This is a genomic window from Parviterribacter multiflagellatus, from assembly GCF_056863265.1.
On sequence record NZ_JBXPIZ010000005.1, the window covers coordinates 333,832 to 422,074 of the forward strand.

Consider the following 88,243-nt stretch of genomic DNA (forward strand, 5'->3'; position numbering starts at 1 on the left):
CGCAGGCGGACGGTTTCGGTCCGCAATGACGCGCGGCCCGTGGGTTCGCGTCACACTGCTCCCGCGCGACGTTGTGCAGCCACCACAGGCAGTGGGACGTAGCGCGTCCTACTTTAGAACCCTGCCGCGGCATCCGGCGTGTCGACGTGTGCCGCGAGCCTTCGTCCCGAGTTCAGGAGTCAGCAATGAGCAGCACCGAAGCGCTCGTCTTCGATGCGATCCGCACGCCCCGTGGCAAGGGCAAGAGCAACGGGTCGCTCCACTCCACCAAGCCGGTGGACCTGGTCGTCGGGCTGATGCACGAGATGCTCAGCCGCAACGACCAGCTCGATCCTTCGCGGGTCGACGACGTCGTCCTGGGCTGCGTGTCGCCGGTCGGCGACCAGGGCGCGGACATCGCCAAGACCGCGGCCATCAAGGCCGGCCTGCCGAACACGGTCGCGGGCGTGCAGCTCAACCGCTTCTGCGCGTCGGGCCTCGAGGCGGTCAACATCGCCGCGCAGAAGGTCGCGTCCGGCTGGGAGGACCTCGTCTTCGCCGGCGGCGTCGAGTCGATGTCGCGCGTACCGATGGGCTCCGACGGCGGCGCCTGGGCGATGGACCCGGAGACGAACTACGACACGTCCTTCATCCCGCAGGGCGTGGGCGCGGACCTGATCGCGACCGTCGAGGAGTTCGACCGCGAGACCGTCGACGCGTACGCCGTCCGCTCGCAGGAGCGCGCCGCCGCCGCGCAGGCCGAGGGCCGCTTCGCGGGCTCGGTCATCCCGGTCAAGGACATCAACGACCACGTCGTCCTCGACCACGACGAGTTCATCCGCCCCGGCACGACCGTCGAGACGCTCGGCAAGCTCAAGCCGTCGTTCGCCATGATGGGCGAGATGGGCGGCTTCGACGCCGTGGCGCTGCAGAAGTACCACTGGGTCGAGCGCATCGACCACGTCCACACCCCGGGCAACTCCTCGGGCATCGTCGACGGCGCCTCGCTGCTCGCCATCGGCAACGCGCAGACGGGTGAGGAGCTGGGCCTCAAGCCGAAGGCGCGCATCCTCGCGACCGCGGTCTCCGGCGCGGACCCGACGATCATGCTCACGGGCCCCGCGCCCGCGTCCAAGAAGGCGCTCGCCAAGGCCGGCCTGACCAAGGACGACCTCGATCTCGTCGAGATCAACGAGGCGTTCGCCGCGGTCGTCCTGCGCTTCGTCAAGGACATGGACCTCGACATGGAGAAGGTCAACGTCAACGGCGGCGCCATCGCCATGGGCCACCCGCTCGGCGCGACCGGCGGCATGATCCTCGGCACGCTCATCGACGAGCTGCACCGCCAGGGCAAGCGCTACGGCCTCGCGACGCTCTGCGTCGGCGGCGGCATGGGCATCGCGACCGTCGTGGAGGCGCTCTAGTCATGGCCGAGTCCACCACCATCAAGTGGGAGCAGGGCGAGGACGGGATCGTCGTCCTCACCCTCGACGACCCGAACCAGTCGGCGAACACGATGAACTCGGCCTACGCCGAGTCCATCCTCGCGACGGTCGAGCGCCTCGAGGCCGAGAAGGACTCGATCAAGGGCGTCGTCCTGACGTCCGCGAAGAAGACGTTCTTCGCCGGCGGTGACCTCAACGACCTGAAGAAGGCCGACAAGGAGCACGCCGACGAGGTCGCGACGTTCGTCCGCGAGGGCAAGGCCGTGCTGCGCCGCCTGGAGACGCTCGGCGTCCCGGTCGTCGCCGCGATCAACGGCGCCGCGCTGGGCGGCGGCCTGGAGATCTGCCTCGCCACGCACCACCGCGTGATCGTCGACGACCCGAAGGCCGTCGTCGGGTTCCCGGAGGTCCAGCTCGGCCTGCTCCCGGGCGCCGGCGGCGTCGTGCGCTCGGTGCGCATGCTCGGCATCGTCGACGCGCTCATGCAGCTGCTGCTGCAGGGCAAGCGGCTCAAGCCGGCCAAGGCCAAGGAGCTCGGCGTCGTCGACGAGGTCGTCGCCACGCGTGACGAGCTCGTCCCGGCCGCCAAGAAGTGGATCCTCGCCCAGGGCGAGGACTTCGCCGGCCAGCCGTGGGATCAGAAGGGCTACAAGATCCCGGGCGGCACGCCGTCGAACCCGAAGCTGGCGATGAACCTGCCCGCGTTCCCGGCGAACCTGCGCAAGCAGCTCAAGGGCGCGAACTACCCGGCGCCGCACCACATCATGGCCGCGGCGGTCGAGGGCGCGCAGGTCGACGTCGACACCGCGTTCGAGATCGAGGGGCGCTACTTCGTGGACCTCGTCACCGGCCAGGTGGCGAAGAACATGATCCAGGCGTTCTTCTTCGACCTCCAGCAGGTCAACGGCGACCGTGGCCGCCCGGCGGACATCGAGCCGTGGCAGTCCAAGAAGGTCGTCGTGCTCGGCGCCGGCATGATGGGCGCCGCGATCGCGTACGTCTGCGCGAAGAGCGGCATCGAGGTCGTCCTCAAGGACGTCGACCAGGCCGCTGCCGAGCGGGGCAAGGGCTACTCCGAGAAGCTCGTGGAGAAGGCCGTCTCGCGCGGGCGCCAGTCGCAGGAGGACGGCGACGCGCTGCTCGCCCGCATCCTCCCGACGACCAAGCCGGAGGACGCCAAGGACGCCGACCTCGTCATCGAGGCCGTGTTCGAGGACCCGAAGGTGAAGGCGCAGGTCTTCGCGGAGATCGAGCCGTTCCTCGCCGAGGGCGCGCTCCTGGGCTCCAACACCTCGACGCTGCCGATCACGGAGCTGGCCGAGGGCGTGTCGCGCCCGGCCGACTTCATCGGGCTGCACTTCTTCTCCCCCGTGGACAAGATGCCGCTGCTCGAGATCATCAAGGGCGAGAAGACCAACGACGAGACGCTGTACCGCTCGCTCGATCTCGCGAAGCAGATCAAGAAGACGCCGATCGTCGTCAACGACTCGCGCGGCTTCTTCACCTCGCGCGTCATCGGCACCTTCATCAACGAGGGCATCGCGATGCTCGGCGAGGGCATCCCCGCGCCGACGATCGAGCAGGCGTCGTCGCAGGCGGGCTACCCGGCCCCGGTCCTGCAGCTCTCCGACGAGCTGAACATGAAGCTCATGCAGAAGATCCGCAAGGCCTCGATCGACGCGGTCGAGGCGGCGGGCGGCACCTGGCCGACGCACCCCTCGGAGGCGATCATCGACAAGATGGTCGGCGAGGGGCGGCCGGGCCGCCTCGAGGGCGCGGGGTTCTACGAGTACGCCGAGGGCAAGCGCATCGGGCTGTGGAAGGGCCTGCGTGACGCGTTCCCGCCGGTCTCCGACCCGTCGACGATCGACCTGAAGGACCTCGAGGAGCGGATGCTCTTCATCGAGGCCATCGAGACGGTCAAGTGCGTCGACGAGGGCGTGATCGAGTCGGTCGCCGACGCGAACATCGGCTCGATCATGGGCATCGGCTTCCCCGGCTGGACCGGCGGCGTCCTGCAGTACATCAACGGCTACGAGGGCGGCCTTGCCGGCTTCGTCGCCCGCGCGCGCGAGCTCGCCGCCACCTACGGCGAGCGCTTCACCCCGCCGGCGTCGCTGGTCGAGAAGGCCGAGCGCGGTGAGATCTACTCCGACGAGGAGACCCTCGTCGCGGCGTAGCGCCCCGCGCTCACATCGCAGTTGTCGTCCGAGGGGCGCGGCGCTTGCCGCGCCCCTCGCGCGTTCCGCCGCAGATCCGCGACGCGCCGCCGGAGATGCCACGCACCTCCCCAGCCATCGTGCGCGCATGCCGACCCTGCCACCACGACGCGAACGTGACACCCTCGCCCGCGACCGCGGGACGAGTCACATCGAGCCCGCTATCGGGGCTGAACGTGACTCGGCCGCGCTGGCGCGCGGTGCGAGTGACGTCGACGTCGCCGGCCTGGCCGCGCGGCAGAACGGGATCGTGACGCGCGCGCAGCTGCTGGCGCGGGGGCTTTCACCCAGCGGCATCGACCGGCGCGTGCGCAACGCGCGGCTGCACCTGCTCCACCGGAGCGTGTACGCGGTGGGGCACACGGCGCTGCCGCCGCTGGGGCGGGAGACGGCGGCCGTGCTCGCCGTCGGTGATGACGCGGTCGCGAGCTGGTGGAGCGGGCTCGGGCTGTGGAGCCTCCCGGGAGCGCAGCGGGGCGACGCGACGGTCCACGTGACGGTGGCGGGTGGGACGCACCGGCGCTCGCGCCCTGGGATCACCGTGCACCGGACACGGGAGCTGCCGCCGGGCGACGTCCGCCGCATCCGGGGCCTCGCGGTCACTTCGCCGGAGCGCACGATCCTCGACGTCGCGCCGTTCCTGGCGCCCGAGGCGCTGGAGGAGCTCGTCGCGGCGGCGGAGCGGCGGGGACTCGTCCGTCGGTCGTCGCTGCGGCGGCGAGCGCGCGGCCGGCTGGCGGAGGTGCTGGCCGAGGGGCCGCGGTTCACGCGGTCGGAGGCGGAGCGGCGGCTGCTCGCGCTCCTCCGCGAGGCCGAGCTGCCGCGGCCCGACACGAACGTCGTCGTCGCGGGCTTCGAGGCTGACGCGGTGTGGCGGGAGGAGCGGGTGATCGTGGAGGTCGACGGGTTCGCGTTCCACGGCGACCGTCGCCAGTTCGAGCTCGACCGGGTGCGCGGGGTCGCGTTTGCACAGGCCGGCTACGCGGTGATCCGCATCACCTGGCGGCAGCTCGTCGACCGTCCCCACACGGTCGTCGCGGCGCTCGCCGTCGCGCTCAGCGCCCGCGCCGCCGCCTAGCCGTCCCCGTGGTCGACGACCTCGACGTTGTGGCCGTCGGGGTCGAGCGCGAAGGCCGCGTGGTAGCCGGGGTGGTACTGCGGGCGCTCGCCGGGGCCGCCGTTGTCGCGCCAGCCCACGCCGAGCGCGGCGGCGTGGAACGCCTCGACCGCGCCCGGGCGCGGGGAGGTGAACGCGAGATGGACGTGCTCGGTCGCCGGCCGCTCGTCCTCGAGGAAGGTGAACGTGAAGCCGTTCGGCGCGCGGTAGCGGACCGAGGTCGCGTCGGCGTGGGCGACGCTGAGGTTCGCGTGGGGCGCGATCGCGTCGTAGCCCGGGCGGAGCGCCGCGACCGACGGCGTGCGGAGCCAGATGTGGTCGATGACCCCGCTCGTCGCCATCTGCTCCATGTGGCAGGGCTCCATCGAGTTGCCGTCGGGGTCGAGCAGGAAGCCGCCGTAGTACTCGGGCGTGTACTCGCGCGGGCCCGGCTCCCCGTCGGACCGGAAGCCCGCGTCGACGCACGCCTGCCAGGTCGCGTCGACCGCCGCCCGTGAGGACGCGACGAACCCGACGTGCAGCCCCCGCGTGGCCGGACGGTCCGGAGAGTGGCCGATCGCGAAGTTCTGCCACTCCACGTACGTGCCGTCGGCGTCCGGCTCGCCGAGCAGCGTGGTGTAGAAGCGGCGGGACGCGTCGAGGTCCGAGACCCAGATGCCGAGGTGGTCGAGCATCCGCCGAACGATGCCACGACGCAAAGTAGTTGTGCGCGCAACTACCTGCTACGATCGTTTGCACCATGAAGCTCGAAGGCCTGCACCACATCACGATGATCACCGGCGACGCCCAGGCGAACGTCGACTTCTACGCGGACGTCCTGGGCCTGCGTCTGGTGAAGAAGACGGTCAACTTCGACGACCCGACCGCCTACCACCTCTACTTCGGCGACGAGCAGGGCGCGCCGGGCTCGATCCTCACCTGGTTCGAGTACCAGGGCGCCCGCCAGGGCGAGCCGGGGCTCGGCATGATCCACACGCTCCAGCTCGGCGTCGCGGACGACGACGCCCTCGGGTTCTGGGAGCAGCGCCTGAACGCGCGCGGCGTCGCGACCGAGCGTGCGGCCGATCGCCTGAGCTTCCAGGACCCCGACGGCCTCAGCCTCCAGCTCGTCGTCGCGGACGACGGCAACCCGCCGCTCCGCGCGGTCCACCCCGACGTCCCCGCCGAGCACGCCATCCTCGGCCTCGAGGGCGCCCGCGCCTACAGCGCCTACGCGAACGTCGAGGAGAAGCTCCTCACCGACGTCCTCGGCTTCACCTACGAGGGCGACGGCGAGTACCGCCTGCAGGGCGAGCGGCGCCACTTCCACTGGGCCTACGACCAGGCGACCGGCTACGGCGAGTCCGGCGCCGGCACCGTCCACCACATCGCGTGGGCGTCGCGGGACGAGGACCACCTTCGGTGGCAGGCGCTGATCCGTGACCGCGGCGGGTTCGTCTCGGACGTCCGCGACCGCGACTACTTCGACGCGATCTACTTCCGCGAGCCGCGCGGGGTGCTGTTCGAGATCGCGACGCTGAGCCCGGGCTTCGCCACGGACGAGGACCCCGACCGCCTCGGCGAGGCGCTCCGTGTCCCGAAGATGCACGCGCACGTCCAGGAGCAGCTCGAGCGCACGCTCACCCCGGTCGTCAACCCGCGCACGACCCAGCGTGAGAGGGTGGAGGCGTGAGCCTGGTCTTCAACGAGCGGCCGGCGGCGGGCGACCCCGCCGGTCTGCTGGTCCTCCACCACGGCCGCGGCGCCGACGAGCACGACCTGCTCGGGCTCGCGGACGTCCTCGACCCGGAGCGCCGGCTGCACGTCGTCACCCCCGGCGGCCCGCTGACCGTGCCCGGCTGGCCGGGCAAGCACTGGTACGTCGTGCCGCGCGTCGGCTACCCCGACCACGACACGTTCCACGCCGCGTACGGCAAGCTCGCGCAGTTCCACGACGAGCTGTGGGAGCGCACCGGCCTGACGCCCGCGCAGACCGTCTTGGGCGGGTTCAGCATGGGCTCGGTGATGAGCTACTCGCTGGGGCTGCCGAGCGACCGTCCCGCGCCCGCGGGCATCCTCGCGTTCAGCGGCTTCATCCCGACCGTCGACGGCTGGCAGCCGGACCTCGCGAGCCGCCCCGGCCTGCGCGTGTTCGTCGCGCACGGCCGGTACGACCAGGTGATGGACGTCGAGTTCGCCCGCCAGGCGCGCGACCTCCTCACGGCCGGTGGCCTCGACGTCGAATACCACGAGTCCGACGCCGCGCACCACATCGACCCCGCGCACGTCCCCGCGGCGGTCGAGTGGCTGCGCACGACGCTGAAGCTGTAGGCCTACACGGCCGCGGCGGCCCGCTCGGTGGCCGCGGCCTCGCGCTCCAGCTCGCGAGCGCGCCGGTAGCCCTCGCGGGCGCGCGGCGCGTACCTGAGCTGCGGGGGAACGACCGGCCACACGGTCCGCACCGCGAAGCGCAGCGCGCCGAACGCCGCCGCGTCGACCTTGCCCCAGTCCAGGCCGAGGATCTCCCGGGCGCGCGGCGGCAGGAGGGCGTTGGAGATCCAGCGCGAGTACGCGTCGAGCGGCCCGCGCACGACCTTCCACAGCGGCCCGGGGACGCCGGGAGGCGCCGGGAAGCGCCCCGGGGAGAACGCGAAGTCGGTCACCGCGTTGGACTCGAGCTCCTCCTCGAGCATCCGGTGCCAGTACGCGTCGAACGTCGCCCAGTCGTGCGCCTCGACCGGCCGCTCGGTCATGCCGTAGAGCGACCACCACTCGACGGACTCGGCGATCAGCTGGTCCTTCTCCGCGAGCGTGAGCGGGCGCCCGAACGCGTCCGTCATCGCGACGAGCATCTCCACGAACGTCGCGTGCGTCCAGTAGTAGACCTTCGGGTCGAGCGCGTGCCAGCGGCGTCCGCTGTGGTCGGTCGCCTTCAGTCCGCGGTGGAAGTCGCGCACGAGGTGGCCGGTCTGCCGCGCGGGCGCGTCGTAGACGACGCCGAGGATGTTGGGGATCGAGCGCGCGAACCGGTCGTACGGGTCCTCGAAGAAGTCCGAGTGCTCAAGCAGCACGGCCGCGACCGCGGGGTGCATGTTCTGCAGTGTCCCGGTCCGGTGCAGGAAGAAGAGCAGCCGGCGGTCGCCGAGGTACTTCCACGTGAGCGAGTCGGGTCCGAGCATCGAGTCAACCTCCGGGCGCTGCAACAGAGCAACAGATTCGTTGCATTGTTGCACGGACTAGGCTTCGGCGCCGGATGGACGCGGTGGCGGAGCGGATCCTCGATGCGGCGCTCGGCCGCTTCAGCACGCAGGGCGTCCGGCGCGCGAGCGTGGAGGACATCGCGCGCGACTGCGGCATCAACCGCGTCACCGTCTACCGCCGGTTCGCGTCCAAGCAGGCGCTGCTGGGCGCGGTCGTCGCGCGCGAGTCGCAGCGCTTCTTCGCCGCGATCGACGGCGCGACGCGGGGCCTCGCGACCCCTGCGGACCGCTTCGTCGAGGGCGTCGCGATCGGGTTCGGCCTCGCCCGCGAGCACCCACTCGTCCACCGCCTCCTCACCGACGAGCCCGAGACGCTCCTGCCCGTCCTCACCCACGACGCCGAGCCCGTCCTCGCGGCCGGCCGCGCGCTCCTCGCCACCCTCCTGCGCGACGCGGACACCCGCGCGCCCGACCCCGACGTGGCGGCCGAGATGCTCGTCCGCCTCGCGATCTCCCTCCTCCTGACGCCGAACGGCGCCATCCCGACCGCCTCCGCGGACGACCTGCGCGCGTTCGCCCGCACGCACCTGCTCCCGATCGCCGGCCTGTGAGCACGGCGAAGGGCGCGGCCGGGGCCGCGCCCTTCAGATCAGGTGGAGTTCGCGTCAGTCGCGCAACAGGTCGGAGAAGAACCTCACGATCTCCGGAGCCTTCACCGCGATGTAGACGACGTCGATCCACGAACGCAGCTTGTCGCGGACGCGGCCAGGGTCTCCCGTTCGTGCCGGCGCGTCCGGTTCGGCTCGAGGGGCTAGTGATCTGGGCTTCGGCTTCTCGCGTTCACGCGTTGAAGCGGAGCGGGGGCCGGCGGGTTCGCCGGACGGAACGCGATGCAATGGCATCTCGTCTCCTTTGTGTGGGTTACAAGCCTCATTCGTCGGTACCTCCAGGTGGTCTCGTTCTCGCTTGACCGTCGTCGAAGCGGTCAGGGGACTTGTACCCGTCGAGCGTCGGCATCAAGCTGCCGGCGTTGGGCAACGCGGGCGAGCCACTCGCTTCGTGGGGCGCGGACCCACCCCACAAGTCCGTCGCGGCGTCGGCATCTCACTGCTTCCGAACAAGTCCTCGCGCAGTGGCGCAGGCGAGCGCTCGGCTTCGCCCCACGTCAACGTACCCGCGCGAGACCGCACCGCCTCTCGAAGTGACGTTGGTCCCGCATGGGGGGCACAACGTCACCCGCGCGGTCGGGGCGCGCGCATGCGACGTTGACGTCGCCGCGTAGGGCAGCCGCCGACAGGGCCACACCGGGCGGCGGGTGGTGCGGTGGGTGGAGGGGGGCGAGGTATCGCAGTGCGGCGGACGTGGCGGGGGTCAGCGAACCCACCCCGCGTCCGCGCGACGACCAAGCCCCACCGCGTCACAGCATGATCGGTCTGGCGCGCGAGTACCGGGCGACCGCAAGTCCGCGGCGCCGGGCGCGTTGTGGAACACGTGTCCCGTTCTCTCCTCGCCGCCGGCGCGCTGGTCACCGCGCTCGCGGTCCTCAGCCCCGCCACCGCCGCGAGCGCCGCCGGGCGGTGCGGCGACCCCACGACGCGCCCGTGGTGCGACACCACGAAGTCGGCGGACGAGCGGGCGCAGCTCCTGCTCGACCAGCTCACGCGCGCGGAGCGCATCTCGCTCCTGGCCGGCGACGAGCTGCTGGGGGCGGCCGGGCAGCCGGGGACGCACACCGGGACGAGCAACGGGGTCGAACGGGTCGGGCTGCCGCCCGTGTACTTCTCGGACGGGCCGGTCGGCACGCGGCAGGGCAACGCGACCGCGATGCCGTCCCCGATGGCGCTCGCGTCGACGTTCAGCCAGGACCTCGCCGCGAAGCACGCCGCGGTGATCGGCGACGAGGCGAAGAAGAAGGGCAACGACGTCGTCTTCGCGCCCGCGGTGAACATGCTGCGGACCGCACGCAACGGGCGCACGTTCGAGTACTTCGGCGAGGACCCGTACCTCGCGGCCCGGCTCGCCGTCGGCTGGACGAAGGGCCTCCAGGCCCAGGGCGTCATCGGCAACGTCAAGCACTACGCGGTCAACAACCAGGAGGGGATCGGCGTCCAGATCCCGGGCGCCCCGATCGGCGGCGCGCTGATCGGCTCGCGCATGACCGTCGACGCGCGCGTGGACGAGCGGACGCTGCGCGAGATCTACCTGCCGCAGTTCGAGGCCGCCGTGAAGGAGGGCGGCGTCGGCAGCGTGATGTGCTCGTACAACCGCATCAACGGCCAGTACGGCTGCGAGAACGAGCACCTGCTCAACGGCATCCTCAAGGGCGACTGGGGCTTCCAGGGCTTCGTCCTCACCGACTACGGCGCCGGCAAGACCACCGTCGGCGGCCTGCGGAACGGGCTCGACCTCGACATCTGGCCCGGCATCACCTACGCCCCGCTGCGCGTCAACGCCGCGCTCGCCACCGGGCAGGCGACCACCGCCCACGTCGACGGCGCCGTCCGGCGCATCCTCCGCACGCTCTTCGCCCACGGCTTCTTCGACCGCGCCGCGTACGTGGACGACGAGGCGCAGATCGACCAGGCCGCGCACGACGCGACCGCCGCCGAGATCGAGGCCGCGGGCACGGTGCTGCTGAAGAACGAGGGCGCGACGCTCCCGCTCGACCCGCGCACCCTGGAGAAGGTCGCCGTGATCGGCCCGGAGGCGGACACGATCAAGAACGGCGGCGGCTCGTCGGCGATCAAGGCGTACAAGACCACGACGCCGCTCCAGGCGCTGCGCGACCGGCTCGGCGAGGAGCACGTCTGGGAGGACGACGGCACCGACGCGGCCCGCGCCGCCAACCTGGCCCGGCACGCCGACGCGGCCATCGTGGTCGTCGGCGACAACATGACCGAGGGCGTCGACAAGCCGTGCCTCGGCCTCAACTGCGGCGCCACCGACGGCGTCGACCGCGACGCGCTCATCGAGGCGGTCGCCGCCGCGCAGCCGCGCACGGTCGTCGTCCTCCAGAGCGGCGGGCCGGTCCTGACGCCGTGGCGGGGCGACGTGCCGGCGATTCTCGAGGCCTGGTACCCGGGCCAGAACGGCGGCACGGCGATCGCGCGGGTCCTGCTCGGCGAGGCGGAGCCGGGCGGCCGGCTCCCCGCGACGTTCCCCATCAGCGAGGCGGACGGGCCGGTGAACGGCACGGCCGACCCTGAGGCGTACCCGGGCGTGGGCGAACGCGTGACCTACAAGGAGGGCGTGCTGATCGGCTACCGCTGGTTCGACCAGCACGGGCGCGGCGTCGCGTTCCCGTTCGGGCACGGGCTCACCTACACCCGCTTCGCCTACCGCGGCCTGCGCATCGACGGCCGCCAGGTCAGCTTCACCGTCACCAACACCGGCCGCCGCACGGGCACCGCCGTGCCGCAGCTCTACCTCGGGCTCCCGCAGCCGAGCGCGGAGATCGTCCAGCCGCCGTCGCAGCTCAAGGGCTTCGAGCGCGTCACGCTCGCGCCGGGCCGGTCCAAGCGGGTGACGTTCACGCTCGACGAGCGCGCGTTCTCCTACTGGGACGAGGCGGCCGGCGGCTGGCGGGTCGCGCCCGGGCGCTACCAGGTGAAGGTGGGAGCGTCCTCGCGCGACCTGCCGCTGACCGGGTCGATCGTGCGCTAGCGCGCCCGCCGCTCGGCGAGCTGCTCCTCCGGGACGCGGACGACGTCCCAGATGATGCCGAGCCGCTCGAGCAGGTTGATGATCGAGCCGGAGACGTCGATCTGGCGCTTGTCGACGCCGTGGACGGCGGACGTGGGGAAGGCGTGGTGCGTGTTGTGCCACGCCTCGCCCAGCGTCGGCAGCGCCAGCCACCACACGTTGCGCGACTCGTCCTCGGTCTCGTAGTGCTTGCGGCCGAAGACGTGGCAGATCGAGTTGACGCTGTACGTCACGTGGTGGACGACGAGCATCCGGATCGCGCCGCCCCACAGCAGGCCGGTCAGCGCGCCCTCCAACGACCAGCTCAGCAGGCCGCCGAGCGCGAACGGCAGCGCGAAGCCCGCGAGCACCCAGAACAGGAACTGGCGGTCGATGCGGCTGATGACCGGGTCGTTGAGCAGATCCCGCGCGTAGCGCGTCTTCAGGCCGCGCTGGGTGTGGATGAAGAGCCAGCCGACGTGTGCGTGGAACAGGCCCTTCAGCGTGCCCTTGAGCCCGCCGCCGTGGTCGACGTGGGGCGAGTGCGGATCGCCCTCCTCGTCCGCGAACGTGTGGTGCTTGCGGTGGTCGGCGACCCACGAGGTGACCGGGCCCTCGATCGCCATCGACCCCATCGCCGCGAGCGTGCCGCGGAAGAACGGCGACGTCTTGAACGCGCGATGCGTCAGATGGCGGTGGAACCCGATCGTCACGCCGAGGGCGCAGATCAGGTACATGACGACGAACACGACGATGTCGTGCCAGTGCAGGAGGGAGTTCCACGTCTGCCAGGCGGCGATCCCGAGCCCGATGAACGGGACCACGGTCACGGTGCCGGTCAGGAAGCGGTCGAGCTTCTCGTTCTCGACGGGCTGGACGTCGTCGCGCAGCGGCGCCGACGCGGGGGTCTGCGAAGTCGTGACGGCCATGGGTTAGGCGCACCTTAGACCGGAAATCCGGCACGTTGATGCGATTCGGGGGTTAACCCCCCGATGCCTGCGAACTACCCTCAACGCGTGCTGCTGGGACGCGAGACGGAGCTCGCTCGGCTGCGCGGGTTGCTTGCCGACGCGCGCGACGGGAAGAGCTTCGCGCTGGTCGTGCACGGCGACGCCGGGATCGGCAAGACGGCCCTCCTCCTCACGCTGGCGGAGGAGGCCGCGCGCGACGGCTTCCGGCTCCTGCCGGTGCGCACCTACGAGGGCGCGGGCGAGATCCCGTGGGCGGGCCTGCACGCGCTCGCGATGCCGTTCCTCGACCTGTTCGAGCAGCTGCCGGACGTGCAGGCGCGCGCGCTGCGGTCGGCGCTGTCGCTGGAGCCGTCGGTCGCGTCCGACCGCTTCACCGTGCCGGTCGCGCTGCTCGGCCTGCTCGCCGCGGCGGCCGAGCGCCAGCCGCTGCTGGTGATCGCCGACGACGTCCAGTGGCTCGACCGCGCGACGCGTGACGCGCTCCTCTTCGCCGCCCGCCGGCTCGGCGCCGAGGGCGTCGGGCTGCTGCTCGCCGCGCGCGACGGCGAGGGGTGGGAGCCGGCCGACGCCCGCCTGGACACGCTGCACCTCGGCGGGCTCGCCGCGGCCGACGCGCGCCGGCTGGTCGAGGCGCACGGCGTCGTGCCCACGGTCGCCGACGCGCTCCACGCCGCGACCGGCGGCAACCCGCTCGCGCTCACCGAGCTGCCCGCCGCGCTGAGCGAGCGCGAGCGCACCGGCCGCGACCCGCTCCGCACGCCGCTGCCGACCGGCACGCGGGTGGAGGAGCTGTTCGCCCGCCGCATCGCGAACCTGCCCGAGGACGCGCGCAACGCGCTCGGGCTCGCCGCCGCCATGAACCCCCCGCGCGCCGACATGCTCGCGCGCGCGATGGCCGACCTGCGCCTGCCGCCGTCGGCGCTGACCGCCGCCGAGCAGGCCGGCGTCCTGCGGCTGGGCGACGGCACGCTCGCGTTCCGCCACCCGCTCGTCCGCGCTGCCGCGTACCACGCGCTGTCGGAGAGCGACCGCGCGGTCGTCCACGAGGCGCTCGCCGCCGTCGCGCCCGACGACCGCGTCCGCGCCTGGCACCTCGCCGCCGCCGCGCCGGGCCCCGACGAGGAGGTCGCGCTCGCGCTCGAGTCGGCGGCGCTCGACGCCCGCGGCCGCGGCGCACCGGTCGAGGCCGCGCATGCGTTCCGCCGCGCCGCCGCGCTCTCGCCCGACCCGGCCGACGCGCGGCGCCGGATGCTCGACGCGTCCAGCGACGCGCTGGTCGGCGGCGACAGCGAGCGCGCGCTGCACGACCTGGGGGAGCTGGACCGCGACGCGGCGCTCGAGCCCGTGCTGCGCTCGGAGGTCCGCCGCCTGCTCGGCCTGGCGGCGATGCGGCTCGGCACCCCGCGCGAGGGCATCGAGCTGGTCGAGCGCGAGGCCGCGGAGCTGGAGGCGGCCGGCAACCGCGTCGAGGCCGCGCAGACGCTCCTGCTCGCCGCCGCCGGCTACCTCGGCGAGGGCGACATGCTCCCGCTCGCCGCGACCGCGCGGAAGGCGCGCGAGCTGGCCGGCGACGTGCCCGGCATCCGCGCCGCGTGCGACGTCGTGGAGGGCGAGGCGCTCGTCCCGCTCGGCCGCCCGCTGGAGGGCTTCGCGCTGATCGACGCGGGCCTGCCGCTGCTCGACCCGGCGGGCGAGGACGCGGCGGAGATCGTCCAGATGGTCGCCCACGCGCAGATCTGGACCGAGCGCTACGACCAGGCGTTCGACCTCATCGACGACCTCATCCGCGAGGCGCGCGAGGCGGGCGCCGTGACGCGGCTCGTCTACCCGCTCACGGTCCGCAGCGACCTCGAGCAGCGGCGCGGCCACTGGCAGAGCGCGCTGGCCGACGCCGAGGAGGCGCTGCGGCTCGGGCGCGAGGTCGGCTTCGGGGGGATCCTCGGGCTGGCGCTGGCGAAGATGGCCCGCATCGACGCGCTCACGGGGCGGATCGAGCAGGCGCGCGAGCGCGGCCGCGAGGCGCTCCGGATGGTGCTCACCGTCAGCTACGGGGCGCTGGAGATCCACGCGCGCAGCGCGCTCGGCCTCGTCGAGCTCGTCGCCGGCGACGCGGCGGCCGCCGCCGAGGTCCTGCGCGGCGCGCGCCGGCGCTACGTCGAGCTCCACTGGGGCGAGCCGTCGCTGGCCCAGTTCCACGCCGACCTCGTGGAGGCGCTGCTGCTGATCGGCGCGCGCGACGAGGCGGAGGAGGTGCTGGCCGAGTTCGCGCGCGACGCAGAGCGCACGCAGCTGTTCTGGTCGCGCGCGTGCGTGGAGCGGTGCCGCGGCCTGCTCGCGCCCGACGATGCGTTCGAGGAGCACTTCCTGCTGGCGCTCGAGCTCCATGCCGGGACCGCGCAGCCGTTCGAGCAGGCGCGGACCGACCTCCTCCTCGGCGAGCGCCTGCGCCGCGCCGGCCGCCGCCCCGAGAGCCGCGAGCCGCTGCGCCGGGCGCTGGAGCAGTTCGAGCGTGTCGGCGCGAAGCCCTGGGTCGAGCGGGCACGCCGCGCGGCCGCCGCGTCGGGCAGCGGCACGCCCAAGGAGGACGCCGCCGCGGCGGCCGCGAGCGAGCGCCGGGCGGCGATGGCGCAGCTCTCCGGCCAGGAGTGGCGCATCGCGCTGCTCGTGGCCCAGGGCATGACCAACCGCGAGGCGGGCGCGGCGCTGTTCCTCTCCCCGAAGACGATCGAGCACCACCTGTCGGGCATCTACAAGAAGCTCGGCGTCCGGTCCCGCACGCAGCTCGCGCGCGTGGTCGCGGACGAGGCGGACCGCCCGCCCGCGCCGGTCGGCTAGCGCGCCGGGGCGGGCTCGGGCTCGACCACGCCCGCGCCCGGCGGCGGCGTCAGCGCCGCCGCGGTGATCACCAGCGCGAACGCCCCGACGCGCAGCGCGAGGCCGAGCGGGTCCTCAGGCAGCGGCTCGCCGAAGACGATCGGACCGGACGCGATCGTGATCACGTTCGCGGTCGCGCTCGTCACCGCGATCACCGCGACGGGGCGGCCGATCTGGAGCGAGCGGGCCGAGACGAGCAGGCCCAGCAGCGACAGCACGAGGATCACCAGCGCGAGCGGGTGGATCAGGACGCCGAGCACGCCCTCGTCCTCGAGCCTGCCGGTGAGCGCCTTGATCGACACGTCCGAGCCGCCCCACAGCAGGCCCGCCGACATCGCCATGATCGCGCCGGCGCGGGCGCCCTCCAACGCGAAGGGCACGACGAGCAGCCCGATCACGGTCGCCAGCCCGACGTAGCCGGCGAGCGTCCCGGCCGCGAAGTCGCTGTGCGCCTCGTCGCCGGTCCCCGACAGCGTCGCGGCGAGGATGCACAGGCCCGCCGCGGTCAGCGCGACGCCGACCCACTCGCGCCGCGTCACCGGGTGGCGGAAGAGCTTCTGCGCGATCGGCGTGAGCAGCACGAGGCAGCCCGCGATCGTCGCCTGCACGAGCGAGATCGGCGCGAGCGCGAGCGCGGCGACGTGCAGGCCCCACGAGCCGAGCGCCACGACGATGCCCAGCACGTACCACGGCGAGCTGAACAGCGCGATCGAGCTGGAGATGGGGCGGGTGAACTCGATCGGCGGGGCCTCGACCGACCCGCGGTGCTTGTAGAGGAAGCCGACGATCGACGTGAGCGCGGTGGCGACGGCGATCAGCAGCCCCAGCTCAACCGTGGCGCTCATGCGGAGAACCAAAGTAGTGCCATGAACATCGGCGCTTGACACGCTCGCGTCAGCTGCTACAAACGACGTACAGGACAGAGGTCATCCGCAGAGCGGACGGACGTTGTTCCCGTCGATACCTCCCTTGCCAGGGAGGCAGGACTACCCAAAGCGCCCTCTCGAGAGGGCGCTTCCTTTTGGCAGGCTGTGCGGCGTGACCGAGCTCCGCAACGTCTGCCTCTACGCCGGCTCCCTCGATGGGGCGAAGCCCGCCTACCGCGCCGGCGCCGAAGCGCTCGCCCGCCACCTCGCCGAGTCGGGCATCGGTGTCGTCTACGGCGGCGGCCGCGCCGGCCTGATGGGCGCGCTGGCCGACGCCGCGCTGGCCGCCGGCGGCCACGTCACGGGCGTCATCCCCGAGCAGCTGCGCGACCGCGAGCGCGCGCACACCGGGCTGCCTGACCTGCGCGTCGTCGGCTCGATGCACGAGCGCAAGGCGCTGATGGCGGAGCTGTCGGACGCGTTCGTCGCGCTGCCGGGCGGCATCGGCACGCTGGAGGAGCTGATCGAGGTCTACACCTGGGCGCAGCTCGGCGTGCACCGCTGCCCGCTCGGCGTGCTCAACGTCGAGGGCTACTACGACGGGCTGCTCGCGTTCCTCGACGAGGCGATGGCCGAGGGCTTCCTGCGCGAGGGCACGCGCGCGCGCCTGCTCGTCGACGACGACCCGGAGCGGCTCGTCGCGCGGCTGCGGGCGTGGGAGGCGCCGGACACGCCGCAGTGGCTCGGGCGGGCGGAGAGCTGATGCCGGGCCTGACGCTCCGCCTGCTCCCCGGCCGCTACGCCGTGGTGCAGGTCGACGCGCTGCCCGCGTGGTTCTCGTTCGACGCGCCGCTGGCCGCCGCGGTCCGGCGCGGGGAGGAGCTGTCGCTCGTCGCGCCGGAGGAGGTCGTGCCGGAGGACGCCGTCGCCGAGCGGGGGTTCCGCGCGCTGGAGGTCACCGGCCCGCTCGCGTTCGAGCTGACCGGCGTCATGGCCTCGATCGCCGCGCCGCTGGCCGAGGCCGGCGTGTGGATCTTCACGCTCGCCACCTACGACACCGACGTTGTGCTCGTGCCACAGGTGAAGGTGCAGGAGGCGGTGGCCGCGCTCCACGCGGCCGGGCACACCGTCGAGTAGCGTGCCGCGGCCATGAGCCTGTCCCACCATCGCGGAGGCGCCGGCGAGCCGCTGGTGCTCCTCCACGGCATCGGCTCCCAGTGGCAGATGTGGGAGCCCGTCCTGCCGGCGCTCGAGGCCGAGCACGACGTGCTGGCGCTCGACATGCCGGGCTTCGGCGGCTCGCCGCTGCTGCCGCCCGGCAAGACGCCCGATCCCGAAGGGCTGGCCGACGGCATCGAGGCGTTCCTCGACGCGGAGGGCGTCGGGCAGGTCCACGTCGCGGGCAACTCGCTCGGCGGGTGGGTCGCGCTGGAGCTGGCCAAGCGCGGCCGCACCCTGTCGGCGTGCGCGCTGTCGCCCGCCGGGTTCTGGACGCGCGGGGAGCAGCGCTACGCGACGATCTCGCTCCGCATCGCGCACGCGGCCGCGACGCTGGTCGGCCCGCGCGCGGAGACGGTGCTCGCCAACCCGCGCGTGCGCAAGGCGGCCAACGCGCAGCTCGTCGCGCACGCCGACCGGATGCCGGTCGAGGCGGCCGCGGGCGCGCTGCGCAACCTGGCGGCGTCGCCGGGCTGGAAGCTCACGCTCGACGCGATGGGGCAGCGGACGTTCACGGGTGGCAAGGACGTGCGCGGGCCGGTGACGGTCGCGTGGGGCGAGAAGGACCGGCTGCTCATCCCCCGGCAGGCCGGCCGGGCGCGCACGGAGATCCCGCAGGCGCGGCACATCTGGCTGACCGACTGCGGTCACGTGCCGACGTGGGACGGCCCCGAGCTCGTGGCGCGGGCGATCCTCTCGTCGCGCTGAAGCAGGGCCTCGAGCACGTCGCCCATCCGGCGGCGGAAGAAGAAGTGGCCCTCGCCCGGCGCGAGCGCGGGCGTGCAGCGGGGGAGCGTGATCGCCAGCGCGAGCGCGTGGTCGAGCGGCACGAGCGGGTCGGCGGTGCCGTGCCACAGCGTCACCTGCGCGCGCACGCCGGCCGGGTCGAAGCCCCAGTCGCCGAACACGAGCCGCAGGTCCTCCAGCAGCGCCGTCGCGTCGCCGCCGCAGCGCTGGACCGGCGCGGCCCGCAGCAGCGCGTCGATCGCGCGGCGCGCGGTGGCGGGCTTCGCGGCGAGCACCGCGCGGGCGAGCCCGGCGGCGGGGAGCTGGCCGACGCCGCTGACGATCGCCGCGGCGGGTGCGCGGTCGGGGCCGAGCGCGTGGGCCACCGCCGCCGCGTACGGGCCGCCCGCGGACACGCCGAGCGGCAGGAGCTCGTCGAGGCCGAGCGCGTCCGCCAGCGCCTCGACGTCGCGGGCGAAGCCGTGCAGCGTGCGGCCGGGCTGCGGGGTCGACGCGCCGAAGCCGGGCCGCTGGACGAGCAGGTAGCGGACGCCGAGCTCGTCCAGGAGCGCCTCGGTGCGCGGGCAGCGGCGCAGGGGCGAGCCGAGCGCGCCGTGGAGGTAGACGACCGCGCGCCCGTCGGGCGGTCCCCAATCGGCGTAGCCGAGCGTGCGCCCGTCCGGCAGCGCGACGACGCGGGAGCTCACGAGGCGGGACGCTACGCGCGTGCGCGCCTACTACGGTGAACGTCCAGTGTTCGTGGCGTCGATCGGATCGTCCTTGGAGTCGTTCTTCGACGCGGTCGGGTCGTTCTTCGACTCGCTGGCGAGCATCAGCTTCATCCCGCTCCTGCTCGGGCTCCTGTCGTTCACCGTCTACCTGACGCTGCGCGCGCGGGCCTCGTTCCACATCCTGCGCGCGGCGTACCCGGACGAGCGGTTCGAGTTCCGCCGCATCTGGGGCGCGTACGTGGCGGCGTACGGCTTCAACGGCATCGTCCCGGCGCGCGGCGGCGACGTCATCCGGCTCTTCCTGACCAAGTCGTCGGTGCCGCGGTCGTCGTACCCGGCGGTGGCGTCGGCGATGGTCGTGGAGAACGTGTTCGACGCGACGATGGCGGTGTTCATCCTCACGTTCGCGTTCTCGCAGGGCGTGTTCCCCAAGCCGCCGGACTTCTCGAAGATCCCGGCGTTCGACCTGCAGTTCTTCGCCGGCCACCCGCGCTTCACGCTCTTCCTCCTGACGGCGCTGATGATCGCCGGGCTCGTGGCGTTCGCGCTGCTGTCGGCGCGCGTCGTCGCGTTCTGGGAGCGCGTGCGGCAGGGCCTGACGATCCTCCGCGACCGGCGGCGCTACTTCCGCGAGGTGTGGCTCGTGCAGTTCGCGGGCTGGGGCTTCCGCTTCTTCGCGTTCTGGATGCTGCTCGAGGCCTTCCAGGTCGGCGGCTCGGTGCGCAACGTGCTGCTGGTGCTGGGAGTGAACGCGGTGGCCGCGGTCGTCCCGTTCACGCCTGGCGGCGCGGGGGTGCAGCAGGCGCTGCTCGTGAAGGTCTTCGCGGGGACGGCGACCGGTGCGACGGTCGCCGCCTACAGCGTCGGCCAGCAGATCGCGATCGCGGTGTGGATGCTCGGCGTCGGCTTCCTGGCGCTCTTCTTCATCTTCCGCTTCCGCTCGTTCAAGGAGGTCATCGCGGCGGGCCGCGAGTCGCGGGCGCGCGAGCGGGAAGACGCCAACGATCCGGCCGAAGGCGTCCGGGCGGGCGTGTAGAACCACTTTCCAGCATGAAGAGCGCTGCCTGCCTCGCAGCGGCGGCCGCCGCGCTCCTCGCCCTCGCCGGCGCCGCCCTCGGGCCCGGCGCGATCCTCCTCGCCGTCCCCGCCGCGGTCGGCGGCGCGCTCCTCCAGCGCCGGGTCGCCGTGCGGGAGGCCGCGCTGCGCCGCCTCTCTCTCCGCGACGCGCTCACGGGGCTGGCGAACCGGCGTGCGCTGGAGGAGCGGATGGACTACGAGGTCGCGCGCCACGCCCGCCACCAGCGGCGCTTCGCGGTGATCGCGCTCGACCTCGACGGGTTCAAGCTCGTCAACGACCGCTACGGCCACGCGGCGGGCGACGAGGTGCTGCGGGAGATCGCGGGCGCGCTGGACGGCGCGGTGCGGTCGCAGGACACGGTCGTGCGGCTCGGCGGCGACGAGTTCTGCGTGCTCGCGCCCGAGTCGGGCGAGGAGGTCGCCGAGCGGCTGACCGGGCGGCTGCAGCGCGCGGTCGCGGAGGCCGTCGAGGGCCTCGAAGGGATGAGCGTGAGCGCGGGCTGGGCGATCTTCCCCGAGGACGGGGAGACGCCGGAGGACCTGCTGGCCGTCGCCGACCAGGCCGCGATCGAGGCCAAGCGGCGCAGGCACGGCGGGCGCTCGTCCCGCCGCGCGGCCTGACGGCGTTCGCCGCTAGCGCAGCCCTTCGCGCGCTTCGCGCACGAGCGTGACCGCCTCCGGGAAGACCGTCGCCATGACGGACCGGAGCTGCTGCGCCTGCTGCTCGGGCGTGCCCTGGACGTTCACGCGGTTGATCGAGGCCACGGTCATGTCGACCGCCAGCTTGATGGCGTTGTCGGCCCAGGCGACGCGCTGGCTGCCCTGCAGCTGCTCAGCGAACTCCTGGAACTGGCGCCGAAGCTCGTCGGGGTCGCCCCCGCCGAAGCCGAATGGGAAGCCGCCTTCCATGGTTCGCAGGGTACTCCCCGCGCCATGGTCTCCTCACGGGTCCTGATCACCGGCGCGTCGAGCGGCGTCGGCGCGGCCGCCGCCGTCGCGTTCTCCGCCGCGGGCGCGGACGTCGCGCTGCTCGCCCGCAGCGGGGACGGCCTGCGCGCCGTCGCCGCGCGCTGCCGCGGCCGCACGCTCGTCGTGCCGGCGGACGTCGCCGACCGCGCGGCCGTGGATGCGGCGGTGGCGCGCGTGGTCGAGGAGTGGGGCGGGCTCGACGTCGTCGTGGTGAACGCGGCGGCGATGGTCTACGGGCCGTTCGCGGAGGTGGCGGCCGAGGACTTCGACCGGACGGTGGCGGTGACGTTCCTCGGCGCGGTGAACGTCGTGCGCGCCGCGCTCCCGCACGTCCGGACGGTGGTCGTGACCGGCTCCATCAACGCCCGCACGCCGCTGCCCTCGTTCAGCGCCTACGCGGCGTCGAAGGCCGCGCTGCGCTCGTTCGTGCGGTCGCTGCGCATCGAGCTGCGCGCGGCGCGCTCGCCGGTCCGGATCGTGATGGTCGACCCCGGCGCGATCGCCACGCCGGTGTGGGGGAGCGTCACGAGCGCCACCGGACGCCTCCCGCGCACGCCGCCGTGGGGTTACGCGCCGGAGGTCGTCGCGGAGGCGATCGTCGAGGCCGCGCGCCCGCGCCGTCGCCCCGGCCGCCCCCGCACCTCCCGCGACGTGGTCGCCGGCGGCGAGGCGCGGTTCTGGCTGACGCTGTGGCGGCTGCCGTGGGTCGGGGAGCGGGTGCTCGGCCTCGTCCACCGCTACTACGCGACGGGCCGCCGCCCCGCGCGCTCCGACCCGCTCCACCATCCCGCGGGCACCGGCGCCGCGCGAGGGCCGCTGCGCGCGCGCCGCTCGCTCCTCGCCCGCCTGCTGAGATAGACGGCATGCTCGTCGAGGCCGCGGGGGTCGCCCTGTCCGTTCACGAGTTCGCGCCCGGCGCGGACGGTCCGCCGATCGTGCTCGTGCACGGGATGGGTGGGACCGCCTGGCCGTACGACGAGCTCCCCGGGCGGGTGATCGCGTACGACCGGCGCGGGTACGGCGCGTCGGGCGCGCCCGAGCCGTACGAGCGGACGACGGTCAACGAGCAGGCCGAGGACCTCGCCGCCATCGTGCGGACGGTCGCCGGCGACCCCGCGATCCTCGTCGGGGACGGGCTCGGCGCGCTGATCGTGCTCGACGTCGTGCTCCGCCACCCCGAGCTCGCGCGCGGCGCGGTGCTCGTCGACCCGCCCGCGTACATGTTCGTGCCGGAGGCCACCGAGGCGCTGTCGGAGGAGCGCGCGGCGTTGGAGACCGAGCTGCGCGCCGGCGGCCCGGCCGCGATCGCGGAGGCCCGCCCGCGCATCGTGGACTTCGGCGCGCTCGCGACGCTCCCGCTCGGCCACGCGATCCTCGAGCCCGTCGCCACGCCGGTCGCGATCGTCTCCTCCGACGCCGCCAAGCCCCACGACCTCGCCGCGGCGGAAGCGCTCCTGGACGCCATCCCCACCGCGGTCGGCGCGTCCAGCCTGCTCGACGGGGTAGCCCGGGTCCGGTAGTGGACCTGGGCGGCAGCACGATCCTCCTCACCGGCGCGAGCGGCGGCATCGGCCGCCACGTCGCCGCGACCCTCACGGCGCGCGGCGCGCGGGTCGTCGCGACCGGCCGCGACGAGGAGCGCCTGCACGCCGCGCCCGCCGCCGCGCACCTCACGTGCGACCTCCTCGACCGCGTCGCCACGGCGCAGCTCGTCGACCGCGCCGAGGCGCTGGCCGGCCCGCTCGACGGGCTCGTCCACTGCGCGGGCGTCGAGCACACCGGCGCGTACACGGCCGAGTCGCCGGAGGAGCTGGAGGAGATCGTCCGCGTCAACGTCACCGCGCCGATGCTGCTGACACGCGCCGCGCTCCCCGGGATGCTCGCGCGCCGGCGCGGCCACGTCGTGGGCGTCGCGTCGATCTCCGGCCGCGGCCCGTCGCCGTACCTGGCCAGCTACGCGACGACGAAGGCGGCGCTGATTGAGCTGATGGCGTCGCTGCGGCTCGAGCACCGCGGCACGGGCGTCTCGTTCTCCTCCGTCAGCCCCGGCTTCGTCGCCCGCGAGGGCATGTACGCGCGGATGGCGCAGACCGGCCACCGCGCGCCTGTCACGCTCGGCACCTCCAAGCCCGAGCAGGTCGCCGCCGCCGTCGCCGACGCGATCGCGCGCGACCGCCCCGACGTCCTCGTCACCGCCCGCCCGATGCGCCCCTTCTTCGCCCTCAACCAGCTCGCGCCGCGCGCGGCGGCCGCGGGTCTCGTCGCCTCAGGCGCCCGCCGCTTCCTCCGCAACGTGGCCGCCGCCCGCGGCCGCGCCCGGTGACGCCAGCTCGGCCTCCAGCCGCGCGGCCTCCGCGCGGAAGCGCTCGACCGACGCGAGCTTGATGTCCTCGTAGCCGCGGACGAGGTCGGGGAGCGCCGCGATCTTCGCGACCGTGGCGTGGTTCGACGGCGTCAGCTGGTCGAGGGCGCGGGAGACGAGCGCGCGGTACTCGTCGGGGAGCGCGCGCTCGACGCGGCGGACCTGCGGGAGGCCGAAGAGGTCGAGCGGGGTGCCGCGGAGGCGGCGCATCGCGCGCAGGACGTGGAAGGCCGGCGTGAACCACGGGCCGAGCTTCAGCTTCCGCTTCAGGCCGATCGCCCGCAGGAGCGGCGGGTGGAGCAGGACCGAGACCTTCGCGTCCGGCCCGAACTCGGCGGCCACCTTCGCGCGCTCGACCGGGTCGAGGTGCAGGCGCGCGACCTCGTACTCGTCCTTGTAGGCCAGGAGCTTGAACAGCCCCTGCGCGTACGCCTCGGCCACCGCCGTCTCGCCGGGGGCGCCGCGGTCTCCCTCGACCCGCGCGACCTCCATCACGTCGTCGGCGTACCGCCGCGCGAGCTTCGGCGACCCGGCGTACGCGAGCAACTCGGGCACGCGGACCTCGAGCAGGCGCCGCAGCTCCCCGCGCGCACCGGTGGCCTCGACGATCCCGGCGGCCCGCGGGGAGGGTGCGGACGCCGGGATCGGAGGCTGGGTCGCGGCCGTCACCGCGTCCGGCATGGCCACGGTCGCGCGCCCCCACGCGAACGCGGCGAGCGACGTCTCGACGGCCGCGCCGTTCAGGCGGATCGCCTGCTCGATCGCCTCCGCCGACACCGGCAGGCAGCCGTGCTGGTGGGCGGCGCCGAGGAGTAGGAGGTTCGTCGGCATGTGGTCGCCGAACAGCGCCTCGCTCACGGCGCCGGCGTCGACCAGGAAGTTCTCGTCCGCCCGCGTCGACCGCCCGATGGCCGCGAGGTTGCGCCGCTCGCTCGGGAAGCCGGCCGACACGTCGCGCACCATCGTCGCCGTGGGCACGAGCGCGGTCGACACCACGGCGACCGTCCGGTCCGGCGAGCACGCGCCGAGGTTGCGCGGGTTCGCCGCGCCCAGCACGTCGAGGCCGAGCAGCAGGTCGACCGTCCCGGCGCCCGCCTTGTTCGACCCCTCGATGCGGTCGCGCGCGATCCGGACGTCGCTGACCACCGGCCCGCCCTTCTGCGCAAGGCCGGTCTGGTCGAGCCCATAGCAGTGCTTGCCGTCGAGCATCGCCGCCATCTGGAGGATCTGCGACACGGTGACGACGCCGGTCCCGCCGATGCCCGGCATGCGGATCAGGACGTCGTGCCGGGGCACGCGCAGCGACGGCTCCGGCAGCGACGCCGGCGGCGCCGGCACGGCCTTCTTCGCCTTCTTCGACCGCGGCTCCACTGACAGGAACGACGGGCAGTCGCCCTTCACGCACGAGAAGTCGAGGTTGCACGACGCCTGGTGGATCTGCGTCTTGCGCCCCAGCTCGGTCTCCACCGGCAGCACCGACAGGCAGCCCGACTTCGCGCCGCAGTCGCCGCAGCCCTCGCACACCCGCTCGTTGATGTGGATGCGCTGCTTCGGCGTCGAGGCCTTCCCGCGCTTGCGCATCCGCCGCTTCTCGGCCGCGCACCCCTGGTCGTGGAGGAGCACGGTCACGCCCTCCACCTTCGCCAGCTCCGCCTGCGCCGCTGCGAGCTCGTCGCGGTGGCGCACCGACGCGATCGGGTCGAGCTTCACCCGCTTGTACTTCGCGAGGTCGTCGGTGGTGACGATGATCCTGCGCACGCCCTCCAGCGCCAGCCACCGCGTCAGCTCCGGCACCTTCAGCTGGCCGAGCACGTCCTGCCCGCCGGTCATCGCGACGGTGTCGTTGTAGAGCAGCTTGTACGTGACGTTCGCGCCGCCCGCGACGGCGAAGCGGATGGCGAGCGAGCCGGAGTGGTGGAAGGTGCCGTCGCCGAGGTTCTGCACGAAGTGGTCGGCCTCGGTGAACGGCTGCATCCCGACGAACTGCGCGCCCTCGCCGCCCATCTGCGTGATGCCGGTGATCTCGCCCTTGCCCTCGGGCGCGAGCAGCACCATCGTGTGGCAGCCGATGCCGGCGCCGAGCAGCGTCCCCTCGGGGTTCGCGGTCGACGTGTTGTGCGGGCAGCCGGAGCAGAACGCCGGCGTCCGCGCCGCCACCGGGAGCGCCCGCCCGGGCTCGCGGCGCCGCGTCGCGATCTCGTCGACCCGCGCGAACACCGACGCGCGCTCGATCCCCTTCGCCGTCAGCCGCTCGGCGACCGCCAGCGCGATCGTGTCCGCGTCGAGGTCGGGGGCGCGGACCGCGCCCACCCGCGGCGCGTCCGTCGTCCCGTACAGGGCGTCCTTCACCGCCGGCTCGAGGTAGTCGAGCTTCTCCTCGACCACGAGCACCTCGTCGACCCCGCGCGCCAGCTCGCGGAACGCCTCCCGGTCGTGCGGCCACAGCATCCCGACCTTCATCAGCCGGATGCCGGCCCGCTCCAGGTCGCGCTGCTCCAGCCCCAGGTCGCGCAGGGCCTGGACGAGCTCGTAGTAGACCTTGCCCGCCGCGACGACCCCGAGCCACGCGTCGCGCGTCGGCACGCTGATCGGGTTGAGCTGGTTGAGCCGCGCGTACTGGCGCGCCAGCTCGGTCCGCGGCCCGAGCAGCGTCCGCTCCAGCTCGGTCGAGACCGGCGCGAGCAGGTTGCCGTTCGGCACGTGGCGGTACGGCGCGCCCTCCCACTCGACCGTCGGCATCAGCGGCCCCACGCGCTCCGGCCAGACCTGCACGGTGCCCGCCGCGTCGGCGATGTTCGTGACGACCTTCAGCGCGCTCCACAGCCCCGACGCGCGCGAGCACGCGATCGCGTGGAGCCCGAGGTCGAGCACCTCCTGCAGCGTCCCGGGGAAGAAGGTGGGCATGTGGAGCGACGCCAGCGTCGCCTCGGCCGCGCTCGGCAGCGTCGAGGACTTGCACGACGGGTCGTCGCCCACCAGCGCGAGCGCCCCGCCGTTCGGATGCGTGCCGGCGAAGTTCGCGTGGCGCAGCGCGTCCATCGCGCGATCGAGCCCGGGGTTCTTGCCGAACCACACGCCGACGACGCCGTCGTGCCGGGGTGGGTGGGACCGAATGTTCTGCACGAGCTGCGTGCCGTACACCGCGGTCGCCGCCAGCTCCTCGTTGAGCCCTGGCGTGAAATGCAGCGCGTGCTCGGCCGCCAGCGGCCCCAGCCGCTCCACCTCGCGGTCGAGCCCGCCGAGCGGCGAGCCCTGGTAGCCGGAGAGGAAGGTCGCGGTGTCGAGCCCGCGCTTGACGTCGGCGCGGTGCTGGTCGAGCAGGACGCGGACGAGCGCCTGGATGCCCGAGAGGAACACGGTCCCCTGCTCCAGGGCGTACTTGTCGGCGAGCGTCGTCTCGGGCCGGCTGAGCTTCGCGGGGCGCACCGGTCCGGCGCTGCCGCCCACATGCGTGATCGGGAGCTGCTGCTCAGTCGTCGACGGGCTGGTCGGCAAACGCAAGATCGTCCTCCCCAGGGCGACAGGTAAACCGACCTTACCAGGACGGTCAGAGGAGTTGACCTATTGCCGCCCCGCGGCAGGTGGTCAAACGCCGACGTCGACCGGGCTCGCGGGCGGCCCCTCGGTGAGGAGGACCCGCAGGTGCGCGGCCAGCGCGCGCGGGGCCAGGTCGTCGCTCGTCGCCTCGAGCTCGTCGAGCGTCCACCACCGCCACGCGGTCACGTCGGCCTTCTCGGCCTCGGTCATCCCCGCGCCGTCCGGCCGGAAGTGCGCCACGCGGGCCATGAACCACCGTTCGCGCTGATCCAGCCAGACGCCGCGCCACGCGAAGACGTGACGGCGCCGCCACACCTCAGGACCGAGCACGAGCTCGGCGAGACCGGTCTCCTCCGCCACCTCGCGCGCCGCAGCCGCGCGGACGTCCTCGCCCTCCTCCAGGCCCCCGCCGGCCGGGAACCACAAGGCAGTGCCGGTCTCGGGCTCCTCGGCCCGGAAGAGCAGCAGCCGGTCCTCGTCGTCGAGCAGGAGCACGCGCACCGCGTGGCGTCGCCTCACGAGCGCACGGAGCCGCTACTCGTCCGCCGCGCTGGCCGTCCGCTCGAGCTGGCCGAGGTGCTCGTCCATCACCGCGCTCACGACGTCCAGGTCGCCGGACCGCACCGCCGACAGCGTCCGCTCGTGGATCTCGATCGTCCACTCGGGCACCAGCGGCAGGTGCATCGCCATGTCACGGGCGATCTCCAGCTGCCGCAGGAGCGCGCGCATGAGCGACTCGACCGTCGGGTTGCCCGCCGCGCGCGCAAGCGCGAGGTGGAACTGCATGTCGAGCTGCAGGAACCGGTCCTCGTCCTCGGCCTGGTAGCCGCGCGCCACGATCTCGCGCATCGACTCGATCGACCGCTCGAGCGCCGCGAGCTGCTCCTCGGACGCGCGCTGAGCCGCCAACTTCGCGACGCCCGGCTCGATCAGCCGGCGCGCCTCGAGCACCTGCGCGACCTCGTCCAGCCGCAGCGACGAGCGCTGGCGCACGAGCTCGACCGGCACGACGTCGCTGCGCACGAACATCCCGCCGCCCGGCCCGCGGCGCACCTCCAGCAGGCCCGCCTCCACGAGGATGCGCGCCGCTTCTCGCAGCGTGGGCCGGGAGATCTGCATGCGGACCGCCAGCTCGCGCTCGGCCGGGAGCTTGTCGCCGAGCCCCAGCTCGCCCGAGCGCACCTTCTCGGCGATCTGCTCAGCAGCCTCCTCGAAGGTGTGACGTGTACGCACCGGTTCGAACATGTCTGGCCGCGATCATAGGAACGCGGCCTTCTCACCTGGAAGTTGTGCATTCGTCCATCAGGCTCGATCATGGTCCCCTGATGGGTATGGGGGCAGGGGTGACCTCAGACGTCTTCGCGGGAGCGCGCCTGGTCGTGGTCGACGATCACCAGCCGAACGTCCTCGTGCTCGAGACCCTGCTCGAGCGCTGGGGCGTCAGCGACGTGGTGTCGACGACCGACTCGTCCAAGGCCGTGGCGCTCTGCACCGCGACCCGCCCCGACCTCGTCCTGCTCGACCTCCACATGCCGGCCCCCGACGGCTTCGAGGTGATGCGCCACCTGCGCACGGCCGTGCCCTCCCCGGACAGCCTGCCGCTGCCGGTGCTCGTGCTGACCGCCGACATCACGCCCGAGACGCGCCGCCGGGCGCTCGGGCTCGGCGCGCGCGACTTCGTGACCAAGCCGTTCGACCCGCTCGAAGTGGAGCTGCGCGTGCGCAACCTGCTCGCCGCCCGCCGCCACGAGCAGGCGCTGGCCGAGCGCGGCGACGAGCTCGAGCAGTGCGTCCGCGCGCGCACCCGCGAGGTCGAGGCCAGCCGGCTGGAGGTCCTCGACCGGCTCGCGCTGGCGGCCGAGTACCGCGACGACCTCACCGGCGCCCACACCCGCCGCGTCGCGCAGACCGCCGCGCTGCTGGCCGTGCAGCTCGGGCTGGACGCCGAGGCCGTCCGGCTCATCGAGCTGGCCGCGCCGCTCCACGACGTGGGCAAGATCGGCATCCCCGATCACGTGCTGCGCAAGAGCGGCAGCCTGACGAGCGAGGAGCGCGCGATCATGCGCCGCCACACGCTGATCGGGGCGCGGATGCTGGCCGACAGCGAGTCGCCGGTCCTCCAGCTCGCCGAGGACGTCGCGCTGCGCCACCACGAGCGGTGGGACGGCGCCGGCTACCCGAGCGGCCTGCAGCGCGAGACGAGCCCGCTCGCCGCCCGCATCGTCGCCGTCGCCGACGTCTTCGACGCGCTGTGCTGCGCGCGCCCGTACAAGCCGCCGTGGTCGATCGACCGCGCGGTCTCGGAGGTCGTCGAGGCGGCCGGCACGCAGTTCGACCCGGAGGTCGTCGAGGCGTTCACCGAGCTCGACCACCACCGGCTCGCGCCCGAGCCCCGGTTCTCGGCCCCGCGAGGCGCTCCGGCCGAGGTGTCGGACTCCTGACGGACGGAGCCGCACGGGCCTCCGGCGTCCGTGTATGGTCCGTTCTTGCCCCCGTCCATGTCGTTCGCGTCCCCTTCCTTCCAGCTCGACGAGCAGGCCGTCGACGACGACACGCACCTGATCGTCGTCCGCGGCGAGGTGCACGTCTCGACCGCGCCCGAGTTCTCCGATCGCCTCAACGACGCGATCGCGACGGGCAAGAGCGGCGTGGTGATCGACATGACGGACGTCGCGTTCATCGACTCGACGGGGCTCAGCGTGCTGCTCAACGCGCTGCGCCGGGTGACGCGCCAGCAGGGCACGCTCGCGCTCGCGGTGAGCAACCCGACGGTGCTGCGCCTGTTCGAGATCACGCGCCTGGACTCGACGTTCGACATCCTGCCCGACCGCGAGACGGCGATCGAGCGCGTCCAGCGCGGGCGGGGCGCGGCGGGCTCAGCCGCCGACGGCGATCACGCCGACGGCGCGGGCAGCTCGGCCGGCGCGCCGTAGGGCGCCAGCACCGCCGGCAGCTCGACCGAGCCGTCCTCGCGCTGCCCGTTCTCGAGCAGGGCGATGATCGTGCGCCCGACCGCGACCGCGGTGCCGTTGAGCGTGTGCAGCACCTCGGGCTTGCCGCCCTCCGCGCGCCGCCGGATCTCCAGGCGCCGGGCCTGGTAGTCGGTCGTGTTCGACGTCGAGGTCAGCTCGCGGTACTTGCCCTGGCCGGGCAGCCACGCCTCGCAGTCGAACTTGCGCGCCGCCGAGGCGCCGAGGTCGCTGATCGCGATGTCCACGACGCGGTAGGGGATGCCGAGGTCGGAGAGGATCTCCTCCTCGATCGCCAGCAGCCGCTCGTGCTCCTCGAAGCTCTTGTCCGGCTCGACGAACGAGAACATCTCGACCTTGTCGAACTGGTGGACGCGGAACATGCCGCGCGTGTCGCGCCCGGCGGCGCCGGCCTCGCGGCGGAAGCAGGGGGAGAACCCGGCGTAGCGGAGCGGCAGCTCGGACGCGTCGAGGATCTCGCCGGCGTGCAGCGACGCGAGCGCCACCTCGGACGTCCCGGCGAGGTACAGGTCGTCGGCGGGCAGGTGGTAGATCTGCTGCTCGGTGTCGGGCAGGAAGCCCGTCCCGTAGAGCGCCTGCTCGCGCACCAGCACCGGCGGGATCACCGGCTCGAAGCCCTTGCCGCGCAGCTTCTCGAGCACCCAGCGCACGAGCGCCAGCTCGAGGAAGACGAGCTCGCCGCGCAGGTAGAGGAACCGCGAGCCCGACAGGCGCGCGCCGCGCTCCATGTCGATCCGCTCGCCGGCCAGCTCCAGGTGGTCGCGGCCGGTCTTCGTGGCGTCCCCGACCTCGCGCACCACCGTGTCCTCGTCGGGCGACGACGGGTCGGGGAGGTTCGGAAGCGACGCGAGCAGCGTGTCGCGCTCGGCCTCCGTCGCGTCGCGCTCGGCGCCGAGCCGCTTGACCTCGCCCGCGACCTCCTGCATCCGCGCGATGGCGGCGGAGGCGTCCTCGCCCGACTTCTTGGCGCGCCCGATCTGCTGCGAGGCCGCGTTCTGCTCGGCGCGCAGCTCCTCGAAGCGCGCGACCGCGGCACGCCAGCGCTCGTCCAGCTCGAGCCAGCGGTCGAGCGACTCCGTGTCGCCGCGCCGTGCCAGCGCCGTGCGCACGGCGTCCGGGTCGCGACGGAGGAGCCTGGCGTCGAGCATCGACCGCGCCGGTGCGGCTGGGCTACTCGCCGGAGTCCGGCGACGCCGGAGTGTCGGCCTGGCGGCCGGCGAACTCGGCGACGAAGTCGGCGACGGCCTCGGCGTCCTCGCCCACGACGATGTTCTGCGGCATGATCGCGCCGGAGAACCCGCCGTTGCGGATCGCGTACAGCACGGACTCGCGGTCCTCCGGGCGGACGTTGAAGTTCGGGCCGTCCGTGCGCTCGCGGTCGCGCACCTTCGTGGCGGAGCCCTGGGTGCCGGCGTAGCTGAGGGTGTGGCAGCCCGAGCAGCGATCGGCGAAGAGCTGGGCCCCGCGCTCGAGGTTCTTGTCGCCGGACGCGGCGACCTCGGAGGAGATCTCCTCGCTGCCACAGGCGCTGAGGGCCGCGGCGCAGACGACGAGGGCGGCGGCGTGCTTGAACGACGGTCGGGTCATGCGGGTCCGGAACTCTAGGACACTGTCGCGCTGAATGTCCTTCCCCTCTGCCCGCACGTTCATCCCGATCCTGCTCCTGCTCGCCCTCGCGACCTCCGCCTGCGGCGACGAGGAGCCCGCCCGGATCGAGGGCTCGACCCTGCGCCTGAAGCTCGACGAGTACCGGATCATGCCCCAGGACGTGCGTGTCCGGGCCGGCCGCCTGCGCATCGTCGCGACCAACGTCGGCCGCCTCACGCACAACGTCAAGATCGTCCGCGAGGACCCCCACGACAGCGAGGCGCCCGTCGAGGAGATCGGCGGCACGCGCTCCACGCAGCCGGGCGAGTCGGCCGCCGTGACCTTCGACGACCTGGAGCCCGGCGAGTACCGGCTGGCCTGCACGATCGCCAACCACGACGACCTCGGCCAGTACGGCGAGCTGATCGTGGAGGAGTCCGGGGCCAAGTGACGAACACGACATGTGCCCGGCGCCGGCCAGCGACCTTTCGCTTGACGATGTCCCTCGCGATCGGTCCTTCAACGGCGGCAACCGAACGGCCGTGCGCCGGGCGGACCTTCCCTCGCCATACGCTGGCTCCATGAGCCGGCCGTCAGCCACGGACCAGCGGAGCTTCCGCGACACCGTCGGCCTCTTCCCGACGGGCGTCACGGTCGTGACCGCCAGCGGCGACGCGGGGCCCGCCGGGCTGACGACCAACGCCTTCACGTCGCTGTCGCTCGACCCGCCGCTCGTGGTCGTCGCGTTCGACAACGGCTCCCGCACGCTGCCGGTCGTCCGCGGCGCGGGCCGGTTCGCGGTCAACGTCCTGCGCGCCGGGCAGGAGGAGATCGCGGCCGTCTTCGCCTCCAAGCGGATCGCCGCCGAGAAGTTCGCGGCGGTCACCCACGCAGAGGAGCACGGCGTCCCGGTGCTCGACGGCGCGCTGGCGTGGCTGGCCTGCGAGGTGCAGGAGCTGCTGCCCGGCGGCGACCACACGATCGGCGTCGGCCGGGTGCTCGGCATGTACGCCGACCCGGACGGCGAGCCGCTGGTCTTCTGGCGGGGCGGCTACCGCGAGATCGCGCCGCCCGGCGCGTGACGTCGGTTCACAACCCGGGGACCTCGGCGATCGCCCGGAGCGCCAGGAACGCGATGACGCCCGCGGCGAGCGCCATCACGCCCAGCTCGCGGCGCGCGATCTGCACGACGATGGAGCGCTGCTCGGCCTCGGGCAGCGCGCCGACCGCCTGCGCGTCCTCGAGGCCGCGGGCGTCGAGGACGGTCTGCGCCGAGAGCAGGCGGAACTGCTCGGCGAAGAAGCCGATGCCCACGGGCACGAGGGCGTAGATCCAGAACAGGCTGGAGTCGGGCTCGTGCCCGCTGAAGTACGCGATCCCGGCGCCGGCGGCGAGCAGGATCGCGCTCGCCTGGCCGATCCGGATGAGCCGCCAGGCGAGCGGGGTGGGGGCCACCCGCCACCACTCCAAGGCACCGAAGATCGAAGCGATGCCGTTCAGGACGGTCGCGAGCAGGGCAATGATCGTGAGGAAGTTCTCCATGCTCTTCATGCGCGCTTTAGCACTAAGTAACAGTGCCGCACAAGCGCGTGCTACAACGTCTCCTGGCCATGCTCCGCTCTTACCTTCCCGCCATCGTCTTCCTGGGTCTCGGGACGGCCATCGGTCTGCTCTTCAGCTACCTGAACCACTGGTTCGGCGTGAAGCATCGGAAGAGCATCCACGCGACGGCCGACCCCTATGAGTGTGGTCTGCCGTCGGATGTCCGCAGCGGGTTCCGCTTCGGGATCAGCTTCTACCTGATCGCGATGCTGTTCATCCTGTTCGACATCGAGGTCATCTTCCTCTACCCCGTGGCGATCAACCTGCGGGAGTTCGGGACGTTCGCGATGACGGAGATCATCGTCTTCATCGGTCTCCTCTTCACCGCGTTCGTCTACGTCTGGCGTCGAGGTGCACTCGAATGGAAGTAATCCGCTCCAACGGCGGCGGGACCCCTGCTGCCGCCTCCGATTTCCGCTCGCGGCAGCTCAGCGCGCGCGCCATGCTCCGCGGCGACCTCGAGGGCGCCGAGCTCGAGAAGTACGTCGAGGAGCGGGTCATGTTCACCACGCTCGACAAGGCCGTGAAGTGGGCCCGGGGCAACTCGATGTACCCGATGTCCTTCGGCCTGGCGTGCTGCGCGATCGAGTGGATGGGCCACGTCGCGGCCCGCGTCGACACCGCGCGGTTCGGCTTCGAGGCCGCGCGCGCCTCACCGCGCCAGGCGGACATCATGTTCATCTCGGGGCGCGTCTCGATCAAGATGGCGCCGATCGTCCGCCGTCTGTACGACCAGATGCTGGAGCCGAAGTTCTCCATCGCGATGGGCGCCTGCGCCTCGTCGATGGGCGTCTTCAACAACTACGCGATCGTCCCGGCCGACAAGTTCATGCCGATCGACGTCCACGTGCCCGGCTGCCCGCCGCGGCCCGAGGCGCTCCAGCACGGCATCCTCAAGCTCCGCCAGATGGTCCTCGACGACCCGACGCTGGGCTGGCGCGAGCGCTACGGCGCCGTCGGCACGGAGGAGATCGTCCCGGCCGATGGCCAGCAGACCGCCGTCAACGTGTTCGACGAAGAGGACGTCACGCGTGCCTGACGCGACCGGCCTCGAGCTGCTCGCCCAGGAGCTGCGCGACGCCGACCCGGATTCCGTCCTCGACACGCTGCACTTCCGCGGGAAGGCGCAGCTGATCGTCGAGCCGTCGAAGGTCGCCTGGGTCCTGCAGCAGCTCAAGGGGAAGGGCTTCACCGCCCTGATGAGCGTGCACGGCGTGGACTACTACCCTGAGGAGCCCCGCCTCGGCGTCCACTACGAGCTGCTGGACATGAAGGAGGTCGACCGCGTGACGGTCAAGCTCCGCGTGTCCACCGAGGCGCCCAACGTGCCGTCGGTGACGCCCGACTGGCCCACCGCGGATCACCAGGAGCGCGAGGTCTTCGACATGTTCGGGGTCGTCTTCGACGGCCACCCGGACCTGCGCCGGATCCTCATGCCCGAGGACTACGAGGGCTACCCCCAGCGACGCGACTTCCCCGTCGGTGGAGAGCCGGTCCTCTTCACCTACAACGACGCGCGCGGGACGGACTACACCCAGTGAGCGGCACCCTCTCCACCCAGACCGGCGCGGCGAACGAGGTCGAGTTCGCGACGCCGCAGGAGCAGATCGGCGGGCGCGAGCCCGAGCGCGAGCTGCTCACCATCAACTTCGGGCCGCACCACCCGGCGACGCACGGCGTGCTGCGGCTCCTCACGGCGCTCGAGGGCGAGATCGTCCGCGACACCAAGCCGGTCATCGGCTACGTCCACACCGGCATCGAGAAGACGATCGAGGACAAGTCCTACTGGAAGGGCATCCCCGTCGTCGAGCGGATGGACTACCTCGCGTACTTCTTCAACGCGTACGCGTACTGCGGCGCGGTGGAGACGCTGCTCGAGCTGGAGATCCCCAAGCGCGCGCAGTACCTGCGGGTCATCCACATGGAGCTGATGCGCATCAACAGCCACCTCCTGTGGCTGCTGACCAGCGCGCTCGACCTCGGCGCGATCTCGATGTTCTGGTACGGCTACCGCGAGCGCGACGCGATCCTCGACCTCTTCGAGATGTCGACCGGCGCGCGCATGCACACGCGGTACTTCCAGGTCGGCGGCGTCGCGGAGGACATCCCGGTCGGCTGGGCCGAGAAGTGCCGCGAGTTCACCAAGGGGATGCGCAGCCGCCTCGGCCAGTACCGCGCGATCCTCGACAAGAACGAGATCTTCCTGCAGCGCCTGCGCCACATCGGCGCCGTGCCGGCCGACCGCCTGCTCGAGCTGGGCGTCACCGGCCCGCTGCTGCGGGCCGCCGGCGTGCCGTGGGACCTGCGCAAGGCCGAGCCGTACTGCTCGTACGAGGACTTCGACTTCAAGGTCCCGGTCGGGACCGAGGGCGACAACTACGACCGGTACATCGTGCGGATGGAGGAGGTCCTCCAGTCGTGCGACATCATCGACCAGGCGCTCGACGGGCTCCCCGAGGGGCCGTACCGCTCGGACGACCGCAAGGTCGTGCTGCCGCCGCGGCACGAGCTCGCCACCTCGATGGAGTCCCTCATCCACCACTTCAAGCTGGTGACGGAGGGGTTCCGCGTCCCGCCGGGCGAGGTGTACTTCCCGATCGAGGGCCCGCGCGGCGAGTACGGGATGTTCATCCGCTCGGACGGCTCGTCCAAGCCGGCCCGCGCGCACATGCGCGACCCCTCGTTCGTGAACCTCCAGGCGTTCCCGGACATGGTCCGCGACACGTACATCGCCGACTTCATCGCGACGCTCGCGATGCTCGACCCGATCCTGGGAGGCATCGACCGGTGAGCACTCCTCCGCACGCGCCCGAGCCGCGCGCGCACCTGCACGTCGGCGAGCGCAAGCACGGCCGCACGACCGACGAGATCCCGCAGGAGCTGTACGAGGTCGTCCCGCGCTTCGGCAACGGCTCGCGCGTCCCCGGCTGGGACGACGCCGCCGACCTCACGAAGCAGCCGCAGCAGATCCCGGACCCGGCGCTGACGCCGGTGCCCGACGAGCTGCGCGCGGAGATCGAGGAGCTGATGTCGCGCTACCCGGACCGCAAGTCCGCCGCGCTCCCCGCCCTCGCCGCCGCGCAGCGCCTGCACGGCTGGACGTCGCCCGAGGCGATCCGCCAGGTCGCGTGCGTCATGCGGCTCACGCCCGGCTACCTCATCTCGGTCGCGTCGTTCTACGACATGTACGACACGAAGACCAAGCGCAAGCACCGGATCTTCGTGTGCACCAACATCTCGTGCTCGCTCAACGGCGGGCGCGAGCTCGCCGAGCGCGTCAAGGCGCAGGTCGGCGACGACGCCGAGATCGAGGTCCGCGGCTTCGAGTGCCTCGGGGCCTGCGACATCGCGCCGATGGCGTCGATCGACGGCGTCTACGTCGGGCCGATCGACCTCGACGAGGTCCCGGAGATGATCGAGCAGGTGCGCGCCGGCCAGGAGATCCTCCCGGCCAAGCAGCTCGCGCGCCGCCCGAGCGTCGACCCGAACGTCAACCCCGCAGCCTCTCGCCCGGAGCAGGACGCATGACCCAGACGCTTCTCTACAAGGACATCGACCAGCCCGGCCTCGACACGCTCCGCGTGTACGAGGAGCGCGGCGGGTACCAGGCGCTGCGCAAGGCGCTCCAGATGCCGCCGGAGGCCGTCCTCGAGGAGCTGCTCGCCTCGGGCGTCCGCGGCCGCGGCGGCGCCGGCTTCGCGATGGGCCGCAAGGTCTCGTTCCTGCCCAAGGGCACGATGGACAAGTACCTGTGCTGCAACGCGGACGAGTCCGAGCCCGGCACGTTCATGGACCGCGAGCTGATGCAGAAGAACCCGCATCAGCTGATCGAGGGCATGATCATCGCCTCGTACGCGGGCGGCATCAACCGCGCGTTCATCTACATCCGCGGCGAGTACGACCTGCAGGCGACGATCCTCGAGAAGGCGGTCGAGGAGGCGAAGGCCGCCGGCTTCCTGGGCGAGAACATCCTCGGCTCCGGCCTGGACCTGACGATGTGGGTCCACCGCGGCGCCGGCGCCTACATCTGCGGCGAGGAGACCGCGCTGCTCGACTCGCTCGAGGGCAAGCGCGGCAACCCGCGCCTGAAGCCGCCGTTCCCGGCCAACCAGGGCCTGTACCAGGGCCCGACGCTCATCAACAACGTCGAGACGCTCTCGTGCGTCCCGGCGATCATCGACATGGGCGGCGCCGAGTACGCGAAGATCGGCGTCGAGAACTCGTCGGGCACGAAGGTCGTCTCGGTCTCCGGCAACGTCCGCAACCCGGGCAACTTCGAGATCGAGCTCGGCATGAAGAGCCGGGACATCATCTACGGCCTCGCCGGCGGCCCGCCGGCCGGGCGCGAGGTGAAGTTCTGGTTCCCCGGCGGCTCGTCCTCGCCGGTCCTCACCGCCGACGACCTCGACCTGCCGTACGACTTCGACTCGATGGCGAAGGCCGGCTCGATGCTCGGCTCCGGCGCCATCATCGTCATCGACGACTCCCAGTCGGTCGTCGACGTCGCCCTCTGGACGGCCGAGTTCTACAAGCACGAGTCGTGCGGCAAGTGCTCGCCGTGCCGCGAGGGCACGAACTGGACCGTGAAGATGCTCGAGCGGATCAAGAAGGGCCAGGCCACCCCGATGGACCTGGACATCGCCGCGTCGGTCTGCACGAACATCATCGGCAACTGCCTCTGCGTCCTCGGCGACGCGATGGCGATGCCGGTCGGGTCCATGGTCGAGAAGTTCCGCCCCGAGTTCGAGGCGTACATCGAGGAGGCGCGCCGCCGCAACGAGCTCGGCACGGACGAGCCCCTCGAGACCCCGATCCAGGTCCTCCAGGGAGCCGTCTAGCCACCGTCATGCCCCGCCCCGAGGTCACGATGGTGACCTTCACGATCGACGGTCGTGAGGTCACCGCCCCGCAGAACGAGATGCTCGTGGACGCCGCCAAGTACGGCGACATCGAGATCCCCGTCTTCTGCTACGAGCCCAAGCTCGGCGCGCCCGTCGGCGCCTGCCGCATGTGCCTGGTCGAGGTGGAGGGCATCCCCAAGCTCCAGACCGCGTGCTCCACGCCGGTCAAGGACGGGATGGTCGTCCACACGCAGACCGAGCGCGTCCGCACCGCGCAGCAGGCCGTCGTCGAGTTCCTGCTCATCAACCACCCGCTCGACTGCCCGGTCTGCGACAAGGGCGGCGAGTGCCCGCTGCAGGACATCTCGATGGGCTGGGGCGGCGGCCGCTCCCGCTTCGTCGAGCCCAAGCGCCACTTCCAGAAGCCGCTCGCGCTGTCGCCGCTGATCGCGATCGACCGCGAGCGCTGCATCCTCTGCTACCGCTGCGTGCGGTTCTCGCAGGAGGTCTCCGAGGACTACCAGCTGGTCCTCCAGGAGCGCGGCGCCGCGACCTACGTCGCGACCTTCGACGGCCACCCGTACGTCGCGCCCTTCAGCGGCAACATCATCGAGCTGTGCCCGGTGGGCGCGCTCACCTCGCAGCCGTACCGCTTCCGCGCGCGCCCGTGGGACATCGAGCAGTCCGGCTCGGTCTGCACGCTGTGCCCGACGCAGTGCAACGTCTCGTACACCGTCCGCGACGAGCGCGTCCTGCGCGTCCTCGGCCGCGACAACGAGCACGTCGACGACGGCTGGCTGTGCGACCGCGGGCGCTTCGCCTACCAGGCCGCGCACGTCGAGGAGCGCATCACGACGCCGCTGCTGCGCGACGGCGACGAGCTGGTCCCGGCCTCGTGGGAGGACGCCCTGGCGGTCGCCCGTGACGCGCTGAAGGCCGCCGGCGCCAAGACCGCCGCGCTGGCCGGCAACGGCACCACCAACGAGGAGGCGTTCCTCCTCCAGCGGCTGGTGCGCGAGGGCCTCGGCTCCGGCGACATCGACGGCTCGCCGTACGGCGCCCGCACGCGCGAGGAGCAGGTCGCCCTCGCCGCGCCCGCGCTGCAGGCGACGGTGCAGGACCTCGAGTTCGCCCACGCCGTCCTCGTGCTCGACACCGAGCCGGTCGACGACGCGCCGGGCCTCGACCTGCGCCTGCGCAAGGGCGTGCGCCGCAACGGCGTCAAGCTCGCGATCGCGTCGAGCCGCCCGTCGTCGCTGGACGCCAACGCGGCCGTGTCGGTCCGCTACGCGCCGGGCCGCGGCGGCCAGTTCGCCGCCGCGCTGGCCGAGGCCGTCCGCGACAGCGCGTCCGCCTCGCTCGCGTCGCTGGCCGAGGCCGCCGGCGCGACCGTCGAGGACGTCCGCGGCGTGGCCGAGTTCCTCACCGGGGCCGGCACCGACGTCGTCGTCCTCTACGGCGAGCGCCTGCGCGACGCGCAGGCCGTGCTGCGCCTGGCCGACGGGCTGAACGTCCGGGAGACGGCGGGCGCGGGCATCCTCGAGGTGCCGGCCACGTCGAACGGCCGCGGTCTGCGCGAGGTCGGCTTCGCGCCGGCGTGGGGCCCGGGCTACGCGGACGCCGCGAAGGCCGGCCGCACGACGCCGGAGATCCGCGACGCCGCGGCCGCCGGGGACGTCAGCGCGCTGTACCTGCTGCACGTCGACCCGGTCCGCGAGCTGCCGCGCGGCGACGCCTGGGACGCGGCGCTCACGCAGGCCACGACCGTCATCGCGCACGCCGGCTTCCTCACCGAGGGCCTGGCCAAGCACGCGACGGTCGTCTTCCCGGCGCTGTCCAACCCCGAGAAGGACGGCACGCTGACCCATCCGGACGGCCGCCTGCAGCGCGTGCGCCAGGCGATCGCCCACCAGGGCCAGAACCGCTTCGAGTGGCAGCTGCTGGACCACCTGAGCCGCGAGCTCGGCGTCGGCGCCCGCGCGATGACGGCCGGCCAGGTGCTGAGCCAGATCGCGAACGCCGTGCCGTTCTACGCGGGCGTGACGCTCGACGAGATCGGCGGCCGCGGCCTGCGCTGGCAGGACCGCGACGCGGCCTCGGCCTTCCCCGCGGCGCCCGCGCTGCCCGAGCCGCACGTCGACACGACGCCGGCCGCGTCGCCGAACGGCAAGCTGCGGCTGGGCACGTTCAAGTCGATCTGGGCCGCGCCCGAGGTCGAGGTCTCGCCGGCGCTCAAGTTCCTCGCCGCGCGCCAGCGCGCCGAGCTGTCGCCCGACGACGCCGCCCGCCTGGGCGTCGCGCCGGGCGAGCGCGTGGTGGTCGGCTCGAACGGCACGACGGTCCGCGCGACCGTGGCCGTCCGCAGCGACATGCCCGCGGGCACCGTCTTCCTGGAGGAGAGCATCGGCGCGGACAACGCGAACGTCCTGGCCGGCGCCGAGCTGGTGGAGGTTCGCAAGCCGTGACCCCGATCCTGGCCGAGGTGCAGTACTTCGAGCCCTGGTGGATCCAGATCATCAAGGCGATCGTGATCTTCGCCGTGATCCTGCAGATCCTCCCGGTGACGATCGTCATCGAGCGCAAGCTGCTGGGCCGCTTCCAGATGCGCTACGGCCCGAACCGCGTGGGCCCGTACGGCCTCCTCCAGCCGCTGGCGGAGATCGTCAAGTTCGCCACCAAGGAGAACACCCGCCCGGTCACCGCGATCGGGTGGCTCTACATCATCGCCCCGGTCATCTCGATCATGACCGCGGTCGCGGCGCTGGCGATCGTCCCGTTCGGCGACACCGTCGACATCTTCGGCACGCAGGTCGGCCTGTACGGCATCGACGTGTCGGTCGGCATCCTCTACCTCTTCGCCTTCGGCGCGATCGCCTTCTACGCGCCGATGCTCGGCGGCTGGGCGTCGGGCTCGAAGTACTCCTTCCTCGGCGCCATGCGCGCCGCGGCCCAGCTCATCTCCTACGAGGTGGCGCAGGGCCTGGCGCTCGTCGGCGTGCTGATGACCGCCGGGACGCTCTCGATGACCGAGATCGTCCACGCGCAGGAGGGGATGTGGTACTTCATCCCGCAGATCGTCGGGTTCCTCGTCTTCATGACGGCGAGCTTCGCCGAGACGAACCGCGCCCCGTTCGACCTCCCCGAGGCGGACGCCGAGCTCGTCCAGGGCTACATGACCGAGTACGGCGGGGCCAAGATGGTCGCCTACCTGTTCGGCGAGTACCTGAACATGATGATCGCGTCGTTGCTCATGACGACGTTCTTCTTCGGCGGCTGGCTGCTGCCGTTCGGCATCGACCCGCCGACGTGGGTGGACCCCATCGTCGTCCTGGTGAAGATGTCCGCCTTCCTCTTCTTCTTCATCTGGGTGCGCGCCGCCCTTCCGCGCCTGCGGTACGACCAGCTGATGTCCTTCGGCTGGAAGGTCCTGCTCCCGCTGGCCACGGCGAACGCCCTCGTGACCGCGATCCTGGTGGTGACCCTCGACTGATGCCGTACGACCCTGGGAATGACGTCCTCGTCGTCCCGCGCGGGCCCGAGCCGGGCGGCGCAGGCGGCGCCTACCGCGTCTTCGGCGAGACCCTCCGCGGGATGAAGACGGTGTTCGCCCGGCTCCTCGAGAAGCCGGTGACGATCCAGTACCCCGAGGAGAAGACGCCGGTCTACCCGCGCTTCCGCGGGCGTCACAAGCTCCACAAGTTCGAGGACACCGGCCTGGAGAAGTGCGTCGGCTGCTCGCTGTGCGCGGCCGCCTGCCCGGCGGACTGCATCCGCGTGGTCGCCGCCGAGAACACGCCCGAGCACCGGATCTCGGCCGGCGAGCGCTACGCGGCGGTCTACGAGATCAACATGAGCCGCTGCATCTTCTGCGGCTACTGCGAGATCGCGTGCCCGTTCGACGCGATCACGATGGGCCACGACTACGAGCTGTCCGACTACACGCGCTCCGACCTCATCTTCACCAAGGAGATGCTGCTCGCGGAGCCGCTCGAGCGCACGCCGCTGCGGCGCGAGGGCGAGTAGCCGAGAGGGTCAACGATGGCTGAGGTCTTCTTCTTCATCGCGGCCGCGGGCGCCCTCTTCGGGGCGATCGGCGTCGTGTTCTCGACCGACAACCCGTTCTACAGCGTCCTGTCCCTGGTCGCGCACCTGCTCTCGCTCGCCGGGCTCTTCCTGCTCCTGCGCGCGGAGATGCTCGCGGCGGCCCAGGTCGTCGTGTACGCGGGCGCGGTCATGGTGCTGTACGTGTTCGTCGTCGCCTACATCGGCGGCGAGGAGCCCAAGCTCGCGCCGCTGGGCCCGACGCTGCGGCCGATCTCGTACCTCTTCGTCGGGGTCGTCCTGATCGAGCTGTGCATCGCGATCATCGGCTCCGGCCTGAGCGCGCTGGACGGCGACGGCGCCCCCTACGTGCCGGGCTTCGGCACGCCGGACATGATCGGCGAGCTGCTGCTCACCAAGTTCCTGCTGGCCTTCGAGCTGGCGTCGATCCTGCTGCTGCTCGCGGCGGTCGGCGCGGTCGTGCTGGCCCGTCGCCGGCGCGGTGTGGGCGAGCGCGAGTTCGACGTGCCCACGTACTCCGTCGTCGAGGTCGTCCGCCCCGAGGGCACCGGCACCATGCGCGAGAGCGCGACCGGCCTGCCCGAGGTGCTCGCGGCGCGCGCCGACGACAGCCCCGAGGCGCGCGAGCGCGCGCAGGTGGGCGTGGGCGCGCGGCCGTCCTCGGCCAAGCCCGGCGACGACGAGGAGCGCGGCTGGTGAGCATCACCTGGTACCTGGTCCTCTCGGCCATCCTCTTCGCGCTCGGCGCGGGCGGCGTCCTCGTGCGCCGCAACCCGCTGGTCGTCCTGCTCTGCCTCGAGCTGATGCTGAACGCCGCCAACCTGGCGCTCATCGCGTTCAGCCGCATGCACGGCAACGGCGACGGCCAGATCTTCGCGATCATCGTGATGGTGGTCGCGGCCTGTGAGGTGACGGTCGGCCTCGGCCTGATCGTCGCGATGTACCGGCGGCGCCTGCCCGTCGACGTGGACGAGCTTCGGGAGCTGCACGGCTAGATGGACTCCGTCAAGACCTTCGCCTGGCTGACCCTGCTGCTGCCGCTCGCCGGCACGCTGGTCAACGCGCTGGGCTTCAAGATCTTCAAGGGGAAGACCCCCGGCTACATCGGGACGCTCTTCCTCGCGGGGTCGTTCGCGGCGGCGATCGCGACGCTCTTCGCCCTGCAGGACCTCCCCGCGGAGGAGCGGCACGTCCGCGCCATCGCGTGGGACCTCGCGAACGTCGCGGTGGGCGACGGGCAGACGCTCGACGCCAAGCTCGGGCTGCTGATCGATCCGCTCGCCGTCTGGATGATGCTCGTCGTCACCGGCGTGTCGACGATGATCCACATCTACGCCACGGCGTACATGAGCGGCGACCGCGGCTACTCGCGCTTCTTCGCCTACCTCAACTTCTTCGTCTTCTCGATGCTCACGCTCGTGATGGGCGGGAACTTCGTGATGCTCATCATCGGGTGGGCGTTCGTCGGCGCGGCGTCGTACCTGCTGATCTCCTTCTGGTACCGCCGCGAGACCGCGACCAAGGCCGGCATCAAGGCGTTCGTCATCAACGTCTTCGGCGACGTCGGCCTGACGCTCGGCGCGTTCTTCATCTTCAAGGGGTCGGGCTCGCTCGACTACCTGACGACGTTCGAGCACGTCGGCGACATCTCGCAGGGCGACCTGACCGCCGGCTGCATCCTGCTGCTGATCGGCGCGTTCGCGAAGTCCGCGCAGGTGCCGCTGCACACGTGGCTCGCGGACGCGATGGAGGGCCCGACCCCGGTCTCGGCCCTGATCCACGCGGCCACGATGGTCACCGCGGGCGTCTACCTCATCGCGCGCATGTGGCCGCTGTTCGAGGAGGCCCCGGCCGCCGCGGACGTCGGCGCGATCATCGGCTGCGCGACGCTCATCATCGCCGCCACGATCGCGATCACGGTCACCGACCTCAAGCGCGTCATCGCGTACTCGACGATGTCGCAGATCGGCTACATGGTCATGGCGGTGAGCTCGGGCGCGTACGTCGCGGGCCTGTTCCACCTCATGACGCACGCCTTCTTCAAGGCGCTCCTCTTCATGGCGGCCGGCTCGGTGATCTCCGCGATGGCCTCGGTCCAGAACCTGGACAAGATGGGCGGCTTCCGCAAGCCGATGCCGTTCACCTACGGGTGCATGGTCGTCGGCGGCCTGGCGCTCGCCGGCGTGCCGCCGTTCTCCGGTTTCTTCTCCAAGGACGAGATCCTCGCCTACACGGCCGCGCGCGAGGACTGGCACGTCATCCTCGCGGTCGTCGGCTACGTCGCCGCGTTCCTCACCGCCGTCTACACGTTCCGGATGATCTTCCGGGCCTTCTGGGGCGAGCCGGTGCAGGAGGCGCGCGAGCTGGCCGAGGGCCACATGCACCACCTCGACGTCCCGCGCAACCCGGTGACGGGCGAGGAGGAGGACACCGACGTCGGCTTCCCCGGCCCGGAGCACCACATCGCCGAGAAGGCGCCGGGCATGAAGATCGCGATGGGCGTCCTGGCGCTGGGCGCGATCGGCATGGGCTTCCTGCAGATCCCGCACGTGACCGAGGTCGTCCACCACTTCCTCGAGCCGACGTTCGAGGAGTCGCACCTCTTCCACGAGGTCCACCCGTCCGACACGCTCACCTGGGGCGGCATGGCGCTCGGCGCCTTCCTCGCCGTCGCGGGCATCTTCACCGCGTACGTGGTGTGGGTGAGGGAGGGCGGGCCTGATAGCGCGCGTCTGCAGGAGCGCTTCAAGCCGCTCCACACGTTCTTCGTGAACAAGTGGTACGGCGACGAGATCATCGACTTCCTCATCGTCCGTCCCGCCCAGTGGTTCGGCCGGTTCGCGCAGTCGACGTTCGAGCGCTTCGTCGTCAACGGCGTGTTCATCGGCGGCCCCGTCGGGCTCGTCAAGGCCGGCAGCGCCGCCGTGCGCGGCCGCCAGACCGGCTTCCTGCGCGCCTACGCCGCGCTCATGCTCGTCGGCATCGCCGGCGCGCTCCTCTGGTTCCTGCTCGAGGCTTCATGACCCTGCACCTGTCCTACCTCCTCTGGCTGCCGGCCCTCTTCGCGCTGCTCGCGGCGTTCGCGCCGCGGCGCCTCTCGGGCTGGGTCGCCCTGCTCGGGTCGGCGCTGGCGCTCGTCTTCGCGATCGCGCTCGTGGTCGACTTCGACAAGGGCGCGGGGCTCCAGTTCGTCACCGACGAGCAGTGGATCGAGCAGCTCGGCATCCACTACAAGCTCGGCGTCGACGGGCTGAACCTGTTCCTCGTCCTGCTGACGTCGGTCGGGTTCACGGCGGTGACGCTGTGGTCGGCGCTCGACGACTCGATCGCGGGCGAGCGTGCGCGCTCGTACTTCTTCTGGCTGTCGCTCGGCCACACCGCGGTGCTCGGCGCGCTGCTCGCGCAGGACCTCGCGATGTTCGTCGTGTTCTTCGACCTGATGCTGGTGCCGTTCTTCTTCCTGACCGGCATCTTCGGCGGCGAGAACCGCATCGCGGCGGTCACCAAGCTCTTCATCTACACGCTCGTCGGCTCGCTGCTCATGCTCGCGGCGGCGATCGCGACCGGCACGATGGCGGACGGCGGCACGACGTTCGTGCTCTCCGACCTGCTGGACGCCGGGCTCTCCGAGGACTCGCAGAAGTGGATCTTCCTCTGCTTCGCCGCGGCCTTCCTCGTGAAGATGCCCGCGTTCCCGCTGCACGGCTGGATGCCCGACGGCTACCGCGCGATGCCGCTGCCGGTGCTCGCGGTCTTCTCGGGCGTGCTGTCGAAGGTCGCCGCCTACGGCTTCCTGAAGATCGCGCTGCCGCTCTTCCCGGAGGGCGCCGCCGAGTTCCAGGAGCTGATCCTGCTCATCGGCCTGGCGTCGATCCTCTACGGCTCGGTGATGGCCTTCACGACCACCGAGTCGCGGCTGATCCTCGGCTACTCGTCGGTCGCGCAGCTCGGCTTCATCGTCCTCGGCGTGTTCGCGCTGGAGGAGGACGGGGCCCAGGGCGCGATCCTGCAGTCGGTCAACCACGGCCTCGTCGTGCTGCCGGCGTTCTTCATCGTCGCGCTGCTGGCGGCCCGCGCCGGCTCGTCGGACATCCGCGACATGGGCGGCGTCGCGTTCCGCGCGCCGGTCTTCGCCGCGATGTTCCTGATCGTCGCGCTGGCGACGCTGGCGATGCCGGGCTCGTCGAACTTCATCGGCGAGTTCCTGATCCTGCTCGGCGTCTTCCGCGACAACATGGTCATCGCGATCGTCGCGTTCGCCGGCGTGGTGATGGCGAGCGTCTACATGCTGCGCATGTTCATCCGCTCGATGCACAACCGCGTCGGGCCGAACGTCGAGTCGCGCGACATCCGGTTCGCCGACGGCCTCGTGCTGGTCCCGCTCGTCGCGGCGATCATCGCGCTGGCCCTGTACCCGCAGCTCCCGCTCGAGAAGGGCGAGCGCGACATCAACGGCACGATCGGCGCCGCCGCGCAGGCCGCCGGCCAGGAGGAGGTGGCCCAGCGATGACCAAGGGCCCGGTGATCGACTGGGCGGGGCTCTCCCCGCTCCTCGCGATCTTCGGCGGCATGACGATCGTGCTGCTGGGCGGCCTGCTCCGCGCGCGGTTCGTGCGCGAGACGCTGGTCCCGCTGGGGGCGCTCGCGACGCTCGGCACGTTCCTCGGCCTGTCGATCTGGCAGTGGGACACCGGCATCGACCTCGTCGAGGGTGCGATGCGGGTCGACACGTTCGCGATGTACCTCAACGTGCTGTTCGCGATCGCGGGCATCGTCGCGGTGCTGCTGTCGTGGCGCGCGGAGGCCCCGCGCGAGACGTCGCACGGCGAGTTCTACGCGCTCCTGCTGGCGTCGGTCGGCGGCATGGCCGTCCTGGTCGGCGCGCAGAACACCGTCACGCTCTTCATCGGCTTCGAGCTGCTGTCGATCCCGCTGTACGTGCTGTGCGCGGCGGAGATGCGGCGCGAGCGCTCGCTGGAGTCCGGTCTGAAGTACCTCATCATCGGCTCGGTCGGCTCGGCCACGCTGGTGTACGGCCTCGCGCTGCTCTACGGCGCGACCGGCTCGACGGACTTCTCCGGCATGGCGGCCGCGATCGAGGCCGGCGACGCCACCGACTCGCTGCTGCTCGCGGGCGTCGCGCTGACGCTCGTCGGCCTGGCGTTCAAGGCGTCGGTCGCCCCGTTCCACCAGTGGACGCCCGACGTCTACCAGGGCGCCCCGACCGCGGTGACCGCGTTCATGGCCGTCGCCACCAAGGCCGCCGCGTTCGGCGTCATCCTGCGCCTGTTCGACGTCGCGCTGGCCGGCGTGCAGCCGACCTGGGGCCCGGTCGTCGCGGCGCTCGCGACGATCACGATCGTCGTGGGCAACGTCGGCGCGATCGGGCAGTCGTCGCTCAAGCGGCTCCTCGCGTGGTCGTCGGTCGCGCAGGCCGGGTACCTGCTGGCGGGCGTCGTCGTCGCGACGCGCGCGGGCCTGGAGGCGACCTGCTTCTACCTCGGCGTCTACCTGCTGATGAACGTCGCGGCCTTCGCGGTGATCGTCGCGCGGGAGCGGTCGACCGGCCTGGGCGACCACCTCGACGGGTTCTCCGGCATCGGCTGGACGCGCCCGCAGCTCGCGTGGCCGCTGACGATCGCGATGCTCGCCCTCGCCGGCATCCCGGCCACGGGCGGCTTCATCGGCAAGTTCACGATCATCGAGTCGCTCGTCGAGGGCGGCTACACGTGGCTCGGCATCGTGATCGTGCTCGGCTCCGCCGTCTCGCTCGTCTACTACCTGCGCGTGATCGCCGCGATGTGGATGCGGCCAGCCGCGACCGGTGAGCCCGCCGCCGCGGTCTCCGGCCCGGCCGGCGGCCAGCCGATCCTCGCCGGCGGCTCGCCCGAGCTCGACGAGAAGCCCGTCCACTGGGAGGTCGTCCTCGTGGCCGTCGTCGCCGCCGTCGCGACGCTCGCCGCGGGCGTCTACCCGGGCCCGCTGTTCGATCTCGTGTCCGATGCGGGTGCGAGCATCACGTCGTTGCTGTAGAAGTACACACCGCAGTCTCTCTTCGACGACCCCGGCCGCGGCCCGCCTTCGTGCGGGTCGCGGTCGTTCTCGGCGTCGGGCCGTCGCGCCGACGCACGTCCGTGATCGGAGATCTGGGCGTCATCATGGTGGGTACGAAGCTGGTGCTGCCGCGCACGGACTCCGAGGAGAACGCCCATGACCCGAACCACCCGCCTGCTGGCCATCGTCCTGTTCGTCGTCGCGGTCGCGATCGTGGGGGCGCTGTTCGCCGCGCTCTTCGGCTCGCTCGGCCCGCTCGAGCTCCTCATCGTGCTCGTGCTGTCCGTCCCGCTGACCACGGTGCTCGTCCGCGCCGCGCGGACGGTGCTGCCGGGCGGGCGGGGCCGGCACGCCTGACGGCGTCGTCAGGCGGCCGCCCGGGTAGGCCGTGGGGCGATGACCGAGAGCAGAGAAGGCCGCCGCGAGGACTTCGACGAGGACCCGCGGGAGGCAGGGGTCGGCCAGGGCGGCTACCCCGAGGAGAACCCGGGCGTCGGCGGGCCGGCGCAGGACAGCCCCGAGGGGAAGGACGCGCGGAGGAGCGACGGCGGCGCGGACGGGGGCGACCGCGACTCGCCGCCCAGCGGCGCGACGGGGAACCCGGACGCCGCGGGAGGCTGAGCGTCCGACCCGGCGGGTACGGATTCCCCCATGAAGCTGATCCGACGACGCAAGCCGAAGCCGGTGCCGATGCAGGTGCTGGACTCCGCTCGGCTGGTCCTGAAGGGGCTCGTCGCCCAGCGTGTGGCCCGCAAGCTCTTCAAGCGCTACAAGCTCGCGCGCAAGCTGCCGGTGCTCGTCGCCGGCGGCGGCGCCGCGTTCTTCGTGGTGCGCAAGCTGAAGGGCGGCAGCGCTCCGGAGCCTGCGCCGTACCAGGCGCCGGCGTCCACGCCGACGGGCTCCGCGGCGAGTCCGGTCGAGCCCGCGCCGCCGGTCGCCGCCGCGCCCACGCCGGCGACGACCGCGGCCGCCGCGCCGGCGCCCGAGGCCGACAGCGCGCCAGCCCCGCCGACGCCGGCCGCCGCTGACGCGCTGGAGAACACGGACGAGGACGAGGCGCCGGCCGCCGCTGACACGCCCGCCTCGACCAGCGCTCCGGCGCAGGAGACCCCGGACGATCCGGCGGAGGCGCCCAAGGACGCCGACGCAGCGGAGGACGCGGCCAAGAGCTGACGGGGCGCGGCCGCGCCGCGCGCGGTCGCACGCACGACGTGCCGCGGGCCGCCCCACCGGGCGGCCCGCGCCGTGTCTACCGCCGCTTCGCCGCGGCCGCGCGCCGGAGCTTGCCGGCGTGCTTCGTGGTCCAGGTGTCCCGGTCGGCGGTGCGGACGTCGACCGTCAGCTCGATGTTGGGCGTCCTGCCCTTGGCGAGTGCGGTCCGCAGCGCCTTGGTCGGCGCGAGCGCGCCGGCGGGGAGCCGCAGCTCGATCGACTTGGACGCCTTGCGCGTCGCCTTGACCATCGTCGTGGTGAACCGCGCGCCGGTGCGGGACGCGCGGCGCTTGCCGTCGATCCGGACGAGCGGCTTCGCGCGGCCTCGCAGCGACGACGGGAGCGTCACGTCCACGCCGCGCAGTGCCGCGCCGCCGGCCGCCCTGGTCACCTTCACGACGAGCTGCGGGCCCTTCGTCCCGACGCGGCCGAGCGACACCTTCACCTTCGGCGCCGTGCCGCAGCCCTCGACGGCGGCGCGCGCGCCGCTCTCCGCGCTCCCGCCGGCCCAGCTCGTGAAGCGGCCGGCGAAGTTGCCCGCGACGCCGCACATGTCGGCCGCCGCAGTCGTCATCCCGCTGGGACCGCCGTTGAGCGTCAGCGCGAACCGCGTCACCGGCACGTCGGGCAGGCCCCCGAACGTGGCGATGATGCGCTGCTTGGGGTCGAGCGTGATGGTCGCGTCGAGCCGGAGCGGGATCGCCCCGCGCAGCAGCACGGCCAGGCCGGGCAGCGTCTGGCCCTCCTGGCCCTTGACCAGCACGACCGGGCCCGCGAGCGGCTCGGCGAGCAGCGGCGTCCGCGCCTCGGCGGAGCCGACGACCGCGGACTGCGGGCACGCCGCCGGGTCGGGCGCGTCGCACACGACGCCGAGCGCGCCGAGGTTCGCCGCGAACGTGCTCGGCAGCGTCACCGCGGCGGTCTTCATCGCGCCCTCGCCCTCAGGCTGCGTGATCGTCGTCGTCAGCGTCGGCCGCCCGCCCTTGCGCACGGCCGCACGGCCGCCGCTCACCTGCGCCGCCAGCCGTGGCCCGAAGGCGAGCTGCTCGCAGCCGGTGACCGGGAACGACGCGCCCGCCGCGACACCGTTGATCTGGGCCGCGACCGCCGCGGCGCCGCAGGCGCTCGGGTTGAGCAGGAAGCCCTCGCGGTCGAGCCGCAGGACCATCCGGCGGATCTCCAGCGGGATGCCGCCGACGACCTCGGGCAGCCCGCTCGCGGTGACGCGCAGGCGCGCGTCGTCGCCCAGCCGCAGCGACGAGCGCAGCGTGACCGTGCCGAGGTCGAACGGGCCGACCTTCGCCGGCACCCGGACGACGAGCGCGCCGAGCTCGCCCGGCGCCTCGGCGGCGCCGAACGTGATGTCGCCGCCGAGGGTCAGCGGGGCGCCGCCGGCGCCCGCGGTCACCTCGACGCTGCCCAGCCGGTCGCCCGGCCGGACGGACGCGAGCTTGCCGAGCAGGCCGGTCGGCATCGTCAGCGCCAGGTCCCGCAGGGCGGGCTGGCGGTCGGGCCGCTCGATCGCGATCGTCAGCGCGGGGGAGGCGCCGGCCTGCGTGGTCGACGCGCTCACCCCGAGCGCCGGGGTCAGCGTGTCCGCGCAGTCGGTCGTCTCGTAGCTCGCGGTCGCGGTCTTCGCCGCCCCGCCGCTCCACGGCGTCAGCTCCGCCGCGACCTCCTGCGTGCCGCACCGGTCGGTCTGCCGGAGCACCGCGCGGTCCCCGCCGCGGAACGTCAGCGCGAAGGTCGTGAACGGCACCATCGGCAGGTCGGCGAACGTCGTCGTGATGCGACCGGTCGCCGGGTCGAGCGCCACCGAGCCGCGCAGCACGAGCCGGACGCCGGGCCGCTGGAGCACGACGACGAGCCGGTACGGGTCGTCCGCCCGCGGCTCGCCGAGGAACACGTCGCCCGACAGCGCGCCGACGAGCGGCGTGTCGACCGACGCGTCGCCGATGTCGGACGCCGCCGGACAGGCGGGCGCGACCGCGTCGGCGCAGGTCTCCAGGCCCTGGCCGAGCGGCGCGTTGAGCGCGACGCCCTCGGGCAGCACGACCTTCGCCCCGCGCACGTACGACTGGCGCACCGCCCCGTCAGCGCCGGGGACGGTGAGCTTCACCGTCGCGCCGGTCGGCGTGCGCGCGGCGGTCGACGCCATCTCGACGCCCGCGCCCGGGTCGAACGGCACCGCGCCGCAGCCGGTCGGGGCGAACGTGGACGTCGCGCTGCCGGTCGAGCCGTCGTGCGCGGTGACGGTCATCGTCGTCGTCGCCGGGCTGCACGCGGTCGGGAGCGTCATGAACGGCTTGCCGTTCGGCGCGGCGCCGTTGAGCGTCAGCGACAGCGAGTTGACGGTGATGCTGAGGCCGCCGGCGGTCTGCGGGATGTCGCGGATCGTCGTGACGAGCGACGCGTCGGCCGGGTCGACGGTGATCGGGGCCTCCAGCGGCATCTTGATCAGCCCGATCGCCTCGAGCGCGAGCCCGAGCCGCGCCGGCTCGTCCCCGCGCGGCGCGATCAGGAACACGTCGCCGCTCGCGGTCACGTTGAGCGGGAGCAGCACGATCGCCGTCGCGTTCGACGACGCCGTCCCGACCTTGCTCGCGGCCGGGCACTTGTAGTCGGCGAACTGCTGCTGCGTGCACGTCGCCGCGGGCGCGTTCGGGTTGCCGATCAGCCCGGGCGGCAGCTCGACCACCACGTCCTTCAGGTCGGCGGCCGAATCCCGCAGCTCGGCCGACACGGTCACGTTCGGGTGGGCTCCCGCCTGGGTACTCGACGGCTCGACCCTCAAGGACTCGAGCCCGAAGTCCGCCACGGCCGGCGATGCACCACCCGCGAGACACCCCACTGTCAGAGCCGCGACCGCCGCGGCCCTCCTCAACCCTCGTAGCACGTCTTTCCCCCTACATCCGTGAGACGGGGCGCAACTGTACGGCATCGTGCACCCAACTGGTACGGTGACGTTTGTCATGGAGGTAGGGGTCCTTCGTGCAGCCGCGACGGCGGTCGTCGCGGCGCTCGCACTTGCCATCGCGGCTGCCGTCCCGCAGTCCGCGCACGCCGCGCTCGGCATCGCGTCGGCGGGGGCTGCGCCGACGAACCCGGCGGCCGGCGCGCACAGCGACTTCCAGATCTCGCTCGCGTTCTCCGACCCGTCTGACGACGTCAAGAACCTGCAGATCGACCTGCCGGCCGGCGTCATCGGCAACCCGGCGGTGACCCCGCGCTGCACGCAGGCGCAACTCGGCGCCGATGCGTGCCCTCCCGCCGCGCAGGTCGGCAGCATCACCGTCCAGGCCGGCGCGCTCGGGCTCACGATCCCCGCCGAGGGCACGGTCTACAACGTCGACCCGAACCCGGGCGACCCGGCCAAGCTCGGCATCGTCGTGCGGCCGCTGATCGGGCTGCTCGGCAAGATCGTGCTCGAGTCGCCGATCTCCGTCCGCGACGGGTCGGGCGACTACGGCCTCACCTCGACGATCGTGAACATGCCGCGCACGCTCAGCGGCATCCCGATCGACGTGAAGGCGATCGCGCTCACGCTCAACGGCACGGCTGCGAACGGCGGCTCGTTCATGGCGAACCCGACGCGCTGCACGCCCGCCCAGACCGTCTTCAGCGCCGAGTCGTACGGCGGCGCCAAGCCGCGCGCGACCGCCTCGTTCACCGCCACCGACTGCGCCGGCGTCCCGTCGGACCCGGCGATGGAGCTCGTCGCGCACGACACGCGCACCGACACGAACACGCCGTTCACCATCGGCGTGCGGCTGCCCGCCGACACCGGCGGCCGCGTCCAGGGCCACATGAAGGACGTCAACGTCGTGCTCCCGCGCGGGGTCGGCCTCAACCCGCCGGTCGCAGACGGGCTGGAGCTGTGCACGCCCGAGCAGTTCATGCCGACCAACGACCTCCCGACGAAGTGCGACCCGTCGTCGGACATCGGCGACGTCGTGTTCGAGACGGGCGTGATCCCGCCGCTGAAGGGCGACGTCTACTTTGGCACCTCGCCGAAGGAGCGCTACCAGCTGCTGATCGTCGCGCAGGACGGCAACCTGCGCGTGAAGATCGTCGCCGCGGTGCGGCCCGACCCCGACACCGGCCAGCTGACCACGATCTTCCGCGACCTGCCGCAGTTCCCGGTCACGCGCTTCTCGCTCACGTTCCGCGGCGGTGACAAGTCGGTGCTGGCGACGCCGCCGACGTGCGGCGAGTACCAGGGCAGCGTCGCGATCACGCCGTGGAGCGGCGGGAGCTGGCGACGCGCGAGCGCGGCGTTCGGCGTCTCGCAGGACGGCGCGGGCGGATGCGACCAGCCCAACCAGCCGCAGATCGCGATCGCGCCGTCGACCTCGAAGGCCGGCGCGGACACCTCGACGCGGATCGAGATCGTCCGCCAGGCGCGCCACAAGCCGATCAAGACGCTCTCCACCGTGCTGCCGCCCGGCCTGCTCGCCCGCATCAACCAGGTGCCGCCGTGCTCGGCCGGCGACGCGAACCGCGCCCGCTGCGACGACGCATCGAAGATCGGCACCGTCGGGGTGGACATCGGCTCCGGGCCGCGGACGGTGCGGCTCAACGGCGAGCTCTTCCTCGCAACGCCCGCGGGCGACGGTGTCCTCGCGCGGCTGGCGTTCGCGATCCGCGCCAAGGTCGGCCCGATCGACCTCGGCACCTACACGCTGCTCGCGCCGATCTCGCTCGGCGTCCGCGACGGCCGCGTCCACGTGGACGCCCAGCTCGCCGAGGCGTTCGAGGGCATCCGGCTCAACATCCGCAAGGTGACGCTGAACATCAACCGGCCGGGCTTCATGATCAACCCGACCGGCTGCGACCCGCGGCCCGCGCTGGAGACGCTCGGCGCGACCGACGGCACGTTCGGCGAGGGCATGTCCGCGTTCACCGCAACGCAGTGCGACCAGCTCGGGTTCCAGCCGCAGCTGGAGATGCGCTCGGACGCGACCACCACCTCCGGGCAGGGCGACCGCCCGCCGATGACGGTCGACGTCCGGTCGCGCGGCTCGGACACCGCGCTGCGCGACGTCGTGGTCGTCTTCCCGGGCAACCTGCAGCCGAACATCGACCTGCTGCAGAACGTCTGCAACTCGCAGGCGGTGGGCGAGGAGCGGTGCCCGGACGTCGCGCGGGTCGGCACGGCGCGCGCCACGTCGCCGCTGCTGCCGTATCCGCTGGAGGGCAAGCTCTACCTGACGTTCCCGGAGAAGCCCGAGGAGACGCCGGGCCTGACGCTGCCGTGGGCGAGCGTCGTGCTGCGCGGCGTCGGCGGGCCGGCGAAGATCCGCATCGACGGGCGCCTGGCGCTGCGCAACGGGCGGCTGGAGGCGCGGTTCACCAACCTGCCCGACGTCCCGCTGACGCGCTTCACGGTCGACATGAAGGCCGGCGCGGTGATCGCGCAGGACGACCCGTGCGCCGCCGACTTCGGGCGCGCCCCGGTGCGGATGTTCGGGCACAGCGGCGCCGAGCGCGCGGCCGACCAGAAGGTGGAGTTCGCCGCCTGCCGCACCGCGCCGATCGCGACCGCCACGCTCGAGCGCGTGGCGACGACGCGACCGGTCGTGCGGGTGGCCGTCGAGCGCGCGCCGCGCGGCGGCCGGCTGCGCACGGTCCGGCTCAAGCTCCCGTCCCAGCTCGCGGTGCGCTCGACGCGCCGCGGCGTCACGGTGCGCGTGGGGAGGAAGGTGCTCTCCAAGCGCCGCTGGTCGCTGTCGAAGAAGACCAAGACGCTGCGCATCCAGGGGCTCGGCTCCAGCGGCGCGAAGAAGGTCACGGTGACGCTCGCCAAGGGCGCGGTGCGCGCCGGCGCGAAGACCCGCTCGAAGGCCCGCCGCGGCGACCTGCGCGTCCGCTTCGCGCTCACCGCGCGCGACACGAACGAGAAGCTCACGACGCAGCGGTTCTACGGCTACGACGAGGCGTGGAAGACCGGCGTCCGCGGGTAGGGCGTCGGGCATGGACGACGAGGTCGTGATCACGCCCTACCGCGACGGGCCGCTGCTCGTGCGCGGGAAGTTCCGCCTGCAGGACCAGGAGGGGAACGAGATCGACCCCGGCCGCGAGACCGTCGCGCTCTGCCGCTGCGGCAAGTCGCGCATCCGCCCGTTCTGCGACGGCAGCCACACGCTCGTCCGCTTCCGCGCGCCGTCGGAGCCCGAGCGCGGGCAGCCGCCGCGCTCGCTCCGCTAGATGGTCGCGCGCGCCGTCTCGCCGAGCGGGAGGCGGAGGGAGGAGCGGCCCTCCTCCCACGCCTCCAGCAGCGCCGCCGCCCAGCGGGCCTCGATGGCCGCGAGGGTGCGGGCGCCCCACAAGAGGTCGCCGGCCAGGTGCGGCTCGGCCTTCACGAAGCCGCCCGCGAGGTCGACGGACGCCACGGCCTCGTGGACGGCGTCGGCCTCGACGTGCTCGTCGAAGAACGCGGTGGCGCGCGGGTCGTCGCCGAGGCCGAGCCGCCGCACCGCCTTCGCGTAGCGCGCGTTGGGGATCGTCGACGTCATCTCGAACAGCGCGAGGTGGCCGACGATCGCCCCGCGCCGCGCGCGGTGCAGGCCGAGCATCGACATCAGGTTCACGGTCGCGAGCGTCAGCGCCGGGATGTGGTCGAGATATGCGCCGTACGTGCTGTCGAGGCCGAACGCGTCCATCGCCTCGGCGAACAGGTGCGCGTGCACGCGCTCGGCGCGGCCGCCGCCGAACTCGTCGGCTTCGATCTCCACGAGCGCCGCCTTCGCCGGGCCGCTCAGGCGCGGAATCGCCCACGCGTGCGGGTCGGCCTCCTTGAGCTGGTAGGCGGAGCGGTGCACGAGGAACTCCAGCAGCTGCTCGTGCGTGCCCTCGCGCTCGAGGTGCTTGGAGAGGGACGGGCCGTCGTCGGCCTCGGCGATCGCGCGCAGCGCGAGGTCGACCTCGGTGGGCGTGACCTCCTCCGGCAGCGACGGGCCGGTCAGCCGCTCGAGCCCGTCCTGGAAGAGCGCCTCCATGTCGCGTCGCGCCGACAGCAGCGACGGCTCCCACTCCCACGCCTCGTCGACCCCCGGGATGCCGCGGTAGTGCAGCTCGTAGCAGCAGTACAGCGCGAGCTGGAGGTCCTCGTCGGTGAGCGGGTCGGCTTCGTAGCGCTCCGGGAAGGGCAGCGGCGCGAGCTCGTGCACTGGGCGGGCGAGCGCGGCGAACAGCTCTGCCGTGAGCGGTCCGCGGGGTTCGGGCAGCCGAAGCATGGTGGCGACCCACTACCCACTTGACTCATGATCAGTCACCGCCGGTAGTCCTCGACGAGCGCGGCGACGGCCCCCTTCGGGCCGGCCGCGCGCAGGCGCGCCGCCGCGGGCGTGTCGGCGAGGCGGCGGGCGGCCCCCAGCTCGGGGGCGCAGCCGAGCCGCGCGGCCACCGGTTCGAGCCGGTCGAGCAGCGCGTGGACGGGCGCGCGCAGCGGGCCGGTCGCGCCGTGACGGGCGGCGAGCCAGCGCAGCTCCTCGATCTCGTGGCGTGGCGCGACGGGCAGCCGCTCGCCCGCGTCGTACCGCTCGGCCAGCCACGCGACGAGCGCGTGGACGGTGCCGATCACCGCGCCCGCGCCCTCCAGGCTGGGTTGCGCGTCCGGGACGCGGATCTCCAGCGTGCCGTGGCGCGGGTGCGGGCGCACCTCCCACCACCACTGCATCGGATCGCCCAGCCGCTCCAGCGTCCGGGCGTGCGCCTCCCACGAGGCGATCGCCGGCGGGACGCCCTGGCGGGGGAGGAGGCCGCCGATCTGCGGGCGCACGCTGGCGAGGCCCGTGTCGACGCCCGCGTGGAACGGCGCGTTGGCGGCGAGGGCGGCGACGAGCGGCAGCTCGGCGCGCAGCGCGTCGTGCACCGCGAGCGCGCGGTCGGCGCCGCTCACGCGCACGTGGACCTGGAGCGCGAACACGAGCTGCGCCCGCGCCACCGCGCCGTACTGCTCGGCGATGCGGTCGTAGCGCGCGCCGCTGTTCAGCTCGCCAAGCGGGTGCGTGAACGGGTGGACGCCCGCGGTGGCGAAGGCGACGTCCCCGTTCACTGCGCGCACGAGGTCCTGCCGCGCGGCCCGCAGTCCGGCCACCGCCTCGCCCGCCGTCGCCACCGGCGGGAGGACGATCTCCAGCTGCGCGGCGGGCAGCTCGAGCGTGTACCGCGCGTCGCCGTCGAGCGCGGCCAGGACCTCCCGCGCGCGCGGGACGAGGTCGAGCGTGCGCGGGTCGAGGAGCATGAGCTCCTCCTCGACGCCGACGGTCATGGGGCCGGGCGCGTCGAAGATCGCCCGCAGGTCATCGGCGGTGGGGGTCACGGGCTCCAAAGCTGGCAGGGAGGATGTCGGGTGGTTTGGGACGGGCGTCGCGAGGACATACCCCGGCCGTGCGGCTCGTCACCCTGCCCGGAGTCTTCCGGCCCATCAGCGACTCCCGGTTCCTCGCCGACATCCTGCGCGAGCAGACGCTGCCGCCGCGCGCGTCGGTGCTCGACCTGTGCACCGGCAGCGGCATCCTCGCGCTGACCGCGGCGCTGCGCGGCGCGCGCGACGTCACCGCGGTCGACGTGTCGCGGCGGGCGGTGGCGACGGTCAGGCTCAACGCGCGGCTCAACGGCGTCAAGGTCCACGCCTGCCGCGGCGACCTCTACGAAGCGGTCGGCGACCACCGCTTCGACGCGATCGTCTCCAACCCGCCGTACGTCCCGGCCGAGACCGACGAGCTGCCGACGACCGGCCCCGAGCGCGCGTGGGACGCCGGCCGCGACGGGCGCCTCGTGCTCGACCGGATCATCGCCGGCGCCGCCGACCACCTGCGCCCCGGCGGCTTCATCCTCCTGACCCACTCGTCCATCCTCGGGACGGACCGGACGCTGGCCGACCTCGCCGAGGCCGGCCTGTCCGCCGAGGTCGTCGCGCGCCGCCGCGGCCCGCTCGGCCCGCTGATGTCCGCGCGCGTGCACCAGCTCGAGTCCGAGGGCCTGCTGAACCCCGGCCAGCGCCACGAGGACGTCGTGATCGTCCGTGGCCGCAAGCCGGCCAGGACGAGCCCGCGCGTGGTCCCGCGCGAGCTCGCCACGCCGACGCGCTAGCCGCCGGCCTCCGACTTCTCGCGCTCGGCGACCTTCGCCGCGAGCTGCTCGGTCACCGACGGGTCGCGGAGCGTCGTGACGTCGCCCAGCTCGCGGCCCTCCGCGATGTCGCGCAGCAGGCGGCGCATGATCTTGCCCGAGCGGGTCTTGGGCAGGTCGTCGGCCCAGATGATGCGCTTGGGCCGCGCGAGCTTGCCGATCTTCTGCGCGACGTGCTCGCGGATGTCCGCGACGAGCTCGTCGCTGCCCTCGCGGTCGCCCTCGAGCGTCACGAACGCCGCCACCGACTGACCGGTGTCCTCGTCGGCCTGGCCGATCACCGCGGCCTCGGCGACGAGCTGGTGGGAGACGATGGCGCTCTCGATCTCCGCCGTCGACATCCGGTGGCCGGACACGTTGATGACGTCGTCGATGCGCCCGACGATCGAGATGTAGCCGTCCTCGTCGACCCGCGCCGCGTCGCCCACGACGTACGTCGTCGGGCCCAGGCGCGAGAAGTACGTCTCGACGAAGCGCTCGGGCTCCTTGTAGAGCGAGCGGAGCATGCTGGGCCACGGCTGGTCGATCACGAGCAGGCCCTGCTGGCCCGGCTCGACCGGGTTGCCCTCCTCGTCGACGACCCGCGCGGCGATGCCCGGCAGCGGCCGCCCGGCCACGCCCGGCTTGGCGGACTCCGCGCCCGGCAGCGTCGTGATCATCACCGCGCCGGTCTCCGTCTGCCACCACGTGTCGACGACCGGGCACGTCCCGCCGCCGATGACCTCGCGGTACCACAGCCACGCCTTCGGGTTGATCGGCTCACCGACCGTCCCGAGCAGCCGCAGCGACGACAGGTCGTGCCGCCCCGGGTACTCCTCACCCCACTTGATGCAGGAGCGGATCGCGGTCGGCGCGGTGTAGAAGAGCGTCACCTTGTAGCGGGCGATCAGCTCCCACCAGATGTCCTTGTCCGGGTAGTCCGGGCCGCCCTCCCACATCACCGACGTGCAGCCGTTCGACAGCGGCCCGTAGACGATGTACGAGTGGCCGGTGATCCAGCCGACGTCGGCCGAGCACCAGTAGACGTCCTCGTCCGGGCGCAGGTCGAAGACGTACTTGTGCGTCCACGTCGCGCCGGTCAGGTAGCCGCCGGTCGTGTGGAGGATGCCCTTCGGCTTCGCGGTCGAGCCCGACGTGTAGAGGATGAACAGCGGGTCCTCGGCGTCGAGCGGCTCGGCCGGGCACTCCGGGTCGGCCGCCTCGAGCGCCTCGTGGTACCAGACGTCGCCCTCGCCCATCGGCGCGTCGTTGCCGACGTTGCGCACGACGAACGTCGTCTCGACCGGCATCCCGATCTCGTCGCACTGCTGCTTGATCGGCGCGGTCTTGCCCTTGCGCCGCGCGCCGTCGACGGTGATCAGCGCCTTCGCGTCGGAGAACTCCATCCGCTCCTTCACGGAGCCGGGCGAGAAGCCGCCGAACACGACGTTGTGGATCGCGCCGATGCGCGCGCACGCGAGCATCGCCACGGCGACCTCCGGGATCATCGGCAGGAAGATCCCGACGACGTCGCCCTTGCCGATGCCGTGGTCCTTGAGGGCGTTCGCGAAGCGCTGCACGTCGCGGTGCAGGTCCGCGTACGTGACGTCGCGCTCCTCGCCCTCCTCGCCGCGCCAGTGGAAGGCGACCCGGTCGCCCCGGCCCGCCTCCACGTGGCGATCGACGCAGTTGTACGACACGTTGAGCTTGCCGCCGGCGAACCACTTGTAGTGCGGCGCGTCGGAGTCGTCGAGCACGGCGTCGTCCGCGAAGTCCTCGAACCAGTGCAGCAGCTCGCGCGACTGCGCCGCCCACCACGCCACCGGATCGTTCGCGGCGGCCTCGTGCAGCGAGCGGTCCTTGACCAGCGCCCCCGCGGCGAAGCCCTCCGGCGGGTCGAACCGCTCGACCCGCTGAAGCTCCTCCAGCGTCGCGCTCAACGTGTCAGCCATGCAGCTCCCCTTCTTCTCTTCCGAACCCGATCGTCAGTGGACCCCCACGGCGCGCTCGGCGCCGATCCCTGTCTCGGACCGAACATACAGCTCGTGGAAGGAGCGCTCGGTCGCGCGCTCGGTGGAGAGCAACGTTCCGGCAACGCACCCGATGAAGCCGAGCGGGATCGAGATGATCCCCGGGTTCGCGAGCGAGTACCAGGAGAACAGGCCGCCCTCGCTGTCCGGCCCCGGCCACACGCCCGGGCTGATGACGACGAGGAAGATCGCGCTCACCACGCCGGTGAGCACGCCGACCACCGCGCCGGTCGTGTTGAACCGCCGCCAGGTGAGCGCCAGCAGCAGCGCCGGGAAGTTCGCGCTCGCCGCGACGGCGAACGCGAGGCCGACCATGAACGACACGTTCAGGCCCTCCCCGCCGATGATCGCGATCGCGATGGCGATGGCGCCGATCGAGACCGCCGCGATGCGGCCGGCCCAGATCTCCTGCCGCTCGTTCGCGCGGCCGCCCTTGATCACGTTCGTCCACACGTCGTGCGCGACCGCGCCGGACGCGGACAGCACGAGCCCCGCGACCACCGCGAGGATCGTCGCGAACGCGACCGCGGCGATGATCGCCAGGAACAGGTCGCCGCCGAGCGTGCCCTCACCGCCGCCGAGGAAGAGCGCGAGCTCCGGCGCGGCGAGGTTGCCGCCCTTGCCGGCCGCCGCCACACCGCCCTCGCCGAGCAGGGCGCGCGCACCGAACCCGATGAACGTCGTGAGGATGTAGAAGGCACCGATGATGAAGATCGCGTAGACGACCGACGAGCGCGCCGCCTTCGCGTCGGGCACGGTGAAGAACCGCATGAGGATGTGCGGCAGGCCCGCCGTGCCGAGCACGAGCGCGAGGCCCAGCGACATCGTGTCGATCGGGTTGTCGTACAGCGCGCCCGGCGCGAGCGAGAACGTCGACTCGGCCGTGGTGTTCGCCTCGGCGCGGTTGAACAGCTCCACCGGGTTGAAGCCCACGCGCTCGAGCACGAACGCCGACATCACGATGATGCCGATCATCAGCAGCACGGCCTTGATGATCTGCACCCACGTGGTGGCGAGCATGCCGCCGAAGATCACGTACATGAGCATGAACGCGCCGGTCAGCAGCACCGCGAGGCTGAAGTCGATGCCGACGAGCGCCTGGATGAGCACGCCCGCGCCGACCATCTGCGCGATGAGGTAGAAGGCGACGACGGCCAGCGTGCCGATCGCCGCGGCGGTCCGGGCGGGCTTCTGCCGCAGCCGGAACGAGAGCACGTCGGCGATCGTGTACTTGCCCGCGTTCCGCATCCGCTCGGCGAGCAGGAACATCACGGTCAGGAACGCGACGAGGAAGCCGACGGAGTACAGGAAGCCGTCGAAGCCGTAGAGGAAGATCAGGCCGGCGATGCCGAGGAACGACGCGGCCGACAGGTAGTCGCCGCTGATGGCCAGGCCGTTCTGGAAGCCGGTGATCGAGCGGCCGGCGGCCCAGAAGCCGTCGGTGGTCTGGACGCGCTTGGAGGCCCAGTAGGTGATGACGAGCGTCGCGGCGAGGACGATGGCGAAGATGACCAGCGCCTCGACGTTGACGTCGGCGAGCACGAACGTCATGGCCGCACCTCCGGCGCGCGCGTCGTGGATGCGGGCTCCGGCTCGCGGGCGAAGCGCGGCTCGCCGGCCATCGTCTCGGCCTTGCGCGCCACGGCGTCGGCGAGCGGGTCGAAGACGTCCTGCGCGCGGCGCAGGTACGCGTAGCCGAGGCCGCCGACCATGACGAACTGCGTCAGCGCCAGCACGTAGCCGACGGTCAGCCCCTCGTAGACCGACTCGCCCATGAAGTCGGGCGCGTACCCGCACAGGGCGATGAAGCCGAGGTACCACGCCAGGTAGAACGCGGTGGCCGGCACCACGAACCGGCGCCTGGCGGTGACGAGCTCCTGGAACTCGGGCGATCGCTCGATCGCCTCCCAGTCCGGAACGGGCTCGGATGCGGACACGGGCGCACCCGTGCCTCTGTCAGCGGTTGCCATGACTCTCCTCCGGTCGTCACGAACGCAACTAGTGAGACGGCCGTACCCACGCTAAGCGCGGTGGAAGCAGGCGGAAGACGCCTTGCGACGAGCGGTCGGAAAGGCGCGACGAACGGTCGGCGGCGCGCGGTGAGCGGCGCCGCCGATACGCGAGTCAGCGGCGCTTCTTGCGCTTGCGCCGCTGGCCGGCCGACTCGCCGTTCGGCTCGCCCGCACCGGCCGGTGTCGCCGGCGTCGTCGTCGCCGTGGGCGCGCGGCCGGAAGCGGCCTCGCGCGCCTCGCGCAGCTGCTGCTGGCTCGGCCACGGCTCCGCCCGCCCGGTCACCCACGCGGGCGTCAGGCCGCCGCGCAGCTTGCCGGCGAGCAGGAGCGCGATGCCCAGCAGCCACCACAGGCGGATGAGCTGCGGGCTGTCGAGCGCCGCCAGCAGCGGGAAGGCGAGGATGCCGACGATGATGCCGAGCACGCCGAGGAAGCGGGTGAGCAGGCCGGCGCGCATCGCGTTGAGCGCGATCAGGACGATCGCGGTGGAGAGCGCGAACTGCCCGAGCAGCTCGAAGATCTGGCCGACGGCGAGGAAGCCGTTCTGGAAGACGTCGCGGGCGGCCTCGGGCGTGCGGTCGGACGCGTCCTGGAAGTTCGCCGAGCCGATCCACGCGGTGAGGCGCTGGACGAGGTGGCCGATCGGGAACGCGACGAGCGCGATGACGCTCGCGATGAGCGGCGTCTTGCTGATCGGGGCGCGCGCGGCGACGGCCCGGTAGAGGTAGATCAGCACGTACGCGGTGGCCGCGACGCCGAGCGCGGTGAGCACGGCCGCCGCGCCGAGCCCGAGCAGGTTGTCGCCGTAGTAGTCGACCTGGCGGACGAAGAGGCTCGGCTCCTCCGGCGCCTGCCCGTTGCTCCGGGCCTCCAGCGCCTCCGGGAGGCTGATGAAGCCCTCCTCCTCGCCGGGGCTGCCACCGAAGATGACGGCGAACAGCACGGCGCCGGCGAACGACAGCAGGCCGCCCACGACGGCGGCGAGGATCGCGCGCGGGCGCTGCTGGGCCTCGTACGCCAGTGTCTCCTCGACGGGCGGGAGCTCGGGCGCGGGCTTGTCGGCGCTCACGGGCGGCTCGTCTCGCTCGGGGCCAGGGCGGCGCGCGGCGGCACCCAGTCCAGGTCGTCGCGCTCGACCGTGCGCGCGAGCCGGTCACCGGCCGCGAGGTACAGGTCGAGGATGGGGGCGGCGAGCCGGAGTCCGGCCTCGATGCGATGGCGCCAGGCGAGCTGGCTGGGGGTGAGCGTGGCCACGTCGGGCGTGAGTGTAGTCGCGGGCCCCCGTCCGGCACCCCGCCGGCCCGAGGCTGATACCACTCCCCCATGATCGCGGTCTACGGAGCGACGGGCTACACGGGCAAGCTGGTGGCGCGCGAGCTGCGCCGCCGGGGGCTGGCGGCGGTGCTGTCGGGACGCAGCGAGGCCAAGCTCCGGGCGACGGCGCAGGAGCTGGACCTCAGCTGGGAGCTCCGGCCCGCCGCGGTCGACGACCCGCAGGGGCTGCGCCGCGCGTTCGCGGACGTGGACGTCGTGATCAACTGCGCGGGCCCGTTCACCTTCTACGGCGCGCCGGTGATCGAGGCGGCGCTCGCGGCGGGCGCGCACTACGTCGACACGACCGGCGAGCAGCCGTACATGCAGCGCGTGTACGAGCACCTGGACGGGCGCGCGCGGAGCGCCGGCCGCGCGGTGGTGCCCGCGGTCGGCTTCGACTACCTGCCCGGCGACCTGATCTGCGCGCTCACCGCGCAGGGCCACGAGCCGCTGCGCGAGCTCGTCGTCGCCTACGCCGTCGCCGGCTTCGGCGCGACGCGCGGCACGCTCCACTCGGCGCTGGAGATGATGAAGGGCGGCGAGTACGAGTACGTGGACGGCAAGTGGCGCATCGCCGGCCGCCCGCCGCTGCGCGACACGTTCGACTTCGGCGGCGAGCTGGGGGAGCAGGCCGTGGCGCGCTACCCCGGCGGCGAGGTCGTCACCGCCCCGCGCCACATCCGGACGCGCGCGGTGCGCGAGCGGATCGTCGCGCGCGCGTTCGCGCCGCACCCGGCGCTCGCGCCCGCCGTCCCCGCGATCACGTTCGGCCTCCAGCCGCTGCTGCGGACGCCGCTGCGCGGCGCGCTCGACAAGCTGGTCGACCGGCTCCCCGAGGGCCCGTCGGTCGAGGCGCGCGAGAAGGTCCGCTGGAGCGTCGTCGCCGAGGCCCACGGCGAGGACGGCCGCGTCAACCGCGGCGTCGTCGAGGGCACCGACATCTACGGCATCACCGCGGTGCAGGCCGTCGAGATCGCGCGCCGGATGGCCGCCGACGGCTACGACCGCGCGGGCGCGCTGGCCCCGGCGCAGGCCGTCGACGCGGCCGACTTCCTCGGCTTCCTCGGCGAGCACGGTGTGTCGCACCGCGTCGGGACGCCGGCGCCCGCGGGCGAGCGCGCCCGCACCTGAGCGACGTCTACAGGTCCACGTCGCCGCGCCGGATGGCGAGCGTGATCGCGTGCGCGCGCGTGCGCGCGCCGAGCTTGCGCATGGCGTTGTTGACGTGCGTGCGGACGGTGGCGGGGGAGAGCACGAGCGCCTCGGCGATCTCCGGCCCGTCGGCGCCCTGCGCGACCATCCGCATCACCTCGCGCTCGCGCGCCGAGAGCGAGCCGGTCGGGAGCACGTAGGACGTCCCCGTCGTGGCGTTGCGGACCGGCACGCACATCCCGAGGTGGCGGTGCGGGCCGACGTGCGCGACCGCGCTCAGGTCCACCCGCAGCCGGCGCCCGGCGGGCAGCTGCAGCTCGCACACCGACGTGACCGTCCCGGCGCGCAGGAACGCGCGCCACGCGTCGTCGAGCGCGCCCCGCGTCTCCGGCGGCGTGAGGTCGTCGACCCGCAGCGCGAGGAAGTCGCGGCGGATCATCCGCAGCATCCCGAGCGCGGCCTGGTTGGCGTCGATGCACCGCCGGTCGTCGTCGGCGACCACCATGGGCCGGGGCGACCGGTAGAACAGCTCCGCGATGTCGACGTCGTCGATGCCTCGACGGGGTGTCATCCGTGGCACCCTCCTTGGTCGGGCAACCCTACGCCCTGCTCATCCGAACGGATAGGCCAACGGCGCCGACTTCTCCAGCCGCGTCAGGCGGTCCTGGTCCGGGAGGGAGGCGGCGAAGTGCTCCAGGTCGTCCACGAGGCGCGCCTCCGCGGCGACCGTCGGGTCCTCGACCTCGACCCAGCCGAACAGCTGGCCGTCGGAGATGCGGCAGCGCACGAGCCCGCCGGTGCGCCGCTCCGCGATGGCCGCGCCGATGCCCGATGGGCTGCGCGATGCGCGCGCCGCCGCGCGCCGCTCGACGTTGCGGATGTCGTCAGACTGGCCCCCGTCCATCAGGTTTTTTTATCCATTCCGGCGCGTGAGCACACGCAAGATCATCATTCGACGTAGTCCGCGGCGATGCTCGCTAGCGTCATCGGGCGATGGACTGGCAGATCCTCGGCGAGACGTTCCTCACCCTCGTGGTCATCATGGACCCGATCGGGATCGTCCCGATCTTCATCGCCACGACCGGGAAGCTGACCCCGGAGCTGCGCCGCAAGGCGGCGCTGCGGGCGGTCGGCGCGGCGAGCGTGCTCGTGCTCGGCTTCGCGCTGATCGGCCGGTTCATCCTCGAGTACCTCCACGTCAGCGTCGAGGCGCTGTCGATCTCCGGCGGCCTGCTGCTCCTGCTCGTCGCGCTGGAGATGCTGCGCGGGATCGACTCCCCGGACGCCGAGTCCGAGGACGTCGCGCTCGTCCCGCTCGCCACGCCGCTCGTCGCCGGCCCCGGCGCGATCGCGACGGTGATCGTGCTCGTGCGCCAGAACACCGAGACGCCCGAGCGGCTCGGCGTCCTGGTCGGCATCATCCTCGCGCTGGCGACCGTCCTGCTCGCGCTGCTGCTCGCCGGCTGGCTGTCACGAAAGCTGTCGGACTCCTTCGTCTCGTTCCTCACCCGCGTGTTCGGCCTGCTCCTCTCCGCGATCGCCGTGCAGCTCGTCGTGGACGGGATCAAGGGCCTCAGTTGAGACCGGTCTGACACTGACGCCCGAGCCGTCCGCGCTTAGCGTCGCGGCCATGGGATTCCTCAAGGACATTCGCGGCCTCAAGAAGCAGGCCGACGCCATGACGCCGGCCGAGTACAAGGGCATGCGCGGTGGGATGCGCGCCCTCAAGGACACGGCCGCCATGGGCAACCAGATGCTCGGCGACATGCAGCGCCAGGCGGAGACCGCACAGCGCCTCATGGCCACCGGCCGCCAGGGCACCGCGGTCGTCACCGCGCTCCGCGACACCGGCGTCTCGGTCAACGACAACCCCCAGATCGAGCTCGACCTCGACGTCACCGTCGAGGGCATGCCGGTCTACCCGGTGACCCATCGTCAGGTCATCTCGCGGCTCGCGGTCGCGGGCTTCCAGCCCGGCGCCACCGTCCCGGTGCGCGTCGACCCGCAGGAGCCGCGGACGCTCATCATCGCCTGATCTCGCGCACATCGCCCCGCGACGTCGCTCGGCGCGTCATGATGGACGTGGATGGACGATCCGAGCGACGAGTCCGAGCGCACGCGCGCCGCGGAAGCGCGGGGCAGGCGTGACGAGCATGAGCGCGAGCAGCAGGAGGAGCGGCCGTGACCGCGGACCCGGGTCCCTCGGCGGTGGTCGGCGTCGGCGCGTCCGCGGGCGGCGTGGAGGCGCTCAGCCGGTTCGTGGCGCATCTGCCGGCGGATCTTCCCGGCGCGATCGTCGTCGTGCTGCACGTCGCCCCGCGCGGCACGAGCGTCCTCGCGCAGATCCTCGATCGCCGCTGCCCGCTGCCCGTCCTGACCGCCGAGGACGGCATGCCGCTCGAGGCCGCGCACGTCTACGTCGCGCCGCCCGACCACCACGTCCTCGTCGAGGACCAGCACCTGCGCCTCTCGCTCGGCCCGCGCGAGAACGGCCACCGGCCGTCCGTCGATCCGCTCCTGCGCTCGCTCGCCGAGGTGTACGGGCCGCGCGCGGCCGGGGTCATCCTGTCCGGTACGCGCGACGACGGGACGGCGGGGCTCGCGCACATCAAGGCGGCCGGCGGCGAGGCGCTCGTCCAGGATCCCGACGAGGCGCTCTACCCCGGGATGCCGTTCAACGCCATCCAGCAGGTCCGCGTCGACACCGTGCTCGGCGTCGACCGCCTGGCCCGCGCGGTGGCCGCGTTCATGCTGAGAGAGGAGGAGACGGTGGCGGACGATCCCGAGGACCCGGCGACCGGGACGAACGGCGAGGCGACGCGCTTCACGTGCCCGGAGTGCGGCGGCATGTTGATGCGCCGGGAGGACGCGGGCGTCGCTCGGTTCGCCTGCTCGGTCGGCCACGTCTACTCGCCGGACAGCCTCGACGCCGAGCAGGAGTCGGTGGTGGAGGGCGCCCTGTGGGCCGGCGCCCGGATGCTGGAGGACCGCTCGGTCTTCCTGCGCGAGATGGCGGAGCGCGCGGAGTCGCTCGGCCACCGGCGCAGCGCCGAGCAGTTCCGCAGCCGGTCGGAGGAGGCGCAGCAGCGCTCCGCGGCGCTGCGCGCGATGATCGAACGCCCGGCGGACGAGGAGGTCGCCTAGATGGCGGAGGCCACCGCGTCGCCGAGCGAGCCGCTCGAGGTGCTGCTCGACTACCTCAAGCGCAACCGCGGCTTCGACTTCACCGGCTACAAGCGCTCCAGCCTGGAGCGCCGGATCCAGAAGCGGATGGAGGTCGTCGAGGTCGGCTCGTACCTGGACTACCTCGACTACCTCGAGGTGCACCCGGACGAGTTCTCGTACCTCTTCAACACGATCCTCATCAACGTCACGGCGTTCCTCCGGGACGCGCAGGCGTGGGAGTACATGGCCGAGGAGGTCATCCCCAAGCTGCTCGAGAGCAAGCCGGAGGGTGAGCGCATCCGCGTGTGGTGCGCCGGCTCGGCGTCGGGCGAGGAGACCTACACGGTGGCGATGCTGCTGGCGAAGGCGCTGGGCGACGCCGAGTTCGCCGAGCGCGTGAAGATCTACGCGACCGACGTCGACGAGGAGGCCCTGGAGCACGCGCGCGCGGGCATCTTCTCCGCCAAGGAGCTCGAGCCGGTGCCGGTCGAGCTGCGCGAGCGCTACTTCGACCGCGTCGACCAGCGCTACGCGTTCCGCAAGGACCTGCGCCGGGCGATCATCTTCGGCCGCAACGACCTCGTGCAGGACGCGCCGATCTCGCGCGTGGACCTGCTGCTGTGCCGCAACACGCTGATGTACTTCAACGCGGAGACGCAGGCGCGCATCCTGCGCCGCTTCCACTTCGCGCTCAACCCCACCGGCTTCCTCTTCCTCGGCAAGTCCGAGATGCTGATCACGCACTCCGACCTGTTCGTCCCGGTGAACCTCAAGCGGCGCGTCTTCACGAAGGTCGCCAAGGCCACGCTGCGCGACCGGCTCGCGTTCGCGGTGCCCAACGGCGGCGAGAACGGCGCCCACCCGGAGGACGCCCTGCTCGACAGCGCGTTCGACGCAGCCCCGGTCGCCCAGGTCGCGGTCGACCACCACGGCAAGCTCATGCAGGTCAACCGCGCGGCGCGCTCGCTGCTCGCCGTCGGCTCCGCCGACCTCGGGCGGCCGCTGAAGGACCTGGAGCTGTCGTACCGGCCGGTCGAGCTCCGCGCGCACCTGGACCAGGTCATCGCCGAGCGGCGCTCCGTCACGCTCAACCCGGTCGCCTACAAGACCGCGCGCGGCGACGAGGTCCAGCTCGAGGTCGCGCTGGCCCCGCTCACCTCGGGCGACGCGGTGGTCGGCGCCAGCATCGCCTTCGTCGACCTCACCGAGCAGCGGGCGATCCAGGACGAGCTGGAGCGCTCCAAGCACGAGCTGGGGACGGCCTACGAGGAGCTGCAGTCCACCGTCGAGGAGCTGGAGACGACCAACGAGGAGCTCCAGTCCACGAACGAGGAGCTGGAGACGACCAACGAGGAGCTCCAGTCCACGAACGAGGAGCTGGAGACGATGAACGAGGAGCTCCAGTCCTCCAACGAGGAGCTGGAGACCATGAACGAGGAGCTGCGGCAGCGGTCGCTGGAGCTCAACGAGGTCAACGCGTTCATGGAGACGATCCTCACCTCGATGGGCGTCGGCGTGATCGTCGTCGACAAGCAGCAGCGCGTGCAGATCTGGAACCGCCACGCCGAGCTGATGTGGGGTTTGCGCGCCGACGAGGTCGAGGGCGACCACCTGCTCGGGCTCGACATCGGCTTGCCGGTGGAGCGGCTGAAGACGCCGGTGCGGCAGGTGCTCGGCGGCGACGCCGAGCGCGAGGAGCTGGACGTCGACGCCACCGACCGGCGCGGTCGCGGCTTCCTGTGCCGTCTGACGGTGCTGCCGCTGCGGATGCCGCAGGGCGAGCCGACGGGCGCGATCGTGCTGGCCGAGCGGCTGCCGCAGGACGGCGCCGAGCCCTCAGCGAACTAGCCGGTCGCGGTCGCGCTCGCGCTCGGCGGCCATCCGGCGCCGGAGCGCGACGCTGCGATCCCGGGCCGCGCGGGACTCCGCCAGCACCCGGCGGACGTGCTCGTCGTTGACCGGCAGGGCGGTGCGGAGCAGCCCGACGCGCTCGTGGAGCCGCTCGATCTCGCGCTCGTCGACGACCTCGGGCGGGTGCGCGGCGCGGAAGTGCTGCGCCTCGGGGTCGACGTCCGGCAACCGCGTGGTGGTGATGGCCGGCATCGGCATCACCGTGTCGATGGACGGCGCCAGGTCCACCTGGGTCCCCTCGCGGAGGAGCCACGCGCCCTCGGGCGTGCGCTGGACGGCGCCGCTCTCGGCCAGCTCGCCCAGCGCCAGCGTCACGGTCGGACGCTGCGCGCCGATCAGGTGCCCGAGCGCCTCGTGGGTGAGCCTGAGCGGCACGATCACGCCGGTCGGGGTGACCCGGCCGAACCGCTCGGCCAGGTGCCACAGGATCGCGATGACGCGCGTGTCCACCCGGGGGAGCTGCGCGATCGCGGTGTGGATGGCCTGGCGCGACGTCTGGCACGCGAGCCGCTCGTGCAGCAGGCGGAAGATGCCGGGCCAGCGGCGGGCGGCGAGGAGGAGGCGGTCGTCGAGCACGGCGACGTGGGTCGCGGTGTTGATGCGCCACTCGGTGACGGCCGGGACCAGGCCCTCGGGCTCGCTCCACGGGACGAGCACGTCGCCCGGGCCCAGGAGCTGCGTCGAGGTGCGGTCGGCCAGCGCGACGCTCCGCGTGACCAGCCCCTCGAGGACGAGCAGCGCGAACGGACGGCTCCCGAGCGTGTGCGCCGGGGGCGGCGTCCACGGCGCTGCCGGCAGGTGCAGCGCGGGCACGACCGTGTGGCGGCGCAGCAGCGGCAGCTCCTCCTCGGCCACTTCGGCGCCGAGCTCCTGCTCGACGTCGAGCAGCACGACCGGATGGAGATCTCGCGACGTTGCGGTCGCCTCCGCCATGGACCCATGGTCCCGCACATGGGCCGGCGATGCCACCCGCGCCGCCATGCCGGCCTAGTGCAGCACCGGCTGCTGCTCGGGCCGGCGGTCCGCCGCGAGCCGGAGCGTGTTGAGCGAGCGGCGCAGCAGTCGCGAGACCTGCATCTGCGAGACGCCGACGATCTTCGCGATCTCGTGCTGCGTGAGGTCCTCCTCGAAGCGCAGCCGCAGGATCTCGCGGTCGCGGTCGTCCAGCTCGGTGAGGACGCTGTTCAGCAGCGCCCGATGCTCGGCGAGCCGGTAGCCGTTGTCGGACTGGCCGAGGAGGTCGCCGAGGTTGAAGCCGTCGTCATCGTCGTCGTCGCGATGCGCGTCGAGCGAGGTCGCGTGATACGCGTTGCCGGCCTGGAGCGCCTCCAGCACCTCCTCCTCGGTCGCCTCGCAGCGCTCGGCCAGCTCGGCCACGGAGGGCGAGCGGCCCAGCTCGAGGTAGAGCTCGTCGCGTGCGGCCTCGACCTTCATCGCCATCTCCTGCAGCGACCGCGGCATCCGCACCGACCAGGTGCGATCGCGGAAGTGGCGCTTGATCTCGCCCATGATCGTCGGGACGGCGTAGGAGGAGAACGCCTTCCCGCGCGCGGGGTCGTAGCCGCGCAGCGCCTTGATCAGCCCGATGGACGCGACCTGCAGGAGGTCGTCGAAGGGCTCGGACGTGCGCCCGTAGCGGCGGGCGAGCTGGCGGGCGAGCGGCATCCAGCGCTCGACGAGCGCGGGCAGGAGCGCCTCGTTGCGTGTCGCGGCGTAGCGGCGGAGCAGGTCGTCGTCGCGACGCCGCGCTGTCGGAGCGGGGGGATCGGCGGTAACGGGCACGAGCACCTTGATCCCTGGTCATACGCCGCGGGACACACAGGTTGGCGCATCGCGTAGGAATGCAACCGGTGACCGGCGCTCAGATACCGCGTCCGCCCAGCACGTGGCCCGCCGTGCGCAGGACGACCTTCACGTCCGTCCAGAGCGACCAGTTGGCCGCGTAGAGGTAGTCGATCGTCACCATCTCGCGCAGCGGGACGCGATGCTGCGGGTCGCCGAGAACCTGCCACGGACCTGTCATGCCCGGGGTCAGGTGCAGGCGCCGGCGGTGCCAGCCCTCGACGCGGCGGTCCTCGTCGAGGACGAGCGGCCGCGGGCCCACGAGCGACATCTCGCCCTTGAGCACGTTGATCAGCTGCGGCAGCTCGTCGAGCGAGAAGCGGCGGATGACTCGGCCGACGCGCGTGACGCGCGGGTCGTCGGGGAGCTTGAACAGCTCGGCGCCGGTGCCGCGCAGCGCGGCCAGCTCGGCGCGCGCCTGATCCGCGCCGTCGACCATCGAGCGGAACTTCAGCATCCCGAACGTCGTCCCCTCGCGGCCGACGCGGCGCTGCCGGAAGAGCACCGGGCCGGGGCTCTCCAGCTTGATCGCGACGGCGATGGCGGCCATCAGCGGGGCGACCGCGGTGAGCGCGGCGACGGCGAACGCGAGGTCCATCGCGCGCTTGACCATCCGCGACGAGCGGCTCAGCCCGAACTGGTGCACGCCGAGCATGACGAGGCCGTCGACGTGGTCGAACTCCACCGACGAGCCGACGACCTCGAACAGCCGCGGGAGGATCGAGACCTGCGCGCCGAGCTCCTTCGCGCGGGAGATGACCGCGAGCGTCACCTCGCTGTCGGCCTGCGGGCCCGGCGCGACGAGGATGCGGTGCACGCGCCGCTGAGCCACGACCGCGTCGAGCGCGGCGGCCGGGCCCGCCAGCGCCCCGACGGCGTGGGGGCGCTCGGTGCGCGTGCGGGCCGGGTGCACGCGGCGGTCGGCCAGCGGCAGCTCGCCCACGATGGTCGCCTTGCGCGGGTGGAGCTTGCCGTCGAGCCGCTCGCGCACCGTGAGGTCGCCGACCAGCAGGCACCGCTCGACCGGTGCGACCGCCGTGGCGATCGTGCGCGCCGCGGCACGGAGGGCGACGACGAGGACGAGGAACGCGGCGGTCAGCGTGGCGAGCTTCCACCCGCCGGCGCGGTCACCGGCAAGCCACAGGAGCGGCGCGGTGAGGACGGCGAGCCGGAAGAGCTGCGGCACCTCGTCGAGCGTCGAGCGGTTGAGGACGACCTCGTCGCGCTCGTACAGGCCGCCGAGCTTCGCGGCGAGGACCACGAGCGGCACCGCGAGCACACCGCCGACCGGGACGAGGAGCACGGCGAGCAGCGCGGCGAGCAGGTCGGCGGCGATGAGCGCGTGGCGGAAGAGCTGGGCGCGGCGGAGCACCTCCAGGCGCAGCGCCGGGTCGGCCTGCGCGGGCGCCGGCGTGCGGACCGCGAGCGCGCCGATGTCCGTCACGCGCCGGTCGCGCGCGGCACGCGGGCGCGCCGCGACGTCCTCATGCGTGCTCACCTCTGCCCCCTCCCTTTGCGTGTCGTGCTCCGGTGAGGGCAGAGAACGCGGGCGTCCGGTGGAACTTGCGGCGGGCGCCGAGGGCCGTCCCGGTGATCCCCGGTCAGCGCTCGCTCCGTACCCGGGATGTCGTCGCGGCGACGCTCGTTGGTTCCCAACCTGACTGCCAGTCGGTCACCGGTACATTTGACCTCCCCACGCCGTTCTCGACGGCGTGTCGAATCGCCTCCGCCTTGTTCAGCAGCACCACTTCTCAGACCCCGGTCATCTCGCTCCTCGACGTCGACGAGGACTTCGCCCGCGTCGTCCCGGAGCAGGATCTCGACCTCGCCCGCCGCGCGCTGACGCTGCGCGAGCTGCGCTTCCAGCAGGGCGCGCAGGTCACGTTCGCCGACCCCGACGCGGTCGCGCTGATCGTCGTGTCGGGTGCGGTCTGGCGGGAGCTGCGGGTCGCGAGCGGCGGCGCGCCGCAGATGCTCGGCCCCGGTGCCGCGGTGTGCGAGCGCCCGCCGCGGGACCCCGACGCGCCGGAGAGCGGCGGCGTCGCGCTGACGCGCCTCAGCGTCGCGGTGCTCGACCGCCGGTTCCTGCTCGCCTCGACGCGCTGGCCCGCGCTGGCGACCGAGCTGATGCGGCGGCTGGCCGAGCAGGAGCGCGACCTCGCCACCCAGGCCGCGATCTGCCAGCTCGCGCGGGTCGACGAGCGCCTGCTCGCGCTGCTGTGGCACCTGGCGGAGCGGTGGGGCCGTGTCGGGGCGGACGGCGTGCGGCTGCCTCTGCGGCTCACGCACGCGACGCTGGGGCGGTTCGTCGGCGCCCGGCGCCCGACGGTCTCGCTGGCGCTCGCCCAGCTTCGCGAGCGCGGGCTGCTGGAGCGCGACGGCGACGGCGTGTGGAAGCTGCTGGGCACCGCGCCGGACCTCGCCGGCGCCGAGCTCGGGCCGCCGGACCTCTTCGTCCGCCGGGCCTAACGATCTTGGACCGGCGGTCGGTAGGTCTGGCCGCCTCCGGTGCCGACCATTGGTCCATGGAACAGGTCGCCCGGCTGATCGACGCGGACGTCGTCTCGCTGTCCGCGCGCGTGCGCCACACCGTGGAGCGCGCCGGAACCGAGTGCCGCGTCACGCGGTTCACCTACTGGTACACGGGCCGGCCGCCCGTGCACGAGGCGCTCGTCCTGCGCCAGCCGGAGGCGGTCGACGAGGCGGCGTAGCGCCGTCGCGCCCGGTTCTGGCCGATTGACAGGCTCCCCGGCAGATCTTCCTCAGGCTTCGGGCGCCGGACGCCGAGAAGACCTGGGTGCCCCGACCGCGCGCGCTCCCGCTGCTGCTCCTCGCCGTCGTCGTGGTCTGCGTCGCGGTGGAGGGGCTGGTCCTCGTGCTCGACAGCGAGACGGTCGCGTGGGCGGCGATGCTCTGCGCGGTCCTCGTCGCGTGCTGGCAGGCGTACGCGGCGGCGCGGCGCCTCCACGGCCGGCTCAAGCGCACGTGGATCCTCGCCTCGGCGGCGACCACGTCCTGGCTCGTCGCGCTGGCGATCCTCGCGGTCGAGCCCATCGTGCGGCCCGGCGAGCACGAGCTGTCGATCGCCGAGCCGGTCCTGCTCCTGTCGACGGTCCTCGCGCCGATCGTCCTGCTGTCCTGGCCGCTGTCGGTCAACACGTCCCACCGCCCGCGCCGGACGGCGTTCGAGGTGCTGCTCTCGGCGCTCGCGCTCGTCTACGCCGCGTGGCCGTTCCTCCTCCGCGACCTGGTCGAGGAGGGCGGCGCGCAGGGCTCGCTCGGCGTCGTCTACGTCGGCCTCCACGTGCTGACGGTGACCGCCGCGCTGGCCGTGCTCGGCGGGACGCGCCGGATGCACCGCACGTCGATCCTGCTCGCCGTCGGCGGCGTGCTCTGCTTCGTCGCCGCGGACATCACGACGGTCCTGCTCCGCATCGCCGAGTCCGCCCGCGCGGAGCAGCTGACCGCGGGCGTCTCGGTGCTCGGGGCGCTGCTCGTCGCGCTCGCCGCGTACTGCGCGCGGGACGGGGAGCTGCGGCCCGCCGCGTACCGGGCGATCGGGACGCCGCTGCTGATGCCGTGGGCGCCGCTGGCGCTCTCGGTCTGCGTCGGCGTGTACCTGCGGGTGTCCGCCACGATGGGCGAGCCGTTCGTCCGCGGGCTCGGCGGGGCGCTCGTGCTGCTGGCGATCACGCACCTCTACGTCACCGCGCGCGACAACGCCGGGCTCAACCGCCGGCTCGCGCACCGGGCGATGCACGACCCGCTCACCGACCTCGCCAACCGCGAGCTGCTCGCGGAGCGGATGGGGGAGGCGCTGGACGAGCTGCAGGAGGAGCCGGGCACCGTCGCGCTGCTGCTGCTCGACCTCGACGGCTTCAAGACGATCAACGACACGCTGGGGCACAACGCCGGCGACGCGCTGCTGTGCGCGGTGGCCGACCGGCTGGCGGGCGCGGTGCGGCCGTGCGACACGGTGGCGCGGCTGGGCGGCGACGAGTTCCTGCTCGTGCTGCCCGCGCTGCCCGGCGACCCGGAGATCGCGCAGGACGCGGCCTTCGCCGTCGCGTCGCGCGTGCGGGCCGAGCTGGCGCGCGGCGTCGACGTCCGCGGCCGTCGGATGATCCCGCGCGCGAGCATCGGCGTGGTGCTCGCTGGCAGCCCCACCGCGTCGGTCGACCAGCTGATCGGCGACGCCGACCTCGCGATGTACTCGGCCAAGCGCGCCGGCCGCGACCGCGTCGCGCTGTTCGAGCTGGGCATGCGGGAGAGCGCGATCGAGCGCGTCCGGCTGGAGCGCGACCTCGTCGCGGGCCTCGAGCGTGGCGAGCTGCGCGTCGCCTACCAGCCGGTCGTGCGCTTCCGGACGGGCGAGATCGTGGCGGCCGAGGCGCTCGTGCGCTGGCAGCACCCCGAGCGCGGCCTGCTCGGGCCGGGGGCGTTCCTCGACGTCGCCGAGGACGTCGGCCTGATGCCGCGCCTGGGCGAGGTCGTGCTGGAGGCCGCGCTGGAGGAGCAGAAGCGTTGGCCGCGGCGCGCCGACGGCCGCTCCCGGCGCGTGTCGGTCAACCTGAGCGCCGCGGAGCTGCGGGACGCGACGCTCCCCTCGCGCGTGCGCGCGGCGCTCGACCGCGCCGGCGTGGAGGCGTCGGCGCTGGTGCTGGAGATCACCGAGCGCCTGGTGATCGACGACCTCGAGACCGCCGCGGGCGTGCTGCGCGAGCTGTCGGCCGCGGGCGTGCTCATCGCGTTCGACGACTTCGGCTCGGGCCACTCGGGCCTGAGCCACCTGCGCGACCTGCCGGTCGACGTGGTCAAGCTCGACCGCTCGTTCGTCGCCGACATGCACGGCGACCGCGGCCGCGTGCTCGTCTCCGCCGTGCTGGAGCTGGCGCGCGGCCTGGGCAAGATCACGGTCGCCGAGGGGATCGAGCACGCCGAGGAGGCCGAGCTGCTCGACCGCCTCGGCTGCGACCACGGCCAGGGCTTCCACCTCGCGCGGCCCCTCGAGCCCGAGGCGTTCCGCGCGCTGGTGGCGGCCCCGGCCGCGGCCTGAGGATCAGCGCAGCTTCTTCGCGCGGGCCAGGCACTTCGTGCGTGCCTTGCCCTTCGTCGTGCGCTTGCACTTGGAGGCGGCGCGGGCGCGCTTGGCCTTGAGCGTGCAGGCCGCGCGCTTGCTCTTGCCCTTGACCTTCGCGCACGCCTTCACGGCGGCCTGGTAGACGCAGGTCTCGCGCTTGGCGCCGGTCAGGGCGGTGCAGCCCTTCGTGGTCGGCGCCACGGTCGTGCCGCCGCCTGCACGGCCGCCGCCGGCAGCGACGCCACCGCCACCGCCACCGCCGGCGCCACCACCGCCTCCGCCGCCGCCGCCGCCCGGGGGCGTGACGGGCGGCGCGGGGGTGCGCGGCCCGGGGTTCACGTTCGCGGGGCCGTAGTCGGGCGCGGCGCCGCCGTCGATGATGCGCTTGATCGTCACGCCGGTGCACGAGTCGTCGGCGAACGTGGCGGTGTAGATGCCGTCCCCGCCCTGCCAGAACAGGCGGCGGCCGTCGCTGGAGAGCGTCGGGTCGACGAAGCGCTTGCCGTTCGGGCCCGCGGGCGGGTCGGAGATCGTGCAGGTGGGGCTCGGCTTCGCGCCCGGCGTGCCGGTGTAGAGCTGGATCGTGTTGTCGTCGAAGAGCCCGCGGAGCATCACGACGCGGGAGCCCACGGCCTCGCCGTCGGAGAGGTCGTTGCCGCTGGGGAAGTACGTGCCGACGTGGTCGTAGTCGCTCCACCACTGGACCGCCGCCTGGCCCGGCACCTGCGTGTACGCGACCGGCCCGCGCCCGACCAGCGTGCGGCCGTCGTCGATCCAGCTCGGCGTGGTCGCGTTCGTGCCGACGCCCGGGAACCGCGTCGAGTCCGTGTAGCCGTCGGCGCTCGTGTAGCGCACGTCGGTGCCGGTCTCCAGGTAGCCGTTGACGTAGCGGGCGAAGTTGTGGCCGTAGGCGACCTGGCGTCCGTTCGGCGACACCGCCGGGTCGAACGGCCCGAACTGCATCGGGTCGAGCGGGATCTCGTTGACCAGGTCCCCGTTCTGCCGCAGCCGGTAGAGCTTCCCCGACGCCGGCAGCCGCCGGGTCGCGACGATCGTGCCGTCGTCCGCCTGCGCGGGCGCGAGCCACGGGTTGTCCGCCGTGCCGTCGGTCGTCACCTGGTACTGGCTGCTGCCGTCCGTGTTCGCCAGCCAGACGTTGTGCTCCTTCGTGAAGACGAGGGAGTCGGCGGCGGCCGTGGCGGCGCCGCCGAGGGTCAGGGCCGCCGTCACGGCGGCCGCGAGCGCGGTCCGTCTCATGGCGGCGATCCTGTCGCCGGCCCCTCCGACGTACATCGGGAGACCCCCCGAACCTCGCGGTTCGTCAGCAGCGCGAGATCGACCGACTCGCGCGCTGCTTCAGGTCGGGGCCTCCGGGTAGGGCTTGTCGGCGATGCACGAACGTGCTGACGGCTCGCCGAGCGTGCCGGCCGGGAAGGGCTCGACGTCAAGGGTGACGAGCGGCGAAGGACTGCCACATGGCGTGCTGCGACGAGCGCTGCTCGACCCGCACGTGACCAAGCACCGGATCACCGGACGCCTCGCCGGCTACCGCATCGACGCCGACGAGCTGCTGCAGTCCGTTCGCGAGGGCGCCGGCGACCCGGGCATCACGCGGGAGACGCTCGATGCGGCGGTCCGGCATGCCGGGGGGCAGCGGCTGAGGACGGGACCGGTGAAGCTGCTGCGCGTGGTGATGGATGGCCCGCACGCGCTCCGGCCGACGTACTGGCTGTCCATGGTCTCCTACCGCCAGGCGGTCACCGACCCGAACGTGCCCCCGCGAGGGGAGTAGGCGCCTACGTCTCGCGCCTCACGTCGGACAACGATGGCGTGCGGAGGACGTTAATAAACGTGTATTCGGTTATATTGCGAGCCATGCCAACCGAAGACCGCCCGCTCGCGGGCCAGGTCGCCCTCGTCGCGGGCGCGACGCGCGGCTGCGGCCGCGCCATCGCGATCGAGCTCGGAGCGCTCGGCGCCACCGTCTACGGCAGCGGCCGCTCCACGCGGTCCGCACGCTCACCGATGAACCGCCCGGAGACGATCGAGGACACGGCCGAGCTCGTCACGGCCGCCGGCGGGGAAGGTGTGGCGGTGCGCTGCGATCACGCCGACGCGGACGACGTCGCCGCGCTCGTGGGGCGCATCCGCCGCGATCACGCGCGGCTCGACATCCTGGTCAACGACGTCTGGGGCGGCGATCCGTTCGTCGAGGACAAGCCGCTGTGGGAGCACCCGCTCGACGCGACCCTCGGCGTGCTCCGCAACGGCATCGAGACGCACCTGATCACGAGCCACTTCGCGGTTCCGCTCATGCTGGAGGGGGCGGGCGGTCTCGTGGTCGAGGTGGGCGACGGCAAGGCCGACGTGCCGTATCGCGGGAACATGTCCTACGACCTCGTCAAGGCGGCGGTCGTCCGGATGGGCGAGGCACTCGCGCACGAGCTCCGGCCGCACCGCATAACGGCCTTGACCGTCACGCCCGGGTGGCTGCGGTCGGAGGCGATGCTCGACCACTTCGCCGTCACAGAGCAGACGTGGCGCGAGGCGGCCGAGCGAGTCCCCTACTTCAGCCATTCCGAGACGCCGCACCTGCTCGGTCGCGGGATCGCCGCCCTCGCGGCCGACCCCGACCGGGATCGCTTCGCCGGCCAGTGCCTCGGCTCGTGGGAGCTCATGCGCGTCTACGACGTCGTGGACGCCGACGGCGCCCGACCGGATTGGGGCGCCGTCGACCTCGAGGCCCGTCGGGAGACCCTGGTCAGCGGGACGCCCGACCCCGGCTGATGCCGCGCCCTCGGACCATCAGCGACGAGGCGATCCTCGACGCCGTCCTCGCCCTCGCCCACCGCGTCGGCCCCGCCCGTGTGACCTTCGCCGCGGTCGCCGCGGAGTGCGGCCTGTCGGCCGCGACGCTCGTCCAGCGCTTCGGGACCAAGCGCGAGCTCCTGCTCGCGGCCGACAAGCGAGGCATCGATCTCTGGGTGGGCGCCCTGGACCGCGCGACGGCCACGTCGCCGCTCGCGCGTGTCGTCGAGGGGCTCGTGCTCGCCGTCGATCCGGACACCACGCCCGAGCAGATGGCCAACTCGGTCGCGATGCTCCAGCTCGATCTCGCCGATCCCGACTTCCACGCCGAGACGCTCCGCGGAGCGCGAGTCGTCCGCGCGCGCATCGAGCGCGGCCTGGGCGATGCGCTCGATGCGGGCGAGTTGCGCTCCGGCACCGACGTCTCGACGCTCGCCACGCTGGTCGAGACCACCTACCACGGCGCGATGATCGGCTGGGCGATCCACCGCGAGGACACGCTCGCCCGCTGGATGCGTGAGCAAGTCGAGGCCGTGCTCGCCCCGTACCGAACCGCGAGCGAGCCAGCTGCTCGGAGCGGAAGCCGGCGCGGCCGGGCATGAGCGCGCCTGGGCGCTCCGGACGTCGGACCCGACTTCGACTTCGGCCCGTAAACCGCCTACCAGACCGGTCGCCTCAGTCGATCCTGCGTATTGAGGATCTTCCGTACTTGACAACAGTGCCCGCGCGTGGAAAGGCTAGGCGCGTGGCGTCGATCGCACGGTCGACCTGGACTGTCTTGATCTGCTCTCCCGACGACATCACGCGCGCGGGACCGATCGGCGATCGGTCGCGAGGTCGCGTGTCAGAGAACCACGATCCGCTGACCAGCGCGGGCTTCTTGCGTCGCGCGGTGGCCGCCATTGCCGACGCAGCTGTTCTCGCCATGCCCTACCTGCTGTTCGCGGCGACCTTGTCGCCGTCGCTGGCGCGGCTGCTCGACATCGTCGTCGGAACGGCGTACTTCGTGCTGCTCGAGGGAGCGAGCTCGGGGCAGACGGTGGGGAAAGGCCTCGCCGGAGTGCGGGTAGTCGATGCCGCAACAGGAGAGAGCATCGGCTACGGAGCGGCGGCACTGCGCTTCCTTGGTCGTGGGCTCTCCGCTGTCCCGCTGGGTCTCGGCTACTGGTGGATGCTCTGGGATCCGAAACGTCAGACATGGCATGACAAGCTCGCCTACTCGGTCGTCGTCGATACACATGCGGCGCGCGTGCCGGAGGAGCCGCCGGGCGGGTTGGGAACCCGACCAGCGTCGTAGCAGCGGCATGACGCTTCGCGTTGAAGGTCAGGGCCGACCGGCCCCGCGTACGGCACGAGCGCGCGCCGATGCCCGCCCGGCCGGGCGGGCATCGGATCGGTGCCGGCTTGTTGACGGCACAAACGATCCGGGGCGGCGTCGCGTTCACGGCCGACGGGTGTTCTGGTGATCCTGTTCGGAGCGCTGTTGATGGTCCTCGGGCTCATGGAGCGGAACACGATCGCTCGCATGCCGGTGCTCGCGAGTCGCGCGGTGACCGGCGGAGGCGCGGCGTTGGTGCTCGTCGGAACTCTGCTCGAGCTGTGACGACGAGGAATCGCGGGTGCGATCAGCACGACTGTCGAGCTGAGGCGATCGCGTGGTGACGGGACGCGAGAAGGGCTGGTTTCAGCGTTGGCTCGACAAGGGCTACCTGACCGCGATCGCGATCGTGTGCGGTGTCGTGGCAGGGGTGCTGGGAGGGCTGGTCGAGGATCTCCTCAACTGGATCTTCGTCGGTATCCCGCTCCTGCTGTTCGTCGTCTTCGGAACAGCGCAAGTGCTTTCACGTGCTGAAGGCGGAAGGGGCGGGATTCGAACCCGCGGACGGGGGTTGCCCGTCTCCGGTTTTCAAGACCGGTGCATTCGACCACTCTGCCACCCTTCCGGGGCGGCCCGAAAGCGTAGTCGGGTCGCGTCAGGCGACGAGGACCGGCGTGCCGACCTCGACACGCTCGTACAGGTCCTTGACGTCGTCCGGGGACATCCGGACGCAGCCGTGCGACGCCGAGCGGCCGAGCGAGTTGATCGACTTCGTGCCGTGGAAGCCGACCGAGCCGTTGAAGCCGATCCAGCGGGCGATGAGCGGGTTGCGCGGGTCGCCGCCGGGGATCGTCTGACCGGCGAGGTCGCCCGCCCACTCGGAGTTCGGGACGTTCCAGACCGGGTTCTTCTGCATCGTCTGGACCGTGTACTGGCCGACCGGCGTCGGGTACTTCGGCTCGCCGACCGCGACCTTGTACGTCTTCACCAGCTCACCGCGCTTGAAGACGCGGACGGTCGTGCTGTCGCGTGAGACCGTGACCGCGACGGGGGTCTGGTCCCACACCTGCTCGGTCGAGAGCTTCGGCTTGATCGCGACCGTCTTGGCGCGCAGCTTGCGGTCGGCCTTCGGATCCACCATCGCCTTCGCGATGCGGTTCACGAGGTCCTCGCGCCCGCCGAGCCGTCGGCCCTCCTGCGACTCCGTCACCGTGACGCTCTCGATCTTGATGGAGAGCGCGGCCTCGCGCGGCTTGCGCGCCACGGCGGCGTGGACGGAGCCGACGAACGAGCGGATCGCCTTCTTGTCGACGGTGACCGGCGCCTCCTCGTCGTGGTCGACGCCGCCGCCGGTCAGCTCCCGCCAGCCGCGGGAGAAGAAGCCGCCCTCACGGGAGGCCGCGTACGCCTTCTCGACGGCGGCGCCGAGCTTCACGTCGACCTTGGCCTCGTCGGCCGTCAGCGTGAAGCGGTGCTCGCCGACCTGGACGGTCGCGGACTTGCGCACCGGCGTGCCGATGCGGTCGCGGAGCTTGTCCAGCGCCTGCCCCTGCGTCAGCCCGCCGACGTCGATGCCGGCGACGCGGACGCCGTCGGCGATCTTCTCGGAGCCCTGTCCGTCCGCCCAGGCGAGGGCGGCGACGGCCAAGCCGGCGACGAGGATGAGCGTCAGCGTGAGTGGAAGCAGGAGGCGGCGCACCGGGACGTTCGAGTGTAGGGATGCCGGACAGGCTTCCTCCCGCTGCAACCGATCTTTCCGTACGGTGGGTGACCGTGCTGCAGGAGACCGTCGATGTGGTCCTGCGTGGTGGGGCCACGGTGCACGTCCGGCCGGTCCAGACCGCCGACGGCGACGCCATCGCGGCGTTCCTCGCCGGGATGTCGCCCGAGTCGCGCTACCTGCGCTTCTTCAGCGGCGGGGTCGACACCGAGCGGGTCGCGCGGCGGATCGTCGAGGACCCTGGCGCGTTCGCGCTCGTGGTGGAGATGTGGACCGGCGAGGCCGCGCGGATCGTCGGGCTGGCCGAGCTCGTGCCGCTGGGCGACGGGCGCGCGGAGGTGGCGTTCACGATCGCGGACGACCTGCACGGCCAGGGCCTCGGCACCGTGCTCCTCGCTCACCTCGCACAGCACGCGCGGGCGCACGGGATCGACCGCCTCGTCGCGCACGTCATGCGCCAGAACGCGCGGATGGCCGGCGTCTTCCGCGGGAGCGGGTTCGAGTTCAAGGTCCGCAGCGGCGCGGACGAGCTCGTCTTCGAGGCACCCGCGACCCTCTCGCCCGAGGGCCTCGTGCGGTTCGAGGAGCGCCAGCGCATCGCCACCGCCGCGTCCGTCGCGCAGGTCCTCCGCCCGCGGTCGGTCGGGGTCGTCGGCCCGGTCGACATCCCCGGCTCGATGGCGTCGCGCGTCGTCGCGGGAGTGCTCGCGGGCGGCTACACCGGGACGCTGCGGGTGCTCGACGTGGGCGAGGACGTCGGGGAGCCGGTCGACTTGCTCGTCGTCGCGGTTGCCGCCGAGGACGCGCTGGTCGTGGCCGAACGGGCGGCGGCCTGCGGGTGCGGGGCGCTGCTCGTGCTCTCGCGCGGGTTCGCGGAGGTCGGCGCGGCCGGGGCGGAGCGGCAGGCGCGGCTCGTGCGGATCTGCCGCGAGGCCGGGATGCGGCTCGTCGGCCCGAACTGCCTCGGCGTGGCGTCGACCGATCCGGCGGTGCGGCTGAACGCCACGCAGGGGATCGTGATGCCGCCGACGGGCAACGTGGCGCTGCTGACGCAGAGCGGCGCGCTGGCGATCTCGCTGCTGGAGCGAGCGTCGATGCTCGGCCTCGGGCTCTCCTCGTTCGTCGCGGTAGGGAACAAGGCGGACCTGTCGGGCAACGACCTCCTGCAGTTCTGGGAGACCGACGAGCGCACGGGCGTCGTGATGCTCTACCTCGAGTCGTTCGGCAACCCGCGCAACTTCGCGCGCATCGCGCGGCGGGTGTCGCAGACGAAGCCGATCGTGGCGGTGAAGAGCGGGCGGACGACGGCAGGCGCGCGGGCGACCGCGTCGCACACGGGCTCGCTGCTGGCGGCGTCGGACGTGACGGTCGACGCGCTGTTCCGTCAGGCGGGCGTTGTGCGCGCATCGACGCTGCCGGAGCTGCTCGACGTCGGCGCCCTGCTGTCGCGCCAGCCGGTCCCGGCCGGCGCGCGGGTCGCGGTCGTCACGGACGCGGGCGGGCCGGGCGTGCTCGCGGCGGACGCGTGCGCCGCGGCGGGGCTGTCGCTGCCCACGCCGCCCCCGGAGGTGCTGGACGGGCTGCGGACGATCCTCCCGCCCGAGGCCACGCTCACCAACCCGATCGACGTCCTGCCGAGCGCCGCGCCGCAGGACTACGCGCGCACCGTCCGCGTCCTCGCCGCCTCCGACTTCGTCGACGCGGTCATCGCGATCGCCGTCCACCGCGACGCGGCGGAGGCGGTCGGGCACGCCGGTGGGGAGCTGCCGGTGCTCGTCGTGCAGATGGCGGGGGAGCGGCGGCCGCGCGAGGGCGGGCCGCCGGTCTACCGCTTCCCCGAGGAGGCCGCTCGCGCGCTGGCCCGGGCGGTGGAGTACGGGCGCTGGCGGGCGGCGCCGCACGTCGAGCCGCCCGCGCTGGACGACGTGCGGCGGGAGGAGGCGGCCACGCTGCTGCGGGCGGCCGTCGAGCCGGCCTCCGGTGACGGCGCCGCGGACGCCGGCGAGGCGGCGGCGGGCCGCTGGCTGACGCCGTCCGAGACCGCGCGCCTGCTCACGTGCTGGAGCCTGCCGTACGTCGCGGGCCGCCACTGCGCGACGCCGGAGGAGGTCCACGCCGCGGCCGACGAGCTCGCGGGACCGGTGGCGGTCAAGGCGGTCGCGCCCGGCCTGGTGCGCAAGAGCGAGGCCGGCGGCGTGGTGCTGCGCTGCGCCGGCGGGCCGGCGGCGGCCGCGGCGGCGCGCGACATCGCGGGGCGCCTCGACGTCACCGGGTTCCTCGTCCAACCGATGGTCGAGGGCGGGGTGGAGATGCTCGTCGGGGTGACGCTCGACCCGCTGTTCGGGCCGGTCGTGGCCTGCGGCCCGGGCGGGGACCGGGCGGAGCTCGAGCGCGACGTCGCCGTGCGGCTGACGCCCGTGACGTCGCTGGAGGCGGCCGAGATGGTGCGCTCGCTGCGCACGTTCCCCCTGCTCGACGGGTGGAAGGGTGCGCTGCCGGCGGACGTCGCCGCGCTGGAGGACGTCGTGGTGCGGACGGCGGCGATGGCGGACGCGCACCCGGAGATCGTCGAGCTCGACCTCGACCCGGTGACCGTCCTGCCGCGCGGCGCGGCGGTGCTGCACGCGCGCGTGCGCGTCGCGGCGCCCGAGCCCGAGCCGCTCTGGCCCGCGATCGGCGCCGCTCCGCCGCGCGGGTAGGCTGCCGCGCATGTCGGCACTGGGCACGGTCGTGGTGGGGTTCGACGGCTCGCCGTCGTCGGTGGACGCGCTCGCGCTCGGCGCGCGCCTGGCGCAGGCCGACGGGGCGGAGCTGGTGGCGGCGTTCGTGTACCGCGCCGACCCGGTCGCGTTCGGCGATGAGGGCGAGTTCCAGCAGTGGCAGCGCGAGATCGCGATGCGGGAGCTGGGCGCCGCGCGGACGCTGCAGCCGTCGGTGGAGCTGAGCGCTGTGCGCGCGCGGAGCGTCGTGCGCGGCCTCCACGAGCTGGCCGAGGAGCGGTCAGCCGGCCTGGTCGTCGTCGGCTCCACGCACCGTGGCCCGATCGGGCGGATCGTGCCGGGGAGCACCGGCCAGCGCCTGCTCGAGGGCGCGCCGTGCCCGGTGGCGGTCGCGCCGCGCGGGTGGGGCTCGTCGGGCGGGGATGCGCTGCTGTCGCCCGTTGTCGCCGGTTACGACGGGGAGCCCGACAGCGCGGCGGCCGTGCGGTGGGCCGCGCGGGTCGCGGGCGTGCTCGGCGCACCGCTGCGGCTGGTGAGCGTGATCGAGCCCGTCCCGGTCATCCCGAACGACCCGATCACGTTCGTCCGGCCGGACGCGGTCGAGGACGCGCTGCGCGAGGCACAGGAGTCGCTGCGGACGACGCTGACGCAGGAGCTCTCGGAGCTGGCGGGGACGCTGCGCGGGGAGGCGTCGCCGGAGATCGAGACGGTGGTCATCGACGGCCACCCCGCCGACCAGCTCGTCGCGCGCGTGCCCGACGCGGGAGGCCTGCTGGTCGTCGGCTCGCGAGGCTACGGCCCGATCGGCGCCGTCTTCATGGGCTCCACCGCGGCGGAGGTGCTCCGCGAAGCGACCTCCCCCGTCATCGTCGTGCCCCGATCGTCCTGAGCCTCTACACTCACGACTTCTTCTCGGGAGAGGTGGCCGAGTGGCTGAAGGCACTCGCCTGCTAAGCGAGTAACGGGCGGCAAGCTCGTTCGCGGGTTCGAATCCCGCCCTCTCCGTTGAAGGCCCCCGCTACATTGTCGGGGTCGCCGCACTGCGCCCGTAGCTCAGCTGGATAGAGCGTCGGTCTACGGAACCGAAGGTCAGAGGTTCGAATCCTCTCGGGCGCGCTCTGGAAACCCCCGCTTGCCGGGGGTTTCTTCGTTTCGCGCCTCCCTTGGGCGGACCCGAAAAGGTCCCGGAAAGGTCCCCGAGGGTGTCGACGACGGCGCAGTTGAGGAAGGTCCGGCCGGCTTCCGGCCACGTGTATGTGGTGGACCGGCGGAGCGGGCCGGTGTGGTTCGCGAAGTACCGGCTGCCGGATGGGCGGCAGGTCAAGAAGCGGGTGGGTCGCGCGCACACCGGCCGAGGCCGCCCGCCTGCTGGGTCCTTCACCCGCCGCTCCGCCGAAGCCTGGTTGGACGACGTCTTGTCTCGCGCCGACGCAGGCGTCTTGCCCGGCGTCGCTTGCCCCGACGTGATGTTCGCCGAGGCCGCGGCGGAGTGGCTGCGCTGCTGCCGGGAGGAGCGCGCGTGCAAGCCGTCGACGCTCGTGCAGTACGAGTCCGCCGTCGCCTGCCACCTCGTGCCCGCGTTCGGCGACTGGAAGCTGAGCGAGATCACGACCCACGACCTCGAGCGCTTCCGCTCGTCGCTGGATGCCGCCCCGCGGACGAAGAACCGGCTGATGACCGAGGCGTACGGGATCTTCCGCCGCGCGCAGAAGGTCTACGGCCTGCCGGTGAACCCGGCCGCCGGCATCGAGCGCCTGCGCGAGCGGCGCAACGTCGAGCTTCAGGTCTTCTCGCCGGAGGAGGTGCACGCCCTGGTGCGCGCCGCCGACGACGAGCAGGACGCCGCCGTTTATCTGGTGGCCGCCTTCACCGGCCTGCGGATGGGCGAGCTGATCGCGCTGCGGTGGCGCGACGTCGACTTCGCCGCCTCGCGCGTGCGGGTGACCGCCTCCTTCGCCGGCGGCCAGCTCACCACGCCCAAGAGCGGCAAGGTCCGATCGGTCCCGATGGCGTCCGTCGTCGCCTCCTCCCTCGCTGCCCTCGGCCAGCGGCCGCGCTGGACCGGCCCCGACGACCTCGTCTTCCCGGGCGAGGCCGGCGGGCACATGGACGGCTCCGCGCTGCGTAGGAGGTACAAGCGCGCGCTCGCCCGCGCGGGGTTGAGGCCGCTGCGCTTCCACGACCTGCGCCACACCTTCGGCACGAACATGATCGCCCGCGCCGACATCGTCCGCGTGCAGGAGTGGATGGGCCACGCCGACATCCAGACCACGCGCGGCTACCTGCACTACAGCCCGTCGCCGGACGACGTGACGATCGCCGACGAGGCGTTCGCGACCCCAGCTCCGGCTGCCGCCCTGCAGAGAGGTGCTCGCGTCTCAAGGCGGGTCTGATCGAAGCCACTGAAGGGGTCAGGTCAGCTGGCTGTAGTACTCGAGAGCGAGGTCGCGGATGTAGTGGTCGCGGTCGTTGAGGAGTGGTTCGATGACCGGCAGTAGGTCGGGTGTGAGTCGGTCGCGCAGGGCGCTCATGGCGGTGAACCGGACGCTGCTGTCGGTGTCCGAGAGCGCTTGGACGATGCGGTTTGTGCTAGCGGGATCGCGGCTCGTCAGTTCGCTGTAGAAGTCGACGGCGAGGTCGCGGATGTAGTGGTCGCGGTCGTTGAGGAGTGGTTCGATGACCGGCAGTAGGTCGGGTGTGAGTCGGTCGCGCAGGGCGCTCATGGCGGTGAACCGGACGCTGCTGTCGGTGTCCGAGA

At 72.8% G+C, this 88,243-nt stretch carries 84 protein-coding genes and 3 tRNA genes; 58 read left to right on the plus strand and 29 right to left on the minus strand.

What is annotated here, in order from left to right; all coding sequences use genetic code 11:
- Positions 1 to 185 precede the first annotated feature (185 nt).
- The 3 genes from AC1UE5_RS13165 (at position 186) to AC1UE5_RS13175 (ending at position 4,721) form a co-directional block, all read left to right on the plus strand.
- A complete protein-coding gene (locus AC1UE5_RS13165; protein ID WP_482924031.1) occupies positions 186 to 1,403 on the plus strand; it encodes an acetyl-CoA C-acetyltransferase in 1,218 nt (405 codons plus the stop codon).
- Positions 1,404 to 1,405: 2 nt separating this feature from the next.
- The gene (locus AC1UE5_RS13170) at positions 1,406 to 3,604 is read left to right on the plus strand and encodes a 3-hydroxyacyl-CoA dehydrogenase NAD-binding domain-containing protein (protein ID WP_482924033.1); all 2,199 of its coding nucleotides are present in this window, start codon (positions 1,406 to 1,408) and stop codon (positions 3,602 to 3,604) included.
- Between the two features lie 289 nt (positions 3,605 to 3,893).
- The gene (locus tag AC1UE5_RS13175; protein ID WP_482924036.1) at positions 3,894 to 4,721 is read left to right on the plus strand and encodes a DUF559 domain-containing protein; all 828 of its coding nucleotides are present in this window, start codon (positions 3,894 to 3,896) and stop codon (positions 4,719 to 4,721) included.
- Here AC1UE5_RS13175 and AC1UE5_RS13180 read toward each other — a convergent pair.
- A complete protein-coding gene (locus AC1UE5_RS13180) occupies positions 4,718 to 5,434 on the minus strand; it encodes a VOC family protein (RefSeq protein ID WP_482924040.1) in 717 nt (238 codons plus the stop codon). The genes AC1UE5_RS13175 and AC1UE5_RS13180 overlap by 4 nt on opposite strands.
- Before the next feature lie 65 nt (positions 5,435 to 5,499).
- On the opposite strand from AC1UE5_RS13180, the gene AC1UE5_RS13185 reads away from it, so the two are divergent.
- Together AC1UE5_RS13185 and AC1UE5_RS13190 are read left to right on the plus strand one after the other, a co-directional pair.
- A complete protein-coding gene (locus AC1UE5_RS13185; protein ID WP_482924044.1) occupies positions 5,500 to 6,432 on the plus strand; it encodes a VOC family protein in 933 nt (310 codons plus the stop codon).
- Entirely contained in the window at positions 6,429 to 7,070 is a 642-nt protein-coding gene (locus AC1UE5_RS13190) for an alpha/beta hydrolase (RefSeq protein ID WP_482924048.1), read from the plus strand. The genes AC1UE5_RS13185 and AC1UE5_RS13190 overlap by 4 nt, the downstream gene beginning before the upstream one ends.
- A 2-nt stretch (positions 7,071 to 7,072) precedes the next feature.
- Here the strand turns inward: AC1UE5_RS13190 and AC1UE5_RS13195 are convergent, their stop codons facing one another.
- The gene (locus AC1UE5_RS13195; RefSeq protein WP_482924051.1) at positions 7,073 to 7,918 is read right to left on the minus strand and encodes an oxygenase MpaB family protein; all 846 of its coding nucleotides are present in this window, start codon (positions 7,916 to 7,918) and stop codon (positions 7,073 to 7,075) included.
- A gap of 74 nt (positions 7,919 to 7,992) precedes the next feature.
- Here AC1UE5_RS13195 and AC1UE5_RS13200 point away from each other — a divergent pair, with 74 nt between their 5' ends.
- Positions 7,993 to 8,550, plus strand: coding sequence for a TetR/AcrR family transcriptional regulator (locus tag AC1UE5_RS13200; protein WP_482924054.1), 558 nt, complete (start codon positions 7,993 to 7,995; stop codon positions 8,548 to 8,550).
- Positions 8,551 to 9,430: 880 nt separating this feature from the next.
- Positions 9,431 to 11,602, plus strand: coding sequence for a beta-glucosidase (locus AC1UE5_RS13205; RefSeq protein WP_482924057.1), 2,172 nt, complete (start codon positions 9,431 to 9,433; stop codon positions 11,600 to 11,602).
- Here the strand turns inward: AC1UE5_RS13205 and AC1UE5_RS13210 are convergent.
- A complete protein-coding gene (locus tag AC1UE5_RS13210) occupies positions 11,599 to 12,549 on the minus strand; it encodes an acyl-CoA desaturase (RefSeq protein ID WP_482924059.1) in 951 nt (316 codons plus the stop codon). The genes AC1UE5_RS13205 and AC1UE5_RS13210 overlap by 4 nt on opposite strands.
- Positions 12,550 to 12,636: 87 nt before the next feature.
- Between AC1UE5_RS13210 and AC1UE5_RS13215 the strand changes: the two genes are divergently transcribed.
- A complete protein-coding gene (locus tag AC1UE5_RS13215; protein ID WP_482924062.1) occupies positions 12,637 to 15,426 on the plus strand; it encodes a helix-turn-helix transcriptional regulator in 2,790 nt (929 codons plus the stop codon).
- Here AC1UE5_RS13215 and AC1UE5_RS13220 read toward each other — a convergent pair.
- The gene (locus tag AC1UE5_RS13220; RefSeq protein WP_482924064.1) at positions 15,423 to 16,310 is read right to left on the minus strand and encodes a DMT family protein; all 888 of its coding nucleotides are present in this window, start codon (positions 16,308 to 16,310) and stop codon (positions 15,423 to 15,425) included. The two genes, AC1UE5_RS13215 and AC1UE5_RS13220, sit on opposite strands and share 4 nt — an antisense overlap.
- 193 nt (positions 16,311 to 16,503) lie before the next feature.
- Between AC1UE5_RS13220 and AC1UE5_RS13225 the strand changes: the two genes are divergently transcribed.
- Genes AC1UE5_RS13225 through AC1UE5_RS13235 form a run of 3 tightly spaced genes read left to right on the plus strand, consistent with a single transcriptional unit; the run spans position 16,504 to position 18,257 of the window.
- A complete protein-coding gene (locus AC1UE5_RS13225; protein WP_482924067.1) occupies positions 16,504 to 17,094 on the plus strand; it encodes an LOG family protein in 591 nt (196 codons plus the stop codon).
- Positions 17,094 to 17,468: an ACT domain-containing protein gene (locus AC1UE5_RS13230; protein ID WP_482924069.1), complete on the plus strand. Its 375-nt coding sequence runs from the start codon at positions 17,094 to 17,096 to the stop codon at positions 17,466 to 17,468. Before AC1UE5_RS13225 ends, AC1UE5_RS13230 begins: the two co-directional genes overlap by 1 nt.
- Positions 17,469 to 17,480: 12 nt before the next feature.
- On the plus strand, positions 17,481 to 18,257 hold the full coding sequence (locus AC1UE5_RS13235) for an alpha/beta fold hydrolase (protein WP_482924071.1): 777 nt from the start codon (positions 17,481 to 17,483) through the stop codon (positions 18,255 to 18,257).
- On the opposite strand, the gene AC1UE5_RS13240 is transcribed toward AC1UE5_RS13235, so the two are convergent.
- Positions 18,197 to 18,982 (minus strand): alpha/beta fold hydrolase, encoded by a 786-nt coding sequence (locus tag AC1UE5_RS13240; RefSeq protein WP_482924073.1) that lies wholly within the window; start codon positions 18,980 to 18,982, stop codon positions 18,197 to 18,199. The genes AC1UE5_RS13235 and AC1UE5_RS13240 overlap by 61 nt on opposite strands.
- A gap of 52 nt (positions 18,983 to 19,034) precedes the next feature.
- Between AC1UE5_RS13240 and AC1UE5_RS13245 the strand changes: the two genes are divergently transcribed.
- Positions 19,035 to 20,042, plus strand: a complete 1,008-nt coding sequence (locus tag AC1UE5_RS13245; RefSeq protein WP_482924075.1) for a lysylphosphatidylglycerol synthase transmembrane domain-containing protein — start codon at positions 19,035 to 19,037, stop codon at positions 20,040 to 20,042.
- Positions 20,043 to 20,056: 14 nt separating this feature from the next.
- Entirely contained in the window at positions 20,057 to 20,704 is a 648-nt protein-coding gene (locus AC1UE5_RS13250) for a GGDEF domain-containing protein (protein WP_482924078.1), read from the plus strand.
- A gap of 12 nt (positions 20,705 to 20,716) precedes the next feature.
- On the opposite strand, the gene AC1UE5_RS13255 is transcribed toward AC1UE5_RS13250, so the two are convergent.
- Positions 20,717 to 20,992 (minus strand): hypothetical protein, encoded by a 276-nt coding sequence (locus AC1UE5_RS13255; protein WP_482924080.1) that lies wholly within the window; start codon positions 20,990 to 20,992, stop codon positions 20,717 to 20,719.
- Positions 20,993 to 21,016: 24 nt separating this feature from the next.
- On the opposite strand from AC1UE5_RS13255, the gene AC1UE5_RS13260 reads away from it, so the two are divergent.
- Genes AC1UE5_RS13260 through AC1UE5_RS13270 form a run of 3 tightly spaced genes read left to right on the plus strand, consistent with a single transcriptional unit; the run spans position 21,017 to position 23,375 of the window.
- A complete protein-coding gene (locus tag AC1UE5_RS13260) occupies positions 21,017 to 21,910 on the plus strand; it encodes an SDR family NAD(P)-dependent oxidoreductase (protein ID WP_482924083.1) in 894 nt (297 codons plus the stop codon).
- Positions 21,911 to 21,915: 5 nt separating this feature from the next.
- A complete protein-coding gene (locus AC1UE5_RS13265; protein ID WP_482924086.1) occupies positions 21,916 to 22,572 on the plus strand; it encodes an alpha/beta fold hydrolase in 657 nt (218 codons plus the stop codon).
- The gene (locus AC1UE5_RS13270) at positions 22,572 to 23,375 is read left to right on the plus strand and encodes an SDR family NAD(P)-dependent oxidoreductase (protein ID WP_482924088.1); all 804 of its coding nucleotides are present in this window, start codon (positions 22,572 to 22,574) and stop codon (positions 23,373 to 23,375) included. Before AC1UE5_RS13265 ends, AC1UE5_RS13270 begins: the two co-directional genes overlap by 1 nt.
- Here the strand turns inward: AC1UE5_RS13270 and AC1UE5_RS13275 are convergent.
- The 3 genes from AC1UE5_RS13275 to AC1UE5_RS13285 form a co-directional block, all read right to left on the minus strand.
- A complete protein-coding gene (locus tag AC1UE5_RS13275; protein ID WP_482924090.1) occupies positions 23,319 to 26,909 on the minus strand; it encodes an indolepyruvate ferredoxin oxidoreductase family protein in 3,591 nt (1,196 codons plus the stop codon). The genes AC1UE5_RS13270 and AC1UE5_RS13275 overlap by 57 nt on opposite strands.
- A 90-nt stretch (positions 26,910 to 26,999) precedes the next feature.
- Positions 27,000 to 27,470 (minus strand): NUDIX domain-containing protein, encoded by a 471-nt coding sequence (locus AC1UE5_RS13280; protein WP_482924092.1) that lies wholly within the window; start codon positions 27,468 to 27,470, stop codon positions 27,000 to 27,002.
- A gap of 15 nt (positions 27,471 to 27,485) precedes the next feature.
- Positions 27,486 to 28,196: a FadR/GntR family transcriptional regulator gene (locus tag AC1UE5_RS13285; protein ID WP_482924094.1), complete on the minus strand. Its 711-nt coding sequence runs from the start codon at positions 28,194 to 28,196 to the stop codon at positions 27,486 to 27,488.
- A gap of 98 nt (positions 28,197 to 28,294) precedes the next feature.
- Between AC1UE5_RS13285 and AC1UE5_RS13290 the strand changes: the two genes are divergently transcribed.
- Both AC1UE5_RS13290 and AC1UE5_RS13295 read left to right on the plus strand, forming a co-directional pair.
- The gene (locus AC1UE5_RS13290; protein ID WP_482924097.1) at positions 28,295 to 29,392 is read left to right on the plus strand and encodes a response regulator; all 1,098 of its coding nucleotides are present in this window, start codon (positions 28,295 to 28,297) and stop codon (positions 29,390 to 29,392) included.
- A 45-nt stretch (positions 29,393 to 29,437) separates the two neighbouring features.
- Positions 29,438 to 29,884: an STAS domain-containing protein gene (locus AC1UE5_RS13295; RefSeq protein ID WP_482924099.1), complete on the plus strand. Its 447-nt coding sequence runs from the start codon at positions 29,438 to 29,440 to the stop codon at positions 29,882 to 29,884.
- On the opposite strand, the gene serS is transcribed toward AC1UE5_RS13295, so the two are convergent.
- Positions 29,845 to 31,089, minus strand: coding sequence for a serine--tRNA ligase (serS, locus tag AC1UE5_RS13300; RefSeq protein ID WP_482924102.1), 1,245 nt, complete (start codon positions 31,087 to 31,089; stop codon positions 29,845 to 29,847). The genes AC1UE5_RS13295 and serS overlap by 40 nt on opposite strands.
- A gap of 22 nt (positions 31,090 to 31,111) precedes the next feature.
- Positions 31,112 to 31,528, minus strand: coding sequence for a c-type cytochrome (locus AC1UE5_RS13305; protein WP_482924105.1), 417 nt, complete (start codon positions 31,526 to 31,528; stop codon positions 31,112 to 31,114).
- Positions 31,529 to 31,562: 34 nt separating this feature from the next.
- Here AC1UE5_RS13305 and AC1UE5_RS13310 point away from each other — a divergent pair, with 34 nt between their 5' ends.
- Positions 31,563 to 31,979: a hypothetical protein gene (locus AC1UE5_RS13310; protein ID WP_482924107.1), complete on the plus strand. Its 417-nt coding sequence runs from the start codon at positions 31,563 to 31,565 to the stop codon at positions 31,977 to 31,979.
- A gap of 130 nt (positions 31,980 to 32,109) precedes the next feature.
- Positions 32,110 to 32,610, plus strand: coding sequence for a flavin reductase family protein (locus AC1UE5_RS13315; protein WP_482924109.1), 501 nt, complete (start codon positions 32,110 to 32,112; stop codon positions 32,608 to 32,610).
- 7 nt (positions 32,611 to 32,617) lie between these two features.
- Here AC1UE5_RS13315 and AC1UE5_RS13320 read toward each other — a convergent pair whose 3' ends face one another.
- On the minus strand, positions 32,618 to 33,079 hold the full coding sequence (locus AC1UE5_RS13320) for a hypothetical protein (RefSeq protein ID WP_482924111.1): 462 nt from the start codon (positions 33,077 to 33,079) through the stop codon (positions 32,618 to 32,620).
- Between the two features lie 23 nt (positions 33,080 to 33,102).
- On the opposite strand from AC1UE5_RS13320, the gene AC1UE5_RS13325 reads away from it, so the two are divergent.
- The 17 genes from AC1UE5_RS13325 (at position 33,103) to AC1UE5_RS13405 (ending at position 49,260) form a co-directional block, all read left to right on the plus strand.
- On the plus strand, positions 33,103 to 33,501 hold the full coding sequence (locus tag AC1UE5_RS13325; RefSeq protein ID WP_482924113.1) for an NADH-quinone oxidoreductase subunit A: 399 nt from the start codon (positions 33,103 to 33,105) through the stop codon (positions 33,499 to 33,501).
- Between the two features lie 71 nt (positions 33,502 to 33,572).
- Entirely contained in the window at positions 33,573 to 34,169 is a 597-nt protein-coding gene (locus AC1UE5_RS13330; RefSeq protein ID WP_482924115.1) for an NADH-quinone oxidoreductase subunit B, read from the plus strand.
- Positions 34,162 to 34,671, plus strand: coding sequence for an NADH-quinone oxidoreductase subunit C (locus AC1UE5_RS13335; protein WP_482924117.1), 510 nt, complete (start codon positions 34,162 to 34,164; stop codon positions 34,669 to 34,671). The genes AC1UE5_RS13330 and AC1UE5_RS13335 overlap by 8 nt, the downstream gene beginning before the upstream one ends.
- On the plus strand, positions 34,668 to 35,921 hold the full coding sequence (nuoD, locus tag AC1UE5_RS13340) for an NADH dehydrogenase (quinone) subunit D (protein ID WP_482924120.1): 1,254 nt from the start codon (positions 34,668 to 34,670) through the stop codon (positions 35,919 to 35,921). Before AC1UE5_RS13335 ends, nuoD begins: the two co-directional genes overlap by 4 nt.
- On the plus strand, positions 35,918 to 36,658 hold the full coding sequence (locus AC1UE5_RS13345; protein WP_482924123.1) for an NADH-quinone oxidoreductase subunit NuoE family protein: 741 nt from the start codon (positions 35,918 to 35,920) through the stop codon (positions 36,656 to 36,658). Before nuoD ends, AC1UE5_RS13345 begins: the two co-directional genes overlap by 4 nt.
- On the plus strand, positions 36,655 to 37,968 hold the full coding sequence (gene nuoF / locus AC1UE5_RS13350) for an NADH-quinone oxidoreductase subunit NuoF (RefSeq protein WP_482924125.1): 1,314 nt from the start codon (positions 36,655 to 36,657) through the stop codon (positions 37,966 to 37,968). Before AC1UE5_RS13345 ends, nuoF begins: the two co-directional genes overlap by 4 nt.
- An 8-nt stretch (positions 37,969 to 37,976) precedes the next feature.
- Positions 37,977 to 40,436, plus strand: a complete 2,460-nt coding sequence (gene nuoG, locus AC1UE5_RS13355; protein ID WP_482924127.1) for an NADH-quinone oxidoreductase subunit NuoG — start codon at positions 37,977 to 37,979, stop codon at positions 40,434 to 40,436.
- A complete protein-coding gene (nuoH, locus tag AC1UE5_RS13360; RefSeq protein ID WP_482924130.1) occupies positions 40,433 to 41,461 on the plus strand; it encodes an NADH-quinone oxidoreductase subunit NuoH in 1,029 nt (342 codons plus the stop codon). The genes nuoG and nuoH overlap by 4 nt, the downstream gene beginning before the upstream one ends.
- Entirely contained in the window at positions 41,461 to 41,994 is a 534-nt protein-coding gene (gene nuoI / locus AC1UE5_RS13365; protein WP_482924132.1) for an NADH-quinone oxidoreductase subunit NuoI, read from the plus strand. The genes nuoH and nuoI overlap by 1 nt, the downstream gene beginning before the upstream one ends.
- Positions 41,995 to 42,009: 15 nt before the next feature.
- Positions 42,010 to 42,732 (plus strand): NADH-quinone oxidoreductase subunit J family protein, encoded by a 723-nt coding sequence (locus AC1UE5_RS13370; protein WP_482924134.1) that lies wholly within the window; start codon positions 42,010 to 42,012, stop codon positions 42,730 to 42,732.
- Positions 42,729 to 43,028, plus strand: coding sequence for an NADH-quinone oxidoreductase subunit NuoK (gene nuoK / locus AC1UE5_RS13375; protein ID WP_482924136.1), 300 nt, complete (start codon positions 42,729 to 42,731; stop codon positions 43,026 to 43,028). Before AC1UE5_RS13370 ends, nuoK begins: the two co-directional genes overlap by 4 nt.
- On the plus strand, positions 43,029 to 45,056 hold the full coding sequence (gene nuoL / locus AC1UE5_RS13380; RefSeq protein ID WP_482924139.1) for an NADH-quinone oxidoreductase subunit L: 2,028 nt from the start codon (positions 43,029 to 43,031) through the stop codon (positions 45,054 to 45,056). It abuts the gene before it with no gap.
- Positions 45,053 to 46,543, plus strand: a complete 1,491-nt coding sequence (locus AC1UE5_RS13385) for a complex I subunit 4 family protein (RefSeq protein ID WP_482924141.1) — start codon at positions 45,053 to 45,055, stop codon at positions 46,541 to 46,543. The genes nuoL and AC1UE5_RS13385 overlap by 4 nt, the downstream gene beginning before the upstream one ends.
- Positions 46,540 to 48,066, plus strand: a complete 1,527-nt coding sequence (locus tag AC1UE5_RS13390) for an NADH-quinone oxidoreductase subunit N (RefSeq protein ID WP_482924143.1) — start codon at positions 46,540 to 46,542, stop codon at positions 48,064 to 48,066. The genes AC1UE5_RS13385 and AC1UE5_RS13390 overlap by 4 nt, the downstream gene beginning before the upstream one ends.
- A 177-nt stretch (positions 48,067 to 48,243) precedes the next feature.
- Entirely contained in the window at positions 48,244 to 48,444 is a 201-nt protein-coding gene (locus AC1UE5_RS13395) for a hypothetical protein (protein WP_482924145.1), read from the plus strand.
- A gap of 39 nt (positions 48,445 to 48,483) precedes the next feature.
- Positions 48,484 to 48,708 carry a hypothetical protein gene (locus AC1UE5_RS13400; RefSeq protein WP_482924147.1) on the plus strand — a complete coding sequence of 75 codons (225 nt, stop codon included), beginning with the start codon at positions 48,484 to 48,486 and terminating at the stop codon, positions 48,706 to 48,708.
- Positions 48,709 to 48,738: 30 nt separating this feature from the next.
- Positions 48,739 to 49,260 carry a hypothetical protein gene (locus AC1UE5_RS13405; RefSeq protein ID WP_482924149.1) on the plus strand — a complete coding sequence of 174 codons (522 nt, stop codon included), beginning with the start codon at positions 48,739 to 48,741 and terminating at the stop codon, positions 49,258 to 49,260.
- A 76-nt stretch (positions 49,261 to 49,336) separates the two neighbouring features.
- On the opposite strand, the gene AC1UE5_RS13410 is transcribed toward AC1UE5_RS13405, so the two are convergent.
- Positions 49,337 to 52,048, minus strand: coding sequence for a hypothetical protein (locus AC1UE5_RS13410; RefSeq protein ID WP_482924152.1), 2,712 nt, complete (start codon positions 52,046 to 52,048; stop codon positions 49,337 to 49,339).
- A 223-nt stretch (positions 52,049 to 52,271) separates the two neighbouring features.
- Between AC1UE5_RS13410 and AC1UE5_RS13415 the strand changes: the two genes are divergently transcribed.
- Positions 52,272 to 55,262 (plus strand): hypothetical protein, encoded by a 2,991-nt coding sequence (locus tag AC1UE5_RS13415; protein ID WP_482924154.1) that lies wholly within the window; start codon positions 52,272 to 52,274, stop codon positions 55,260 to 55,262.
- Positions 55,263 to 55,272: 10 nt separating this feature from the next.
- A complete protein-coding gene (locus AC1UE5_RS13420) occupies positions 55,273 to 55,506 on the plus strand; it encodes a CDGSH iron-sulfur domain-containing protein (RefSeq protein WP_482924156.1) in 234 nt (77 codons plus the stop codon).
- Here the strand turns inward: AC1UE5_RS13420 and AC1UE5_RS13425 are convergent.
- Together AC1UE5_RS13425 and AC1UE5_RS13430 are read right to left on the minus strand one after the other, a co-directional pair.
- Complete coding sequence (locus AC1UE5_RS13425) at positions 55,503 to 56,534, minus strand: iron-containing redox enzyme family protein (protein WP_482924159.1); 1,032 nt, start codon at positions 56,532 to 56,534, stop codon at positions 55,503 to 55,505. The two genes, AC1UE5_RS13420 and AC1UE5_RS13425, sit on opposite strands and share 4 nt — an antisense overlap.
- Before the next feature lie 35 nt (positions 56,535 to 56,569).
- Entirely contained in the window at positions 56,570 to 57,622 is a 1,053-nt protein-coding gene (locus tag AC1UE5_RS13430; RefSeq protein WP_482924161.1) for a carboxylate-amine ligase, read from the minus strand.
- 68 nt (positions 57,623 to 57,690) lie between these two features.
- On the opposite strand from AC1UE5_RS13430, the gene AC1UE5_RS13435 reads away from it, so the two are divergent.
- Positions 57,691 to 58,395 carry a HemK2/MTQ2 family protein methyltransferase gene (locus tag AC1UE5_RS13435; RefSeq protein ID WP_482924163.1) on the plus strand — a complete coding sequence of 235 codons (705 nt, stop codon included), beginning with the start codon at positions 57,691 to 57,693 and terminating at the stop codon, positions 58,393 to 58,395.
- On the opposite strand, the gene acs is transcribed toward AC1UE5_RS13435, so the two are convergent.
- From acs to AC1UE5_RS13460, 5 genes are all read right to left on the minus strand, one after another.
- A complete protein-coding gene (gene acs, locus AC1UE5_RS13440; protein WP_482924165.1) occupies positions 58,392 to 60,365 on the minus strand; it encodes an acetate--CoA ligase in 1,974 nt (657 codons plus the stop codon). The genes AC1UE5_RS13435 and acs overlap by 4 nt on opposite strands.
- A 33-nt stretch (positions 60,366 to 60,398) precedes the next feature.
- Positions 60,399 to 61,994, minus strand: a complete 1,596-nt coding sequence (locus AC1UE5_RS13445; protein ID WP_482924168.1) for a solute symporter family protein — start codon at positions 61,992 to 61,994, stop codon at positions 60,399 to 60,401.
- Positions 61,991 to 62,380: a DUF485 domain-containing protein gene (locus AC1UE5_RS13450; protein WP_482924171.1), complete on the minus strand. Its 390-nt coding sequence runs from the start codon at positions 62,378 to 62,380 to the stop codon at positions 61,991 to 61,993. Before AC1UE5_RS13450 ends, AC1UE5_RS13445 begins: the two co-directional genes overlap by 4 nt.
- Before the next feature lie 187 nt (positions 62,381 to 62,567).
- On the minus strand, positions 62,568 to 63,524 hold the full coding sequence (locus AC1UE5_RS13455) for a hypothetical protein (RefSeq protein ID WP_482924173.1): 957 nt from the start codon (positions 63,522 to 63,524) through the stop codon (positions 62,568 to 62,570).
- Complete coding sequence (locus AC1UE5_RS13460; RefSeq protein WP_482924175.1) at positions 63,521 to 63,709, minus strand: hypothetical protein; 189 nt, start codon at positions 63,707 to 63,709, stop codon at positions 63,521 to 63,523. Before AC1UE5_RS13460 ends, AC1UE5_RS13455 begins: the two co-directional genes overlap by 4 nt.
- A gap of 69 nt (positions 63,710 to 63,778) precedes the next feature.
- Here AC1UE5_RS13460 and AC1UE5_RS13465 point away from each other — a divergent pair, with 69 nt between their 5' ends.
- Positions 63,779 to 64,900 (plus strand): saccharopine dehydrogenase family protein, encoded by a 1,122-nt coding sequence (locus AC1UE5_RS13465; RefSeq protein ID WP_482924177.1) that lies wholly within the window; start codon positions 63,779 to 63,781, stop codon positions 64,898 to 64,900.
- Between the two features lie 7 nt (positions 64,901 to 64,907).
- Here AC1UE5_RS13465 and AC1UE5_RS13470 read toward each other — a convergent pair whose 3' ends face one another.
- The gene (locus AC1UE5_RS13470) at positions 64,908 to 65,492 is read right to left on the minus strand and encodes a helix-turn-helix transcriptional regulator (RefSeq protein WP_482924179.1); all 585 of its coding nucleotides are present in this window, start codon (positions 65,490 to 65,492) and stop codon (positions 64,908 to 64,910) included.
- Between the two features lie 39 nt (positions 65,493 to 65,531).
- Complete coding sequence (locus tag AC1UE5_RS13475) at positions 65,532 to 65,825, minus strand: hypothetical protein (RefSeq protein ID WP_482924181.1); 294 nt, start codon at positions 65,823 to 65,825, stop codon at positions 65,532 to 65,534.
- An 89-nt stretch (positions 65,826 to 65,914) separates the two neighbouring features.
- Here AC1UE5_RS13475 and AC1UE5_RS13480 point away from each other — a divergent pair, with 89 nt between their 5' ends.
- The 4 genes from AC1UE5_RS13480 (at position 65,915) to AC1UE5_RS13495 (ending at position 69,934) form a co-directional block, all read left to right on the plus strand.
- Positions 65,915 to 66,502 (plus strand): MarC family protein, encoded by a 588-nt coding sequence (locus tag AC1UE5_RS13480; RefSeq protein WP_482924183.1) that lies wholly within the window; start codon positions 65,915 to 65,917, stop codon positions 66,500 to 66,502.
- Positions 66,503 to 66,551: 49 nt separating this feature from the next.
- On the plus strand, positions 66,552 to 66,956 hold the full coding sequence (locus AC1UE5_RS13485; RefSeq protein WP_482924185.1) for a DUF3592 domain-containing protein: 405 nt from the start codon (positions 66,552 to 66,554) through the stop codon (positions 66,954 to 66,956).
- Between the two features lie 146 nt (positions 66,957 to 67,102).
- The gene (locus AC1UE5_RS13490; protein ID WP_482924188.1) at positions 67,103 to 68,065 is read left to right on the plus strand and encodes a chemotaxis protein CheB; all 963 of its coding nucleotides are present in this window, start codon (positions 67,103 to 67,105) and stop codon (positions 68,063 to 68,065) included.
- A complete protein-coding gene (locus AC1UE5_RS13495; RefSeq protein ID WP_482924190.1) occupies positions 68,066 to 69,934 on the plus strand; it encodes a CheR family methyltransferase in 1,869 nt (622 codons plus the stop codon).
- Here AC1UE5_RS13495 and AC1UE5_RS13500 read toward each other — a convergent pair.
- From AC1UE5_RS13500 to AC1UE5_RS13510, 3 genes are all read right to left on the minus strand, one after another.
- Positions 69,923 to 70,930 carry a helix-turn-helix domain-containing protein gene (locus AC1UE5_RS13500; protein WP_482924192.1) on the minus strand — a complete coding sequence of 336 codons (1,008 nt, stop codon included), beginning with the start codon at positions 70,928 to 70,930 and terminating at the stop codon, positions 69,923 to 69,925. The genes AC1UE5_RS13495 and AC1UE5_RS13500 overlap by 12 nt on opposite strands.
- A 54-nt stretch (positions 70,931 to 70,984) precedes the next feature.
- Positions 70,985 to 71,785, minus strand: coding sequence for a SigB/SigF/SigG family RNA polymerase sigma factor (locus AC1UE5_RS13505; RefSeq protein ID WP_482924194.1), 801 nt, complete (start codon positions 71,783 to 71,785; stop codon positions 70,985 to 70,987).
- Between the two features lie 73 nt (positions 71,786 to 71,858).
- A complete protein-coding gene (locus AC1UE5_RS13510) occupies positions 71,859 to 73,337 on the minus strand; it encodes a sugar transferase (RefSeq protein WP_482924196.1) in 1,479 nt (492 codons plus the stop codon).
- 233 nt (positions 73,338 to 73,570) lie between these two features.
- On the opposite strand from AC1UE5_RS13510, the gene AC1UE5_RS13515 reads away from it, so the two are divergent.
- The 3 genes from AC1UE5_RS13515 (at position 73,571) to AC1UE5_RS13525 (ending at position 76,895) form a co-directional block, all read left to right on the plus strand.
- Positions 73,571 to 74,308 (plus strand): Crp/Fnr family transcriptional regulator, encoded by a 738-nt coding sequence (locus tag AC1UE5_RS13515; protein ID WP_482924198.1) that lies wholly within the window; start codon positions 73,571 to 73,573, stop codon positions 74,306 to 74,308.
- 56 nt (positions 74,309 to 74,364) lie between these two features.
- Positions 74,365 to 74,550, plus strand: a complete 186-nt coding sequence (locus AC1UE5_RS13520; RefSeq protein WP_482924200.1) for a hypothetical protein — start codon at positions 74,365 to 74,367, stop codon at positions 74,548 to 74,550.
- 86 nt (positions 74,551 to 74,636) lie between these two features.
- Positions 74,637 to 76,895: a putative bifunctional diguanylate cyclase/phosphodiesterase gene (locus AC1UE5_RS13525; protein WP_482924202.1), complete on the plus strand. Its 2,259-nt coding sequence runs from the start codon at positions 74,637 to 74,639 to the stop codon at positions 76,893 to 76,895.
- Between the two features lie 3 nt (positions 76,896 to 76,898).
- On the opposite strand, the gene AC1UE5_RS13530 is transcribed toward AC1UE5_RS13525, so the two are convergent.
- On the minus strand, positions 76,899 to 78,176 hold the full coding sequence (locus AC1UE5_RS13530) for a TolB family protein (protein WP_482924204.1): 1,278 nt from the start codon (positions 78,174 to 78,176) through the stop codon (positions 76,899 to 76,901).
- A 223-nt stretch (positions 78,177 to 78,399) separates the two neighbouring features.
- Between AC1UE5_RS13530 and AC1UE5_RS13535 the strand changes: the two genes are divergently transcribed.
- The 5 genes from AC1UE5_RS13535 (at position 78,400) to AC1UE5_RS13555 (ending at position 81,330) form a co-directional block, all read left to right on the plus strand.
- A complete protein-coding gene (locus tag AC1UE5_RS13535) occupies positions 78,400 to 78,711 on the plus strand; it encodes a hypothetical protein (RefSeq protein WP_482924206.1) in 312 nt (103 codons plus the stop codon).
- A gap of 83 nt (positions 78,712 to 78,794) precedes the next feature.
- Positions 78,795 to 79,706 (plus strand): SDR family oxidoreductase, encoded by a 912-nt coding sequence (locus AC1UE5_RS13540; RefSeq protein WP_482924208.1) that lies wholly within the window; start codon positions 78,795 to 78,797, stop codon positions 79,704 to 79,706.
- Positions 79,706 to 80,329, plus strand: coding sequence for a TetR/AcrR family transcriptional regulator (locus AC1UE5_RS13545; RefSeq protein WP_482924210.1), 624 nt, complete (start codon positions 79,706 to 79,708; stop codon positions 80,327 to 80,329). The genes AC1UE5_RS13540 and AC1UE5_RS13545 overlap by 1 nt, the downstream gene beginning before the upstream one ends.
- A gap of 143 nt (positions 80,330 to 80,472) precedes the next feature.
- The gene (locus AC1UE5_RS13550; RefSeq protein ID WP_482924212.1) at positions 80,473 to 81,024 is read left to right on the plus strand and encodes an RDD family protein; all 552 of its coding nucleotides are present in this window, start codon (positions 80,473 to 80,475) and stop codon (positions 81,022 to 81,024) included.
- Positions 81,025 to 81,189: 165 nt separating this feature from the next.
- Positions 81,190 to 81,330, plus strand: a complete 141-nt coding sequence (locus tag AC1UE5_RS13555; protein ID WP_482924214.1) for a hypothetical protein — start codon at positions 81,190 to 81,192, stop codon at positions 81,328 to 81,330.
- 252 nt (positions 81,331 to 81,582) lie between these two features.
- On the opposite strand, the gene AC1UE5_RS13560 is transcribed toward AC1UE5_RS13555, so the two are convergent.
- Positions 81,583 to 81,670 (minus strand) — tRNA-Ser (locus AC1UE5_RS13560).
- A 30-nt stretch (positions 81,671 to 81,700) separates the two neighbouring features.
- A complete protein-coding gene (locus tag AC1UE5_RS13565; protein WP_482924216.1) occupies positions 81,701 to 82,744 on the minus strand; it encodes a L,D-transpeptidase family protein in 1,044 nt (347 codons plus the stop codon).
- Between the two features lie 74 nt (positions 82,745 to 82,818).
- On the opposite strand from AC1UE5_RS13565, the gene AC1UE5_RS13570 reads away from it, so the two are divergent.
- The 5 genes from AC1UE5_RS13570 to AC1UE5_RS13590 all read left to right on the plus strand — a co-directional run bounded on the left by AC1UE5_RS13570 (position 82,819) and on the right by AC1UE5_RS13590 (position 87,878).
- Positions 82,819 to 85,464 (plus strand): bifunctional acetate--CoA ligase family protein/GNAT family N-acetyltransferase, encoded by a 2,646-nt coding sequence (locus AC1UE5_RS13570; protein WP_482924218.1) that lies wholly within the window; start codon positions 82,819 to 82,821, stop codon positions 85,462 to 85,464.
- A 10-nt stretch (positions 85,465 to 85,474) separates the two neighbouring features.
- Entirely contained in the window at positions 85,475 to 86,374 is a 900-nt protein-coding gene (locus tag AC1UE5_RS13575) for a universal stress protein (RefSeq protein WP_482924220.1), read from the plus strand.
- Positions 86,375 to 86,400: 26 nt separating this feature from the next.
- Positions 86,401 to 86,490: transfer RNA gene (locus AC1UE5_RS13580), tRNA-Ser, on the plus strand.
- A gap of 37 nt (positions 86,491 to 86,527) precedes the next feature.
- A tRNA-Arg gene (locus AC1UE5_RS13585) sits at positions 86,528 to 86,601 on the plus strand.
- Positions 86,602 to 86,924: 323 nt separating this feature from the next.
- Positions 86,925 to 87,878: a tyrosine-type recombinase/integrase gene (locus tag AC1UE5_RS13590; protein ID WP_482924222.1), complete on the plus strand. Its 954-nt coding sequence runs from the start codon at positions 86,925 to 86,927 to the stop codon at positions 87,876 to 87,878.
- Positions 87,879 to 87,896: 18 nt separating this feature from the next.
- Here AC1UE5_RS13590 and AC1UE5_RS13595 read toward each other — a convergent pair.
- The coding region (locus AC1UE5_RS13595; protein ID WP_482924224.1) for a HEAT repeat domain-containing protein at positions 87,897 to 88,243 on the minus strand (347 nt) is incomplete at its 5' end.

Bases quoted from the DNA above. Each gene is read 5' to 3' on its own strand.
- nuoI (WP_482924132.1), top strand. From the start codon at position 41,461: ATGCCGTACGACCCTGGGAATGACGTCCTCGTCGTCCCGCGCGGGCCC.
- AC1UE5_RS13420 (WP_482924156.1), top strand. From the start codon at position 55,273: ATGGACGACGAGGTCGTGATCACGCCCTACCGCGACGGGCCGCTGCTC.
- AC1UE5_RS13210 (WP_482924059.1), bottom strand. From the start codon at position 12,549: ATGGCCGTCACGACTTCGCAGACCCCCGCGTCGGCGCCGCTGCGCGAC.
- AC1UE5_RS13465 (WP_482924177.1), top strand. From the start codon at position 63,779: ATGATCGCGGTCTACGGAGCGACGGGCTACACGGGCAAGCTGGTGGCG.
- AC1UE5_RS13265 (WP_482924086.1), top strand. From the start codon at position 21,916: ATGCTCGTCGAGGCCGCGGGGGTCGCCCTGTCCGTTCACGAGTTCGCG.
- AC1UE5_RS13320 (WP_482924111.1), bottom strand. From the start codon at position 33,079: ATGAAGAGCATGGAGAACTTCCTCACGATCATTGCCCTGCTCGCGACC.
- AC1UE5_RS13385 (WP_482924141.1), top strand. From the start codon at position 45,053: ATGACCCTGCACCTGTCCTACCTCCTCTGGCTGCCGGCCCTCTTCGCG.
- AC1UE5_RS13485 (WP_482924185.1), top strand. From the start codon at position 66,552: ATGGGATTCCTCAAGGACATTCGCGGCCTCAAGAAGCAGGCCGACGCC.
- AC1UE5_RS13530 (WP_482924204.1), bottom strand. From the start codon at position 78,176: ATGAGACGGACCGCGCTCGCGGCCGCCGTGACGGCGGCCCTGACCCTC.
- acs (WP_482924165.1), bottom strand. From the start codon at position 60,365: ATGGCTGACACGTTGAGCGCGACGCTGGAGGAGCTTCAGCGGGTCGAG.
- AC1UE5_RS13400 (WP_482924147.1), top strand. From the start codon at position 48,484: ATGACCGAGAGCAGAGAAGGCCGCCGCGAGGACTTCGACGAGGACCCG.
- AC1UE5_RS13310 (WP_482924107.1), top strand. From the start codon at position 31,563: ATGTCCTTCCCCTCTGCCCGCACGTTCATCCCGATCCTGCTCCTGCTC.
- AC1UE5_RS13545 (WP_482924210.1), top strand. From the start codon at position 79,706: ATGCCGCGCCCTCGGACCATCAGCGACGAGGCGATCCTCGACGCCGTC.
- AC1UE5_RS13480 (WP_482924183.1), top strand. From the start codon at position 65,915: ATGGACTGGCAGATCCTCGGCGAGACGTTCCTCACCCTCGTGGTCATC.
- AC1UE5_RS13185 (WP_482924044.1), top strand. From the start codon at position 5,500: ATGAAGCTCGAAGGCCTGCACCACATCACGATGATCACCGGCGACGCC.
- AC1UE5_RS13470 (WP_482924179.1), bottom strand. From the start codon at position 65,492: ATGACACCCCGTCGAGGCATCGACGACGTCGACATCGCGGAGCTGTTC.
- AC1UE5_RS13255 (WP_482924080.1), bottom strand. From the start codon at position 20,992: ATGGAAGGCGGCTTCCCATTCGGCTTCGGCGGGGGCGACCCCGACGAG.
- AC1UE5_RS13520 (WP_482924200.1), top strand. From the start codon at position 74,365: ATGGAACAGGTCGCCCGGCTGATCGACGCGGACGTCGTCTCGCTGTCC.
- AC1UE5_RS13415 (WP_482924154.1), top strand. From the start codon at position 52,272: ATGGAGGTAGGGGTCCTTCGTGCAGCCGCGACGGCGGTCGTCGCGGCG.
- AC1UE5_RS13170 (WP_482924033.1), top strand. From the start codon at position 1,406: ATGGCCGAGTCCACCACCATCAAGTGGGAGCAGGGCGAGGACGGGATC.
- AC1UE5_RS13500 (WP_482924192.1), bottom strand. From the start codon at position 70,930: ATGGCGGAGGCGACCGCAACGTCGCGAGATCTCCATCCGGTCGTGCTG.
- AC1UE5_RS13445 (WP_482924168.1), bottom strand. From the start codon at position 61,994: ATGACGTTCGTGCTCGCCGACGTCAACGTCGAGGCGCTGGTCATCTTC.
- AC1UE5_RS13315 (WP_482924109.1), top strand. From the start codon at position 32,110: ATGAGCCGGCCGTCAGCCACGGACCAGCGGAGCTTCCGCGACACCGTC.
- AC1UE5_RS13425 (WP_482924159.1), bottom strand. From the start codon at position 56,534: ATGCTTCGGCTGCCCGAACCCCGCGGACCGCTCACGGCAGAGCTGTTC.
- AC1UE5_RS13200 (WP_482924054.1), top strand. From the start codon at position 7,993: ATGGACGCGGTGGCGGAGCGGATCCTCGATGCGGCGCTCGGCCGCTTC.
- AC1UE5_RS13235 (WP_482924071.1), top strand. From the start codon at position 17,481: ATGAGCCTGTCCCACCATCGCGGAGGCGCCGGCGAGCCGCTGGTGCTC.
- AC1UE5_RS13250 (WP_482924078.1), top strand. From the start codon at position 20,057: ATGAAGAGCGCTGCCTGCCTCGCAGCGGCGGCCGCCGCGCTCCTCGCC.
- AC1UE5_RS13260 (WP_482924083.1), top strand. From the start codon at position 21,017: ATGGTCTCCTCACGGGTCCTGATCACCGGCGCGTCGAGCGGCGTCGGC.
- AC1UE5_RS13405 (WP_482924149.1), top strand. From the start codon at position 48,739: ATGAAGCTGATCCGACGACGCAAGCCGAAGCCGGTGCCGATGCAGGTG.
- nuoG (WP_482924127.1), top strand. From the start codon at position 37,977: ATGCCCCGCCCCGAGGTCACGATGGTGACCTTCACGATCGACGGTCGT.
- AC1UE5_RS13220 (WP_482924064.1), bottom strand. From the start codon at position 16,310: ATGAGCGCCACGGTTGAGCTGGGGCTGCTGATCGCCGTCGCCACCGCG.
- AC1UE5_RS13395 (WP_482924145.1), top strand. From the start codon at position 48,244: ATGACCCGAACCACCCGCCTGCTGGCCATCGTCCTGTTCGTCGTCGCG.
- AC1UE5_RS13390 (WP_482924143.1), top strand. From the start codon at position 46,540: ATGACCAAGGGCCCGGTGATCGACTGGGCGGGGCTCTCCCCGCTCCTC.
- AC1UE5_RS13495 (WP_482924190.1), top strand. From the start codon at position 68,066: ATGGCGGAGGCCACCGCGTCGCCGAGCGAGCCGCTCGAGGTGCTGCTC.
- AC1UE5_RS13195 (WP_482924051.1), bottom strand. From the start codon at position 7,918: ATGCTCGGACCCGACTCGCTCACGTGGAAGTACCTCGGCGACCGCCGG.
- AC1UE5_RS13475 (WP_482924181.1), bottom strand. From the start codon at position 65,825: ATGGACGGGGGCCAGTCTGACGACATCCGCAACGTCGAGCGGCGCGCG.
- AC1UE5_RS13165 (WP_482924031.1), top strand. From the start codon at position 186: ATGAGCAGCACCGAAGCGCTCGTCTTCGATGCGATCCGCACGCCCCGT.
- AC1UE5_RS13285 (WP_482924094.1), bottom strand. From the start codon at position 28,196: ATGTTCGAACCGGTGCGTACACGTCACACCTTCGAGGAGGCTGCTGAG.
- AC1UE5_RS13370 (WP_482924134.1), top strand. From the start codon at position 42,010: ATGGCTGAGGTCTTCTTCTTCATCGCGGCCGCGGGCGCCCTCTTCGGG.
- AC1UE5_RS13330 (WP_482924115.1), top strand. From the start codon at position 33,573: ATGCTCCGCGGCGACCTCGAGGGCGCCGAGCTCGAGAAGTACGTCGAG.
- AC1UE5_RS13230 (WP_482924069.1), top strand. From the start codon at position 17,094: ATGCCGGGCCTGACGCTCCGCCTGCTCCCCGGCCGCTACGCCGTGGTG.
- nuoL (WP_482924139.1), top strand. From the start codon at position 43,029: ATGGACTCCGTCAAGACCTTCGCCTGGCTGACCCTGCTGCTGCCGCTC.
- nuoF (WP_482924125.1), top strand. From the start codon at position 36,655: ATGACCCAGACGCTTCTCTACAAGGACATCGACCAGCCCGGCCTCGAC.
- AC1UE5_RS13305 (WP_482924105.1), bottom strand. From the start codon at position 31,528: ATGACCCGACCGTCGTTCAAGCACGCCGCCGCCCTCGTCGTCTGCGCC.
- AC1UE5_RS13540 (WP_482924208.1), top strand. From the start codon at position 78,795: ATGCCAACCGAAGACCGCCCGCTCGCGGGCCAGGTCGCCCTCGTCGCG.
- AC1UE5_RS13575 (WP_482924220.1), top strand. From the start codon at position 85,475: ATGTCGGCACTGGGCACGGTCGTGGTGGGGTTCGACGGCTCGCCGTCG.
- AC1UE5_RS13180 (WP_482924040.1), bottom strand. From the start codon at position 5,434: ATGCTCGACCACCTCGGCATCTGGGTCTCGGACCTCGACGCGTCCCGC.
- serS (WP_482924102.1), bottom strand. From the start codon at position 31,089: ATGCTCGACGCCAGGCTCCTCCGTCGCGACCCGGACGCCGTGCGCACG.